General features: G+C 55.1%; 103 protein-coding genes, 2 tRNA genes and 22 pseudogenes (2 of these 127 only partly in view). 55 read left to right on the plus strand and 72 right to left on the minus strand.

Annotated elements, in window-relative coordinates; all coding sequences use genetic code 11:
- A pseudogene (gene metH / locus AU14_RS01535) lies at positions 1–830 on the minus strand (methionine synthase); it reaches 2,866 nt to the left of the window's first position.
- A gap of 242 nt (positions 831–1,072) precedes the next feature.
- On the opposite strand from metH, the pseudogene nfuA reads away from it, so the two are divergent.
- The 3 genes and pseudogenes from nfuA to AU14_RS01550 all read left to right on the plus strand — a co-directional run bounded on the left by nfuA (position 1,073) and on the right by AU14_RS01550 (position 3,536).
- Positions 1,073–1,658: pseudogene (nfuA, locus tag AU14_RS01540) on the plus strand (Fe-S biogenesis protein NfuA).
- A gap of 268 nt (positions 1,659–1,926) precedes the next feature.
- Positions 1,927–3,138: a DUF445 domain-containing protein gene (locus AU14_RS01545; RefSeq protein ID WP_201773496.1), complete on the plus strand. Its 1,212-nt coding sequence runs from the start codon at positions 1,927–1,929 to the stop codon at positions 3,136–3,138.
- Between the two features lie 23 nt (positions 3,139–3,161).
- A complete protein-coding gene (locus tag AU14_RS01550; RefSeq protein WP_052471919.1) occupies positions 3,162–3,536 on the plus strand; it encodes a hypothetical protein in 375 nt (124 codons plus the stop codon).
- A gap of 3 nt (positions 3,537–3,539) precedes the next feature.
- Here the strand turns inward: AU14_RS01550 and AU14_RS01555 are convergent, their stop codons facing one another.
- From AU14_RS01555 to AU14_RS01575, 5 genes are all read right to left on the minus strand, one after another.
- Positions 3,540–3,863 (minus strand): TusE/DsrC/DsvC family sulfur relay protein, encoded by a 324-nt coding sequence (locus tag AU14_RS01555; protein ID WP_041338361.1) that lies wholly within the window; start codon positions 3,861–3,863, stop codon positions 3,540–3,542.
- Between the two features lie 3 nt (positions 3,864–3,866).
- Positions 3,867–4,055 (minus strand): DsrH/TusB family sulfur metabolism protein, encoded by a 189-nt coding sequence (locus AU14_RS01560; protein WP_052471920.1) that lies wholly within the window; start codon positions 4,053–4,055, stop codon positions 3,867–3,869.
- 126 nt (positions 4,056–4,181) lie between these two features.
- Positions 4,182–4,532 carry a DsrE family protein gene (locus AU14_RS01565; RefSeq protein WP_041338363.1) on the minus strand — a complete coding sequence of 117 codons (351 nt, stop codon included), beginning with the start codon at positions 4,530–4,532 and terminating at the stop codon, positions 4,182–4,184.
- A gap of 2 nt (positions 4,533–4,534) precedes the next feature.
- Positions 4,535–4,963 (minus strand): sulfurtransferase complex subunit TusD, encoded by a 429-nt coding sequence (gene tusD / locus AU14_RS01570; protein ID WP_041338364.1) that lies wholly within the window; start codon positions 4,961–4,963, stop codon positions 4,535–4,537.
- Between the two features lie 89 nt (positions 4,964–5,052).
- Positions 5,053–5,751, minus strand: coding sequence for a Bax inhibitor-1/YccA family protein (locus AU14_RS01575; protein WP_041338365.1), 699 nt, complete (start codon positions 5,749–5,751; stop codon positions 5,053–5,055).
- A 209-nt stretch (positions 5,752–5,960) separates the two neighbouring features.
- On the opposite strand from AU14_RS01575, the gene AU14_RS01580 reads away from it, so the two are divergent.
- The 4 genes from AU14_RS01580 (at position 5,961) to AU14_RS01595 (ending at position 8,323) form a co-directional block, all read left to right on the plus strand.
- Positions 5,961–6,051 (plus strand) — tRNA-Ser (locus tag AU14_RS01580).
- Positions 6,052–6,384: 333 nt separating this feature from the next.
- On the plus strand, positions 6,385–7,119 hold the full coding sequence (locus tag AU14_RS01585; protein WP_041338367.1) for an alpha/beta hydrolase: 735 nt from the start codon (positions 6,385–6,387) through the stop codon (positions 7,117–7,119).
- A 230-nt stretch (positions 7,120–7,349) separates the two neighbouring features.
- On the plus strand, positions 7,350–7,976 hold the full coding sequence (locus tag AU14_RS01590) for a hypothetical protein (protein ID WP_041338369.1): 627 nt from the start codon (positions 7,350–7,352) through the stop codon (positions 7,974–7,976).
- A gap of 5 nt (positions 7,977–7,981) precedes the next feature.
- Positions 7,982–8,323 (plus strand): hypothetical protein, encoded by a 342-nt coding sequence (locus tag AU14_RS01595; protein WP_041338371.1) that lies wholly within the window; start codon positions 7,982–7,984, stop codon positions 8,321–8,323.
- Between the two features lie 123 nt (positions 8,324–8,446).
- Here the strand turns inward: AU14_RS01595 and hemH are convergent, their stop codons facing one another.
- From hemH to AU14_RS01615, 4 genes and pseudogenes are all read right to left on the minus strand, one after another.
- Positions 8,447–9,559: a ferrochelatase gene (gene hemH / locus AU14_RS01600; protein ID WP_041338373.1), complete on the minus strand. Its 1,113-nt coding sequence runs from the start codon at positions 9,557–9,559 to the stop codon at positions 8,447–8,449.
- 41 nt (positions 9,560–9,600) lie between these two features.
- The gene (locus AU14_RS01605) at positions 9,601–10,032 is read right to left on the minus strand and encodes a TIGR01244 family sulfur transferase (RefSeq protein ID WP_041338375.1); all 432 of its coding nucleotides are present in this window, start codon (positions 10,030–10,032) and stop codon (positions 9,601–9,603) included.
- 97 nt (positions 10,033–10,129) lie between these two features.
- Positions 10,130–10,553, minus strand: a pseudogene (locus tag AU14_RS01610) (DUF6691 family protein).
- Positions 10,554–10,557: 4 nt separating this feature from the next.
- Positions 10,558–10,994, minus strand: a pseudogene (locus AU14_RS01615) (YeeE/YedE family protein).
- Positions 10,995–11,340: 346 nt separating this feature from the next.
- On the opposite strand from AU14_RS01615, the gene AU14_RS01620 reads away from it, so the two are divergent.
- Positions 11,341–11,751, plus strand: a complete 411-nt coding sequence (locus AU14_RS01620; protein WP_041338377.1) for a phasin family protein — start codon at positions 11,341–11,343, stop codon at positions 11,749–11,751.
- Between the two features lie 30 nt (positions 11,752–11,781).
- Here AU14_RS01620 and AU14_RS01625 read toward each other — a convergent pair whose 3' ends face one another.
- The 10 genes and pseudogenes from AU14_RS01625 to AU14_RS01670 all read right to left on the minus strand — a co-directional run bounded on the left by AU14_RS01625 (position 11,782) and on the right by AU14_RS01670 (position 20,214).
- Positions 11,782–12,411, minus strand: a complete 630-nt coding sequence (locus tag AU14_RS01625; protein ID WP_041338378.1) for a TetR/AcrR family transcriptional regulator — start codon at positions 12,409–12,411, stop codon at positions 11,782–11,784.
- 18 nt (positions 12,412–12,429) lie between these two features.
- Entirely contained in the window at positions 12,430–13,242 is an 813-nt protein-coding gene (gene xthA, locus AU14_RS01630; protein WP_041338379.1) for an exodeoxyribonuclease III, read from the minus strand.
- An 81-nt stretch (positions 13,243–13,323) separates the two neighbouring features.
- Positions 13,324–14,070: a hypothetical protein gene (locus AU14_RS01635; protein ID WP_236744278.1), complete on the minus strand. Its 747-nt coding sequence runs from the start codon at positions 14,068–14,070 to the stop codon at positions 13,324–13,326.
- Between the two features lie 28 nt (positions 14,071–14,098).
- A complete protein-coding gene (locus AU14_RS01640) occupies positions 14,099–14,587 on the minus strand; it encodes a DUF2878 domain-containing protein (protein WP_330217941.1) in 489 nt (162 codons plus the stop codon).
- A pseudogene (locus AU14_RS01645) lies at positions 14,584–15,857 on the minus strand (class I SAM-dependent methyltransferase). Before AU14_RS01645 ends, AU14_RS01640 begins: the two are co-directional and overlap by 4 nt.
- Positions 15,845–16,729, minus strand: a complete 885-nt coding sequence (locus AU14_RS01650; protein ID WP_041338380.1) for a DUF1365 domain-containing protein — start codon at positions 16,727–16,729, stop codon at positions 15,845–15,847. Before AU14_RS01650 ends, AU14_RS01645 begins: the two are co-directional and overlap by 13 nt.
- Before the next feature lie 2 nt (positions 16,730–16,731).
- Positions 16,732–17,996 (minus strand): annotated as a pseudogene (locus AU14_RS01655) (NAD(P)/FAD-dependent oxidoreductase).
- Positions 17,997–18,011: 15 nt separating this feature from the next.
- On the minus strand, positions 18,012–18,797 hold the full coding sequence (locus AU14_RS01660; RefSeq protein WP_041338381.1) for an SDR family NAD(P)-dependent oxidoreductase: 786 nt from the start codon (positions 18,795–18,797) through the stop codon (positions 18,012–18,014).
- Positions 18,794–19,261 (minus strand): nuclear transport factor 2 family protein, encoded by a 468-nt coding sequence (locus tag AU14_RS01665; protein ID WP_041338383.1) that lies wholly within the window; start codon positions 19,259–19,261, stop codon positions 18,794–18,796. Before AU14_RS01665 ends, AU14_RS01660 begins: the two co-directional genes overlap by 4 nt.
- A complete protein-coding gene (locus AU14_RS01670; protein ID WP_041338385.1) occupies positions 19,258–20,214 on the minus strand; it encodes an acyl-CoA desaturase in 957 nt (318 codons plus the stop codon). Before AU14_RS01670 ends, AU14_RS01665 begins: the two co-directional genes overlap by 4 nt.
- 139 nt (positions 20,215–20,353) lie before the next feature.
- Here AU14_RS01670 and AU14_RS01675 point away from each other — a divergent pair, with 139 nt between their 5' ends.
- On the plus strand, positions 20,354–21,337 hold the full coding sequence (locus AU14_RS01675) for an NAD(P)/FAD-dependent oxidoreductase (RefSeq protein ID WP_236744279.1): 984 nt from the start codon (positions 20,354–20,356) through the stop codon (positions 21,335–21,337).
- A 10-nt stretch (positions 21,338–21,347) separates the two neighbouring features.
- Here AU14_RS01675 and AU14_RS01680 read toward each other — a convergent pair whose 3' ends face one another.
- Positions 21,348–22,841 (minus strand): HD domain-containing protein, encoded by a 1,494-nt coding sequence (locus AU14_RS01680; RefSeq protein ID WP_041343478.1) that lies wholly within the window; start codon positions 22,839–22,841, stop codon positions 21,348–21,350.
- 115 nt (positions 22,842–22,956) lie between these two features.
- Here AU14_RS01680 and AU14_RS01685 point away from each other — a divergent pair, with 115 nt between their 5' ends.
- The 7 genes from AU14_RS01685 (at position 22,957) to AU14_RS01715 (ending at position 28,484) form a co-directional block, all read left to right on the plus strand.
- On the plus strand, positions 22,957–24,165 hold the full coding sequence (locus AU14_RS01685) for a PP2C family protein-serine/threonine phosphatase (RefSeq protein WP_041338389.1): 1,209 nt from the start codon (positions 22,957–22,959) through the stop codon (positions 24,163–24,165).
- 14 nt (positions 24,166–24,179) lie between these two features.
- Positions 24,180–24,671, plus strand: coding sequence for an STAS domain-containing protein (locus AU14_RS01690; RefSeq protein ID WP_041338391.1), 492 nt, complete (start codon positions 24,180–24,182; stop codon positions 24,669–24,671).
- 70 nt (positions 24,672–24,741) lie between these two features.
- A complete protein-coding gene (locus AU14_RS01695) occupies positions 24,742–25,809 on the plus strand; it encodes an NAD(P)H-dependent glycerol-3-phosphate dehydrogenase (RefSeq protein ID WP_041338393.1) in 1,068 nt (355 codons plus the stop codon).
- 24 nt (positions 25,810–25,833) lie between these two features.
- Positions 25,834–26,283 carry a SixA phosphatase family protein gene (locus AU14_RS01700; RefSeq protein ID WP_041338395.1) on the plus strand — a complete coding sequence of 150 codons (450 nt, stop codon included), beginning with the start codon at positions 25,834–25,836 and terminating at the stop codon, positions 26,281–26,283.
- A gap of 43 nt (positions 26,284–26,326) precedes the next feature.
- Positions 26,327–27,223, plus strand: a complete 897-nt coding sequence (locus tag AU14_RS01705; protein ID WP_041338397.1) for a radical SAM protein — start codon at positions 26,327–26,329, stop codon at positions 27,221–27,223.
- A 31-nt stretch (positions 27,224–27,254) separates the two neighbouring features.
- Entirely contained in the window at positions 27,255–27,812 is a 558-nt protein-coding gene (locus tag AU14_RS01710) for a DUF1285 domain-containing protein (protein ID WP_041338399.1), read from the plus strand.
- A 210-nt stretch (positions 27,813–28,022) separates the two neighbouring features.
- Positions 28,023–28,484 carry an FKBP-type peptidyl-prolyl cis-trans isomerase gene (locus AU14_RS01715; RefSeq protein ID WP_041338401.1) on the plus strand — a complete coding sequence of 154 codons (462 nt, stop codon included), beginning with the start codon at positions 28,023–28,025 and terminating at the stop codon, positions 28,482–28,484.
- A 113-nt stretch (positions 28,485–28,597) separates the two neighbouring features.
- On the opposite strand, the gene AU14_RS01720 is transcribed toward AU14_RS01715, so the two are convergent.
- Positions 28,598–30,250, minus strand: coding sequence for an electron transfer flavoprotein-ubiquinone oxidoreductase (locus tag AU14_RS01720; protein ID WP_041338403.1), 1,653 nt, complete (start codon positions 30,248–30,250; stop codon positions 28,598–28,600).
- Positions 30,251–30,777: 527 nt separating this feature from the next.
- Between AU14_RS01720 and AU14_RS01725 the strand changes: the two genes are divergently transcribed.
- From AU14_RS01725 to AU14_RS20175, 4 genes are all read left to right on the plus strand, one after another.
- Positions 30,778–31,527, plus strand: coding sequence for an electron transfer flavoprotein subunit beta/FixA family protein (locus AU14_RS01725; protein ID WP_041338405.1), 750 nt, complete (start codon positions 30,778–30,780; stop codon positions 31,525–31,527).
- Positions 31,528–32,469, plus strand: a complete 942-nt coding sequence (locus AU14_RS01730) for an electron transfer flavoprotein subunit alpha/FixB family protein (protein ID WP_041338406.1) — start codon at positions 31,528–31,530, stop codon at positions 32,467–32,469.
- A 107-nt stretch (positions 32,470–32,576) separates the two neighbouring features.
- The gene (locus AU14_RS20170; protein ID WP_236744280.1) at positions 32,577–33,002 is read left to right on the plus strand and encodes a putative RNA methyltransferase; all 426 of its coding nucleotides are present in this window, start codon (positions 32,577–32,579) and stop codon (positions 33,000–33,002) included.
- Entirely contained in the window at positions 32,903–33,418 is a 516-nt protein-coding gene (locus AU14_RS20175) for a methyltransferase domain-containing protein (RefSeq protein WP_236744574.1), read from the plus strand. The genes AU14_RS20170 and AU14_RS20175 overlap by 100 nt, the downstream gene beginning before the upstream one ends.
- 15 nt (positions 33,419–33,433) lie before the next feature.
- Here AU14_RS20175 and AU14_RS01740 read toward each other — a convergent pair whose 3' ends face one another.
- The gene (locus AU14_RS01740; RefSeq protein ID WP_041338407.1) at positions 33,434–33,913 is read right to left on the minus strand and encodes a hypothetical protein; all 480 of its coding nucleotides are present in this window, start codon (positions 33,911–33,913) and stop codon (positions 33,434–33,436) included.
- Positions 33,914–33,928: 15 nt separating this feature from the next.
- Complete coding sequence (locus tag AU14_RS01745; RefSeq protein WP_094191124.1) at positions 33,929–34,258, minus strand: hypothetical protein; 330 nt, start codon at positions 34,256–34,258, stop codon at positions 33,929–33,931.
- 210 nt (positions 34,259–34,468) lie between these two features.
- Between AU14_RS01745 and AU14_RS01750 the strand changes: the two genes are divergently transcribed.
- Together AU14_RS01750 and AU14_RS01755 are read left to right on the plus strand one after the other, a co-directional pair.
- Positions 34,469–34,885, plus strand: a complete 417-nt coding sequence (locus AU14_RS01750) for a hypothetical protein (protein WP_041338409.1) — start codon at positions 34,469–34,471, stop codon at positions 34,883–34,885.
- A 33-nt stretch (positions 34,886–34,918) separates the two neighbouring features.
- Positions 34,919–36,158 (plus strand): annotated as a pseudogene (locus AU14_RS01755) (saccharopine dehydrogenase family protein).
- Between the two features lie 9 nt (positions 36,159–36,167).
- On the opposite strand, the gene AU14_RS20180 reads toward AU14_RS01755, so the two are convergent.
- The 6 genes and pseudogenes from AU14_RS20180 to AU14_RS01775 form a co-directional block, all read right to left on the minus strand.
- On the minus strand, positions 36,168–36,737 hold the full coding sequence (locus AU14_RS20180; RefSeq protein WP_236744281.1) for an ATP-binding cassette domain-containing protein: 570 nt from the start codon (positions 36,735–36,737) through the stop codon (positions 36,168–36,170).
- A gap of 89 nt (positions 36,738–36,826) precedes the next feature.
- Positions 36,827–37,090, minus strand: coding sequence for a 6TM ABC transporter family protein (locus tag AU14_RS20185; RefSeq protein WP_236744282.1), 264 nt, complete (start codon positions 37,088–37,090; stop codon positions 36,827–36,829).
- Positions 37,090–37,782 (minus strand): ABC transporter transmembrane domain-containing protein, encoded by a 693-nt coding sequence (locus tag AU14_RS20190; protein ID WP_236744283.1) that lies wholly within the window; start codon positions 37,780–37,782, stop codon positions 37,090–37,092. The genes AU14_RS20185 and AU14_RS20190 overlap by 1 nt, the downstream gene beginning before the upstream one ends.
- Positions 37,775–39,387 (minus strand): annotated as a pseudogene (gene cydD, locus AU14_RS01765) (thiol reductant ABC exporter subunit CydD). The gene AU14_RS20190 and the pseudogene cydD overlap by 8 nt, the downstream one beginning before the upstream one ends.
- Before the next feature lie 114 nt (positions 39,388–39,501).
- Positions 39,502–40,446 carry a cytochrome d ubiquinol oxidase subunit II gene (cydB, locus tag AU14_RS01770; RefSeq protein ID WP_052471921.1) on the minus strand — a complete coding sequence of 315 codons (945 nt, stop codon included), beginning with the start codon at positions 40,444–40,446 and terminating at the stop codon, positions 39,502–39,504.
- A 58-nt stretch (positions 40,447–40,504) separates the two neighbouring features.
- Positions 40,505–41,937, minus strand: a pseudogene (locus AU14_RS01775) (cytochrome ubiquinol oxidase subunit I).
- 180 nt (positions 41,938–42,117) lie between these two features.
- On the opposite strand from AU14_RS01775, the gene AU14_RS01780 reads away from it, so the two are divergent.
- The 3 genes from AU14_RS01780 (at position 42,118) to AU14_RS01790 (ending at position 43,968) form a co-directional block, all read left to right on the plus strand.
- Entirely contained in the window at positions 42,118–42,747 is a 630-nt protein-coding gene (locus AU14_RS01780; RefSeq protein WP_041338411.1) for a class I SAM-dependent methyltransferase, read from the plus strand.
- A gap of 79 nt (positions 42,748–42,826) precedes the next feature.
- Positions 42,827–42,913, plus strand: a tRNA-Leu gene (locus AU14_RS01785).
- A gap of 293 nt (positions 42,914–43,206) precedes the next feature.
- The gene (locus tag AU14_RS01790) at positions 43,207–43,968 is read left to right on the plus strand and encodes a hypothetical protein (RefSeq protein ID WP_041338413.1); all 762 of its coding nucleotides are present in this window, start codon (positions 43,207–43,209) and stop codon (positions 43,966–43,968) included.
- A 548-nt stretch (positions 43,969–44,516) separates the two neighbouring features.
- Here AU14_RS01790 and AU14_RS01795 read toward each other — a convergent pair.
- From AU14_RS01795 to AU14_RS01805, 4 genes are all read right to left on the minus strand, one after another.
- Positions 44,517–45,479: a tellurite resistance TerB family protein gene (locus tag AU14_RS01795; RefSeq protein WP_041338416.1), complete on the minus strand. Its 963-nt coding sequence runs from the start codon at positions 45,477–45,479 to the stop codon at positions 44,517–44,519.
- A 5-nt stretch (positions 45,480–45,484) separates the two neighbouring features.
- A complete protein-coding gene (locus AU14_RS01800) occupies positions 45,485–45,958 on the minus strand; it encodes a hypothetical protein (RefSeq protein ID WP_041338422.1) in 474 nt (157 codons plus the stop codon).
- A 275-nt stretch (positions 45,959–46,233) separates the two neighbouring features.
- Positions 46,234–46,401, minus strand: coding sequence for a hypothetical protein (locus AU14_RS19480; protein ID WP_158498303.1), 168 nt, complete (start codon positions 46,399–46,401; stop codon positions 46,234–46,236).
- Between the two features lie 185 nt (positions 46,402–46,586).
- A complete protein-coding gene (locus AU14_RS01805) occupies positions 46,587–47,189 on the minus strand; it encodes a hypothetical protein (protein ID WP_041338425.1) in 603 nt (200 codons plus the stop codon).
- Between the two features lie 489 nt (positions 47,190–47,678).
- On the opposite strand from AU14_RS01805, the gene AU14_RS01810 reads away from it, so the two are divergent.
- The 3 genes and pseudogenes from AU14_RS01810 to AU14_RS01815 all read left to right on the plus strand — a co-directional run bounded on the left by AU14_RS01810 (position 47,679) and on the right by AU14_RS01815 (position 49,647).
- Positions 47,679–47,981, plus strand: a complete 303-nt coding sequence (locus tag AU14_RS01810; RefSeq protein ID WP_041338426.1) for a hypothetical protein — start codon at positions 47,679–47,681, stop codon at positions 47,979–47,981.
- A gap of 341 nt (positions 47,982–48,322) precedes the next feature.
- Positions 48,323–48,781 (plus strand): annotated as a pseudogene (locus AU14_RS20195) (diguanylate cyclase domain-containing protein); the annotation flags it as partial.
- Positions 48,782–48,972: 191 nt separating this feature from the next.
- Entirely contained in the window at positions 48,973–49,647 is a 675-nt protein-coding gene (locus tag AU14_RS01815) for an EAL domain-containing protein (RefSeq protein WP_094191125.1), read from the plus strand.
- Positions 49,648–49,650: 3 nt separating this feature from the next.
- Here the strand turns inward: AU14_RS01815 and AU14_RS01820 are convergent, their stop codons facing one another.
- Both AU14_RS01820 and AU14_RS19590 read right to left on the minus strand, forming a co-directional pair.
- Positions 49,651–50,523: a DMT family transporter gene (locus AU14_RS01820; protein WP_041338427.1), complete on the minus strand. Its 873-nt coding sequence runs from the start codon at positions 50,521–50,523 to the stop codon at positions 49,651–49,653.
- Positions 50,524–50,593: 70 nt separating this feature from the next.
- Complete coding sequence (locus tag AU14_RS19590; RefSeq protein ID WP_169745952.1) at positions 50,594–50,737, minus strand: hypothetical protein; 144 nt, start codon at positions 50,735–50,737, stop codon at positions 50,594–50,596.
- Between the two features lie 176 nt (positions 50,738–50,913).
- Here AU14_RS19590 and AU14_RS01825 point away from each other — a divergent pair, with 176 nt between their 5' ends.
- Entirely contained in the window at positions 50,914–51,705 is a 792-nt protein-coding gene (locus tag AU14_RS01825) for an enoyl-CoA hydratase (RefSeq protein WP_041338428.1), read from the plus strand.
- 28 nt (positions 51,706–51,733) lie between these two features.
- On the opposite strand, the gene AU14_RS01830 is transcribed toward AU14_RS01825, so the two are convergent.
- The 3 genes from AU14_RS01830 to AU14_RS01840 all read right to left on the minus strand — a co-directional run bounded on the left by AU14_RS01830 (position 51,734) and on the right by AU14_RS01840 (position 53,945).
- On the minus strand, positions 51,734–52,102 hold the full coding sequence (locus tag AU14_RS01830) for a DUF192 domain-containing protein (RefSeq protein WP_236744284.1): 369 nt from the start codon (positions 52,100–52,102) through the stop codon (positions 51,734–51,736).
- Between the two features lie 134 nt (positions 52,103–52,236).
- Positions 52,237–52,998, minus strand: a complete 762-nt coding sequence (locus tag AU14_RS01835; protein WP_041338435.1) for an ABC transporter permease — start codon at positions 52,996–52,998, stop codon at positions 52,237–52,239.
- A 26-nt stretch (positions 52,999–53,024) separates the two neighbouring features.
- A complete protein-coding gene (locus AU14_RS01840; RefSeq protein ID WP_041338437.1) occupies positions 53,025–53,945 on the minus strand; it encodes an ABC transporter ATP-binding protein in 921 nt (306 codons plus the stop codon).
- Positions 53,946–54,076: 131 nt separating this feature from the next.
- Between AU14_RS01840 and AU14_RS01845 the strand changes: the two genes are divergently transcribed.
- A complete protein-coding gene (locus AU14_RS01845) occupies positions 54,077–54,532 on the plus strand; it encodes a hypothetical protein (protein ID WP_041338439.1) in 456 nt (151 codons plus the stop codon).
- Positions 54,533–54,623: 91 nt separating this feature from the next.
- On the plus strand, positions 54,624–54,938 hold the full coding sequence (locus AU14_RS01850; RefSeq protein ID WP_041338442.1) for an SRPBCC family protein: 315 nt from the start codon (positions 54,624–54,626) through the stop codon (positions 54,936–54,938).
- 156 nt (positions 54,939–55,094) lie between these two features.
- Here AU14_RS01850 and AU14_RS01855 read toward each other — a convergent pair whose 3' ends face one another.
- From AU14_RS01855 to AU14_RS01870, 4 genes are all read right to left on the minus strand, one after another.
- Positions 55,095–55,499, minus strand: coding sequence for a hypothetical protein (locus tag AU14_RS01855; protein WP_236744285.1), 405 nt, complete (start codon positions 55,497–55,499; stop codon positions 55,095–55,097).
- 166 nt (positions 55,500–55,665) lie between these two features.
- Complete coding sequence (locus tag AU14_RS01860) at positions 55,666–57,132, minus strand: PhnE/PtxC family ABC transporter permease (RefSeq protein WP_041338443.1); 1,467 nt, start codon at positions 57,130–57,132, stop codon at positions 55,666–55,668.
- Between the two features lie 8 nt (positions 57,133–57,140).
- Positions 57,141–57,791, minus strand: coding sequence for an ATP-binding cassette domain-containing protein (locus AU14_RS01865; RefSeq protein WP_041338445.1), 651 nt, complete (start codon positions 57,789–57,791; stop codon positions 57,141–57,143).
- A complete protein-coding gene (locus tag AU14_RS01870; RefSeq protein WP_052471925.1) occupies positions 57,791–58,660 on the minus strand; it encodes a putative selenate ABC transporter substrate-binding protein in 870 nt (289 codons plus the stop codon). The genes AU14_RS01865 and AU14_RS01870 overlap by 1 nt, the downstream gene beginning before the upstream one ends.
- A 182-nt stretch (positions 58,661–58,842) precedes the next feature.
- On the opposite strand from AU14_RS01870, the gene senB reads away from it, so the two are divergent.
- Entirely contained in the window at positions 58,843–59,826 is a 984-nt protein-coding gene (gene senB, locus AU14_RS01875; RefSeq protein WP_041338447.1) for a selenoneine biosynthesis selenosugar synthase SenB, read from the plus strand.
- Between the two features lie 20 nt (positions 59,827–59,846).
- Here senB and selD read toward each other — a convergent pair whose 3' ends face one another.
- The 3 genes and pseudogenes from selD to AU14_RS01895 all read right to left on the minus strand — a co-directional run bounded on the left by selD (position 59,847) and on the right by AU14_RS01895 (position 64,923).
- On the minus strand, positions 59,847–62,123 hold the full coding sequence (gene selD / locus AU14_RS01880; protein ID WP_041338449.1) for a selenide, water dikinase SelD: 2,277 nt from the start codon (positions 62,121–62,123) through the stop codon (positions 59,847–59,849).
- Positions 62,123–62,839, minus strand: a complete 717-nt coding sequence (locus AU14_RS01885) for a helix-hairpin-helix domain-containing protein (RefSeq protein WP_052471926.1) — start codon at positions 62,837–62,839, stop codon at positions 62,123–62,125. Before AU14_RS01885 ends, selD begins: the two co-directional genes overlap by 1 nt.
- Positions 62,840–63,403: 564 nt before the next feature.
- Positions 63,404–64,923, minus strand: a pseudogene (locus AU14_RS01895) (GNAT family N-acetyltransferase).
- Between the two features lie 140 nt (positions 64,924–65,063).
- Between AU14_RS01895 and AU14_RS18860 the strand changes: the two are divergent.
- Together AU14_RS18860 and AU14_RS01900 are read left to right on the plus strand one after the other, a co-directional pair.
- A complete protein-coding gene (locus tag AU14_RS18860; protein WP_236744287.1) occupies positions 65,064–65,408 on the plus strand; it encodes a hypothetical protein in 345 nt (114 codons plus the stop codon).
- Between the two features lie 58 nt (positions 65,409–65,466).
- On the plus strand, positions 65,467–66,024 hold the full coding sequence (locus AU14_RS01900; RefSeq protein ID WP_041338452.1) for a YiiD C-terminal domain-containing protein: 558 nt from the start codon (positions 65,467–65,469) through the stop codon (positions 66,022–66,024).
- 43 nt (positions 66,025–66,067) lie between these two features.
- On the opposite strand, the pseudogene recQ reads toward AU14_RS01900, so the two are convergent.
- A pseudogene (gene recQ, locus AU14_RS01905) lies at positions 66,068–67,934 on the minus strand (DNA helicase RecQ).
- A 218-nt stretch (positions 67,935–68,152) separates the two neighbouring features.
- On the opposite strand from recQ, the pseudogene AU14_RS01910 reads away from it, so the two are divergent.
- Positions 68,153–69,345 (plus strand): annotated as a pseudogene (locus tag AU14_RS01910) (1-acyl-sn-glycerol-3-phosphate acyltransferase).
- Between the two features lie 38 nt (positions 69,346–69,383).
- Positions 69,384–70,042: pseudogene (locus tag AU14_RS01915) on the plus strand (alpha/beta hydrolase).
- Between the two features lie 51 nt (positions 70,043–70,093).
- On the opposite strand, the gene AU14_RS01920 reads toward AU14_RS01915, so the two are convergent.
- Entirely contained in the window at positions 70,094–71,506 is a 1,413-nt protein-coding gene (locus AU14_RS01920) for a TrkH family potassium uptake protein (RefSeq protein WP_041338454.1), read from the minus strand.
- A 249-nt stretch (positions 71,507–71,755) separates the two neighbouring features.
- On the opposite strand from AU14_RS01920, the gene AU14_RS01925 reads away from it, so the two are divergent.
- The 3 genes from AU14_RS01925 to AU14_RS01935 are packed head-to-tail and all read left to right on the plus strand — an operon-like array spanning position 71,756 to position 73,484.
- Positions 71,756–72,298, plus strand: coding sequence for a porin family protein (locus AU14_RS01925; RefSeq protein WP_041338456.1), 543 nt, complete (start codon positions 71,756–71,758; stop codon positions 72,296–72,298).
- Positions 72,299–72,321: 23 nt separating this feature from the next.
- Positions 72,322–72,897: an acyl carrier protein phosphodiesterase gene (locus AU14_RS01930; RefSeq protein ID WP_041338458.1), complete on the plus strand. Its 576-nt coding sequence runs from the start codon at positions 72,322–72,324 to the stop codon at positions 72,895–72,897.
- Positions 72,894–73,484, plus strand: coding sequence for an ATP-dependent zinc protease family protein (locus AU14_RS01935; protein WP_041338460.1), 591 nt, complete (start codon positions 72,894–72,896; stop codon positions 73,482–73,484). The genes AU14_RS01930 and AU14_RS01935 overlap by 4 nt, the downstream gene beginning before the upstream one ends.
- On the opposite strand, the gene AU14_RS18510 is transcribed toward AU14_RS01935, so the two are convergent.
- The 6 genes from AU14_RS18510 to AU14_RS20210 all read right to left on the minus strand — a co-directional run bounded on the left by AU14_RS18510 (position 73,481) and on the right by AU14_RS20210 (position 78,629).
- Positions 73,481–74,605, minus strand: coding sequence for a patatin-like phospholipase family protein (locus AU14_RS18510; protein WP_330217946.1), 1,125 nt, complete (start codon positions 74,603–74,605; stop codon positions 73,481–73,483). The two genes, AU14_RS01935 and AU14_RS18510, sit on opposite strands and share 4 nt — an antisense overlap.
- Positions 74,560–75,039: a patatin-like phospholipase family protein gene (locus AU14_RS18515; protein ID WP_052471928.1), complete on the minus strand. Its 480-nt coding sequence runs from the start codon at positions 75,037–75,039 to the stop codon at positions 74,560–74,562. The genes AU14_RS18510 and AU14_RS18515 overlap by 46 nt, the downstream gene beginning before the upstream one ends.
- A gap of 112 nt (positions 75,040–75,151) precedes the next feature.
- Positions 75,152–75,898, minus strand: a complete 747-nt coding sequence (locus AU14_RS01945; protein ID WP_041338461.1) for a CLCA_X family protein — start codon at positions 75,896–75,898, stop codon at positions 75,152–75,154.
- Positions 75,899–75,982: 84 nt separating this feature from the next.
- Entirely contained in the window at positions 75,983–77,554 is a 1,572-nt protein-coding gene (locus tag AU14_RS22510; RefSeq protein ID WP_269079082.1) for a mechanosensitive ion channel domain-containing protein, read from the minus strand.
- Positions 77,467–78,084: a hypothetical protein gene (locus tag AU14_RS22515; protein ID WP_052471930.1), complete on the minus strand. Its 618-nt coding sequence runs from the start codon at positions 78,082–78,084 to the stop codon at positions 77,467–77,469. The genes AU14_RS22510 and AU14_RS22515 overlap by 88 nt, the downstream gene beginning before the upstream one ends.
- Positions 78,081–78,629: a hypothetical protein gene (locus tag AU14_RS20210; protein WP_236744288.1), complete on the minus strand. Its 549-nt coding sequence runs from the start codon at positions 78,627–78,629 to the stop codon at positions 78,081–78,083. The genes AU14_RS22515 and AU14_RS20210 overlap by 4 nt, the downstream gene beginning before the upstream one ends.
- 392 nt (positions 78,630–79,021) lie before the next feature.
- Here AU14_RS20210 and AU14_RS01955 point away from each other — a divergent pair, with 392 nt between their 5' ends.
- The gene (locus AU14_RS01955) at positions 79,022–79,576 is read left to right on the plus strand and encodes a hypothetical protein (RefSeq protein WP_236744289.1); all 555 of its coding nucleotides are present in this window, start codon (positions 79,022–79,024) and stop codon (positions 79,574–79,576) included.
- Between the two features lie 66 nt (positions 79,577–79,642).
- Here AU14_RS01955 and AU14_RS01960 read toward each other — a convergent pair whose 3' ends face one another.
- Positions 79,643–79,867 carry a hypothetical protein gene (locus AU14_RS01960; RefSeq protein ID WP_041338465.1) on the minus strand — a complete coding sequence of 75 codons (225 nt, stop codon included), beginning with the start codon at positions 79,865–79,867 and terminating at the stop codon, positions 79,643–79,645.
- Between the two features lie 250 nt (positions 79,868–80,117).
- On the opposite strand from AU14_RS01960, the gene AU14_RS01965 reads away from it, so the two are divergent.
- From AU14_RS01965 to AU14_RS18555, 11 genes and pseudogenes are all read left to right on the plus strand, one after another.
- Positions 80,118–82,043, plus strand: coding sequence for a methyl-accepting chemotaxis protein (locus tag AU14_RS01965; RefSeq protein ID WP_041338468.1), 1,926 nt, complete (start codon positions 80,118–80,120; stop codon positions 82,041–82,043).
- A 303-nt stretch (positions 82,044–82,346) separates the two neighbouring features.
- Positions 82,347–83,077: pseudogene (locus AU14_RS01970) on the plus strand (DUF4437 domain-containing protein).
- A 381-nt stretch (positions 83,078–83,458) separates the two neighbouring features.
- Positions 83,459–83,611: a hypothetical protein gene (locus AU14_RS19485; RefSeq protein WP_158498305.1), complete on the plus strand. Its 153-nt coding sequence runs from the start codon at positions 83,459–83,461 to the stop codon at positions 83,609–83,611.
- Positions 83,612–83,984: 373 nt separating this feature from the next.
- Entirely contained in the window at positions 83,985–85,244 is a 1,260-nt protein-coding gene (locus AU14_RS01975) for a tyrosine-type recombinase/integrase (protein WP_041338471.1), read from the plus strand.
- Between the two features lie 208 nt (positions 85,245–85,452).
- On the plus strand, positions 85,453–86,418 hold the full coding sequence (locus AU14_RS01980; RefSeq protein ID WP_041338474.1) for a universal stress protein: 966 nt from the start codon (positions 85,453–85,455) through the stop codon (positions 86,416–86,418).
- Between the two features lie 140 nt (positions 86,419–86,558).
- Positions 86,559–88,709 carry a glycosyltransferase family protein gene (locus tag AU14_RS01985; protein ID WP_148312704.1) on the plus strand — a complete coding sequence of 717 codons (2,151 nt, stop codon included), beginning with the start codon at positions 86,559–86,561 and terminating at the stop codon, positions 88,707–88,709.
- Positions 88,706–90,466, plus strand: coding sequence for a hypothetical protein (locus tag AU14_RS20215; protein WP_052471932.1), 1,761 nt, complete (start codon positions 88,706–88,708; stop codon positions 90,464–90,466). Before AU14_RS01985 ends, AU14_RS20215 begins: the two co-directional genes overlap by 4 nt.
- Positions 90,367–90,888 (plus strand): glucoamylase family protein, encoded by a 522-nt coding sequence (locus tag AU14_RS18540; protein ID WP_236744290.1) that lies wholly within the window; start codon positions 90,367–90,369, stop codon positions 90,886–90,888. Before AU14_RS20215 ends, AU14_RS18540 begins: the two co-directional genes overlap by 100 nt.
- The gene (locus AU14_RS18545; RefSeq protein ID WP_052471934.1) at positions 90,879–91,622 is read left to right on the plus strand and encodes a hypothetical protein; all 744 of its coding nucleotides are present in this window, start codon (positions 90,879–90,881) and stop codon (positions 91,620–91,622) included. Before AU14_RS18540 ends, AU14_RS18545 begins: the two co-directional genes overlap by 10 nt.
- 29 nt (positions 91,623–91,651) lie before the next feature.
- The gene (locus tag AU14_RS22520; RefSeq protein ID WP_269079134.1) at positions 91,652–93,367 is read left to right on the plus strand and encodes a hypothetical protein; all 1,716 of its coding nucleotides are present in this window, start codon (positions 91,652–91,654) and stop codon (positions 93,365–93,367) included.
- Positions 93,364–94,647: a GH36-type glycosyl hydrolase domain-containing protein gene (locus AU14_RS18555; RefSeq protein WP_052471936.1), complete on the plus strand. Its 1,284-nt coding sequence runs from the start codon at positions 93,364–93,366 to the stop codon at positions 94,645–94,647. Before AU14_RS22520 ends, AU14_RS18555 begins: the two co-directional genes overlap by 4 nt.
- 363 nt (positions 94,648–95,010) lie before the next feature.
- Here the strand turns inward: AU14_RS18555 and AU14_RS01995 are convergent, their stop codons facing one another.
- On the minus strand, positions 95,011–95,931 hold the full coding sequence (locus AU14_RS01995) for a LysR family transcriptional regulator (protein ID WP_052471937.1): 921 nt from the start codon (positions 95,929–95,931) through the stop codon (positions 95,011–95,013).
- Positions 95,932–96,160: 229 nt separating this feature from the next.
- Here AU14_RS01995 and AU14_RS23595 point away from each other — a divergent pair, with 229 nt between their 5' ends.
- The 3 genes and pseudogenes from AU14_RS23595 (at position 96,161) to AU14_RS20230 (ending at position 98,504) form a co-directional block, all read left to right on the plus strand.
- On the plus strand, positions 96,161–96,769 hold the full coding sequence (locus AU14_RS23595) for an MFS transporter (protein ID WP_094191127.1): 609 nt from the start codon (positions 96,161–96,163) through the stop codon (positions 96,767–96,769).
- Complete coding sequence (locus AU14_RS18875; RefSeq protein ID WP_094191128.1) at positions 96,667–97,221, plus strand: MFS transporter; 555 nt, start codon at positions 96,667–96,669, stop codon at positions 97,219–97,221. Before AU14_RS23595 ends, AU14_RS18875 begins: the two co-directional genes overlap by 103 nt.
- A 448-nt stretch (positions 97,222–97,669) precedes the next feature.
- Positions 97,670–98,504, plus strand: a pseudogene (locus AU14_RS20230) (LysR family transcriptional regulator).
- A gap of 87 nt (positions 98,505–98,591) precedes the next feature.
- Here AU14_RS20230 and ccoG read toward each other — a convergent pair.
- The 14 genes and pseudogenes from ccoG to AU14_RS02060 all read right to left on the minus strand — a co-directional run bounded on the left by ccoG (position 98,592) and on the right by AU14_RS02060 (position 112,702).
- Entirely contained in the window at positions 98,592–99,986 is a 1,395-nt protein-coding gene (gene ccoG / locus AU14_RS02010; protein ID WP_041338479.1) for a cytochrome c oxidase accessory protein CcoG, read from the minus strand.
- A gap of 109 nt (positions 99,987–100,095) precedes the next feature.
- Entirely contained in the window at positions 100,096–101,199 is a 1,104-nt protein-coding gene (locus tag AU14_RS02015) for an aminotransferase-like domain-containing protein (protein WP_236744292.1), read from the minus strand.
- A 153-nt stretch (positions 101,200–101,352) separates the two neighbouring features.
- Positions 101,353–101,475: pseudogene (locus AU14_RS23125) on the minus strand (hypothetical protein); the annotation flags it as partial.
- Positions 101,476–101,609: 134 nt separating this feature from the next.
- On the minus strand, positions 101,610–102,380 hold the full coding sequence (locus AU14_RS22525; RefSeq protein ID WP_269079135.1) for an MFS transporter: 771 nt from the start codon (positions 102,378–102,380) through the stop codon (positions 101,610–101,612).
- Positions 102,381–102,385: 5 nt separating this feature from the next.
- Positions 102,386–102,910 (minus strand): MFS transporter, encoded by a 525-nt coding sequence (locus AU14_RS22530; RefSeq protein WP_269079083.1) that lies wholly within the window; start codon positions 102,908–102,910, stop codon positions 102,386–102,388.
- Positions 102,911–102,983: 73 nt separating this feature from the next.
- Entirely contained in the window at positions 102,984–103,976 is a 993-nt protein-coding gene (locus tag AU14_RS02025; protein ID WP_041338482.1) for a carbohydrate kinase family protein, read from the minus strand.
- Between the two features lie 106 nt (positions 103,977–104,082).
- Positions 104,083–105,722 (minus strand): annotated as a pseudogene (gene pgi, locus AU14_RS02030) (glucose-6-phosphate isomerase).
- Positions 105,655–107,130, minus strand: coding sequence for a mannitol dehydrogenase family protein (locus AU14_RS02035; protein WP_041338485.1), 1,476 nt, complete (start codon positions 107,128–107,130; stop codon positions 105,655–105,657). Before AU14_RS02035 ends, pgi begins: the two are co-directional and overlap by 68 nt.
- A gap of 6 nt (positions 107,131–107,136) precedes the next feature.
- On the minus strand, positions 107,137–107,727 hold the full coding sequence (locus AU14_RS23600; RefSeq protein ID WP_407942842.1) for an ABC transporter ATP-binding protein: 591 nt from the start codon (positions 107,725–107,727) through the stop codon (positions 107,137–107,139).
- 90 nt (positions 107,728–107,817) lie between these two features.
- A pseudogene (locus tag AU14_RS23605) lies at positions 107,818–108,239 on the minus strand (ABC transporter ATP-binding protein); the annotation flags it as partial.
- Between the two features lie 12 nt (positions 108,240–108,251).
- Positions 108,252–109,084 (minus strand): annotated as a pseudogene (locus AU14_RS02045) (carbohydrate ABC transporter permease).
- A gap of 17 nt (positions 109,085–109,101) precedes the next feature.
- Positions 109,102–109,942: pseudogene (locus AU14_RS02050) on the minus strand (carbohydrate ABC transporter permease).
- Between the two features lie 187 nt (positions 109,943–110,129).
- Positions 110,130–111,421: pseudogene (locus AU14_RS02055) on the minus strand (ABC transporter substrate-binding protein).
- 384 nt (positions 111,422–111,805) lie between these two features.
- Complete coding sequence (locus AU14_RS02060; RefSeq protein ID WP_041338488.1) at positions 111,806–112,702, minus strand: AraC family transcriptional regulator; 897 nt, start codon at positions 112,700–112,702, stop codon at positions 111,806–111,808.
- Between the two features lie 196 nt (positions 112,703–112,898).
- Here AU14_RS02060 and AU14_RS19595 point away from each other — a divergent pair, with 196 nt between their 5' ends.
- The gene (locus tag AU14_RS19595) at positions 112,899–113,042 is read left to right on the plus strand and encodes a hypothetical protein (RefSeq protein ID WP_169745953.1); all 144 of its coding nucleotides are present in this window, start codon (positions 112,899–112,901) and stop codon (positions 113,040–113,042) included.
- A 95-nt stretch (positions 113,043–113,137) separates the two neighbouring features.
- Here the strand turns inward: AU14_RS19595 and AU14_RS02065 are convergent, their stop codons facing one another.
- Positions 113,138–114,538 carry a TolC family protein gene (locus tag AU14_RS02065; RefSeq protein ID WP_041338491.1) on the minus strand — a complete coding sequence of 467 codons (1,401 nt, stop codon included), beginning with the start codon at positions 114,536–114,538 and terminating at the stop codon, positions 113,138–113,140.
- On the minus strand, positions 114,531–114,677 hold the final stretch of the coding sequence (locus AU14_RS02070) for an efflux RND transporter permease subunit (protein WP_041338494.1). It continues 3,045 nt past the right edge of the window; only the last 147 of its 3,192 coding nucleotides appear in the window; its start codon lies beyond the right edge, outside the window; the stop codon is at positions 114,531–114,533. Before AU14_RS02070 ends, AU14_RS02065 begins: the two co-directional genes overlap by 8 nt.

The raw sequence follows: 114,677 nt of genomic DNA on the forward strand, positions 1-114,677 counted from the left end.
TTGGGATGGGCGCTGACGTAGGTTTCGGCCTTGGCCGAAAGCTCTTCCACGTAAGGCCGGAGCGCATCCGCACCAAGTGCACAGTTCAGGCCCACGGAGATTGGTTGGGTGTGGGCGACAGAGTTCCAGAACGCTTCTGTGGTCTGGCCTGACAGCGTACGGCCCGAAGCATCGGTGATGGTGCCGGAGATCATGATCGGCAGGGCAATGCCGCTGTCTTCAAAATATTGCTGGGTGGCGTAAATGGCCGCCTTGGCATTCAGGGTGTCGAAAATCGTTTCGATCAGGATGAGATCGCTGCCACCCTCGACCAGGCCCTCGACCGCCTCATAGTAGTTGTCGACCAGGGTCTGGAAATCAACATTACGGTAGCCGGGGTTGTTCACATCCGGCGAAATGGACGCTGTGCGCGATGTTGGCCCCACGGCCCCGGCCACGAAGCGCGGCTTGTTCGGATTACGGGCGGTAAACTCATCAGCAACATCACGGGCAAGCTTTGCGGCGGCTACGTTCAATTCCTTGGCAATGCTCTCCAGGCCGTAGTCCGCCTGCGACAGCTGGGTGGAATTGAAGGTGTTGGTTTCAATGATGTCCGCGCCGGCATCCAGGTAGTCCGCGTGGATGGTACGGAGCAGGGCAGGTTGGGTCAGGTTCAGCAGATCGTTATTGCCCTGGACCTCGCGGTCATAGTCTGCAAACCGATCGCCACGAAACGCCTGTTCGTCCAGCTTGAGGTTCTGGATCATGGTGCCCATGCCGCCGTCAAGCACTACGATACGTTCCTTCAGAGCGGTTTGGAGCTGTTCCAGGCGGGTGTTGCGATCGGTCATATCAATATTTCCGGAAGTCGTTTGTTACGTAGTATTTGTGTCAATGGCGCGGGATCATAGCAAAAATGCGCAAGCCCGTCTTAGTACGAATGACGATTATCAAGTGCCCATTTTTAAGGCGCGTCCGGGGCTTGGCGTAGGTAGAAGTCATTAGCCCCATAAAGACCTAGTATTTTACTTGGTCTTTCATGTTCCGACGAAGTCCCTTAAAATAAATTCAAACTTTCAAACGGGTTTACAACATGGCATTGGTTACTGTGACAGATCCCGCACGGGATTATCTTGCACAACTCATCGAAAAGCAGGACGTGGAAGGCATGGGCGTGCGTATCTTCGTGACCCAGCCCGGCACAAAGAACGCCGAGACCTGCCTGGCCTATTGCCCGCCCAACGAGGTCGTTCCGACTGACGAACAGGTCGATCTGGAAAGGTTCACCCTGTACCTTGATCACAACTCGGTTCCTTTCCTGGAAGAAGCGTTTGTGGATTACTCCAAGGATCAGATGGGTGGACAGCTCACGATCAACTCCGAACGCCAAAGTTCCGAATGTTTCCGATGACGCTCCGCTGCCGGATCGCGTCAACTATGTGCTGGCTTCCGAGATCAACCCGAACCTGGCGGCCCACGGTGGTGATGTTTCCCTGGTGGAAATCGTTGACGAGTCAGTGGCGGTGCTGCGCTTTGGTGGCGGATGCCAGGGTTGCTCTGCGGTCAGCCTGACCTTGAAACAGGGTGTTGAAACCACGCTGAAAGAGCGGGTTCCAGAAATCACCGCTGTGCGCGACGTGACCGACCATACCAACACCGAAAACGCTTACTACCAGTAAAAGTCCTGCCCGCACCCGCCAGCCTTCGATGGGTGGCGGGTCAGCGCCCAACCAAGGGTGCTGCCGAATAACCGGGCTTTTTCTGGCTGCACGGCCAATGTCTCCCGGTTTCAATCGCCCCAATATCAACCACCTATACTGACGTCACAGAGATGTGCAGACAGGGGTGGTAAATTGTAGGGCTATGGCTGTCGTTACATGGCTATAGCGTTACCTCGGCTATCATCATCCTCAGTATCGGCTGCAACATCCGGAATCGGGGTTTCATTTGTTCGACATTACGCTGCTTTCCTTGCCCCTAATGGCTGCCCTCGTTGGTTGGTTCACCAATTGGCTGGCCATCCAGATGTCTTTTTATCCGGTTCAGTTCATCGGCGTCGGCTCTTTCGGCTGGCAGGGTGTGATTCCCCGCAAGGCGGAGAAAATGGCGCACATCTGCATTGATCGTACACTCCAGCAGTTTGGCGATCTGCAATCGGTGTATCAGCAACTGGAGCCCCAGCGAATTGTTGAGCAGGTTATTTCGCAAGTGACGCCGCGACTGGATGAATACATTGATGAGGTCATGTACGAGATCCAGCCGGTGCTATGGGACAATTTGCCCCTTTTCTTGAAAAGGCGAGTGTATCAATGGGCGAGGGAGCAGTTGCCGGCGCGGGTAGAAGAGCTGGTTGAAGATTTTGGTGATGATCTGGACGATCTCGTTGATCTCAAGGCCTTGCTGAGCCGGGAGCTTCGCCAGCACCCGGACCTGATGAATCGCATCTTTCAGCAGGCAGGAGCCGTGGAACTGCGATCGGTGATCAACCGCGGCGCGATTATTGGCGGCATCCTCGGCGCTGCATTGATCCCCTTGTGGACCCGGTATCCTGAGCCCTGGTTGCTGCCAGTCGGCGGCTTTGCCATTGGCTTTATCACCAACTGGCTGGCCATCAACCTGATTTTCGCGCCACTTCAGCCTCGGCGAATCTTGTTCTGGAAAATCCAGGGCCTGTTTTTGCGTCGGCAGCCGGAAATCAGCGATGTCTGGGCCAGGCTGGTGGCAGAAGAGCTCATTACGGTGGAGAAGGTCGCCGATGCCATGCTGAACGGGGCTCGTGGCGATCGCACCCGCGCTATCATCCAAAAGCACCTGAGACCCTTGCTTGATAACTCTGCAGTCATGAAACTGACTGCCCAGGTAACGGTCGGAATGACCGGCTACACCGAATTGAAGAAAGTGATGAACCAGAAGGCAGTACTCGCAACCCGGGACGTTTTCAGTGATCCGGCCTTTAATCGTGAGCGGGCGCCGATTGTAGCGGGTGTGCTTGCAGAACAGATGAGGGCCCTTGGGCCTCGGGAGTTCCAGGATATTCTGCGCCCGGCCTTTCGTGAGGAAGAATTTCGGCTGATGCTGGTCGGCGGTGCCTTCGGCGCGTTGGCCGGATTGGCCCAGTTTGTATCATTGGTGGCTCTGAACATCCGAATACCCATCTAGGCTCGTGGAGCGGGAGAAACTTTATGCCAGCGTGGGCAGACATAGCACTACAGGTACTCGTTACAGCAGTAACCGTAATTCTGGTTCTGGCGGGATTCTGGCGTTTCGTAGCACGCCCGCACCTCGACCGGAAAGTTGCCGAGTTGATCGAGGCGACTCAGGACATCGAGCCAAAGGTGACTCGCGGCGTTAAAAAAGGTGTTTCCGAGGTCATCAGGGATTTGCCGGAGAGTGCGCTGGATGGCACGGTTCGGGAGTCGACCCGCCAGTTCCTGAAGTTTGGTTCGGGGCTGTTTGAAAATGGTCTGAGTAGCTTCCTCGGAACAGCCTCGGATCTGGAGCGCGAGTCCGCGCAAGATCGCGAAAAACCGAAGCCAGACACTCCCTCTACGCGCTGAGCATCAAAGGCAGTTGGTCGGCCTTGGCAGGCCGGCAATCCGGCAAGCGGTTTTCGCTGGAGTGCCGGGAAACAGCTGCATCAGATAGATGCTATTGCCTTTCTCTTCGCCCATGGCGTCTTTAACCGCCTTAACGAACAGTCGGTTTGAGGGCGGTGAAATTTCATGTTCTTTGTAAAAAACCCTCAGAAACGTGATGATTTCCCAGTGATTTTCATCTAGTTCCAGTCCATCCTCAGCGGCAATTTCAATTGCAACGTCCGGGTCCCAGGCCCAGGCGTCTTCCAGAAAGCCCTCGTTATTTCTCTCGGGAGTGGTTCTAGTCATGATTCACCAACTGATGACACGTTCTGCTTGCAGGGTAAGGTTAACCAGTTCGGAGTAGTCGATGGGTGCGGCCCCCAGGTTTTTATCGGACAAACCGCGAGCATTCAGGTCGCCTTCAATTGCATAGGTCGGTACCGAGCTCAGTGCCTTGGATGCGACCAGCCCGAGTACGCCGTTCTCCGTCAATGCCACCGCATCGTCCGGGCCAGGGTGCCCAGGCACTCGGTAAATCGCGGGTGGTCCGGGGTTTTGTTGAGTATGTGAAGAGTGTGCAATCGGTTCATCGTTAGCTGTCCGAGTGGTTGTTCATCAAGCAAGTTATCCCGCGAACGCGGTTTGGGAGTATTGGGCCAGCAGGTCCGCGTTGGCATCGGCCAGCTGCACCCCGTCGATCATGGCCTCGCTGTCGAGGTTGTAACGCTGGCAGGCAGTTCGATCGGCCAGGATAGCTTCAATACCAAAAATAGGGGCGGCAGCCAGGTTTTTTTCCAGGGACTTCTGCTCAATATCAGCAGTGTTCTGCGCTTTGCGTAGCCAGTTTACGCCAGCGCCTGTGAACAGCAGACTGGCCGGCTGGTCGAAGGCGGCCAGGGAAAAGGCCATATCGAGCGCCTCACGGCCCGCCCAGGTGCCGTAGGGTGGCTGATCGATGATGATGAGCATGGCCATAGTCAGGCTCCCGCGTGGAAGTAGATAGTCCTGGTCGACTTGATGTTGCCTTCAACCCATTCCCCCAGACCTGCGATCGTGAAGGGGGGCAGCAGATTGTTGGCGCCGAGTTGATAGCGTTTCTGCTCGTCGCTGTCCACCAGTCCCCGACGCAATGCCGATGCAATGCATGCCATCCCAGGAACCTCATGCTCCTCCAGGAACGCCGCCCAGTGCTTTGGCCAGTGGGTCTCGTCTGACGGGGCTGTTACCAGCGCTGAGGCCAGGTGTACGCCATCGCCATAGAGAAAGACCCGGTCAATGGTGTGGCCAGCCGCTACGGTGGCCTTGGCGAAGCTGAGCGCGGTCTGCGGCGCCTGAGAAGAATAGGGTGCTCCGGTGATAACCAGGGTAAACGACGGATGTTCGGTGTCGGGTGTGGACTGGGTCATGGTGATGATTCTGGCCAGAAAGTTTTCAGTTTACAGAAAGCAAAAACCCCGGCAAAGGCCGGGGCTCGCTTGACGATCTCAGCCTAGGCTCAGTCGTCGCCGCTGAAGGCAGACAGCAGGTGCAGCAGGCTGACAAACAGGTTGTAGATCGATACGTACAGACCAACCGTAGCGATGATGTAGTTGCGCTCACCGCCTTTGATGATCTGGCTGGTTTCAAACAGGATCATGATCGAGGCAAAGATGGTGAAGCCGGCCGATACTGCCAGTTGCAGCACTGAGCTTTCCATAAAGAAGGCCAGCAGCATGGCACCAATCAAGACGAACGCGCCGGCTGTCAGGAAGCTGGACAGGAAGCTGAAGTCTTTCTTGGTGATGATCGCCGTTGCAGACAGACCCACGAAAGCGACAGCTGTCAGGGCCAGGGCCTGGGCAACAATCTGGGATGCGCCAGCGGCCACGAATGCACCGATGATCGGGCCCAGGGTATAACCCATGAAACCGGTCAGTGCGAAGGTGGTCACGATGCCCCACGGGCTGTTCTTCAACTTATAGGTGGCGAACAGCAGGCCGATGTAACCCACGATGGTGATGAGAAAACCAGGATGGGTGCCGTTCATGTTCAGGAATGCGGTCAGTGCCGAGAACGCCAGAGTCATGCCCAGGAGCATGTAGGTGTTCCGCAACACATTCATGGCATCTGCGCTGATACCGGTCGTCGCGCGCTCGGTCTGGGGTGCTGAATAAGCTCCCTGATTGTTCTGAGCGCCGAATCGTCTGTCTTCCATTGTCTTCTCCGTTGATAACGTCTGGATACTGTGTTCCATCATAGTGTCAGAATCACAACTTTCAATCGTTTACGACAGGAAACTGCCGTGTGGATTTGATTAAATGGCGGTAATGTTAGAAATTCAAGCCGGATTCAGGTGAGGCGTTGACAGCGCAGGCAATTCCGGTATCATGCTCCCCGCTGTCGCAAGGCAGTAATGGAAAAAACGGTGGGCTGGCAGAGTGGCTGAATGCAGCGGTCTTGAAAACCGCCGAAGGTTAGTAGCCTTCCCGGGGTTCGAATCCCTGGCCCACCGCCATTTTTTCATGTCTCAGTTTGTTCCCCTCTTTGACTATCACACCTCTTGATCTTGTACGTTCAGAATCTTTTCTGACTCGACCTGCGTGACTTTTTTTCCTGTTTAATATTCATCTTTTGTAAAACTACCACCTTTGCTGCAGAGCTTCGTTCAATCGCGCACTTAAAACGTGCGTTTGAAAAAGTGACGCCTCACTTTGGTACCGCGATACATCATTTCTAAACCGTCGTTTGTTCTAAAAATCGCTCTGTAACATCCGCAAACAAAGGCTGGGCGATTTTTGGCCTGCTACTTGCTGTTCCTCGGTTGTATCTTCAACTTAGGAATTTCCGAATGAAAACCAGTGTCATTAGCTCGGCTGTCTTAGCCTCACTCCTCACCGCGTGCGGTGGTGGGTCCAGTAATTCCGCAAGCAACACCGCTCCCCGCGAGCAGATCAATACAGAGCCGAAAGATGTTGTTGAGGCAGTTGCGCGCGGAGCTGAACGCTTTGATGGCGCGGCACCCACCGTGGACGATCTGGGTCCATACCAAATCGCCGGGCCTATTGATTATCGTTATGCGCCTTTGGAGGTTACCTCCCGGATTGATGATGACGGTCGCCGTACTGAGACCTTTGAGGTCGATGTCGCGGGTGTTATCCATTTTCCCGCTTTGGCAGATGGAGCTGTGGCTCCAGAGGCCGGATTCCCCGTGGTTTTGTTTCAACACGGTCGCCACTCTACCTGTTCCACAACAGGCAACGAGAACGGTAGTGAGTCTTCCGGAACCGACTGTCAGGCCGATGGCCTCGAGCCTATTCGTTCAGACAAGGGCTATGACTACATAGCTGAAAACATGGCGAGTCATGGCTATGTCGTCTTGTCGGTGGACGCCAATGATATCAATGCTCAGGATGGTGGAAGCTCTAATGATGCGGGTATCACCGCACGAGCCGAGTTGCTTTTGCATCATTTGGATATTGTTCGTGATATCGCCAGCAACCCGGATTCCGCTTTTCGGTTCGACCAACAGGGTAGTGATTTCAGCGCCCTATTCGGAGTAACAGACATTAACCGAGTGGGTTGATGGGGCACTCTCGAGGAGGTAACGCTGTTGCCAAGGCAGTCTCTTACAATCGGGACTTTGCCATCAATAATCGTAATAACGGTGAGGAGTCGTTCACCAGAATCCACGACATTCGAGGCGTATTTTCGCTAGCTCCGACCGATTTCGATCAGGAAGCTCCGACCAATACAGCGTGGGTGACACTATCTCCATACTGCGACGGCGATGTAGCTAATCCGCACGGAATCTATATGTACGATAACCTGCGTTACAACCCGGACAATGTTGACGGTGCGCAATTCATGATCACGTCCATTGGCGCAAACCATAATTATTACAACAGCTTTTGGTTCAATGATGATGCGACACTGAATGGTTTTGATCCTTACTGCTCGGAGGCATCACCGATTGAAGGGCGTTATGCGCGTGAAGACCAGGAGCGGCATGGCGAATTTCTCATTGCGTCTTTTTTGCGTCTATTCGTAGGCGGTGAAACGCAGTTTGCCGGATACTGGGGTGGAAAGGAGCGCTTGCCAGAAAGTGCTTGCCCGATAGGTGTAGAAACCTGTGATGAGCTTATTCACTTATCGTTTCAGCAACCAAAGGACTCGATCATTGTCGTGGATGACACTCTAGACGCGTCCTCTCTTGAGCAGAACAACCTTGAAAATGCCAACAGTTCCGGAGCGACCGACGTTCTTTTCTGGTGCAGCCCGAGCTTCGGTGGTGGCTGGATAGTCGAGACGATATTGCCGATGGCAATCTGGATCGTTGCATTTCGCCCGCGACGATTTCTGGGGCGCCCCAGATTTCGCTTGGGTATCTGGGTGCTTCGGCTAACGTTTCTTTTGTGCTCTCAGAAACGGGGTTGGATGTAAGTGAAATGGATTTCTTTAGCTTGCGCGTGGGCGTTAGCACAACCCCGGACAATGTGCTGGGTCAGGATTTCACCTTGGTGCTAAGTGATGCCAACGGCACGTCCGTTAGCCTGCTTGCCAGCGACTACAGTGACGCACTTTATGCGCCCCCTGGCTTGCCCGTCTCAGCGAGAGATACCGGAGGCAAGACTATAAACAATATGGTGCCTTTCCGACTGGACGCGCTTCCGATCTTCGACAGTGAGCTAGATCTGACAAGCCTTGTTCGAGCAGAACTTCGTTTCGACCAGCTCCCAGCAGGGAGTCTTCAATTTACCGATGTGATGTTCCAAAAGGTTGAGTTTTAAGCGCGTAGGTTTCTGACTTTAATTTACCCGGCAACCGCCGTTTTTCCCTGCGGCTGCCGGGTCATCTCACCCAATTCCAATGCGCTTGTCTCTTTCCGGATTGGCCCCCTTCCGCCAAAGGAGTTAGGTGAAGTCTCTGCCAGGAAACGTCGCCTCTTTGCGCTCATCCGCCAATCTCTGACGTTCTACCAGCTCGTCGGCATCATTCTTCGGCACTTGCCAGCCTTGCAGATTCTCCTCGATTAGCTGCACCAGCGCCTCGACGTGACCTGGCGTGGCATTCAGTGCAGGAATGTAGCTGAAGGCTTTGCCGCCGTTCTCCATGAAGTACTCACGGTTTTCCTCATCAATTTCTTCCACGGTTTCCAGGCAGTCGGACGAAAAGCCGGGGCAGAACACGTCGATCGAGTGCACGCCTTTACCCGGCAGAGATTTCAGCGTTTCATCGGTATAGGGCTTCAGCCACTCCTCCCGGCCAAATCGGGACTGGAAGGTGGTGAGGTAATCTTCTTTGCTAAGGCCCAGGCGCTCAGCAAGGAGGCGAGAGGTCTTATGGCACTCGCAGTGGTACGGGTCGCCCTTCAACAGGTATTTCAGGGGCACGCCATGATAGGACAGGACCAGCTTGTCGTTGCGGCCATGTTTGGCCCAGTGCGCCTCAATGTGCCTCGCCATGGCTTCGATGTAAGGCGGATAATCCGGGTAGTGCGAGACAAACCGGAAATCCGGCAGCCAACGGCGCTTGGCGAAATCCTTGGCGACAGCATCGAAGGTTGAAGCTGAGGTTGAAGCCGAGTACTGCGGGTACAGGGGTAGCACCAGCAGCTTGCGCACACCCTGTTCCTGCATTTCATCCAACACCTTGGAGATTGCCGGGTTGCCGTAGCGCATGGCAAACCCTACCACCACATTAGGGCCATACTTCTGTTTCAGGGCCTCTCGGATGCCTTCCGCTTGCTTTGCCGTGTGGGTTAGAAGGGGAGAGCCTTCCGGTTGCCAAACGCCCGCGTAGGCCTTTGCACTGCGCTTGGGGCGAATCCTCAGAATGACACCGTGCAGAATTAGCCACCACAGCGGGCGGGGCAGTTCAACAACGCGCGGATCTGAGAGGAATTCAGCCAGATAGCGTCGAAGTGCGGACGGGGTCGGTGCGTCCGGGGTGCCCAGGTTAGTAACAAGCACACCAAGCCGCTCCGGCTGACTGTGGCTGAAGTTCTCAGAGCCTTTGAACTGCATAGGTAATTCCTGATTGGTCGTGTGGCTAGTGGCAGATCCGACTATTTATTGAGGCCGGCTTGCTGGGCCATACGGGGTGCCAGTCCACTAATGTCGTAGCCCGCGTTGCGAGCTTTGGCGACAATCTCTTGGGCTGACGAATCGCGCGCCGCACTCAATGCCCAGAGCACGGTGCAGCGGGTTCCCGATCGGCAAAAGGCCAATACGGGTTTGCCCGCCTCGCGGATCATTGGCGCGAACTGGTCGATGTCGTCATCGGTAATGTGTCCGGATTCCACCGGCATATAGACCCAGCTGAGTCCATGCTCCTGTGCGGCTGCTTCGAGGTCGGCCATGGCCGGCTGGCCAAATTCTTCCTGGTCTGGGCGATTGGCAACCAGTGTTTTGTAACCGAGTCTGGCGATCTCGGCGACGTCATTCGCAGTGATTTGCGGTGCCACTGAGATAGTGTCATCAATCTTTCTGATATCCATAGATTACTGCCTCCGAAAACGCTGTTGGATCTAACTCTATGATCGCACAGACCACTGTGGGTGTCAGAACGGTCGGGTATCAAGTTAGTAGAATTGATCAGGTTTTTACCCGCTGTCGTTCGATCAGCTCAAACACAGCCATACCTGCGACCATGGATACGACGAAAACCACCGCTTTGATCTCACCGGCGCCCAAGGCCACCAGTCCCGGTCCAGCAGAAGCCGGCAATTCCCCAGCCAACACCAAAACTGAGACCGCCGACGATCAGGCGCTTGTCGATGTGGGTGCTGGTCGGAATTTTCATTGAAAAGCCGAGAAAAGACAGCGTCCGCCGGCGCGCAACCGCGAAGGCAACGACACCGACGATAATGGCGCCGGCCATAACCAAGGCCAGAGACGGGTCCCAAAGCCCGGCAATATCCAGAAATCCGAGTACTTTTTCAGGGTTGGCCATGCCAGAAATGATCAGTCCGAAACCGAAGATCAGCCCGGCGAACAACGAAGCAAGGTTGTATTTCATGGTGTCAGGCTCCGAGTAGGTGGCGAATGATGTAAACGGTGATGAAGCCGGCAGCCATAAAGCTCAGCGTTGCTACCAGTGATCGAAGGGATAGGCGCGAAAGCCCACACACGCCATGACCGCTGGTGCAGCCCGAGCCGTAACGGGTGCCCACACCCACCAGCAGGCCCGCGATAATAAGGCTGGGATAACCCGCGTTGATCTCAATGGGCGGCAGGTCAGCCACCATAAGCCAGGCTAAGGGAGCACCAATCAGTCCGGCCATGAAGCAAGCCGCCAGACAATGTCGCCGCGAGAGGGCGAGAGAAGTCCGCCTAAAATGCCGCTAATACCAGCAATTCGGCCATTCAGCAGTAGGAACAGGGCAGCAGCGAGGCCAATCAGCAGGCCGCCCGCCAAGGCCGTCCAGGGCGTAAAGTCGCTCCAGGCAACGTCGATCATTGGGAGTCTCCAGGGAATGAGAAATGAGCTTTCGAAAATCAGCTGTAAAGGCGGGAGATACTAGCAAAAAAAGCCCGGCGTGTGGGCCGGGCAGAGGCGTGCGAGTAGTATCCATGAAAGACTTCCAGACAAACCGGCGTCAGCAGGGACGTCGGTATAGGGAAGTATTGTCTATATTTTAAACACTTCAAGCCGCAGCCTATTTCGTTTGAAAACATTTTTTCATATGGAATGCCTGTTTATACTGCGGCCTGTTCCGGTGCGGCTTTCAGGCGCACTGAAATTGGGTTCGGGGTGTAATATACTGGGTATCCATCGTAATTTTTTTATCCCCTGAGGTTTAAGCATGTCTGACGAGAACGACAAAAAGCCGGAGAACGATCCGCAACTGGCCGCAAAGATCAAGGGTTCTGCGCGCCAGATCTGGCTGGCCGGCCTCGGGGCTTACACCAAGGCCGAGGAAGACACCGGTAAATTCTTTGAGCGGCTGGTTCAAGAGGGCGAACAGCTTGAGAACAAAACCCGTGGTGTCGTAGAAAAGCAGATCAAGACGGTGGAAGACCGGGTGGGCGGAGTTCGCGAACGCGCTACAGGAACCTGGGATAAACTCGAGACCCTGTTCGATGAGCGGGTGTCAGGTGCTTTGCGTCGCTTGGGGATTCATCGTCGTGAAGAAATTGAGGCGCTGGAACACCGTATTACGGCACTCGAAGCGGAGTTGAACCGTTTGCGTGGCGACCGTGACGAGGAAGAGTGATTTAGTGGGCTATAGCCGTAGCTATAGTTATTATAGATAGTCGCGACTAGCCAGGCGGGCATGGGCCTGCTCGTCTGGAGCCAGATACGGAATCATCAGATGCATCATCTGGTATACGCCACGGCCCGGATCCACCTTTTCCCTGTTGTCCAGATGGGAGAGGGTGTCAAAACTGCTCCAATAACATGCAGTTAGGGTGAGCTGTTCACACAGCGAGTCAAGTTGCTCAGCCTCAATGTCCATCTTCTCCTGACGCCGGAAGCTTTCACAGATCACCCGGAACGCAGCGGTCTTCTTTTTCAGTAGTCGTTTAAAGCGTACCTGCAACTGATCATAGCGGGACAGGATATTGACCAGGTCCTGATAGATAAAACGATACCGCGCAACGGCCTCAAACAGCAGGTGCAGGAAAAAGCTCTGCTGGTCCAGGCTGATGTCAACGTCTTCTGGTACCGCCAGCAGGTCCAGCATTTCCTCTTCGAAATGGCCAAACAGCTCCTCGACGATATCCCCCTTACTCTTGAAGTGGTAGTAAAGGTTGCCCGGACTGATGTCCATCTCATCGGAGATCAGCAGGGTCGTCACGTTGGGCTCCCCGACACTGTTGAACAGTGCCAGGCTGGTGTCGAGGATGCGATCGCGTGTCTTTATTTTGGCCATGTTGCGGACAATCCGGTCCTAGAGTTCGATGCTTGCCCATACGGGGCAGTGATCCGAGGGGCGTTCCATTCCGCGGATGTCATAGGATACGCCAGCCTTTGTGGCCTTGGGCAACAAGCTATCACTGGCCATGATCAGGTCGATGCGGAGCCCCCGTCGGGGTTCACGCTCAAAGCCTTTGCTGCGGTAATCAAACCAGCTGAAGGTGTCAGCCTCATCCGGATGCAGGTGCCGGAACACATCGGTATAGCCGCGAGCCTGAACTTGACCCAGCCACTCCCGTTCTTCAGGCAGAAAGCTGCACTTGCCGGTTCTGAGCCAGCGCTTGGCGTTGTCAGCGCCGATCCCAATGTCCTTGTCCGTTGGCGAGATGTTCATGTCGCCCATCACCACAACGTGGCCATCTTGTTGCTTAAGCTCGTCCAGAAAAGCCATCAGGTCGGCGTAGAACTTCTCTTTCGCCGGGAACTTGACCGGGTGGTCCCGGCTTTCGCCCTGGGGAAAGTAGCCGTTTATAACGGTGAGGCGCTCACCGTTCACAGTGAAGCGTCCAGTGATTAAGCGTCGTTGGGAGTCTTCATCGTCTGACGAATAGCCCTTGATGACCTCGTCAGGCTCGATCCGGGACAGTAGGGCCACGCCATAATGGGTTTTCTGGCCATGGAAATGCACGTGGTAGCCCAGCTCGCGGATGGCCTCCACGGGAAACTCCTCGTCCCGAACCTTGGTCTCCTGAAGGCCGATAAAGTCGGGGTTCAGGCTCGCGATCACCGCTTCAAGCTGGTGCAGGCGAGTGCGGATACTGTTGACGTTAAACGACACGAACATCATGGGCACTGGGTCTCCGGCGTTGGTTCCGCCCGGAGTTTAACACATTGAATGCCGGGGTATTCCTTGGCTCAGGCGACAGTCTTATGGAGTGAGAGCGCAATCCGGGTATTTTTCGACCGCATAACGGATGTGTGCAGTGTGGTTGGTGTCGAGGTTTTTCCGAATGTTGGTGAGGCCATAATAGTCGGTCAGGGCGCCGTCGGCGTTGTAACCCAGAATGATCGGTTCCACGAGAAACCGCAGCACGATGCCAGTAGGGCGGATTTGCAGTACATGATCAGACGCTACTCTGGAACTCTCTACTGACTCCAAGACAAAGGCGTAATGTTCGCCCCGCGTTGGCGCCAGGAACCGAAAGTCCACCGGTTCGCCATTTATGACTTCGCCCCAGTGCTGCCGAACAAGGGTGTCGAAACCAGCGTCCACGACTACATCCTGATTGTAAGCGACATCATAGCTCTTAAGCTCTCCGTCAGGTTTTTGCCATTCAATAGACAAGGTGTCGGGGGAGGGGTATTGAATCGAGAGCGATTCGCTGAAATCAGGCTGGAGAAACTCGACGGTCGGGCGGATGACCGAACCCGGATAGGCTAAATCCTTTGAGGCGAAGGTTTCATCCGCCTCTGGGCGGTAATAGCCAATCTGATGGTCCTGGGGCCGGAACACGCCCTCCTGGCAAGAGCCAGATACCCGGTGTTTCTCCTGATAAAGGATTTCCCCGGTTTCGGTTTTTGCCGTACCAGTGAACTTCATGTCGGCCGCCAGCACAGGCATGACAGCCAAGGAGACCATTGAGCAGATCAGTGCCGTGATGGGGGTCCTGCTCATGGCTGAAGCTCCGGATACAGTGAATTTCTCAAGAACAGCAACAGTGGGAACACCACCAGCCAGCCGACCGCAGGGCAATCAGCGACGGAATCAGTGCAGGCAATGTGACCGCACCGAGCTGGGCCGCAGACCAGTAGGCAAACGGCCCCGCCATCGGCGCCAGCACGAAGGGTAGCCAAGTTTTCCGGCCGATCCAGCTCAGGGAATGGTTCAGGGTGGTCATGAAAATGGCCCAGATTGCCACCAGCCAAGGCGGAGTCAAAAACACTTCACCGTCCACACTCGCCAAAATGCCGGTACGGAACCACAGTAAGTCCAGCGCGGCCCCGAGGACCGTGCCCAGGCCAATGAACTGGAGCTCGCTCATGCGCTTTTGGCTGACCAGCACAAAGTGCAGCACCAGAAATGCCAGTACCAGCCCGGCCGCTGCCAGGCCCGGATACAGAACACAGATCAGCCAGCCGGTTTGGAAAACGACAAAGTTCAGGACATTGCGGACGGTTTCGGAGCGGATCATAGGCTTAGAATGTTCGCTCGTTTGTTGCCAGGCTTTGCCAGCAGGATTTGGGATACGCCGATGGCGCGCTCGCTGAAGCCGGCCTCGCAGTAGGCAAAGTAGAAATGCCACAGGCGCCGGAATGCCAGATCGTAACCGGCGCTGTCGAGCTCATCGGATTGGGCCATGAACCGTTCACACCAGTCGTTCAAAGTGCGCGCGTAATGAAAGCCAATGTCTTCGGCGTGGGTTAGCACCAGATTGCTCTGGCTGCGCACGGACTCAAAAATGGCGCCGAATGAGGGAATGAAACTCCCCGGAAAGATGAAGCGCTGAATGAAATCCACGTTGGAGAGCGCGCGCACGTAGCGCTGCTCCGGCATGTTGATAGCCTGGATCAGCGCCAGTCCGTCCGGCTTCAATAAGCCGCTAACCTGGGCAATGTAGCTATCCAGGAACTGGGGGCCAACGGCTTCGATCATTTCAATGGAGACCAGTTTGTCGAATTGGCCTTCCAGGTCCCGGTAATCGTCAAACAGCAGGGTAATTTGCTCCTGCAGACCTTCTTCCACAACCCGGGCCTTAGCAATTCCAGCTGTTCCTGGGAAATCGTGGTGGTGGTCACGTGACAGCCGAAGTGCTTGGCGGCATGAATCGCGAACCCGCCCCAGCCCGTGCCGATTTCGATGACCCGGTCACCGGGCTGCAAATCCAGCTTGCGGCAAATGGTGTCCAGCTTATGAACCGCCGCTTCTTCCAGAGTGGCTTCCGGGGAAGGGTAAATTGCCGATGAGTACATCATGGTGGGGTCGAGGAACCGTTCGAACAGGTCGTTGCCCAGGTCGTAGTGGGCACTGATGTTCTTCCTGGAGCCTTCCCGGGTGTTCCGGTTGAGCCAGTGGAGACCCTTAAGGGCAGGCTTGGTTATCCAGCTGTATCGGTCTTCGAATTCGTTCATTCGATCGACATTGCGGGTGAAGAAGCGCAGGAGGGCGACCAGATCTGGCGTAGACCAGTCGCCGCTCACATAGGCCTCGGCCGCGCCAATGCTGCCACCGGTCAGCAAATCCCGCCAGGTGCTGTGATCATGAATGATCAGTTCTGCGGGTTGGTGGCGGGTGTCGCCATCCCCAAACACGAGATCCTCATAGCCGGATTCCCGAACAGTCAGCAGGCCATCTTCAAGCCGATTGAGCTGTTGTACGACCAGACTTTTGGCGATGCGACTAACCAATGGTTTGCTGCTCGCACGCCCTTCGGTGGCCTGTACTGAATTATTCAGGTTCTCCATGAACTTACCCTTCCAGATTTATTGTTACTGCGTTCGGCACTGGTAACGTCCAGGCCGGCATCGCTGGCGCCCCGCTTGTGGGCTGGATTGTCTGCGGCGAGTTTGTCCGGGTGGGTGTAAAACGGCGCGCCTTTTACTTTCAGCTTCAGGGCGTGCCAGTAAATTCCGGCCGTCACCTTGATCGCTTCCAACGGAAACTTTCGCAAACTTCTATGTACTTCTTTACGGGTCAAGGGGGTGCGATGGACTACCAAGGTGGCATCAAAATGCTTTTTTTCGGCTTCCAGAACATTCATGTGAATGCGCAGGTCGGGACCCCTGAAGCTGAATGTCCACTGGTAGTGCTGCTCCATGCCGTTAAACGGTGATACATGAAAACGCTTGCTGAACTCAAACCGTTCACTGTGCCAGCCCTGGGCATTGGCGCCTTCGTCCAGTGTTTCCATGCAATACACATGGCGCTCGTGCCAGGGCGTATTGGAGATCTGGGCCATGATGACTTTCGGTACCGGGCCATCCAGCGGGTTATCGCATGGGCGGTAACAGAAGTAGAAGCTGACCGGATTGAACACGTATCCAAAGTATCGAGGGTGGGTCACCAGCTCGACGGCTCCGTCGGGACGCCAGCCTGTGGCGGTTTCAACCTGATCGCGGACCGCATCGGAGAGTGAGCCAGCCTCCGGTTGAAAATAGTCGCTGCGACGCAGTGACAGCCAGTTGAAGCGTTCCAGGGAAAACAGCGGGCTGGTTTCCGTAACCTGATCCCACTCGTCCAGATCAAGCGCGAGCATACCCGTGCTGTACTGGAACTCGTGGCTGACCGGAAATTTCCGACGGTGGCGAACTGTACCCTCAAGCCATTGGCTGTTCATTGCTACAACTCCAGCCCGAACGCCTTGGTCACACGCAGGGCGCTGCGTACTCCGTCTTCATGAAAACCGTTGAACCAGTAGGCGCCACAGAAATGGGTGCGGTTCTGGTTGCCAATTTCGTCGTAACGGGATTGCGCTGCCACGGCATCCATGGTGAAAACCGGGTGAGCATAGCTGAACTGTTTGATGATCTTGTCCGGCGCAATGTCGTGACTGCGGTTCAAGGTCACGCAGAAGGTTTCCGGAGCCTCATCAAAGTTCTGCAGTATGTTCATGTTGTAAGTCACAGAAACCGGCTCGGTACTGTGGGTTGGCATGAAGTAATTCCAGGCGGCCCAAGCGCGCCGGGTATCAGGCAGAACACTGCTATCGGTGTGCAGTACCACGTCGTTCTGCTGGTAACCGATGGCACCCAGGATTTCATTTTCCGTTTCGGTGGCATCGTCCAGCAAGGCCAGGGCCTGATCGCTGTGACACGCCAGTACAACCTGGTCGAACCGATGCACTTCGCCACCCACGGTCACATCGACACCGTTGTCGTCTCGCTGGATGCGTTCCACGGGGCTGTTCAAGTGCGTGCGATCGCCCAGCCGTTCCATCATCTTGGCAACATACTGGGCCGAGCCTCCTGAAATGACTCGCCATGTGGGCCGGTCATCCACGGATAGCATGCCGTGGTTGTTAAAAAACTGCAGGAAAAAGCGAATGGGGAACTGCTCGAGCACGATTTCCGGTGCGGACCAGATGGCCGCCCCCATGGGCACGATGTAAAAGCGACGGAAGTAACGGGAATAGCCATTACGGTTCAGGTACTCGCCCAGCTTTCGTCATCGTCGATGGCGCCCGAATCCAGATCCTCCTTGGTTTCCTTGTTGAACCGCAGGATTTCCCGGATCATCTTCAGGAACGGCAGGTTCAGCAGGTTCTTTCGCTGGGCAAACAGCGTGTTCAGGCTGGTGCCGTTGTATTGCAGGCCCGAGGCGTTGCAATCGACGCTGAAGCTCATGTCGCTCTTTTCAGATGCGACGCCCAGACGGTCCATCAGTTTGATGAAGTTCGGGTAGGTCCAGTCGTTAAACACGATGAAGCCGGTATTGACCGGCCAGGTGCGACCGCCTGCTTCCACCTGCTCGGTATTGGTATGGCCGCCGGCGTAATCACCAGCCTCAAAAAGCTGAACATCGTGCTTTTCAGCCAGTTGCCAGGCTGCGGTAAGGCCGGAAACGCCGGCTCCAATGACAGCAATACGCTGACGTTCGTTAGTCATTCAAAGGATTCCTAGTTATTTGTTCGTGCTCTTCCTTGCCATGCTCGCCGCCATGCGATCAATCGCTCTCTGCGGCAACGCTCCAAGGGTGCGAAGCATCCAGGTAAAGCGCTTGGGGAAGGCGATTTCATTCTTGCCCTTCGCCAGGCCGGCCACAATCCGTTCTGCAGCATCGTCTGCAGTCACGAGAAAGGGCATTGGGAAGTCGTTTCGGTCGGTCAGGGGTGTTTTCACAAAGCCCGGCGATACCACAACCACGTCGATGCCTTCTTTCGCCAGGTCCGCTCTCAAGGCCTGGGCAAAATAAGTCAACGCCGCTTTCGAGGCGCCATAGCCTTCAGCTCGTCCGAACGGAAACCACCAGGCCGAGGAGCTGACAATCACCAGCGTTGCCGGCAGGCCCTTGGCGCGGGTTCGGCGCAGAGCGGGTAGGGCAATGTCCACACAGCGCGCGGTGCCAATGACATTGGTATGAATGTTCTTTTCGATCACATCACTGTCGTAATGGGTGATGTCCAGGTACTCGCAGGTACCCGCGTTCAGAATCGCCATGTGCAGATCGCCTTGATCCTCGAGCACGTTAGCGATCGACTTCAGGTCCTCTTTGCTGGTGGTGTCACCGGCGGCCGCTACAATCCTCTCCGGTGCCGCGGCCTTAAGGTCTTCCAAAGGCTGCTGGCGACGTCCGGTAATGACCAGATTGTGACCACCACGGGTGAGCGCCTGGGTTACAGCCTCGCCAATGCCAGAGCTTGCTCCGGTGATCCAGATATTGGATTTGCTTTGCAGACGTTCACTCATCCGGCGTATCCCTTTATGAATCGGATGATTCGGCCAACGAGGGGGAGATTCTCGTACAGCAACTGACCAGCATCGAAATAATCCCGGTGATAACAGACCTTGCCATCCCGTATCCGTAGGTGGCTGATTCCATCCACCATGATTTCGCGGCCCCGTTTGATGCGCTTGTGGCGTAGATGCATAACCCAGGGAATGGCGACGGTGGCCCCATGCGTTACCGGTTCGGAGAAGTCGAAACGGCAGCTAATGGCATTGGCATACGCCCCGGCGAAATAATGGGTAAGCTGATCCAAACCGCGAACAGCGCCGAGAGGATCCTGAAACTGCACATCTTCACTGTAGACTTGTGACAGCTTGTTCAGGTTTCCCTTGTCCAATTCGTTAAACAACTGCGTGAACTGAGCCAGAGTGGCTGGAACCGCGGAATCCTGCGATCCGACTTCTATGGCTGAGGCGGTTTTCATGCTCGAGTCCTCCTCGCTTTGTCCAGTTGACGGGTTTCTTCCTGAATGTGTTTGGGAATTGGCTTTAGCTCCCAGATAATGCCGAAGCGGGACAGTAGCCACAGGCCATACCAGGTCACATCGATTTCGTACCAACGAAAGCCCTGACGTACGGTCTGTGGCCAGCGATGATGGTTGTTATGCCATCCCTCGCCCAGCGTTAGCAGTGCCAGCCAGAAGTTGTTGCGGCTGCCATCAGAGGTCTCGAAACGGCGCTTGCCCCAGACATGGGAAAGCGAGTTGATCGAGACGGTCGCATGGAATAAAGCCACGGTTGAGATGAAGAAGCCCCAGACCAGAAGTTGTAAGCCATTGGTGCCCAAGTCCGGCGCCCAGTGCGCCAAGGCTTCACCGAGCCCGAAGATGCTTACCGCTGCCATGGCCGGAACGACCGCGTCAAACCGGTTAATAAATCTAAGCTCCGGGAACTTCATCCAGTCCTTCACCCGGCGCTCGTCCATGGCGAAGCCTGCATCGCAAGTGAACCAGCCCACGTGCGACCACCAGAACCCGCCTTGGTGAGGGGAGTGCAGGTCCTGCTCCTGGTCGGAGTGCTGGTGGTGATGCCGGTGGTGAGCCGCCCACCATAGTGGCCCGCGTTGGGCCGCACTGGCACCGAGCAGGGCGAAGAAAAACTGGGCCGGTCGACTGGTTTTAAAGGTTTTATGAGCGAAATACCGGTGATAGAAGCCGGTGATGGCAAACATTCGCACCAGGAAAAACACGAACGCGAACGTGGCCGCGAACGCGCTGACCCCGGTATACAATGCTAAAAAGCACGCCACATGTAGCGCCAGGAACGGAATTACACGGATAAAGTTGAAGGCGCGGGAGCTGGTATCAATGTGATCCGAACCCGCAGAGGCGTCGAACCACCTCAGAATGTTTGTAAGCCAGTTTTGCACTCGGGTCATACCCTGTTTGCCTTTGTTTCCTAAATTGAATCTTGAGAGCGTGATCATCCAAGAGGTTCGGACGAAACACTTGCAGGGTTGTACGTTTTAACTTGTTACTTTGGATGCACAATAGACTATGAATAATCAGTCAGCTCAGATGCCTGTTATACGCCGGGTAGCCATCGTTGGTTCAGGTCTGTCCGGTTTGACGGCTGGAATTCGGCTGCAACAACAAGGACATGACGTAAAAGTGTTCGAGAAAAGCCGGGGTCCCGGAGGCAGGCTTGCCGCAAAGCGGGTACCGGGCGGCTCCGCTGACGTGGGTGCCCAGTACTTCACTTCCCGGAATCCAGAGTTTTTGCCGTTTCTACGAAAATTTGCAGGCGATCAGAGTTTCGCGATCTGGCCGGGTCGGTTTGGATTCCTCGACAAGTCCGGCAATTGGGGCAGCTTTCCGGATGAACCCCGCTACGTCGGTGCGCCCAGAATGACCGCAATCACCCGGGCATTGTCACGCCATGTCGACGTAACCGCTGAAACCCGGGTCGAGCGGCTCGAACGTTCAGGCGATCAATGGCTGCTGGTCGATACCGAAGGCAATTTTCTGGGGGAGTTTGACCAGGTCATTATCACCGCGCCCCCGGCACAGGCCCAAACCTTACTGGCAAACAGTCAGCTTTCCGGCCTTGTGGCGGAACTGGAGGCGCCGGTACAGAAGGTGCTGCCATGCTGGGCCGTTGCAGCCCATTTCGAAAGTTCGCCCTGGTCCCATCACGAGGGCATGAGGGTTGAACACCCGGTGCTTTATTGGCTTGCCAACAACTCCAGCAAACCCGGGCGAGAGGACGACGGACACTGGTGGGTTCTGCACGCCAACCCGGAGTGGACCGAACAACATGTGGAAACCCCGGCCGAGCGGGTCGCGGAACTGATGGTCGATGCTTTCCGGGAGCTAACCGGGTTCAGTACCGAGCCAGACAACCTGGTCACGCACCGGTGGCTATATGCGCGTTCCCGGGATGGTGATCAGCCCGGGCACCTGTGGTTTGCCGAGAACAGCATCGGTATCGCCGGAGACTGGTTGTCCGGTGGGCGAGTGGAGGGTGCTTTCAACAGCGCCAGCACTCTGTCGCGGCGATGACGGCAGAACGCTAGAACTCGCTCCCGGAACGATCACGGTCGTCCGTGGCAGTTACCGCCGGCCGGGTGTAGAAATGCGTGATGGTGCCATCGCGGAATTTGCTGAAGAAAGCGCTGACATCGGTGATCTTCTTGACCGACCGTTTCCGGGTGATGGGAGCACGGATCAGTACTTTGATGCCATTAAAGTTATCCTGAATGTTGGAGAAGCGGGCCCGCATTGAGCAGGTCACGACTTTGTCCGCATCCAGGCCCAGTTCCTGCGCCAGCCAGGCGCTGTGGCGCTCGATGGCACGCTGGCTAAGGTCTTCTCGAGTGTCGAGGTGGTCCAGCTTGATCCGGTTCACTATGCAGAACGAAAAGCTGCCGGGATGCTTGCGGGCCACTTTCCGGAACGCTTCCCAGAAAAAGTTATCCGTCAGTTCCGCGAAGTAGCGCATATCGCTGAGGCAGGTATCCACCCATTCGAAATTCTCGGGGTCCTCGAGCACTTCATTGATCGCCTCCCTTAAGAGCCAGTCAAACCCGAGCGCTGTTTTGTGGGCGTAAACCTTTCGGTACATCTGATGGCGGCTGTAGACAAAATCCTCCAGCGCGCCGAGACCTTTCTGAGTGATTGCCAGGCCCAGCCAGGGCTCAGAAACATCCCATCCGAAACGCAGGTTGCTCAGCAGGTGGTCCAGATTGAAGCCGCCGATGGTGACTGAGGAGTGAAATCCGTCCCGGAGCATGTAATCGGCGCGATCGGCATCAATTTCACCGGAGACAATCGATTTCAACAGGTCCATGACCATCCGCGGAACATCGCGACCGATCAGTGAGGCGGATTCTGCGTCTTCACCTGCAATAAAGGCCCAGAAAGTCTGGGCATGGCGGCAAAAGGTCTCACTGGGCCTAACGTCGGTGGTTTCCATTATGCCGATGACATCCCGGGCATGGAGGCCAGCGAGTTCAAGGTCCACCGCGGACAGGACATCATGGGCCACGCGCACCGAGTAGTGTTCGTGCTCAAGTTCTGCCGGCTCCTCACTGTGGTAAACGGAAAAATCCACTCCTTGCCAGAGGTCGGCAAAACGGCCGGGGCGTGACATCAGCGCCCGGATTCGTCGAGCCTGGGTAAACTGATGGGAAAAGCTTGAGTGGCCACTATCATGCAGTAGACAGCCAAGTCGAATGGTTTTCGCCAGGTAGTCAATGGCATCGAGCTGGCTCAGGCTGAGATCGGTAAGATCACTGAGCTGGCGCTCCCGCAGGTAGGCGTCAATCATGGACCGGAACATCCGGCTCCCCACATGCATCACGCCGATGCTGTGCAGGAAACGGGAATGGGTGGCCCCTGGAAAGACAAGGCTCAAGATATCGTTCTGGCAGATGTTCCTTAGGCGCTGGAACAGCGGGTGGTCGATCACCTGGATCTCATGCCGGTAGAGTGGGATTCCGCCATGCACCGGATCCATGATCAGCTTGTCATAAGCGCCAAGTAAATCGTTTACCGCTCGTCTCATCGCCGGAATTCCCCCCAATTTCATCAAACTGGCCTTGTTATATCACAGGGTCGTGCCAGAATAGGCGTATTAACGCCATTTTTTCTTTTATCGCTGGTAGCTTAGGGCAGTAGCCATGACCTCGCGCACCGAGCGCATACTCATTATTGACGCCGATGAAAAGGCCCGCGCGGATCTGTCCCGCTATCTGGAAGCTCGAGGCTTTTACGTTTCCGGATCCACCAGTGTTGCCTCTGCCAAGACCCTGTTCGACGACAATGCTCCCGACGTAATCTTTGCCGATCTGCCGCCGGAATCGATCAAAGATTTGGCTTCAAGGCTGGAAGAGGCGGATGTTTTCTCTCCCATTGTCTGCTGTTCCACCAGCGAGGCCAGTGCCGATGTCGTGAGCGCGCTTCGGGCCGGCGCCGCCGATTTTGTCCTCAAGCCCTGCAATAACGACAAGGGCGCGCTGGACGACGTGATTGAAAAGCTGTTTGACCGGGTTCGGGTGAATCGGCTCAACCAGTTGTATCGCCAAGAACTGGAAGAAGCCAACCGTGATCTGCGCAATGGCATCGCCGAATTGCGGGCGGATCAGCGGGCTGGCCGGAAAGTGCAGCTAAGAATGCTTCCGGACCACGTTCAGGACGTAGCAGGCCTGAAGGTAGACCACCTGATCAAGCCGTCTCTGTATCTGAGTGGTGATTTTCTGGACTATTTCCAGATTTCGCCGAACCAGGTTCTGGTGTACATCGCCGACGTGTCGGGCCATGGCGCCAGTTCTGCGTTCGTGACGGTGTTGCTTAAAAACCTGACCAATCGCTTGCAGCGCAACCTACGCCGACACTCCAGCGACGATATCCTTTATCCTGATCGTTTTCTGGAGCGCATCAACTCTGAATTGCTCGATACGGGTCTCGGCAAACACGTAACCGTATTTGTTGGCATTATTTCCATCGCCGAGCGTACATTGACCTATGCAGTTGGGGCCCATTTTCCCATGCCGATTCTTTCATTTGAGGGCGGGGAAGCGGCGTTTCTCGAAGGAAGTGGTTTGCCAGTAGGGCTTTTCGAGACGCCAACGTGGGAGGTTTACGAAATTCCCCTAGATAAACCGTTCCGGTTAACCCTGTTCTCAGACGGCATATTAGAGGTCATTCCGGCAAAAAGCCTGGATGAAAAGGAAAGGACACTACTTGAACTCGTGTCTGGAGGTCGTCACACTATCGCCTCCTTGAGCGAGGCTCTAAATCTCGACGAGATCACGGAATTACCGGATGATATAGCGATCGTCTCGGTAACTGACGCCATAATGGATTCAGTCAACAGGTCGTCGAAATAGTGGCAGTGTGAAGCATGGCTGGTTATAAGATCCTGCAAGCTGACAAACAGGGCATTTATGTCCTGAAGTTTATTGGAGAAATCCGGCTGAACCTATGTTCAACGCTGGACCATCTAGTTGAGTCCATTACTCAGGACCCCGAATTCAAGACCGTGGTGATCGATCTCACTGAAACCGAGATCATCGACAGCACCACACTGGGCCTGCTAGCCAAAATTGCGATGGCCGCTCAGAAGCAGAGCAACTTTCTGCCTACACTGATCTCCACCAATCCGGATATTACCCGCATTATCACTTCCATGGGGTTCGACAAGATATTCATCATTGTCAGGGAACCTGCGTCCCGCATTGAAGAGCTTGAAGAAATCCCGGTACTGAAAGCCAGCGAACAGCAGGTTCGAGATAAAGTACTTGATGCTCACAAGGTGCTTATGGGGCTAAACAGTCGAAACAGGGAAGAGTTCAAGAATCTGGTACGTGCTCTTGAGTGTGAAGAGACCGGCTAAAGGCAGTGCCGTTTCGCCGATTCGGAATCATCCGGATTCTCACCCGACTAGATAACACAACGGATTAACTATGCCTGAGAAAAATGCACCTCAAGACAATGGCGGCGCCGTTCCGGTGCACGATGTAGCCGTTCTTGGCGGTGGCAGTTTTGGTACCGCAATGACTAAGGTGCTGGCAGAAAACGGTCATCGCGTGCATTTCTGGATGCGCGATGCGGCCCAGGTTGAGGAAATCAGCACCACCTCCATCAATAGTCGGTACATGCCCGATGTTAAATTGAGCGGAGATGTCCTGCCTACGACCGATCTGGCCGAAGCTGTCGGCAAGGCCGAAATCGTATTTGTCGCCATTCCCAGCAAAGCCTTCCGAGCCGTAATTCGGGAACACTGCGATGAGTTCCGCGACGGTCAGATTGTTATCAGCCTGACCAAGGGCATCGAAGAGCACGGCTTCAAGCTGATGAGTGAGATTCTCCAGGAGGAGATTCCCCGCTGCCGTATTGGCGTCTTGAGTGGGCCCAACCTGGCCGGAGAAATCGTTAACCGCGACCTGACCGCCACGGTAATTGCCGCCAAAGACCCCGATGTACGCCGCACCGCCCAGGATTTGCTGGGCTGCGAATACTTCAGGGTTTACGCGAACGTTGATATCTATGGTGTTGAATTAGCAGGCGCTTTGAAGAATATCTACGCCATTGTTGCGGGCCTGTCATCGGCCCTGGACATGGGCGAGAACGCCAAGGCCATGCTGATTACCCGAGGCCTGGCAGAGATGAGTCGCTTTGCCGTCAGCCTGGGGGCAAACCCCATGACGTTTATGGGGCTGGCGGGTGTTGGCGACCTCATCGTGACCTGTACCTCGTCCAAGAGCCGGAATTTCAGGGTGGGTTACGCTGTCGGCAAAGGCCAGAATTTGGACGACGCCGTTGCCGATCTGGGCCAGGTGGCCGAGGGTATCTACACCCTGAAGCTGGTGAAGGAAAAGTCCGAGGCAATAGGCATCTATATGCCGTTGGTTCGCGGTCTGTATGAAATCCTTTACGGCAACGCGTCGATCAAAGCGGTCATTAACAGCCTGATGATGGCGGTGCAGAACTCCGACGTGGAGTTCATTCTGCCCCGCACCATCACTCAGTAACGCCCAAGCACCGGAGGATTGCCCGTGCAAGTGCTCGTGATGCGCCATGGTGAAGCGGGTTGGCATACGCTAGACCGGGAGCGGGAACTGACCGAAGTCGGCCGGCTTCATGCCGCCGAGTGTGCCGCTCAGATTGCGGATTCGCCCTGGCGGCCGAAGCTGATCTGGACCAGTCCGTACGTGCGGGCGCGCGAAACCGCGGCCATCGTGTCCGAAATCCTGAATTGCCCGGTGGAGGAAAAGCCGTTTCTGACCCCGGACGATGATCCGGGGCTCTGCCTGGACGCGCTGCTGGAGCATCAGACCTCACCGTTGTTATTGGTGGCACACATGCCTCTGGTAGGCAGCCTGTCTACCTTGCTGGTGGATGGTCATCGTCATGGCATCCCGTTCATGACGTCTCAGGCGGTGGTATTGGATATGCCGGTGGTTGGGCCGGGTTGTGCTGACTTGAAAGCCCAGTTTCTGCCCTGATCTCTTCTCTAACGCACCCACAGTCATGTGTTGAGCCTTTTTTATGTACAGTTTCCCCATCGATTATGTCGAGCCGGTTTTTAGACCGCCCAGTGAAGCCAAATCGCTGATCTTGCCCGTTACCAATGGCTGCTCCTGGAACAAATGCACGTTTTGCGAGATGTACACGCAGCCGCAGAAGAAATTCCGGGCCCGCAAGCCTGAGGACGTTCGCGCCGACATTGAGAAGGCCGCCCGCAGCCTGGGTGGCGTACGGCGGGTCTTTCTCGCTGATGGCGACGCCATGGTATTGCCGACCCGCCGTTTGCTGGAGATCCTGGCCGATCTCAGGGCCGCATTTCCGGACCTGCAGCGTGTGTCCAGCTACTGTCTGCCCCGTAATCTGGCCAAGAAAACGGTGGAAGAGTTGGCTCAGCTGAAAGAAGCCGGCCTGCAGATTCTCTACGTGGGCATGGAGTCCGGAGACGACGAGATCTTGAAGCGGGTAAACAAGGGCGAATCCTGGGAGTCCACCCGTTCAGCGCTGGTGAAAATCCGTGAAGCTGGCCTCACCAGCTCGGTGATGGTGCTCAATGGCTTGGGTGGGGAGAGTCTGTCGCGGCAGCACGCCATTAACACCGCAACCCTGTGTAACGAAACCCAGCCTGATTACCTGTCGACCCTGGTGGTCAGTTTCCCGCAGGGGGAGGAGCGATTCCGATCCGGATTCGGGGATGACTTCGTACCTCTATCCCAGCAAGGCTTGTTCGAAGAGATTCGATTGTTCCTGGAACATCTGGATCTCGAGAGAACGATCTTTCGGAGCGACCACGCCTCAAATTACCTCGTGTTGAAAGGGACCTTGGGGCGGGATAAAGAGAAAATGCTCGAGCAGGTCAATTTCGCCATCACCAACCCTGGGGCTGCGCCGCTCCGGGCAGAGTGGATGCGCGGCTTATAGCCGTACTTTCGATGTTAGCGGGAGTTGTTGCATGAGTCAGAATCCGGAAACCATTGCCGACCAGGTTGAGCAATCTGCAAAAAAATCGGGCCTGCCGCCGCTGGAACAGTGGAATCCTGATTTGTCCGGCGACATGGACTTGCGCGTGTCCCGAGACGGTCAGTGGATCTACAAGGGCGAGCCGCTTGCCCGTGAGGCCATTGTGCGTCTGTTCTCAACCATCCTGCGTCTTGAAGACGATGGCGAGTTTTACCTGGTCACGCCGGTGGAAAAATGGCGCATCCAGGTGGAAGATGCTCCTTTATTGGCCCACTCCCTGATAGTGGAGGCTGACGGGGCAGAACAGGTTATCAAGCTGACCACCAACGTTGGCGAAGTTCTTGAGATTGGTGATGACCACCCGCTGGAGGTGGGAAGCTACGCCGGCACTGATGAGCCGCGCCCGATTATCCATGTGCGCCACGGTGTTACAGCGAGACTGGTAACCGCTGCTTTTTATGATCTGGCAGAGCATGTTGTTGAGCGTGAGGGGCAGACTGGGCCTGAGCTCGGCGTGTTCAGTAACGGAAATTTCTACAAAATTGGGTAGGGTGGTTGAAAACCCTTACCGCGTCCCCATCAATGACGGTAGAAAACGCATTAAGTCAGTTGTTAAACTGTGTTTTCATACTTGTTACGAGCCTGGCTCTCTAACGAGGCCCGGTGGTCGTCAGTCCCTCTGTGCAGTCCGGCTGTTCAAGATCACTTTCGATTGCCTTTAATTCAATTAAACAGTCATTGCGACACGCAAGGAGATCACATGGCCCAACCTCGTGTTGTCACCATCCATTACACGCTCACCAACGATCAGGGAGAAGAGCTGGACTCCTCCCGTGTAGAAGGTCGTGAGCCGCTGTCATACCTGGAAGGTGCTCAGAACATTATCGGTGGACTGGAAAGTGCACTGAACGAAAAGACCCCTGGCGACCAGGTCAAGGTATCTGTTGAGCCGGCTGAAGGTTACGGTGAGCTTAACGAAGAGCTGGTACAGCCGGTTCCCCGTTCTGCGTTTGAAGGCGTCGACACCATCGAGCCTGGCATGCAGTTCCAAGCGCAAACTCCGGGCGGCCCCCAGGTAGTTCGCGTTGTAGAAGTTGGCGATGAAACCGTTACTATCGATGCCAACCATCCGCTGGCAGGTCAGACCCTGCACTTCGACGTAGAAGTTGTTGAAGCGCGCGATGCGACTGACGAAGAGCAAGAGCACGGTCACGCTCACTAAGCTTTTCTGAAGTGTCTGCAAAAACGGCTCCATCTGGAGCCGTTTTTTTATGCCTGGAAGAAAGTCAGGACAAAAAAACGGCCCAATAAAGGGCCGTTTTTCGCTATCCGAACTTACATGTTCGGGTAGTTGGGACCACCGCCACCTTCTGGCGTTACCCAGTTGATGTTCTGAGCAGGATCCTTGATGTCACAGGTCTTGCAGTGAACACAGTTCTGGGCGTTGATCTGGAACTTCTTGCCGCTGCCGTCTTCTTTCTCGACAACTTCGTAAACCCCGGCCGGGCAGTAACGCTGGGCGGGTTCGTTGTACTTAGGCAGGTTCTCGTTCAGCGGGATGTCCGGATCGGTCAGCTTCAGGTGAACCGGCTGATCTTCCTCGTGGTTGGTGTTGGAGATAAACACCGAGGACAGGCGATCAAAGGTCAGCTTGTTGTCCGGCTTCGGGTAGCTGATTTGCTTGGCTTCAGAGGCAGGCTTCAGCGTAGCGTAATCCGGCGTCGTGTCGTGGAAGGTGAATGGCAGGCTGCCGCGCAGGATGTTCTGCTCGACGAATGCGATCGCACCACCGACAAAATTGCCAAATTTGTGCATGGCCGGACCAAAGTTACGCTCGGCGTAAAGCTCCTTGTACAGCCAGCTGTCCTCGAAACGCTGCTGGAAGCTGGTGATTTCCTCGCCGCTTTTGCCTTCTTTCAGGGCTTCGAAGACCGCTTCCGCGCCCAACAGGCCAGACTTCATGGCGGTGTGGGAGCCTTTGATCTTGGAGCTGTTCAGGGTACCGGCATCACAGCCAAGCAACAGACCACCGGGGAAGCTCATCTTCGGCAGGGCGTTGTAACCACCCTTGGAAATGGCACGGGCACCATAGGACACGCGCTTGCCGCCTTCCAGGTACTTGGCGACTTCCGGGTGCAGCTTCAGGCGCTGGAACTCTTCAAACGGACTCAGGTGCGGATTGCTGTAGGACAGATCAGTGATCAGGCCCACGTAAACCTGGCCGTTTTCCAGGTGATAAAGGAAAGAACCGCCAGTTGTACCGCTTTCGCTCAGCGGCCAGCCTGTGGTGTGCACAACCAGGCCTGGCTCATGTTTGGCAGGATCAATGTCCCACAGCTCTTTGATGCCGATGCCGTAGTGCTGTGGATCCTTGCCTTCGTCCAGCTTGAAGTCGTTGATCAGGCGCTTGCCCAGGTGACCACGACAGCCCTCTGTAAACAGGGTGTACTTCGCGCGCAGCTCCATGCCCGGCATGTAGCCGTCTTTCTCGGAGCCGTCACGGGCTACGCCCATGTCACCGGTGATGATGCCCTTGACCTCGCCATCTTCAACAATGGTTTCGGAAGCGGCGAAGCCGGGGTAGACCTCAACGCCCAGCTGCTCGGCCTGCTCGGCCAGCCAGCGGCAAAGGTTGCCCAGGCTGATGATGTAGTTGCCGTGGTTGTGCATGTTCTTCGGCACGAAGCCATTCGGGATCTTGGTGGCTTTTTCCTGGTTCTTCAGCAGGAAAATGTCGTCCCGGGTGACCGGCGTGTTCAGCGGGGCGCCTTTCTCTTTCCAGTCCGGGAAGAGTTCGTTGAGGGCAGTGGGCTCGAATACGGTACCGGCAAGGATGTGCGCGCCGATTTCGGAACCTTTCTCTACCACGCATACGGTGAGTTCTTCGCCAGCTTCCTGTGCCAACTGCATGACACGGCAAGCTGCCGACAGGCCTGCAGGCCCGCCGCCGACGATAAGAACATCAAACTCCATCGATTCGCGTTCCACGTTGGTCTCCTCAAACTTCTTTTAATGGATATTGTGTGCCCGTAGGCTGAATTCTGGGGCGTCATCATACCGGTAAAACTGCCTATAGACGACTGCCCAAAGCCGATCGCACCGACTATTAAGAAAAAGGATATCGTATTTGCAGAATCAAACAAACGTTTGTTTGAAATTCTGCCTCTCCTTTGGCATTGTACGTGTACACCGAAACATCGTGTGTTCTGAGGCGTTTTTTAGTATCGTCTCACTGCCTGGCCCAGTCAACACTGGCCAATGTGCTTGAAAAACGCTCCTGGCGCGTCCGAGCGGGCCTATTGACCCGTTCACCCTTTGCCTGCAGTATTAGTCCGCCGTGACAGCAGGCCCCGCGTGAGGAAGCTGTTTGTAACGTTCGGCGTGAAGGCCCATAATTCTGGCTTCACACCGAAACTACAGGAATCAAGAATACTCCGAGGTCCGCAGCTGCGGGGTCGCAAAAGAGTGTTTCTGATTGCGAGTCTTTAAACCCATCGTAGAAGAACGAGGAATCTATGAAGGTTCTGGTCGCTGTAAAACGAGTAATCGACTACAACGTAAAGGTGCGCGTCAAGCCGGACAACACCGGTGTTGATCTCGCCAACGTCAAGATGGCAATGAACCCGTTCTGTGAAATCGCGGTTGAAGAAGCGGTTCGCTTGAAAGAGAAGGGTGTTGCCAGTGAAATCGTGGTGGTCTCTATCGGCCCGAAAGCAGCACAGGAGCAGATCCGAACTGCACTGGCCCTGGGCGCGGACCGTGGTATCCACGTGGAAACCGACGAAGAGGTTCAGTCCCTCGAAGCGGCCAAGCTGCTGAAAAGTGTTGTCGAGAAAGAAGAGCCGAAGCTGGTTATTCTTGGCAAACAGTCCATCGATTCCGACAACAACCAGACGGGCCAGATGCTCGCAGCACTGACCGGCATGGCGCAAGGCACCTTCGCGTCAGAAGTGGTTGTTGAAGGCGAGAAGGTTAACGTAACCCGCGAAGTAGACGGTGGTCTGATGACCGTGTCTCTGAACCTGCCGGCGGTTGTTACCACAGACCTGCGCCTGAACGAGCCGCGTTACGCCTCGCTCCCGAACATCATGAAGGCGAAGAAGAAGCCGCTCGAGTCCATGAGCCCGGCTGATCTGGGCGTCGACATCGCCCCGCGCCTGTCCACTCTGAAGGTTGAAGCACCTGCTTCCCGTCAGGCTGGCGTGAAAGTGGCAGACGTTGCAGAGCTCGTCGATAAACTGAAGAACGAAGCGAAGGTGATCTAAATGAGCATCCTTGTAATTGCTGAACATGACAACAGCAGCCTGAAGCAGGCTACCCTGAATGTTGTAGCGGCCGCCAAGGCCATCGGCGGAGACATCGACGTCCTGGTTGCCGGCGAAAACTGCGGCGCCGTTGCCGAAGCTGCTGCCAAGGCTGAAGGCGTTAACAAGGTACTGGTTGCCGACAACGCTGCATACGGCCACTTCCTGGGTGAAAACCTGGGTGAGCTGGTTGCCGAAGCAGGCAAGGGCTACAGCCACATTCTGGCCGCTGCCGGTACCGTGGGCAAAGACTTCATGCCACGGGTTGCTGCACTGCTGGACGTTGCGCAGGTATCCGACATCATGCGTGTGGAGTCCGAAGACACCTTCGTTCGCCCGATCTACGCAGGTAACGCGATTGCCACTGTAAAATCCAGTGACAGCATCAAAGTAATTACGGTTCGCCCGACCGCTTTCGACCCGGTTGCCGGTGAAGGTGGTTCCGCCGCTGTCGAACAGCTGGACGTTGTAAAAGACGCTGGTTTGTCCCAATTCGTAAGCGAAGAGCTGGCCAAGTCTGACCGTCCTGATCTGGCAAGCGCCGGTATCGTTGTTTCCGGTGGTCGTGGCATGCAGAACGGCGACAACTTCAAGATGTTGGAGCAGGTAGCTGATCTGATGGGTGCTGCTGTTGGCGCATCCCGTGCTGCTGTCGACGCTGGTTTCGTACCGAACGACATGCAGGTTGGCCAGACCGGTAAGATTGTTGCTCCGCAGCTGTACATTGCCGTGGGCATCTCCGGTGCCATCCAGCACTTGGCTGGTATGTCTGACTCCAAGGTGATCGTTGCGATCAACAAGGACGAAGAAGCACCGATCTTCCAGGTGGCTGATTACGGCCTGGTAGCGGATCTGTTTGAAGCAGTACCGCAGCTGGAAGAAGAGCTGAAGAAAGTTCTGTAACTTTCTGGACGCTTGAAAAAGGCACCTTCGGGTGCCTTTTTTGTTGGGCGGTCATAAAATAGAGCTGCCTGAGTCACCGAACCATCCTGATAGCCGGAATCTTTCCCATGCCCCTCACTCCCTTTGACGCACTGGCGTGCCCACTCGATGGCCAGACTTTGCACCGCGATGGCAATAGCTGGCGCTGCGAATCCGGACACAGCTTTGACATCGCCCGGCAGGGCTATGTGCATTTGTTGCCGGTGCAAAAAAAGCGGTCCCGGGAGCCTGGCGACAGCAAAGACATGGTGGCCGCGCGCCAGCGTTTCCTGAATGCCGGATTCTACGATGCCATCTCCGATGCGGTGAACCGAATTGTGGCCGGCGGCTTGCCGGAAACGGATGTGGTGCGTCTCCTGGATGCGGCTGTGGTGAGGGCTACTACACCCGGCGCCTGGCCGAATCACAGGCAGCAAGCCGCGAGGTTGCGGTGGTTGGTCTGGATATTTCCAAGTGGGCGGTGCTGGCCGCGGCCAAGCAGGACAAACAGCTGAGCTGGGTGGTGGGGAGTAACGCCAATCTGCCGGTTCTGCCCGGTACGCTGGACGCTGTGCTGTGCCTGTTCGGCTTTCCGGTTTACGGTGAATTCCATCGGGTGCTGAAATCAGGTGGTCTTGTTTTGCAGGTCGATGCGGGACCGGATCACCTTCGGGAGCTGCGGGAAATCATCTACCCGGAGCTAAAACCGGAAAAGACCAGAAGTGAGGCCGCGCCGGAAGGCTTCAAATTGGGCGCATCGGAGCCGGTTCGCCACACTCTGACCCTGACGGGACAGGAGACGATTGCCGATTTGCTGGCGATGACCCCACATCTATACCGTGCCAGCGCCGAGGGCCGGGAGAGGGCGGCAAAGCTTAATGAGCTGACGGTCACGGTAGACGTTGTGCTCCACCACTACACAAAGCTCTGATAGCCGCCCGACGGATCATTTCCCGGTCTTGGGGGCGTCGCTTGCACCAGGCTTTTTGGAGGCAAGTTGCTTTTCCGCCTTACCGATAATCAGGGTGTCGGCCAGAATGTGCAGGGCTTTGTTGGTGGTGCGGACGGTTTTGTACACCGTTTTGCTGGTTTGATCGTGGGTTTCACGGGCTTTTCGGGCGCTCTGGCGGAATTCCTCGTCCCGGGAAAACAGGTCGATCAGGCCAAATGTGGTGCTGGAAATCGCCCTGTGAACCTTTTCAACGGCACTGGTGCCGCCGGAGACTGTGTCTTCGAGCAGTTTTGCCCGGTTGCGGACTTCCTCCAGTTCCATCCTGCGTTTCTGGATGTCGCTCTGGGCGGCAATCCGTCGAGCGTTAAGAATCCGTAGCTGGCGTCGAGACGCTTGCAGTTGGCTCAGTGTAAAGCCCAGCGCGATCAGCGAAGCGAGTAGCAGGATTGCCGGAATGATCAGGGAAGTGCTCATGATATCGATCGCCCCTTAGCGGTACTCGATGTGCATCTGGACATCGATTTCCCGCTCCGCCATCTCGGTCTCCAGCTCTTTCATCACTTCCTGATAGACCATTTTTCGCACCATGACCGGCAGCTTGTCGGCAAGCATGCGACCCGAGCGGGATTCCCGCTTGGCGATGGCGATGGGATCCAGCACTCGCATGGTTAGCACCAGCTCGGGATCGGGAGCATCGCCGTCAATGTCGTCGGACTCCATCATCTGCGCGATCATTCTGCGCTGTTCAATGACCTGCCAGCACAGAAAGCCGCTGAAGACGGCAAGAATCAGGCTTACTATCACCAGCGTTGTGATCACTCTTTGCCTCCTCGGCGTCATCATGAGTTCATGCAGTGCAGTGTGCCCGATTAACGACTGTAAGCGATTGGCCCAGCCGACGGGAATGCGGTGGTTTGCATGGAATACAGGCGCAGGCACAGCATGGGCAATAACATTTGCAGTGTGTTGCGGTGCTGTGCAGAATCAACTACTTAAGACTAAAGAATAATTCACTGACAGGGACCCATTATGGTCTGGATTAAAGCTTTTTTCGCCGGTTTTATTGCAACACTGGTCTTTCACCAGGGGTTGTTCATGGTGTTCTACCTGGCTGACATGGTGCCAATGGCGCCCTTCAATTTATCGCCAGTGCCGCCGCTGGGCGTGCCCTCAGTGCTCTCCCTGGCCTTCTTCGGTGGGCTGTGGGGTATGTTGCTTTGGCTTCTTGTTGGCCGTTTGGCCGGGGCCAAGTACTGGCTCGGCCATGTTCTAGTCGGCGCGATCGGGCCAACCGCCGTTGCCATGCTGGTGGTGTTCCCTTTAAAAGGCCTCGAGGCGTCAGCTCAGACGTGGGTTGGTGGCTTGCTGCTTAACGGCTTCTGGGGTCTGGGTGTTGCAGTGTTTATGGTCGTGATGGATGCCCGCGCGCAACGCACGATCGATTAATTACCTAATCATTTAAAACGCAAAGGATAAGCAATGACTAAATCAGCAGAAACGACCTACGATCTGGTCGTATTTGGCGCGACCAGTTTTGTTGGTCAAATACTTACCCGATATCTGCTTGAGACCTATGGACTAGGGAAAACGGTAAACTGGGCCATAGCCGGCCGTTCCGAAGCCAAACTGAACACACTGAAAAGTGATCTTGGCAGCAAGGCAAAGAATCTTCCGGTCATCCTGGCCGATGCCGCTGATGAGCAGGCGCTTCAGGCCATGTGTGCCCAGACCCGAGTGATTATCTCCACCGTGGGCCCCTACGCCTTGTACGGTGAGCCGCTGGTTCAGGCCTGCGTGCGTGCAGGTACAGACTACTGTGACCTGACCGGGGAAGTGCAATGGATCCGCAAGATGGTCGACCGGTATGAAGACGAGGCCAAAGCCTCCGGTGCTCGCATCGTGCATTGCTGTGGCTTCGATTCCATTCCGTCCGACATGGGTGTCTGGTTCCTGCAGCAGCAAGCCGAGCAGACATTTGGTGAGCCGTGCCAGGATGTCCGGATGCGGGTAAAAGCGCTCAAGGGCGAGTTCTCCGGCGGCACCGTCGCTCCATGATGAACATCGCCAAAGAAGCAGGTGCGGATCCCAAGCTGCGCAAAGAACTGGCTAACCCGTTTTCAATTTCTCCAGCAGGACATCGCTCCGAGGCTCGTCAGCCCAGCCTCAAGGGCGCCGAGTACGATAAGACGTTCGACGTCTGGCTGGCGCCGTTTGTGATGGGTGCGATCAACACCCGTATCGTCCACCGTTCCAACGGGCTGCAGAACGCGCGCTATGGGAAGGAATTCACCTACGATGAAGCGATGATGACGGGCCGGGGCATGAAGGGCCGGCTGGCAGCGTACAGCATCACCGGCGGCTTGGCGCTTTCTTCACGGCGTCGGCAATCAAACCCACGCGCTGGTTGGTAGAGAAGTTCGTACCGCAGCCCGGAGAAGGTCCCAGCCCGGAAGCCCAGAAAGCCGGGTACTACGACCTGCGCTTTATGGGCCGTACCCAGGATGGCAAGACCATCATCACCAAGGTAACCGGCGACCAGGACCCGGGCTATGGCTCAACCGGCAAGATGCTGGGCGAAGCCGGTATGTGCCTGGCTTTCGACCTTCCCGTCGAGAAAGAGGGTGGTTTCTGGACGCCGTCCTCTCTGCTCAATGGTAGCCTGATGGACCGCTTAACCACCAAGGCGGGCCTGACCTTTGAGGTTCTGGAAACCCGCTAATTTGCGGGCTCAGGAAATCAGGTGAATCACGCGGTCGGTGTCCGGTAGGGCATCCGGCCCATGGCCCAGCGCAATCACTGCTTTCCCTTTCAGCCAGTACCGCAGGTTCTGACAGATGCGCTCCCGAGTGGGCGCATCTACCCCGGTAAACGGCTCATCCAGTATCAGCAATGGTGCCGGATTCAACAGTACCCTGGCCAACGCAATCCGGCGTGCTTCGCCACCGGACAGCCGGCTTCCGCTGTTGCCCAGCCAGGTATCCAGCAGTTCAGACTCACCCGCGAACCGCTCACCCAATTCCACCAGCTCCAATACCCGCCATATCGCGGCATCGCTCGCCGTGGGGTCGCCCACCAGCAAATTCGCTTTCAAAGTATCCTCAAACAGCACCGTGCTCTGAGTCAGGTAACTCAGTGGCAGGCGCGCTATATCGCCTTGAAAGGGGGGCACCAGACCCGCCAGTACATCGGCAAGGGTCGATTTGCCACTGCCGGAGTGACCAATGATTCCCAGATGCTCCCCGCAGGCGACGTTGATGTTAAAGTGCATGAGGATCGGCGGCGCATCGTCGTATCGCACGCCAAGTTCTGTTGCGAGCAGTGCCGTGCCTTTTGGTGGTTCCCTGGTATGAATGATTTGCTCCCCGGGAGCGTTCAGGGAATCCTGGTTCAGCCGACTGGCGGCGGCCTCGGTGGCGCCCAGATAGCCGAAGGCTTCTGGCAGGCTCCATAAACCTCGGCCAGTCCTAGCAGGGCGATAGGCAACAACACAAGCACTGGCCCTGAAACTTGCCCGGATTGAAACAGGTCAAACCCGGCCCAGAGCACGGCGATAGCCGCGAGATTGATCAGCAGGTGGGTAACCGCCTGATTCCAGCCCACACGCCGGTCCACTTTCGCCTGTTCCTTGGCAAACCCGTGTGCCTGTCGCATCAGCCAGGCCGCATGCTTACCCGTGCGCCCGGCGGCGGTGAGCTCGGCAAAGCTTCAAGGTGTTCAATAATATGGGTGCGCAAACCTTCCTCGCTATCGCTGAGCCGGCGGGAAGTTTGTCGCGTTCGCAAAAGCGTACCGATGGTTGAAAAGAGGAGGGCGCCAGCCAGTAACAACCCTAGCCACAGGGCGACTCGGACATCGAACAGAATCATTGCCAGAAGCACTACCATCAGGCTGACCAGCGCCGCCAGAGCAGTCGGTGCAATCAGACGCAGATACAGTGTATCCAGAGCGTCTACGTCGCGGGTTAGTCTCGATAGCCACTGGGCGCCGGATAGCCCAAGCCGATGACTGCGAGGCGCGGCGGCTAGTTGCCGGAACAGCCGGGTTCGAATATCGGAGAGCTGGCGCAACACCGTATCGTGGTTGTAGACCCGCTCCAGATAGCGCCCGACGGTTCGGACAAGGGCAAACAGGCGAATTCCGCCCCCGGGGGTGTAGAGGTTGATTGAGGCCTGAACGCCAGCTGCAAGCAGGAGGCCTGCCAGCGCCGTCTCCGTGATGAACCAGCCCGACAGCGCCAGAAGCCCCATACCTGAAATCACAGTGATCAGAAGCAGCAGGCCGCCCACCGAGAGCCGGCCCCAGCGCTGAAAAATCAGGCGTAACCAGGGCAGCAGCTCACGCATCCCGCAGTTCTCCTTCGGTCACCAGTAATACCCGGTTAGCCAGAGTGAGCAGTGCCTGGTGATGGGTTGAGAAAATCAACGTCTTGCCGGCTTCGGCCAGCTTGTGCAGGGCCTCGATCACATGCACCTCGCTGTCGGTATCCAGGCCCGCAGTGGGCTCGTCCAGCAGGATCAGTCGTAATCCGCCACGAAGATACGGGCCAGGCTCAGTCGCCGCGCCTGGCCGCCAGACAGCCCCTGGCCGTCCTCCGAGACATGGCTGTGAATGCCCGCATCCCGGCTGTCCAAAAGTGACCGCAGGCCCGCATTGGTGAGTGCCGCCTCAATGGCGATATCTGAGGCATCCGGCCGGGTCAGGCGCAGGTTATCGGCCCAGGAGCCCTGAACCAGGAACCCGGTCTGACCGAGCCAGCCAAAACTGAAGGAGCCAGGTTGCTTTCCAAACACCGAAATAGACCCTTCATCCGGCACCAAAAATCCTGCCAGCAAATGGAGCAAGCTGCTTTTGCCACCTCCGGACGGACCAGTAAGTGCGATGCAATCACCTTTCTCAAACGTCAGTGATAGATCCGCAAAGACCGGTCTTTCCTGCCGGTACGAAAGGCCGACCGCGCCCAGCTGAACGTTGTCCTCACGCCTTTCCTCGCTTTCACCATCGTTACCACCGCGCGGCGAACCATTCGCCAGACGGTTCATACGGGTCAGAATTTCGGCACCTGCCCCCAGTGCGGAGGCCCGGTCGTGATAGTGCTGGGAAAGAGTACGTAATGGCTGGAAAAATTCTGGGGCCAGCAGCAGGATCAGCAGCCCGGAAAACAGGGTTAATTCGTCTGCGGGGCCAAAGGTGATGTACCCAAGTAAGCCAAAGCCGATGTAGATCGCGATCACCGCTATCGCCATCGAGGCAAAGAATTCCAGAACCGCAGAAGACAGAAAGGCTATCCGGAGGGTCTTCATCGTGATGCGTCGATAGGCATCCGAGCGTGTGGCGAGCAATGAGGCGGCGGTGTCGGTCTGGCCAAACAGTTGCAGGGTTGTCAGGCCGCGGACCTTATCCAAAAATTGCCCGGAGAGTCGGCTAATCGTCTGGAAGTGCTGCTGGTTGAGCCTTTCTGCGCCCATACCCACCAATGCCATGAACACGGGTATCAGGGGAGCGGACAACAATAGAAGCAGAGCCGCGAGCCAATCCAGGGTGAACACCAGGATCAGTATAAGGCTGGGGATGATGACGGCGAGCAAAAGTTGGGGCAGGAACCGCGAGTAATAGCCGTGCAGAGCCTCAACGTGGTCGAGCCATTCCCGGGCCAACGCGCCGGCGGAGAAGTGACTCAGGGCGACCGGGCCGGCGGCGTTCCAGTGCTGGTGAATCTGCCGTCGGGCATCGCACCGGACATGTTCACTGCACCGGGCAGCCATGCGGGTTTGCATTCCCTGGCCGAGGGCGCGAACAAGCACGGCGGCCACGAGCACAAGAAATAGGGGAGAAAGCTCCGAGATTGGCACAGTCTCGCCAACGCCCCGATGCACAATCAGGGCGAGCATGGCCATTTGCACCAGGGTAGCAATTCCGGTGACCACCCCCGCCACTACGGCACCGTACATCCACCGGCGGTTGCTCTTACCGAGTTCTGCCAACCATTGCTTTACCTGGCGCTGATCCGGGACTGAAGCAGATTTTTCAGCCCCTGAGGCGTTTGGATCGGCTGTTTCTGCCACTTAATGGTAGCCCTCGCCTGCACGAACCTTGCCGCGAAAAACCCAATACGTCCATGCGGTATAGACCAGCACAATCGGGATTACAAACAGCAGGCCCAGCAAAAGGAATAGCTGGGATTCGTACGCGGAGGAGGCCTGCCACAGGGTGTAATCAGGCGGAACAACGTACGGCCAACGGCTGACTATTAGCCCCAGGTAGGTGGTGATGAACAGCCCCATGGTCGCTACGAAGGGCATGCCCTCGAATCGATTTCGCACAGACCGGTAGATTTGGAAGGCGCACAACAGGGTGAGCACCGGCAATACCCAGATCACGGTAAGGTTGTTGAACCAGCGGTCCCGAACCAGGTCATCAACGAACGGTGTCCAGATGCTGATAACACCAAACACTGCCAGAACCGCGGCTAGCAAGGGTAAGGTAAGGCGATAGGCCCAGGCCTGAAGCTCGCCTTCGGTCTTCATGATTAGCCAGGTGGAACCGAGCAGGGCGTAGCCAGCGAGCATGCCAAAGCCGGTGAGTACCGTGAATGGCGTTAGCCAATCGAAGGCCCCGCCCACATAAACGCCGTTTGCGGTGTCGAAACCCTGGATATAGGCGCCCACAACTGCGCCCTGGGCGAAAGACGCAACCGTCGAGCCGCCGGCAAAGGCCCAGTTCCAGAGATACCGGGAGGACCGGGCCTTGAATCGGAACTCGAAGGCCACACCCCGGAAAATCAGGCCGGCGACCAGCAGAAACACGCCGATGTATAGCGCGGGCAGGAAAATCGTGTAGACCAGCGGGAAGGCGGCCAGCAGGCCGGTTCCACCCAGTACCAGCCAGGTCTCATTGCCATCCCAGACCGGTGCAACGGAATTCATCATGACATCCCGCGCCTCTTCGTCTGGTGCGAACGGAAACAGGATGCCCACGCCAAGATCGAAGCCGTCCATCAGCACATACATGATGATGCCGAACCCGATAATAAACGCCCAGATCAGGGCAGATCGAAGAGCTCCATCATTAGTGACCCTCCTGAGATTTTGGGTTGCCAGTATGGCGGCTCTGGTCAAATTCAAAGGGCACGTGGGCCGCAGAAAACGGCCGGCTTGGGCGCTCGGCTTCGTACTCACCGTCATCGTGGCTTTCTTCCATGCCCACATAAAGCACCCGAAGCAGGTAATAGATCCCCGCCGAGAAGACCAGGGCATAAACCAGCATGTAGCCAAGCAAGGTGAATAGGGCCATGCCGCCGGTAAGGGACGGCGTGAGCGATTCGGCGTGAGTCATCACTCCATAAACCAGCCAGGGCGCACGACCGGTTTCCGTGACAATCCAGCCAGCCAGGACCGCGAGGAACGGGGTAAAACTCATAAACCGTAGCCCGTTGAGGAACCAGGTGCTGCGCCAGTAGCGGCCGCCTGCACGGAGGATCAGGCCAGTTACCGCAAAAAGGATCATCAGCATGCCGAGGCCCACCATCACCCGAAACGCCCAGAACACAATGGCGACCGGTGGCTGCTCCGCAACCGGCGTCTCGTTCAGGCCGGGAACCTCTCCATCCACTCGTGGGTGAGAATCAGGCTGGCGAGACCGGGCACTCCGATCTCGTAAAGATTGCTCTGGCTGTCCTGATCAGGAATGGCGAACAGGAGCAAAGGAACGTTTCGAGAGGTCTCCCAATTACCCTCCATGGCCGCCACTTTCGTTGGCTGGTGCTCCAGGGTATTCAGGCCGTGATAATCACCGACCGCGGCTTGGGTTGGGGCAATGAACAATATCAACCACAGGCACATCGACAGAGCTTTTCGATTGGCCTCAACCTCGCGCCCGCGCAACAGATACCAGGCACTGACGCCAGCCACCACAAAGCTCCCGGTAAGAAAGGAGGCGAGGGCCATGTGCAGGAATCGATAGGGGAAGGACGGATTAAAAATCGCCTCACTCCAGGACGTAATATGGAAAACACCCTCCCTGAGTTCGTAACCCGCGGGTGTGTGCATCCAGCTGTTGGCGGATAGAATCCAGAACGATGAAATGAAAGTGCCCGTGGCCACCATCACGGCTGCTAGCAGGTGCACACCGGCTGGGACCTTGTCGCGCCCAAACAGGAGAATGCCCAGGAAGGCTGCCTCCAGGAAGAAGGCAGTGATGACCTCGTAACTGAGTACTGGCCCGAGAAAATTCGCAGAGGCCTGGGCAAAGTTGCTCCAGTTGGTGCCGAACTGAAACGACATCACAATGCCAGACACCACGCCCATGCCGAAAACTACTGCAAACACCGTGGTCCAGAAGGCCGACAGCTTGGCCCAGACGCCATCACCGGTTTTGAAGGCCAATCCTTCCAAAACAGCGATAAACGAGGCCAGACCAATGGTAAACACCGGGAAAATGGCGTGAAAAGACACCACAAACGCGAACTGAATTCGCGAAAGCAGGAGAGGATCTAGTTCCATGGGAACCCTCCGGTAACTCACACATCTCAATAAACGAGAGCAAGAACTCCCGCGGCCGCTGCCTTGGCGCCTATTGTCTGTTGTTATTACCGGCAGATGGTTACCATGCTACTAAAAACACAGGTAAATTCGATAGGGCGAATTATCGCTGCCGTGATCTGAAGCAAGGATGGTGCTCCGATGAGCTTTTACGAAGAACGCATTTTGCCCCACCTGATTGACCGTGCCTGCTCTGTGGGCCAGGTAATGAAGCTGCGCCAACAGATAGTGCCGGAAGCCCGCGGCGTGATACTTGAGGTGGGCATGGGGTCCGGCATCAATCTGCAATTCTACAAGCCTGAGTCAGTGGAACTGGTTTATGGCCTGGAGCCATCGGAGGGGATGCGCCGCAAGGCCGCCGCCAATCTTGAGCGCTCACCGGTTGAAGTAAAGTGGCTCGACCTACCTGGCGAAAAGATTCCATTGGTGGACGAGAGCGTGGATACCGTGCTGCTTACCTTCACGCTGTGCACCATCCCAGATTGGAACGCAGCACTACAGCAGATGAAGCGCGTACTAAAGCCCGGGGGCATTTTGCTGTTTCTGGAACACGGTGAATCGCCGGATGCCAGCACCCAGAAGTGGCAACACCGGATCACACCAGGTTGGCGCAAAATCGCGGGTGGATGCCACCTGAACCGCCATATCGCAGATCTAATCAGCAGCGCCGGTTTCGAGATTACCGAGCTGGAAAACCTCTACGTACCCAAGACCCCCAGGATCGCGGGTTACATTTACAAAGGCCGGGCCACTAAGCCGACCAACGCCTGACAGATGAGTGCGCCGGGAATCGGAATTGCGTTACCGAACCGGCCCTTATACAATTCCGCCCGTCTGATTGCCCTCCGATGCTCCGGTGGTGAAATTGGTAGACACAAGAGACTTAAAATCTCTCGACCTCACGGTCGTGCCGGTTCGATTCCGGCCCGGAGCACCATTAAAAACAATAAGTTAAGTCTTGAAAAGCGCTCTAAGCTTGTGCGCTCAAATGCAATGTAGACATTTAGCGTTACTTAACACCACCTCTTGATAAACCTCAATATCGACAGATTCCATCCTTAAATATTGCCAATCCCTGATGCTTTCGTTTTTTTTCGGCATTACCCATAGTTAACTGCTACTTTTGTGTAGGCTGGTAGTCATTAGGGCATTACCGATGTAGTGCAGCTGAGGCTTTCTGGCTAGGTGCATGCGCACCATCTACACCAAAGTTAAAAAATGGAGTTCTAGATGTTTAAAGGGATCAAAACTACCGCGCTAAGATCAACACCAATTCTAATGGGATTCTTATTGGTGGCTTGCGGAGGTGGTGGCGGAGGCGGGTCATCGTCCTCCGGTGTTACTGCTGAAACGTCGGTTAAGTTGGCTCCAGGTGCCTTTTCGACCGAAATTGGATTTCCCGACGGGAGCACCGTAGACGCCGCGACACTACTGAGTCCATCCGGTGATTTTGTCGTATTTGTTGATTTTGACGACATAACTGTCGGCACTCTCCAGTTCGGTAACAACAGTTCGATTACCGGCAGCGGAACAGATTATTACTATGATGCTTCCTGGGAAACTCAGAGTGGAACGATATCGGGTAGGGCTTCTTCCACAAGCGAGGCCACCATCAAAGCTACCGCCCCGGGATATGAGTCGAATTCGACTTTGCTGCGTGATGACCAATATAGTGACCTTGGTGTCACTCTTGCCCAATTATCCGGCACCTACACAATGGATGTCACTGGAGTTTATCGAACTACGGTAACAATTTCGGCTGATGGCACGGTCACGGGAAGCGATGAGACGGGTTGTGTGTTCAATGGAAATGTTGATATCCCGGACACTGAGTTTAACGTTTATGAGGTTTCCTATACTGCCTCCAACTGTCCAGAATCGGAACGCAACGGACAATATTCAGGTTTGGGCGCTTACGATCCCGATTTAGCTGAAATCGAATTTGCCGGTGCAGACGGTGAAGTCGCAGCGTTCTTTATCGGTTCGAAATAAACAAAAGTTTGGTGGATGGGGCGGCCACCTGGCCCATCTACCTCTCCAATGGTTTCTTTTTGGCTTTCCGTAAGCCGCCAATCTGGCCTTATCCATTCTTGAGTTCATTTAGAGCAGTACAGTTATTGACAGAACTCCAAGGTGGCGGGCGAGTCTCACTATTCAGTGCCTCCCAGGCGTAAGCGGTATCTGCAGGTAATGCGTCGATTTCTGCCTGAGTCACTTCGGGAACGTTGGTGAGGCGCTTTAGGCGTTCGAGCCAGAAGTCGCTAACAATCGATTCCAAAGTTTTAGCTTGTTGCGGGCGCTTCACCTCCCATCGGAGAGTCTTTGTTATCCAGTAGCGTCCGCCAGCCAAAAAGCCAAATAGCTTCCCCTTGGAAAGCTCGCCATATTGGTTAACGGGACAGTCAAGATACTCTCCAGTGTCCTGATCGAACTCAAGCGATTTCGCCGCCTTGATAGGGTGGTCAATGCGCTTTGCGCAAGGCCCATGCTTCGCCTAGATGAACCCGCCCTGAGGCAGAAAAGGAAAAAGTTGTCACTCCCTATGAAACGTCGGGGGGAATTTTAGGGGAGGAGTCTTTATCTTTTCGACCAAACTGGGAGAAAACGGTCTTTGATTTTTGGCCGAGAGAGTTAAAACCTTTTTTGGTCGCCTGAAAGCCAGAGCTCAAGCCTTCCATGGCGGACTTGCCTTGGCGGCTTAGCCCCTCCATACCTGCCTTCGTTGTCTCTGAAAAAGCTGTAGAAAAGGAGTTAACATCCGCAAAGGTTTGGTGAACTCGGGCAATGGCCATCTCTTCCCGCTCATCAAAGATGCCGTCCGCCTCGGCGATGCCCGTAATAAAAGAGATAATCTCGTTGGACATCGACTTGTAGTTGCAGTCAGGATTTTCCTTCTTGAAGCGGGCAAGTTGCTCACTTATTTCCTTGATTGAATGCTCGTCTGCTTTTCGCTCAATTAAGGCAAGCCCCTCCGCCACGAAGGTCTCGTCATACCCCCATTCTTTCACGAAAGAGGCTTTGATGAATTCCCGCTCATCGTGATCGATAGTGCCATCAATGCTGGCGAGCTTGATCCCCAGCATTGCAATCATGTCGAAAAGGCCCGTAGCTAAAACATCCAAAGGGGTATTTATGAAATCTGGAATGGTCTTGGCTCGGCTCGAAGAGCTCCGGACGAAATACTTACCCACGACAACACTTAAACCTGCGCCGGCAATACCTGCGGCTACTGCCCAACCAATAGGCGTGGCTGCGGCACCAATTCCTAAGGCACCGAGGAAGCCAGTTTTGGCGAAAAATGTAGAGGCAACCAATGACGATTGTGCCACGGCCATTCCGGTAGCGGCGCCATTGGCGGCATCAACACTATCCATGAGGTAGGATTTAAGCCTCAGGGATGTATAAGCTTCCTCACCAATGTCGAGCTTTAATTTGAATCGGAGAGGGTCTTGGATAACCTGTTCAACACTTTCCATCGGGCTTTCTGGCTGGGTATTGTTCATTGCGTTTAGTCTGCTAGAGAGGAAAAGTTTTGTTTAGCTGCCGCAATGGCATTGGCAAGATTCTTATCGGTGATGTCTTGCTTCATGCCTAAAACGAAGCCGTAGAGCATGGCGAGAGGGGTAAGAAACGGAGCGATCAACGTACCGACCAGGGGGACGCAGGCCACGAGGAAACCGAAGATTCCACCCAGCACCAGACCGAATGAAGCGTTCGGGAAATTTTTTAGGGTCTCAAGGACAACATCAAGTATTTTCCGTCCAATCTTAACGATAAATTTTCCGGCTTTGATGGTTGCCTTGGTGATCGCGAACAAGGCCGACTTCACATCCGCAGAGATGTTTAGATTATCAATGGTCGATTTTATTGACTCGTCGCTGTGAGTCGTCCTATTGAACGCCCTAACGGTTTCAGTGGTGAGGAGAGCGTGTTCCTGGCGAAGGGTCTCACCGGTGGAGGGGTTTTTAGCTTCAACGATCATCCTAATCCTCTTGCCATTTTTATTGGTTTTTCTTTTTCGCGCGAGAATCGAACCTGAGGGGCGTATAACCAAGTTCCCGAAATTGCCCTCTATTGTTTAGGACGACCAAAACGTCGATCCTCGGAGCGCGAATCAAGATCCTTTATCCAATTCCTCACGGTATTGGAATCTGCATAGAACGTATCCCCACAGAGTTCGTGGATAACCGCATGATCGGTTCGGAAGGCTTCTCTTCCAAGCCCTTCGTAGCAGCAAAAAACTCGTCGTCTTCCAATTCACCACGCTGTAAAAACCGATTTAGTTCCGCCTGATTGGACCAAAAAGCAGGCAATTCGAGATTTCCTCGCTTTCAAGCCAGCCTGAGCAAGAAAGAATTCGGTAATTTCTGCATCGGAAACCAAACTCATATTTTTTAGAAGCCCAACAGACGCCAGCAGGTGCATGTCCTTTGCTCCTCAGTTTCCACGCAGATCGGACTAAAACTCAAGGCTCACTTCGTACCCGAGGGGCTTAAATTACCGGGCGACGGATAGGTAAGCGGCTTGCCGCGGTATTTGGCCAAGCAGTAAAACCACATCGTCATTGCTGATAAATGCAAGAAAATTGAATTCTTCTCGTATGCAGCACTCTAGCTAATTCCCGCGGTTTCTCGAATGTAAAATTGCTTTTCCTTGGTTGGCACCGGCTGGGCAATGTTTCGAACAAACCGTTGTCGCTCTGCTGCAACGTCCGGCAAGTTCGAACGACCGAATTTAATCAGGGCTACTCGCTCAGCGGCGTTTCGATCGAGTTTTGAAGCGGAGCAGTTGTTCCGTTGGGCGGCTTGTTGAAGTGAATTGATTGATCGGTCAAGAGCGGCTTTTGCATAGTCTATCTGAGCTTCCAGTTCCGCAAAGTCATTAACCAGTTTAGTGATATTGGATTTAATTCTGTTGGCATTCGCAATTGATTCAGCGGCTTTGGTTTGAGTCAGTTCTTTATGCAATTTACTACGCCGTGCGAGAAGAACTCCCTCTACCAATGCGAGCTCGCGCTGCTCATCATCGAGAGCAGCTATTGCTTTCTGATCTCCAAATTGGAGTACATCCTGGCGTTCAAACCTTTCGATCCAGGAAATGCGCTGCGCAATCTTCGATAACCAGTTTCCGATGGCAGCTATATCTTCTTGAATCTCTGTGCAAGTTTGGGGGTAGCCCATTATTAGTTTTGCAGGCGAGTTAACTATGCCCATAAGGATTTGCCTCTGAAAATGAAGCAGCTATATCCTTATAGCCATTGTTGATATGCGAAATGGGTAGGCTGTTCGTTTTATGGTTTCGTTAAGTTAATTTTAAACACGCGGCATTACGTTGATTGGTTCCAATTGAGCGGGGGTAATCGCCCGATTTGAGCGGGATTAGATTGCATTGTGATCCATAAATCTATCAAAAACATGTTCTTAGGAACCAGAGAGTTAGTGAGAAAAGGAAATTCGCTTTGACCCTCGTACCGGATTGGTCACGCTGTCTGGGCCTGTGCAATCTTGGTTTCGATAGGGTTCGCCACCCGCTTTTATCCAAACTGTACCCCCGTTACAGGATTTTCGGTTCTAGCAACTCAAATATCTGAAAAATTCATTTCCCTCTAAATTCCAGAAACATGGAACCAATTTCTACGGACTTACGTGAGCATTTGTACGTACGCTTCGTGCGCACGCCGATTGGCCCGGGAAGGAAACAGAATGATTCAATTCAAAGCACTCTTGGTTTCCACGCGCGCGGAGTACTTTCGGCTTGAGCTAGCGGAACAACTATTCAAGCGCGGACGGGAGATCCCGCTGGTCGGCATCTTCGCTGCAGTCACCTGCGCAACTCTGTTCCAGACCCCCAAAAACAACGGCGCACTCACGATCTGGGCGATCACGTTTATCGCTCTTTATGCGGTTTCCTATCTGGCTCTGTTCTTACCCCGGCGAAAGCTAACGACAATACCTACGCAGCGTGGACCCGGAACTTTATCTGGGCGTTCGCAAGCTATGGGGTGATGTGGGGAGTGTTCACTTTTATCTGCCTTGAGTCGCTTGGATTCTGGCAGGAAGTGGCTCTGTTCATGATCCTGTTTGCCATTGTCTCGGTACCCATGCCAGTGCTGGCCTACTGTTTGCCAGCGGCCATCCTGCACCCAATCCTGGTGCTTGGTACTGCCTGTGCACTCCTGATTCAAAAGAGTCTGGAGCCCGGCATAAATCATGAAACTTCGCTGCTGGCAATGCTTCTGGTGGCCAGTGCGATGTCGACCTACAAACAGATGATTATGGCCAAGACTCTGGTGTCGTCAGTTGATGACAGGCGCCGGCTTTCGACCAGTGTGTCGACCATCCAAAAGATGAAGCGGGAAAAATATCAGGACACCGTCACCGGCATGCTGAACCTTGAGGGCATGGTGTGTCACATGCGCAAGACCCGTCTCTCGGCTGGCTCCGGCTACACGTTGTTGTCGCTCAAGGTTGATGATCTGGAGCAGATGTACTCAACCCACACCAAAGCCATTGTCGATCGCCTGGTTAAAGTGGTCGCCAGACGAATCGAAAATCCCGGCAGTGGCGCTTTGACTGTCGCTCATGTCGGTTTGGGCGAGTACTTGATATTGACACCGGAACAGGACGCCGATGCAGAAGAGGGCACCATCGCCGATCTGTTCCAGGCGTTCAATCATCCTTACTTCTCCGGAACCAAGCAGCTGTATTTGACAGTATCTGTTGGCGCCACCTCGCTGTGCAGCGACGAGCATGATGAATCTGCAGTGATTAGCAAAGCGGTTTCAGCCATGCGCGAAGCGTCCAAAGATCCGGGCAACTCGTTTGCACGCTACGACGCTTCGATGTCGGATCGGTTAAACTGGTGGATGGGTATTCGCTCGCAACTTCAGCACGCCATTAAATCCAATGAATTTACGGTGTTTCTGCAACCCAAGGTGGAAATAGAGACTGGCGTAGTCAGTAGCGCCGAAGCCTCATTCGTTGGCAAAGCCCCACCATGGGCATCGTCAACCCGGCCGATTTCATTCCCATTGCCGAATCCACCGGCGACATCATGGCGCTGGGGCGGTGGGTTCTGCGTGAGGCCGCGCACTTGGTGCAAGACCCAAGGCTGCCTGCGGCGTTCTCCATCGCGGTCAATGTCTCGGTAAAGCAGTTTGCAGATCCCAAATTGATTGGCCTGCTTGAAGAGATCGCGCAACAGTTGAAAGGCACTCAGCGTCGAATCGACCTTGAGATTACCGAGAGCGCGTTGATGCTCGAAAGTGTTGAGGTAAAGATGATGCTCCGGGACATCGAACGACTTGGCTTTGGTGTGGCTCTGGATGATTTCGGCACCGGCTACTCGTCACTCAGCTACCTGACTCAACTGAATGCCGACACTGTGAAGCTGGATAAATCCTTTCTCGACGAGATTCCGGTGAATACCAAGCACGCCGCGTTTGTTTCGTCGGTGATACTGATGGCGAAAACGCTTGGCTTGAAACTGGTGGCTGAGGGTGTAGAGCGTAAGGATCAGCTGGACTGGCTGGCGCTGAACCAGTGCGACACGGTTCAGGGCTATCTCTTCTCTCGTCCGTTGGCATTCCCAGATCTTTTGAGTTGGCTGGAACGTCGCACTGCCCAGCCCGAGGTTATTGAGTCGCGACTCCTGATAGTAGGTCCGACGTAGCTCTTAAGAAAGACTGGCCCTTCGATAGCGGCGAACCTCAATCCAGCCATGGGCAAGCAGTGCTGAGAACACGATCACCCCGCCGAACAGGCTGAGCGTGGTGGGCACTTCGTCCAATACCAGCCACACCAAAAAGGCACCGATTACCGTCTCCAGCAGTAGCATCATGCTGACTTCGGCCGCAGCTATGTAGCGCGGGCCAATCTGAATGAGCGTGGCAGCGATTGGCAGGAAAAACAGACAAAGTAGGCCAATGAACAGGCTGTCCCGCAACGATGGCAATTTTGCGCCACCGCCGATGGCGGCCAGTGCGGCCAACAACAGGGCTCCGAACATCAGCATAACGCTCATGTCTGCGTCAGGCCGGGAACGAGCCACGTTTAGATTGGCCGCGAGAGCTGTAGCCGCAACCCCCGCCATAACAAGCCCCAGTGGCTCCCCTTGCCCCCATTCACCTATGGCCATGATAGAAGCCCCGGTCACGCAAACCACAATGATTACCCAAGTCCGCAGCGGCAGGGTTTCTTTCCAGACCAGCCAAGCAATGAGGGCGGCAATAACCGGGGCGGTATTCAGGATGATCAGCACGTTTCCGGCAGCGGTATTTTTCATGCCCACCACGAAGCCAAGGGTACTGACTGCGAAGGCACAGGCACAGAACCAGCCTTTCCAGCCACAGCGTTTCATTTCCGGGACCAGGCGCGAGCGATAACGGACCGTGTTAATAATCAGGAAGCTGAGAGCAAGTAACAGGCCCCGCCAGAACAAAAACACTACGGGCTCCACCGAGGTAATCTTCACCAGTAGGGCGTCGGGCGTAATGAATAAAACCCCTAGCGCAGCAATGGCCAGTCCTTTAATGCGTGTGGTGTGCAATCGTCATTTCCCTATAGATGAGCGGTAGGGCCTGTCAGTTCGCCGCGGGCCAGTGCAGCGTGGCGCAGTGCTACGGACTGTCCTGCTTGGGCACCGGTTCTATCCGGTTTATATCGCCGGTAGGCGGTTCCGGTTGATCGTGATAGATCACCAGCAAGCCACCGCCAATAATGGCTACCGCGACAATGGCCTTAAAAATGGTCGACTTCAACATCAATGTCTCCTTTTAATTCGCGATCCACTGTCACGTACCTTTAGGCCAAAGCCCCGGATCACAACCCCCGTTAAATTCCTGAGCGTTCTACAAAAGTCGCTTCGACAGTGTCGAGGGCCTGGTTAATACTGAAGGTTCGAACCAATATCATCGGAACCCCGCGGGGAGGAGCCTTTATGGCGTCTGCAGAGGAACCCTTGCTGCACCAATACAGTGAGAATGGGATCACCACGCTGACCCTGGATCAGCCGAAACGGCGCAACAGCCTGTCGATGGCCATGCTGGAGGAGCTGTCGACAGCCCTGGAACAGGTGGCTCAGGATTCGGAAACCCGGGTGGTGGTTTTGGCTGCCCACGGCAATGTGTTTTGTGCCGGGCATGATCTGACTGAGATTCAGAACCGATTCGATGACCACGAGTTTCAGCTGGCCCTGTTCAAGCTGTGCAGCAAGGTGATGCAGCAGATCGTCAATCTCCCTAAACCGGTGATTGCCCGGGTTGCCGGTGTCGCCACCGCCGCTGGCTGCCAACTCGTTGCCAGTTGTGACCTTGCCGTGGCCGCAGACACTGCACGGTTTGCCACGCCGGGCGTTAACATTGGCTTGTTCTGTTCCACGCCCATGGTCGCGCTGTCTCGGAATGTCAGCCGCAAGCACGCCATGGAAATGTTGCTAACCGGCGAGTTGATCGGCGCCGCCCGCGCGGAAACCATCGGCCTGGTTAACCGGGTGGTGGACGAGCAGGTGCTGGATGAGACCGTGTATCGCATGGCCCGGACCATTGCCGACAAATCCGGTCAGGCGGTAAAAGTGGGCAAGGAAGCTTTTTACCGACAACTGGAGTTGCCACTGGCCGACGCCTACGAATTTACATCTCAGGTCATGGCGGAGAACATGCAGGCCAGTGATGCCCGTGAGGGTATCTGTGCGTTTCTGGAAAAACGCAATCCGGAGTGGAGCAAAGATTAAAGGCGGCTAAAAGGTGCGGGTAGGGCGGTTAGGGGCTGGAGCAGTGTTCTGTTCCAGTCACCAGCCGGTCGCCCACCTCGATACCGTGGTCTGAAAAAAAATCCTGATTCATTTCCACGGCGGATTGAAAGGCCACGCCAGCGGGGTAGGAGGGGCAGCTACTTGCGCTGCCCGTCAAGCACGGCGCCATCTGGCGAATACTGGCAATTTTGCCCTGTTCATCCAGGTAGGCGATATCGAGATCAAGCTGGGTTTTGTACATCCAGAAGCCGCGATCCGGGCTCTGCAGATCCGGGTACTGGAACAGCATACCTTCGTCTTCCTGCAGAGAGTCACGCCCCATCAGTCCGGCTTGCCGCTGGCTGAAGTCCCGGGCTACCTCCAGAGTCACCGGCACGGATCCGTTATCCGTCACAAAACAGGCAACCACTTCTGGCAGCTTGGGCTGGGGAACGGAAGAGTCAGCCGCGCACGAGCTGGTCAAAATGCCCGTGCAGGCAATTCCTACCAACAGTGGCCGCAATGAGTGCCTCACGAACGCAGCCGGTAACCGGTTTTAAAGATGTACCAGACGGCCAGCATGCAAGCGGTGAGGAACACCAGGGTCATGCCGACACTGATGCCGATGTGCACGTCTGAAACCCCGTAAAACGCCCAGCGGAAGCCACTGATCAGATAGACCACAGGGTTGAACAGGCTGATGGTCTGCCAGATCGACGGCAGCATGTCGATGGAGTAGAAAGTACCGCCCAGGAAGACCAGCGGCGTGACAATCATCATGGGTACGATCTGCAGCTTTTCAAAACCGTCCGCCCAGATTCCTATGATGAAGCCGAACAGGCTGAAGGTGACCGACGTCAGCACCAGGAACGCCACCATCCAGAACGGGTGCAAAACCTCGTAATCGACGAACAAACGAGCCGTGGCAAGGATAATCAGGCCGAGAATGACGGACTTGGTCGCGGCAGCGCCCACGTAGCCCAGCACAACCTCAACGTACGAAACCGGCGCCGAGAGCACTTCGTAGATCGTACCCGAGAACTTGGGCATGTAGATCCCGAAGGACGCATTGGAAATACTCTGCATCAGCAGTGACAGCATCACCAGGCCGGGAATGATGTAGGCGCCATAGCTGATGTTGTCGATATCGCCCATGCGCGATCCGATGGCCGAACCGAACACCACAAAATAGAGGCAGGTCGAGATCACCGGGGACAGCACGCTCTGCATCACGGTGCGTTTCATGCGGGCCATTTCAAAGCTGTAGATTGCGCGAACGCCGTAAAAATTCATGCCTTTCTCCAGTGTGGCCGAGGGCCTTATTCGTGCACCAGGCCAACGAAAATCTCTTCCAGGGAGCTCTCTCGCGTTTGCAGATCGCGGTAGTCGATGCCCAGGTCTCCGAGGGTACGAAGCAGTCGAGCGACGCCAGCTTGTTCCTGCTGGGAGTCAAAGGTGTAAATGAGCTCGTAGCCGTCTTCGGACAGTTCGATGGGCTCCAGTGTCAGTTCACCCGGCATCTTGTCGAGCTTGCTCTGCAGCTGCAGGCGCAATTCTTTCTTGCCGAGCTTGCTCATCAACTGGTCTTTCTCTTCCACCAGGATGATCTGGCCTTCGCGAATCACCCCGATCCGGTCCGCCATTTCTTCTGCTTCTTCGATGTAGTGGGTGGTGAGAATAATGGTGACGCCGTTTTCGCGGAGCTTGCGCACCATTTCCCACATGTCGCGGCGCAGCTCAACATCGACACCCGCAGTCGGCTCATCCAAAAAGAGGATCTGGGGTTCGTGGGACAGGGCCTTGGCAATCATGACCCGGCGCTTCATGCCGCCGGACAGCGACATAATCCGGTTGTTGCGTTTGTCCCAGAGAGACAGATCTTTCAGCACCTTTTCGATGTGCTCGGGCTTGGGTGCCTTGCCAAACAGGCCTCGGCTGAAAGACACCGCATTCCATACCGTCTCGAACGAATCGGTGTTCAGTTCCTGTGGCACTAACCCAATGGACTGACGAGCCTTGCGGTACTGACGCACAATGTCATGTCCGGCAGCTTCAACCTTGCCTTCGGACAGGTTGGTGATACCACAGATGATACTGATGAGGGTGGTCTTGCCAGCGCCATTCGGGCCGAGAAGAGCGAAGATTTCGCCCCGTTTGATTTCCAGATTAATGTCTTTCAGCGCCTGGAAGCCGTCGCCATAAACTTTGCTGAGGTGCTGTACGGAAATGTCCGGTTGCACGGGCGTGTCCTGTCTTGAAATGGGCCAGAAATAGAAGCGCGGTATTTTCTCATGACTGACACAGGTTTAGAAAGCTTTGCCTGACAACGGATAAGCTCCATAATGCCGCTGTCTGCAGATGAGGTACGGGTATGTTACGAGCGGTTCTGGTGGTGGGATTGATGCTGACGCTGTTAATTGCAGCGGTTTTTGGACCTCGTCTGTTAAGGACCGTGGAGCCAGAAGCCGGCACCGGTGCCAAAAGCGAGTGTGATCTGGATACCAGCGCTTGCTCCTGGTCCGATCTTGATGGCAACTGGCACGTGGCATTGAAGCCGCTGAATGATCAGGATGCAGACTACGAATTGACGGTCATCGGGGCGGAAGGCCCCGACCGGCTGCTTGCGGTTCTGCAGGGCGATTCCATGTATATGGGTGAATACCCGGTTCCACTTCGCCGCCAGGGCGACGGTCGTTACGTTGCGCGCTTTAGCGCCCCTCTGTGCAGCACCGGAAATGATATGCGCTGGCGTCTGGATTTCCAGCGAGGGCAGACCCGTATCGATACAGCTCCCTTTCACATGGTGTTTCAGGCCCACACTCTGTGAAAGACCGCAAAACCTGAACCCCGCATTGCTGACAAGCCCCCACGAATGTGTAGACTCCAGTAATCTTGTCGCCAACATCAGGGAAGACGCCATGGATTACGGAGATAGTGTCCAGAAAGTATTGCTGCGGAAAATTCGCAAAGCCGAGCAGGATCTCATTCAATTAAAACTGGACTACTGCCGGTTTGTGTTTGGCCTAACCCATCGCGCTCGCGTTGTTTCCGGCGATGGCGTTTACCTGGTGCGCTCGGTGGATGTTGAAACCATGAAACCTACGGAAGAGGGCACTTTTACTAAACCTGCAATCGCCGGAACCCCCGTACACTCACCGGATGCTCCAGAGCCCACCCAGCTTGGCACTCAATGGACATTGGAAGGCGCGTCAAAGCCTGCCGTAATCAAATAAACGAATTAGCGGTAACGGCTTCATAGAGACTGTGTTGCGACGCCACATAGTGATGCTGTTGCCAGAATTTGGCCCCATCGAGGCCTTCCCGAAAGCAGGCCAGAGCGGCGCTACTGTTCGTTAATGTTGCGATGGCTTGAAGTGCCTGTGATTGCTTCAGACCTGTCTTGCGGCTGGCGATGTGAGCACGATGCCAGCAAGGGAGTCAGAATGCCGAACGGAGTGCTCGCAAAGTGCACAGGCTGCCCCGTAAAGCCAATTAGCAGCATAGGCTCGAACGGTGGCAGGGGAGTCGGCCAGGTCGAGACCACGAGTCCTGCAGTCCCGTTCTTGCAGGCCAGCAAGAATATGAAGCTGGGTGAACAGTTCCGTCCGATCAGGCGCGGAAACCGGTGGCATCATGCCTACGCCCGTCCAGTCGGCAATTCCTGCCGTTCTCATGTGGCTGCCTTGCAGTCCATCCACCGGTGCTGAGCGAACCAACGCGACCATTCGAAAGGCCATTAATAGCACCAGCGCTACCAGCCCAACCTGCGTCACCAAAATCAGCCCGTCTGCCATAACATTCGAATCCAAGCATTAAGAAGATAAGCAGATTGTAACGGAATGTAATCGGGCGTCAGAGCTAACGGATTGGCAGAATGCGCCAAAACCTAGGGGTTATCTTCGATTTGTGATTGGGGTCCCACTGATTAGGCTTCTGAGTGGTCTGAGGGCAGTGTCGGCCCTAACAGGTTGGCATGGTCTGGAGTGCCAGCTTCCGCCTAATGAAGCGGCCCAAAATATCCACGCCGATATTCAGCAGCGCAGTAATAACGATTAGCACCATGGCCCGGTCGAACTGGATGTTTTGGATGGCGCTATCAACGTAGAAACCGAGGGTATAGATACCCAGAATGCCCAGGATTGCGGTTTCCCGCATGATGATTTCCCAGCGATAGAACAGGAAAGCCAGGAACGCTCGGTACACACGGGGTACCAGTTCATAGGTGTATCGGTTGAAGCCGGTTATGGCGTCGGGGCGCAGCTGTATTGCACTGGACTGCCGTCCGATCAAATGTCCGATGATTCCGCCATTATGCAGGGCCAGGGCGATTACCGCTGGCAACATTGATGGCCCCCAGAGCTGCAAGAGAATGTACGCGAGAATGTACTCTGGCGTAGAGCGGGCTATGACCAGAAATATGTGTCCGCCAGTTCGGCGCGCCGGCCCGCCAAAGTGGCTGGATATCAACGGAAAGGTCAGCAGGGCAATCAATCCCGTCGCCACCAGGGCAATCTGGGTCAGCACCAGGGTGTTCCAGATGCCGGGCAGGGCCTCGGTCGCCATCACATCCCCAAGCCAGGGCATCAGGCCACTAAGTCCGTCACCGTTCCGTAAGGGTGACGGAATAATATCCTGGGTAAAGAACCGCTCGACATTGCCCCAGACGATGGGCAAGCCCTCACCGAGAAAAAACGGCGCACCAAGGATGTAGACCGGAAGCAGCTTGGGCTTCACCCAAAGCGGCATAGTCGCGATCAGGACATAAAACAGAATCAGCATGGCCCCGGCTTCGGAGTAATGGCCCTGGGAAAAGGCCGATTCCAGGAAGAAGCCCAGGGTTGGTAACCCGACAAAGCCGAGGATCGCGCTGGACCGCAAACCGCACTCCAGTCGGTAGGCGGTGTAGGTTCTCAGCTGAACCCAGCAATCCGGAATGCGGGTGTACAGAAAGGCGGATACTACGCCGGTTCTTGGCGGCAGAAGGCGGCCTGGAGTTGGATCCGCCTCTTCAAAGATCTCGGAATAAACCTTGGCAAATATACCGGCGTAAGGGATCGCAATGGCCAGTACACCGGTGAGCGGGTGAAAGCCAAAGAACTGCAGAAATATCAGAGCCCAGAAAAGCTCGTGGATGGCGCGGATGAACGCGCAAAAAGTGCGCACTACCGGGTTGCGATAGACCAGTGACAGAACAAAACCGCACAGACTGCCCAGCGCCACACCCACGAAGGCGAACGCTACTGTGCGCAACAAAGCCACTGCAATACCCTCGGAACTGAAAAAGTCCGGAGTGATAACGCCCATGAAAAATCGGCCCAGGTCTTTCCAGGGATTAGCGGCCGTGATCGCAATGTCGGCAAACAGCAGCGCGACCAGGGCAATGGCGACAAATAGAAAACTGACTCGAACCGTGGGTGAGGAGAACATGGGAGGTGTCAGTATAGTGGAGTGATGTCGGCGGGAGTCAGTCGTTCGCTGTAGTCATCAAGAGCGATCTGACCATCCTGAATACCAACGATGCGGGTGCAATACTGAAGAGCCAATTCAATATCGTGCAAAGCCACAACACTGGTGGGAAATCGCTTGCTCATCAGTTTCATTACCAGGTGAGACATGGGGCCATCCAGCGCCGACACAGGCTCATCCGCCAATAACATGTCTGCTTTGCGAAATACCGCCCTGGCGATCGCGACCCTTTGCCGTTGCCCGCCGGACAGGGAAGCGGTCGGCACCCAGATTTTTTCCGGCATGGAAAGATCTTTGAGCAGCGCGCGAACGGCAGCGGAGTCTTTGGAGAACGGGCGGATCAGCGTAAGGGTGTTGTACCAGGTTGGGTGGGCGTCAAGTTGACCCATATACACGTTGTGGAACACGGGCAGGGCATTTACCAGTCCAAGGTCTTGCGGAACCAGGGAAGAGGTACGGCCTACCTGCTGATGAATCAGGCTGATCAAGGTCGACTTACCTGCGCCGCTCTTGCCGACCAGCGCAACTCGCTCTCCTTTTTTTACCTGGAGAGAAAGCGGGCCAATTACCCGCTCCCCTCCGAACGAGGCCGATAGGCCTGACAGATCAAATCCGGACATTAATCGATGATTCCGATCTGTTTTCCTACCACTTCAATGGGCTTATAGGCGTCATTGGAAACAGGGATAAAGCCAGAACGCGGGAAGCTGTTGAGCAGCTCTTCATCCTTCATGTTTAGCAGTGCCTGCTGAACGCGATCCGTAAAGCCTTCGCCAAACCGCTCGTCCGCATCACCGCGAATGCTCCACTGGTAATTGGGGTAGCTAGGTGTCGTCCAGATGACTTTGACCGCGTCGGTGTCCACGTTGCCGTCTTTGGTCTCTTTGTCCCAGACCGAAAAGTTGATAGCGCCCACTTCATAAGTGCCTGCCTCAACCAGACGCAAGGTGCGAGTATGGTTACCGCTGAAACCAACCCGTGAGAACACGTCGTCTGGTGCTTCATTGAAAGCTTCGCGGATGTAGTATTCAGGGATCAGACGGCCAGAAGTTGAACCTTTCGAGCCAAACGTAAAGGTCTTCCCGCGCAGTTCCTCAGGCAGATTCTCTGCTTCGTCGAGACCAGTGCTTTTGTGGGCGATTATATGAGAATAAAAAGCCTCGTCTTCAACACCCTGTGCGATCGCCTGGGAGCCGGGCACCAGCGAGCGTGCCTGAACACCAGACAGGCCGCCAAACCAGGCCAGCTGTACCTGATTGTTGCGAAATGCAGACACTGCTGCGGCGTAGGATTTCACCGGGATGTAGCGAACATCAACGTCCAGGTTCTCCGACAAGTAATCTGCGATACCACGGAAACGCTCAACAAGCTTGGTTTCATCTTCGTCAGGAATCGCAGTGAATACGAGAGTCTCGGCTGAAACAGCGGCCGAACAAGCGAAAAACACGACACTTGCGGCGGCGAATTTCCTTATCATATTGAGAGCCATTTGAGGATCCTTTCTTTCCGGGGATGGTTCATTATTTGGGTTGTAAGCTGCCGAAAATACTGGCTTCATCAGCATACCGTGATTTAATACGTCTCGGAACAGCTATACGATTGCCGTCCAGAAAAAGTGCTGCCTGACGGGAAAAATATCGTCGAACGCAAACGAGTAGGAATTCAGCCGCCATGCACATCATTCTGATCACACCTGCGCCCTCAGGCTCACGGGCTGGAAACCGGGCAACAGCGGATCGTTGGGCATCGCTGCTAGAAAAGGTCGGGCATAAAGTCAGTGTTGTCACCGAGTACGAGGGTGCCCCCTGCGACCTATTCATCGCACTGCATGCCTGGCGCAGCCACGATGCTATTCAGACCTTTCGCAAATGCTGGCCGGAAACGCCGTTAGTTCTGGTGCTGACCGGCACGGACATTTACCGGCATCAACGGGAGTATCCGCTTCCTACCCGGGCATCCATGGCTGCGGCCGATGTGCTGATCGGTTTGCACGCGTTGGTTTCGGCCGACATCCCTGAGGAGTTCGCCGGCAAACTACTTACCCTCTACCAATCCGCCGATGAGATCCCGCCCGCCACTAACAAAGCGGCTGCGAGCGGAACGTTCGATGTTTGCGTGATCGGCCATTTGCGGGAAGAAAAGGATTCGCTGCGTGCGGCGATGGCTGCCCGATTGCTGCCAGATGAATCCACGGTGCGCATTCTCAATGCCGGCAAGCCACACAATGCACAATGGCAAGCTTTAGCAGAACAGGAGGTGGCCGAGAACCCACGCTTCCAGTGGCTCGGTGAGCTGGACAAGCCCACCACTCAAGACCTGATGGCGCAGTGCCAGTTGATGGTCATGAGTTCGGTGATGGAAGGCGGTGCCAACGTAATATCGGAAGCCTGCCGGGCAGGGCTGCCGATCTTAGCCTCAGACATTCCCGGCAATCGGGGGTTGCTGGGCAATGACTATGAGGGTTATTACCCGGCTAAGGACCAGGCGGCTCTGGCCATATTGCTGCAGAAAGCAGAATCCGATTCGGCATATCTGAGGCGTCTGACAGAGCAGGTGAGTGAGCTTGCCCCTCTGTTCACACCAGAGAACGAACAACATTCACTGGAGCGGGCACTGGAAATGGCTTTCCAGCGCCGCTCCAATCTCGAGGGCTAGGCTAGGGGAAACCCCATCGATCAATCCCTGAGTGAGATAGGTTCGATGGCACCCTGCATGTCCTGGGCTGTAACCCGACCGATGATGGCCGTGTGCGGGTAGCCCAGTGCTTTCAGCTCGCGCACGCAGGCCTCAGCCTGATCCGCCGCAACACTGGCAAGCAGACCACCGGCGGTCTGTGGATCAAAGATCAGCGGGTACCTCGGATGATTTATCCACTTCTCTTGTTCTCTGATACCGCGACGCAAACGGATGTTGGCCGGCTGCAGTGAACTGAGAATGCCTGCGGCCGCTGTTTCCTCGGCACCCGGTAAAATCGGGATGGCAGACAAATCCAGTTCGGCATCGACGCCAGAAGGCCGGGTCATCTCAACCAGGTGACCGAGCAATCCGAATCCAGTCACATCGGTACAGGCCTTTGAGCCATAGCGCCGGAGGCATTCAGCGCCGGCTTTATTGGACTGGATCATGGAGCTCAGGGCGCTATCAATCCAGCGACCTCTGGCGGCCAGTTTGGCGTGGGCCGCAAACAGAGTTCCGGTACCAATCGGTTTGGTCAGAATCAGAACGTCACCGGCACGCAGGCCGCCTTTGCTCATGACTTCGTCCGGATCGATCAGGCCGTTTACCGCAAAGCCTAGAGCCAGTTCCTTGCCTTCGCCGGTGTGACCACCGACCAGGGCGCAACCCGCTTCGTTCAGAACCTCGACGGCGCCAGACATCATCTGGTAAACGACATCTTCAACCTTGGACTCAATGCCGTAGGGCACTGTAGCGACGGCAGTGGCACTTTGAGCCTCTGCGCCCATGGCGAATACATCTCCCAGGGCGTGGTTGGCTGCAACTCTGCCAAACACATACGGGTCGTCAATAAACGCCCGGAAGAAATCCACAGTATGGACCACAGCCTTACCCGCCGGTACCTCCAGCACTGCGGCATCATCGGGCGAATGCAGCCCTATGATGATGTCATCCCGATCGATAGGGCGGAGCTCGCCAAGAGCGCGGGAAAGAACCGTACTGCCGACCTTGGCACCACATCCACCGCAACGCATGGCCACTGCCGAAATTGCCTGAGAGGCTTCTTCCGGGTTCTGGGCCGCAGCCGTATCGGGTAGTTTGGCGTTTTCTTCCATCTCAGGAAGATCGTTGAACTTCTTCATGAAGCGACGATCGATCCAGTCTTTCCAGCGCCAGACCGCTGCGCCATCCACTTCGAAATTGCCCCGAGAGGCGATCGCGTACTTGTCGCCAGTGCTGATCAGCGCCAGCCAGTTTTTCTGAGGCTGGAAATCCTTGGGCGCTTTACCGAGTGCCAGGCGCTTGAGGTTGTCGGCCAGGGGCGGGCCCTGACGAACCGCGAACACGCCAGCCTTTTCGCGCGGATGATTGAGAACGTTGGCAATATCGCCGGCAGCAAAGATGCTGTCGTCGTTTTCTGCCTGAAGAGTATCTCGTACCCGGATAAACAGACCGTCGTCCAGTGCAAGGCCCGTGTCTTTTAGCCACTCAGGCCCACCGGCCCGGGTAACCCACAATACTTCATCAACCTGCTGCGATTCGCCGGATTCGGTTTGCAGCAGGCCCTCCTGAACTTTCTGCACTGGCGATCCCAGGTGAACCTTTACATTGCGTTCAGCCAGGGTTTTCTCAAACACCGCCCGTACTTTGGCGTTGTGCGTGGGCAGGATCTGATCAGCGGCATCGAATAGATGGAAATGCAGCTGGTCCGGATCCTTGCCCCGCTGCTTGAGTTCGCGGGTTAGTCGAAACTGCATGGCCAGCGTTAGTTCCACGCCACCGGCACCGGCGCCCACTACGCCCACAGTCAGCGGGCCTTCGTGATTTTCAATTCGTGAGAGCAGGGCAAGCCAACGGTTGTTGAACCCGGTGATGGGTTTAACCGGAACGGCATGCTCTGAAGCGCCTTCCACGTCGTTTACTCGGGGGGAGGAGCCTATGTTGATCGAAAGAAGATCGTACGGAACATCTGGCCGCCCACGGCACAAAACCCGCTTGCTCTCCCGATCGATACCGATCGCTTCAGCTCGATAGAATCGCGCGCCTGCGAATTCCGCAAGCTTGCTGAGATCGATATGAACATCGTCGTAGCTGTAGTGTCCGGCAACGTAGCCAGGCAGCATACCGGAGTAGGGGGTGTGGGTGTCACGGCAGATGAGGGTCAGGCGCACGCCGGGTACCGGGTTCATAGCGAACCTTTTAAGTACCCCGACGTGGCTGTGCCCGCCGCCAATCAGGACAATATCCCGTAATACAGGCTGGTCAGGCGTGTGCATCAGATAATTTTCTTAGCTTCGGTACTGAACTGGTCAAATCCTTTGACGCTAGAGAAAGCCTTCAGTTTTTCCTGATCGGCGGCGGAGGGGTTTGCAATCTGATCGATGGAGGTAATACCTGCGTCCTTCATTTTTTTCGCGGTCGCCGGGCCAATGCCTTTGACCAGCGTAAGGTCACTTTTGTTTAACGGTTTGGCTGCCTTGGCCGCCGGTTTCTTTGCTGCAGGCTTCTTAGCCGCAGGCTTTTTGGCAGCTGGTTTTTTCGCTGCGGGCTTCTTGCCAGTCGAATTGGCTGTTGGTGCCTTCTTCGCGGCCGACGTGGCAGCACTGGTTGCAGACTTGGCTTGTTTCTTGGCCTGCTCTGCCTGTTTTTTAACGTCTTCGGTTACATCTTTGGAGGCGACACCCAGTCGTTCCAGAATGCTGCTTTGCAGTTCATGAAATTCGTTCAGGCGGCGTTCAAATTCCTCGTTGAAACGCTTCATCTCGCGATCACGAAGTTCGTCGACCTCTTTGAGAAGCTTTCGTACTGGCTCCTGAACTTGTTGCTGAAGGCTATCGAACTGCTTCAGCGCATCGTTTACCAGACCTTCAATTTGAGAGGACGTTTTCTCAAACTCTTTATTTACCTTTTTGACAATTTTGTCGACGTTAGGTTTGGCCTTCTTTGCATGAAATGTCTCCTTGAGGGTGAGGGCATTACGAACAACGGGAATTAGGCCATTTGCCGGAAGCCGGACATAGACCCTGGCGAACGCTCGATTTGAGAGACTGTTTCTTCGAGAGCACCTCTCGAATTCGCCGTAGTTTCTCCGCGAGGGAGAGTCGTTATCTGAATCAAACTCAACAAAATCAATTGAATAGTAGAAGTTACTACAGTGCTTTCTTCGCTCGGTTACCAGGCCGGTCACGCCTTCCGCACGAAGCTTGTCGAAAGGCATATCCATCACCAAGTTCAGAACGATGGTGTCACCCGGATTGAACATTTTGTCGGTCTTCATCACGCACCCATACGCATCCAGCTCATAAAGAGAGGCCTCAACCAGCTCCTTTCGGAACAGGCCCTGCCTGATTCGAAACTGTGCGATAAGGTCCGGTAGTGCTTCAGTCATTAACATGGTCTCGAGTGATTTCCGTATCGGCCTTAGCCTGCCTTCCCTAAGGCAGCTTGATATTGATTAAACGATAGCCACTGATTTGCAGTTTAGCAACGCTATCAGTGTCCTACGAAAAGGGTTTGAGGCAGTTATTGAACTTATAGCTGCCTAAACCCATGCCTATTACTTCTTTTTCAGTTCGTACATGTCAACACGGCGATCTTTCAGGTTTGTCACTGAGCCTCATTTCGAACCAGTTTGAGCTTTTCCAGATCCATGTCGGAGAACATGATCATTTCGGTGTTTGGCGTTGTTTCTGCCATCACCGCGTCATGGGGAAACGCAAAGTCAGAGGGCGAGAATACGGACGATTGCGCATACTGGACGTCGAGGTTTTCAACTTTGGGCAAATTTCCCACGCTGCCAGTGATCACGACGTAGCATTCGTTCTCGATGGCTCGGGCCTGGGCACAGTGACGTACCCGCAGGTAACCATTCTTGGTGTCGGTCCAGAACGGCACCATGATGATGTCGACGTCCTCACTTGAGGCAATCCGACCCAGCTCCGGAAACTCAATGTCGTAGCAGATCATGATTGCAACGCGGCCTGCGTCGGTATCGAACACTTCAAAGTCGCTGCCGCCCTCGATAACCCAGTCCCGGCGCTCGTGCGGGGTGATGTGGATTTTGCGTTGTTCATCCACCCGGCCGTCGCGATGGCACAGGTAAGAAACGTTATAGACCCGATCATTTTCCAGCAGAGGCATAGAGCCGGTGATGATGTTGATGTTGTAGCTAACTGCCATCTCGGACATCTCATCACGGAACTGCTCGGTGAACCCGGCCAAGAAGCGGATGGCCCGGGTCTGATCCATTTGATCGGTCAGGCCCATCAGCGGCGCGTTAAAGAATTCCGGGAACAGGGCAAAGTCACTCTTGTAATCGGAGAGCGCGTCCACGAAGTACTCAACCTGCTTGAGCACTTCTTCGACCGATGTAAATTCACGCATCTGCCACTGAACAGCGCCCAATCGTACCTGTGTCTTCTTGACGTTCAGAACTGACGAAGGCGGGGTGTACAGGATGTTCCGCCATTCCAGCAGCGTGGCGTAGCCCAGAGATTTCTCATCCTCGGGCAGGTATTTGTGCATCAGCCGCGTGACCTGGAAATCGTTGGACAGCTGGAAGCTCAGGATCGGGTCGTAGATCTCTTTGCGATCAACGCGCTGGATATACTCTGCCGGCGTGTACTGGTCCGCGTACTTGTAATAGCTAGGTATGCGACCGCCCGCCAGAATGGCGCGCAGGTTCATGGACCGGCACAGCTCTTTGCGAGCCTCATAGAGACGACGCCCGAGACGGTACCCGCGGAATTCCGGATGAATAAACACATCCAGGCCATACAGGGAGTCACCGTTGGCGTTGTGCCAGATCTTTTCATTGCGAAGGATCAGGTCGTCATAGGTATGCGGGTTGCTGAAGCGCTCGTACTTCACGCTCACGGTCAGCGCAACGGCAATCAATTGGCCATTGTCCTCAATGCAGATCTGGCCATCTGGAAACTGCTCCACCAGTGCCTTGATGGTCTCTTTGGGCCAGGCTCCGCCGATGTCGTCGTAGATACGATCCATCAAAACCTGGAGCTGGTCATAGTCGTCGAGCGTCAGGTTTCGGAGATTGAGGTGCAGTTCTTCGTGGGCCATTCAGATCGGCTCCCGCCAGTGAAATGAAGCTGTGGACATGCAGCTGCTTGCGCAGCGAAACAGCAAAAGTTTATCAGAAGCTGCTAAAGAGTTCGCAATTTAGGGCGAAACAACACGTCACAGAGATCAGCAACCCGAACGTGTCTCCTTATACCCCAGCAAAAACCACGTCCACCTACGTTGATGTATTGACGGACGATGCCGTGGCCCATGGTACGTCGAGTATTGCCCAGTGGCTCAACCCCCCCTCTGGAAATGACGAAGTCTGTAAGGGCGCGAACAACGTGGTCACTTTAATGAACGCCTCCACAGCGGTCTCGAATGTCAGCATGGAAAAAGCGCAGGACGCCATGGAGGCGCTGAATCGCATTGCCGACCAGGGCCAGGAAGCGGCCGCGGCGGCTAGTGAAAACGACGTTTACAGTGGGCAGATTGAAAGCATTGGTCGCACCCTGAACCAGAACGCGTCACGGTTCCGGGTGTAATAGGCACCCGGAAGCCAATTGTGCGAAGATCAGGCGATCTCCCCAATAGAGCATAAACATGGCACTTATTGACACGATTATCGGCGCAACCGGGCAATGGGTTGCGCATTCAGACTCCAACGCCACCCTGGCTAATCCTATGGCGTGGCTGCGCAAGACCGGCGGCTATGCCGCGGTAAACCGTATCATTGGACTGTCGATCCCGTTTGCTACCCGTAATCGATTCAGTGTGGAAGAGTTGCGGCCTGGCTATGTGAAGGCCCGAATTCGCCTGAAAGGCAACAAGAACCACTTTGGCAGTATGTATGCCGGCGCCTATTTCCTGGTCGCGGAAATCCCCGGTGGAGTGCTCACGCTGTTTGATCTCGGGCCCTCGTACACCCCGATCCTGAAAGAGATGACCCTGCAGTTTCTGCAGCCGGCAAACTCTGATGTCACCGTGGAGTTCTCACTGACACCGGAAATGGTCGAGAGTATTCTGGCAGACGCCGACGCCACCGGCCGGGCCAAGTTCACCTTGGAAGGCCAGCTGCATGATCAGGAAGGCAATCACGTTGCCAACTCAATCGCCCATTATCGGGTTCGAAAGCAGGGCTTCAAAGCTGAGGGCGAATAAGCCCGGTAAAAAGACTTATTAGCGGGAATGGTCAGTGGAGCGCTTAGGAGCGCTCCAGACCAGACAGGGTTTCAAGGAAAATGGCGCCGTACTTCTGCAGCTTGGCGGCGCCGACGCCGCTAACCTCTGCCAACTCGTCCAGGGATTGCGGCTTGCGCTCCAGCATGTCAAACAGGGTGGCGTCGTGGAAGATGACATAGGGTGGAACCCCTTGTTTGTCGGCAAGCTCCTTCCGACACGCCCGCAACGCATCCCAGCCGGCCTGGTCGGTAATCTGTTCACGTATAGCGGCGCCACTGCGACTGCCTTGGCCTCTTGACGAGGTTTTCTTAACCACCGGATCTTTGCGCAGCTCAACCGGCTGTTTGCCTTGCAGCAGCGGGCGACAGGTTTCCGTTAATTGCAGGGCGCCGTAGCCTCCGGGTCAGCCCGCAAATAGCCGTTGGCAACCAGTTGCCGGAACACCGATTTCCACTCGTTCACTGACAGCTCGGTACCAATCCCGTAGGTGGACACTGCCTGATGGCCCGACTGCAGGATTCGTTCGTTTTCCGATCCCCGCAGCACATCTATCAGGTAGGTGACACCGAAGCGCTGGCCAGTCCGAAAAACACAGGACAACGCCTTCTGGACCGCGACAGTTCCATCCCAGGTTTCAGGCGGGTTCAGGCAGGTATCGCAATTGCCGCAGGTTCATCCTGGGTGTCTCCGAAATAACGCAGTAACACCTCGCGCCGGCACCGGGTCACTTCGCACAGGCCAAGCATGGCGTCGAGCTTCTGCCGTTCTACCCGTTTGAACTGGTCGTTGCCCTGTGATGCTTCCAGCATCTGGCGCAGTTTGATGACATCCTGCAGGCCATAGACCATCCACGCGGTTGAGGGCTTGCCGTCCCGGCCGGCACGACCGGTTTCCTGATAGTAGGCCTCGAGGCTCTTGGGCAGATCCAGGTGAGCCACAAACCGAACGTCAGGCTTGTCTATACCCATCCCGAACGCAATGGTGGCTACAATAATCACACCGTCTTCGCGCAGGAATCGTTCCTGATGCAGCGCCCGGGTCTCAGACGGCAGGCCGGCGTGGTAGGGCAGAGCGGTATAGCCTTTGTCGGCCAGCATGCGCGCCGTTGCATCCACCTTATTGCGGGACATGCAGTAAACGATGCCGCACTCGCCGTCATGTTCTGCTTTAATAAAATCCAGCAACTGCTTGTTTGCGTTTGTTTTGGGCGCGATTCGGTACTGGATATTCGGGCGGTCAAAGCCGCTAACGAAGTGCCGCGCTTCGATGAGGGAAAGCCGCTCAGCAATCTCCTTGCGGGTGCGTTCGTCGGCGGTGGCGGTCAGTGCGATGCGTGGCACAGCCGGAAATTCGTTGGCCAGCATGCTCAGCTGTAGGTAGTCAGACCTGAAATCATGGCCCCACTGTGACACACAGTGAGCTTCGTCGATGGCGAACAGAGAGATGGATGCGTCGTGCAGCAGGTCAATGGTGCGTGGCTGAATCAATCGCTCTGGCGCGCAATACAGCAAATCGAGTTCACCCGTTGCCAGTGCGTATTCGGTGGCCCGAGCCTGCTCCATATCCATGGTGGAGTTCAGGAACGCCGCTTTCACGCCCAGCTCCTTCAGCGCTGCAACCTGATCCTGCATCAAGGCTATCAACGGCGAGATGACCACAGCGGTACCGGGCCGAACCAGGGCCGGCACCTGGTAACACAGGGATTTACCACCCCCGGTAGGCATTAGCACCAGTGCATCGCGGCCATCAACCACTTCCCGGATGATGTCGCCCTGCAGCGGCCGGAAGGTTTCGTACCCGAATACCTCGTGGAGCACCTGTTCGGGATCCCTGCGGGAAGCAGTGGGGCGCTCTGTGCTCAGTTCTTCGAAGTTCTGTTCAAAATGCATAAGGTAACCGGTTAACCGACGTGTTTGCCGGCAGGATTGCAGGGTCAAATTGCGTGGGCGCGAATGATACCAGATTCACCAACAGATTCATTGGCGAGGGTGGCGAAATCCGATAGTGGGGGATGGAGGCAAAGTAGCCTGAGAAACGCTACAATACCGCGCTTTAAATCACCGTTTAGCGGAATTCTGTGACAGACACCGATAATAACAGGGCTTCCATGCAGGAATTTGATGCCATCCGTCCGTATTCGGACGAAGAGACCGGCCCGGCCATTCAGCGCCTGGTAAACGATCAGGAATTTCTCGATATGGTCGGCCGGTTCAAGTCGCCGACACTCGCCCGCTGGGCTCCGGCGGTGCTCAGGGTGTTCATTCGCCGCTGGCTGACAAACCATTTTGGCCAATACCATCGGTTGATGATCTGCAAGCCAGCTTGTCTTCCTATGTTGGCGAACTGGTAGACGGCACCACATCACGGGTTACCGCCAGTGGCCTTGAAAACCTGGACAAGAACAGCGCGCACCTGTTCATTTCCAACCACCGGGATATCGTCTTCGACCCGATGGTGGTGAACTACCTGTTGTTCCAGAACGGCTTCCACACGACCCGCATCGCCATTGGTGACAACCTGCTCGCCAACCGTGTGTTTGCGGAGATGATGCGACTGAACAAGAGCTTTGTGGTTCGTCGCAACATGACGAGCCCGCGAGAAATGCGGGACGCTTATCTGACGCTGTCTGGCTTTATTAACCACAGCATTGATACCAACAACAGCATCTGGATCGCCCAGCGGGAAGGCCGGGCCAAAGACGGCCTCGATTTTACCGATCCCGCCATCATCAAGATGTTCTACATGAGCCGAAAAAAGAGCGGGCTCAGTTTTGCCGAGGCCATGAACCGGCTTCACGTGGTTCCTGTATCCATTGCCTATGAGTACGATCCCTGCGACGAAGACAAGGCCCGAGAGCTGGAAGAGCGCGGCCGCACCGGCAACTACACCAAGGCCGAAGGTGAAGACACCGATCAGATCATGAAGGGCCTGACCGGCTTCAAGGGCCATGTGCACGTTCACTTTGGCAAGCCTATACAGAATGCCCCGGACGATGCCAAGGCGATGTCTGCGCTGATAGATCGGGAAATGCATGCCAACTATCACCTGCATGCCTCGAACCTGGTTGCGTACCATGCCCGCGACGTTCACCCCGATGCCCACGCCACACCTGACACCGTCAGCGATACCGTGGTGACGGCCGAAGCCTGGTCACCGGCGGAAATGGAAGCTGCCGAGGCCGAAATGGACCGGCGCCTGGACGCCTGTGATCCAGCCATTCGTCCGTACCTGCTGAACATGTATGCCAACCCGGTAGTGACGGCGCTGGAAGCGAATTCAGACGAACCGAATCCGGAATAATCCGAATCATCTATTTACCGACGTCAACGAGGTGTTGAGTGCAGGATCTTGATTACATTGAACTGGAAACCGCTCCGAATCCGACAGCTGCGGTCATCTGGCTGCACGGCCTGGGCGCGAGCGGGCACGATTTCGAACCGGTAGTACCGGAGCTGGGCCTGCCTGAGGGCGCGGCGGTACGTTTTATCTTTCCCCACGCCCCCGAGTTGCCGGTGACTATCAACGGCGGTATGCGCATGCCCGCCTGGTATGACATCAAGGCCATGGATATAGATCGCGTGGTGGATACCGAGCAGCTGATGGCGTCCGCCGATGCCGTGGGTAAACTGGTGGATCGCGAGATCGAGCGCGGCATTCCGTCTGAAAAAATCGTTATCGCTGGTTTTTCCCAGGCGGCGCCGTGGCTTACGAGCTTGGCCTGAGTTACCCGAGTCGCCTGGCCGGCGTGCTGGCACTGTCGACCTACTTTGCCACCGCCAAAACGGTGAAACCTTCGAGCGCCAATGCCGGAATACCCATCTCCGTTTATCACGGAACCTTTGATCCCATGGTGCCGGAATCACTGGGGGTACAAAGTGTGGAAGCCCTGAAATCCATGGGCTTTGCCCCGGATTACCAGACCTTCCCGATGGAACACAGCGTTTGTCTGGAAGAAGTGGTCGATATCGGTCGTTTTATTCAGAAGCACGCGCTCTAAGCGCACTTTGAAATGTCCCCGGGGGGAAATCGTCCCCCGGGAACATCGGCCCTAACTGCGCCAGAAGGCGGGCGACAGTACGATAATGACACTGAGGATCTCCAGGCGACCCATCAGCATGCCGACTGAGAGTAACCACTTGGCGCCGTCTGGCAGGGGACCAAAGTTCCCGGAGGGGCCAATGATGTCACCCAGCCCTGGGCCGACGTTAGTCAGCGAGGACAAGGCGCCCGACAGCGAGGTGATGAAGTCCAGCTGCATAGCGGCGAGTGCCACCGTAATCACCAGCAGGGAAAGCAGGAAAATGAAGCTGTAGGCGATCATGGACGAGATGATTTCGTCACTGACCGCCCGGCCATTGTAGTTCCGCGTCAATACCGCACGAGGGTGAAGCAAGCGCATCAACTGCTCTCTGAGGATGATGATCGAGAGCTGGAACCGGAAGACCTTCATGCCGCCGGAAGTTGAGCCCGAACAGCCGCCGATGAACATCAGGAAAAAGAACAGCACGAAGGCCAGTGGGCCCCAGGCGGAGTAATCCTCAGAGGCATAGCCCGTGGTGGTCACTACCGAAGTTACGTTAAACAGGGTAGAGGCGTAGTTGTGCAGTGGGTCAAAAGGCACCGGCGACACGGCCCACCGGTACAGGGTCAACACCGCCGGAATCAGCAGCAGTAACGTCAGCAAAAACCGCACCTGCTGGTCACGAAACAGCACGCCATGCTGTCCGTGCATCTCCCTAACAAACAGGAAAAACGGCAGGCTGCCCAGAATCATGAACAGGGTCGCTTCCATCAAGATCAGGTCACTGAACTTGCCCATGGACATGTCTGAGGTGGAAAAGCCGCCTGTGGCAATACTGGTCAGGCCATGGTTGAAGGCATCAAACAGGGTCATCCCGGAGACCCAGTAGGTCAGCACCGCGACAATGGAAAAGATTATATAGACCACCAGCAGCCCCCGGCTGAGGGTTTTCATCCGGGGCAGGGCCTTGTCTGTCCACTCTGAGGATTCGGTGGCAAAAAGCCGCATGCCGCCAACCCGCAGGAACGGCAGAACCGCAACGAACATACCAATTATCCCGATACCACCGATCCACTGCAGGATAGACCGCCACAAAAGCAGGTCCCGGTCCATGGTATCCAGGCCGCTGAGTACTGTTGCCCCTGTGGTGGTTATGCCAGAGGTTGCCTCAAAAAAGGCATCCGGCGCAGAGATGTCATTGCCACTGAGGTAAAAGGGCAAAGCAGAACACAGGGTGAGGATGAACCAACTGGAAACGGTGAGGACAAACATGTACCGGGGCTTCAGATCCCGGGGCTGCCTGTAAGTGGCAACAATGCCAAAAATGCCGAGGCCACAGACAATGCTGGCCGATTCCGCAAACGCCGACGCATTAGGCGCAATAGAACCTGCCAGAAAGATGACCGGTAACGTCATGAAAACGCTCAAAAGCACAAACATGACACTGACGATGAATATTACGGGATAAAGGTTTCTCAAAGAATGCTCAGGCCAGCTGAAACAAGAGTGGCGTCAGAATACCTGTGGGTGCCGGCTTCCGCAACAAAACGGCGCTTTCAGCCTACGAATTACCGGAGCATTAAATCACTGTAAAAAAGGGGTAAATAGGGATCTCGGCTCTGGTATTGCCCGTGTGATTGGTGCAACTTCTAATAAGAGCCACACTTTGCTCGATAAGGAGAACAAGCAATGAAACACTCACGTTCACTTGCCGTAGTCTTGGCCTCAGGCCTTTTTGCCGCCAGTGCAGCCAACGCTCAAGACATGTACAAATCTGGGCTTGGTGGGGTTTACACCGGCCTTAACTATACCTTTATGAATCTCGACGCCGGAGGCGAAGACGCTGACGTAGGCACGCTCTCGGCCAAAGCCGGGGTTATGGCCACTCCGTTTCTAGGCTTTGAAGCCCGGGGCGGCTTTGGCGTGGATGACGATCGCGTCCGCGGCATTGATTACTCCGTCGACAACTTCTTCGGTGGCTATGCCACGTTCAACATCGCCAACGAATCCCCGATAACGCCGTACGCGGTGCTGGGCTTTACCCGGGTTGAAGTTGAGGCGGAAGGGCCATTCAACACCGTTACTGATGATGAGAGCGACGTATCTTACGGTGTCGGCCTGAATATGGAGTTCGCCCGCAATGTCTCTGGTAACCTTGAATACATGCGTTACTATGACGATGACGACGTTACCGTAGACGGTCTTGGAGTTGGCGTTCAGTTCAACTTCTGATCCCTTAATCGCCAGGAGCTTGCTTGAATCACCTTGCCCATGTCTTTCTCGCACCGGATTCCCCCGAGGCCAGAGTGGGCAGTATTCTTGGCGATTTTACCCGGGGTATTGATGTGTCCCTGCTGCCCGTTTCGGTACAGCAGGGCATTCGCCATCACCGGGCGGTGGATAGCTTCACCGACCAGCACCCTGAGGTTCTTGCCAGCAAGACCCTTTTTTCGAAGCAACGGCGACGGTTCGCCGGCGTAGCCCTCGACATTCTGTACGATCACTATCTGTTAAGGCATTGGCAACGTTTTAGCCAGACCGATCGTGCTATCTTTGTCGAGCATATTTACCAGGAACTTCAGCGCAATGAACACCTGATGCCGGAGAAAATGGCTCAGGTGACACGACGCATGGTGGAGCACGATTGGTTTGGTGCGTATCGAGATCTGGAGAGTATTGGTTATGCCCTCGATCGCGTTGCCGGTCGCATTCGGTTCGCCAACAAGTTCACCGGGATGATTGACGAAATCCGGGCAAATGATGTTGAACTGGAAAATCGGTTTCTTAGCTTTTTCCCCGATTTACAGTCCTTTGCAGGAGATATTGAATGAAACTTTTAACTTCACTGGCACTCGCATTTTCCTTGGCACTGCCGGCAGGCGCCGCATTCGCGGAAGCGTCTGAGGATTCGGACAAACCCGTTCCGGAAACCCTCGGCTTTGTTGAATGGCTGGTCATGAACGATACCAGCGTGCGTCTGAAAGCCCGTCTGGACACCGGGGCCAAGACCTCGTCACTGCACGCAGTGAACGTGGAAGGGTTCAAAAAGGGCGAAGAAGAGTGGGTGAAGTTCCAGCTGCCGCTGGGGGATCACGAAGACCAGCCCAGCGAGGGCACTATTGAACACGAAGATGTGATCCTGGAATTCGAGCGCCCGGTACATCGCACGGTGCTGATCAAACGCAAGAGCGCGCCCTCGCAACGCCGGTACGTGGTAAAAATGGACTTCTGCATTGCCGGTACCGTGCACGAAACCCAGTTCTCACTGACTGACCGCGGCAACTTTAAATACCCTGTGCTACTGGGGCGTCGCTTTATGCGCGACGACAATATCCTCATCGACTCCGCCGACAGCTTCATTGCTGAGCGCGAGTGCGAGTACAACACACTTGAGGAAATTGCCGCCCAGGTGGACTAACAGGGCACGGAGGGGAGCGTCAGCCTGCGACGCTCTCCTTTGCTTCGCTCGCTACTATTTCGCTCTCCGCCATTTCGATTTCCACCGCTGGGTCGCGCACCGAATTCCTTCTGATCCAGCGATTCCAGGATGGTATCCAGCTCCTGACCAATCAGCGTCGCATTACGAATCATCGCCAGTTTAGGCCAGGTGTTGCGTTTGCCCGCAAGCACGAGATTTTCGATTTCCTCCTCCCCGTGGTAACTGAACAGCACATTGCGCCAGTGGAAACTCTTCTTCTCAAGAATAATATTCACATCGCCCGTATAGCTCTGATTCAGCAAACCGTGCGCCATCAAAATGGCCGGGCTGATGAGTGAAACCCCAACCCGAGTCAGGTAGTGCTCCAGGCCACTGAGCAGATCGGTTGCTGCATCGGTCATCATGGTATTGGCCACCGTTCGAATTCGTCGGCGCGTGCGCAGCTTAGGATCGTCTACAAATGGCACGGCCACCGGATTAATCATGCTGACGATGTAGTGATTGACCCCGAACAGCCGCGATAAGCGCTTGGCCGGTAAGTCCTCGGCAAAGGAGCCGTCCACCCACTTGCGAGTAGGCAGATAGGGCTTGGGTTTGCCATCGGCGCCGCGCGCATAAAGCGTGACCGGTGGCACCACGCCCGGAACACTGCCGGACGCATCCATAGCCGAGCGGATATACACATTGGGCGAGGTAATGGCATTCATCAAACGGGAATTCTGGTGTTTCTCCGCCGGCGCAATTGAAATATTGATGTAGCGGCCTGTGTGCTCGTAGGCTTCCTGGAACGTCATGCGATTATCGATGCCATCCATCGCGCACTGCTTTATCGACAGCGGAGAAACGCCCGGCTCCAGGCCTGCCAGTACCCGCAAAGGGTTCAGGTGTATTGGCAACTCGTAGCGATAGTCCCCGACGACACCTGATTTCAGTTCTTCGTTGGTGTACATCGCCAATAACCCCGACACCCAGGCTCCGGCACTGGCCCCTGAAATCACGTTCGGCAGAAGATCCTGTTCGATGAGTGTTTGCACGACACCATGATGGAAGTAGATCAGCCGGCACCGCCACTGAGCATGAGCGCGGAGCGGCCGTAGCAATGGCTGGCCCGGCGGAAGAAATCAACTTTCTCCTGCAGCGAAATTTTGTTCGAGGGAGAGCTGGCAACCACCCAGAGTGCATCGGCAATGGCTGTGACGTATTCATCAATCAGGCATTTGGTACCCGTCAGCGCCCGGTCGTAAAGAATCGGTCGGCCCATGCCGCTCATGTTGCCATGAATGCCTTCGTTCAAAACGTACAGCAGTTCTTCGTGATTCTCCTCCTCAAGGAGTGCTACCAACTGTTCGTAACGTGCACGGATATCGAGGAAATCGTAGTATCGGGAGGCATCGCTCAGGCGCCAGGCCTCCGCACCAGAGAGGTTATCGAGGGCTAAAGCTGCACTGTACCAGTCCTGAAAGTTGGTAGCGGTTCGTAAGCGTTGTCGCAGTTCCTGCAGGCTGAATCCGTTCTGCTTCTTCAAGGACATCATCGGCTAATACCGTTGTCCTATGCCGAGAAATTCGCATTTAGATCAACGCATTGTCGTTTTTTTAGGATTCGCGTTGTCTACCCGGTCCCTCCGGATACTTGAAGTATGGCCCTCAATGTTTATTACTGCCAGTTAATGAAGCCTTGCCCAGCGCCCGGCCAAGCTGAGCGAAATAGTCGCTGAAGGCCGCAGCGACCTGATCGCGCTGCTCACCCTCGGGGTAAAGCCCAAGCCGGGCCTCCGGGGACGAACGGGTGCCTCTGACCAGAAAGCTGTTATAGGGCGCGCTGTCTTCAATGAACGCCTCGAAGGCTCGGGCACACATTTCCTCTGGCCGGGCCCAATACAAAACCTGTTGCTCTCTATCCACCTTTTGCGACGCCCGGAACAGCTCGCTCGGCTGGGTGCCGTCTTTGTTCAGTAAAATGGCTTCAAAGCATCGAAACAGTCGGGCCGTGAGCGGGTGTGACTTGTACGCCTGGCTGTCGAGCCACAATGAGCTGGCAAAGGCCTGGCGACTCGGCTGCACAAAGACTTTGCTGGCAATGTAGTGGTCAAAGGCGTGAAACCACTCATGGGCGAGGCTGCCTGCGCCTGCGTTCTTGGCCAGTGCCAATTGCCGCGTGGCCGGAATATAGTGGGCACACACGCCGAGCTGGCCGCCAATGCCGTATTGCAGACCCAATGAGCTTTTCAGCGAGATGACTTCTTCAGGCACGTGGAGGGTGTTCATCAGGGTAATCAGGGCATCGTGAAATCGCACCGCGGCCCGGTCACGTTCTGCTTCGGTAACCCAACGCCCGATCTCAATGCTCCGGAAATCGTACCGGCGTCGGATGTGCACAAATGAAACGGTCACTAACTACCTCGGGCCAGATACTGTATGGATAGCCAGTATGGTAGAGAAGGGGCTGGGCCGTTGCAATGGATGTCGGAACGGATTTTACTCCGGTTGGCCGGTATCCTTACGTGCAGGCTCCGTTCGGATGTGAATATCCCGTTGTGGGAAGGGGATTTGGATGCCCGCTTCTTTCAGTGTGCGGGTGATGGCCGAGTGCAGTTCGTGGGACAGCGGCATGAAGTCCAGCAAATCGCGAACAAATACGCGCACCTCGAAATCGATTCGGCTGTCACCCAGCTCAACGCAGAACACCGCCGGTGCGGGCTCTTCAACAACCCGCTCGTTCTCAACAGCCACCTGGTGCAGTAACTCCTGAACCTTATCCACATCGGAGCCATAGGCAACACCCACGCGAATGATCACCCGGGTAATGGGATCTGACAGAGTCCAGTTGGTTAAATCCTGGGTGACGAAGGTTTTGTTGGGAATGATCTGCTCTTTGCGATCCCAATCCACGAGGGTGGTTGCCCGAATGCGAATGCGTGAGACAGTGCCGGTAATGCCACCAATGGTGACCGTATCTCCAACCCGGATCGGGCGCTCGAACAGCAGGATAATCCCCGAGACAAAGTTGGCGACAATCTCCTGCAGACCAAAGCCGAGGCCGACACCCAGTGCGGCCACCAACCATTGCAGTTTGGACCATTGGAAGCCGAGCCCGGCAAGCGCGGCGGCAATGCCGATAAAGACGATGGTGTAGGTAGCCAGCGTGGTGATGGCGTAACCCACACCCGGTTCCAGGTTAAGCCGGCTCAGGAACACCACTTCCATGGTGCCCGGCAGGTTACGGGCCGCCAGTACCGTGCCCACGCCGATTGCCAGGGCAATCATCAGGTCGCCGAGATTGATCGGAACCGGGCTTTCACCTTCAACCCCAGTGCTGATAGTCCATAGGGTTATCTCATCGAAGATGCCCAGTGCAGGAAAAACATTGTCCCACAGCGCCCAAAGTCCGGCCGCGGCCAATATCAGCGAGAAAATCTTCAGCACGGTTTCACTTTGCTGGCTTATGTCATCGATATCCCGCTGGGGCATCTCGTAGTTCAACGGCACGCCTTCGCCTGAGGTCTCCGCAGCCTCCCGGGTTTCGGCGATCTTGCGCTCCGCTTCCCGGTTCTCGATGACGCGTTTGAGGGTCATCCGGCGTTCCCGGACGGTAAGACTGCGCAAACCCAGGTAATGCAGCAGGATGACGCACGCCAGCCAGCACAGACTGATGAACATCAGCCCTTCAAAACGAACCGCAGTGTAGTGATAGCCCCAGAGAGAAATGAAGGCCAGCACCAGCGGCATGGCCACCGCAAACAAGTGAAGTACCTTGAGCACCTGCCGGTTGGGCTGATCCTTACGTACCGCCGACATAAAGCGCTGGGCAAAAAAAGCGAGGGCGATTGACGCTATCGCAAACAGCAAGCGCCCCAGGCTGTCGCTGAATGCGGCACCTTTGGTGGTGGTCATCGTTGGCATCACAACGATGATTGGGATGAGAACGGCCAGTAACATGGGGATCTGTTTGCGAAGCACCCTCAGCGTGTTTGATTTCCACTGGAAGTGGCGCTCACCCAAACCCTTGGCGTAAGCCACGGTGTATATGCCCCGCAGCAGGAATGCCACGAATGCCGCGTTGGACAGACCACGGGAAAGTGCATGTAAGAACCGGTTACCGCCCTCCAGGCCAAATGGCCGATGGTCAGCGCAATCACCCCCGGCAAGGCCAGCAACAAACTGAATATGAGCGCAGAGAACGTAAATTGCCAACGATCCCGGCGCACGTTGCCAACGTGGTAGCCGGTATCGACGAGCGCCTTACGAAGCCCTCGGCGGCGGATCGCCATGGTCAGGAGCAGGGCGGTTAGCAGGCTCATTAGCGGCCAGTTCTCATCGATCGATATAGAAACAGCCTCCTTTAAAGACTCCCATTTAAAGCCGGAGACAAACCATGCAAGGCCGCGATAGACCTCGCTGAATATGGTCAGATCGACCCGTTCCGTGCTGGGTAGCCAAAACAACCGTTGCTGGAGCAGTGTCTGATAGGCTTCAAGCCGGTCCTGGAGCTGAATAACGATGTTGTAGTAATCGTTCAGTACCTCTATATGCTTGGTTACCGTGCTATGTAATTGCCGCAGAAGCTGCGCACGCTTCACTGCGAGCCTGCCACGGGCATCGTCGTCGGTTCAATCACCGCCTCAAACTCTTCCAGCCGCAACTGCTCTTCACGCGCCGCCGACAATTGTGCGGTGATGCCTTTGGTGAGCCCGGCGGCGATGGTCTGGTCACGCAAACGCTCAAGCCGCTGGCGCAGCAGGTTCGCGTAGTCGTCCGTCAGGTTCAGGCCGGCGCGCTCCAGGCGAAGCTCAAAGCTCTCGTATTCGTTGTTCAGTCGATTCAGGAGCGATTCGGCGTAGTCCAGCCTTTGCTCACTCAAGCTGAGGGCATGTTGCCGGCCATCCAGCGCATCCCGCAATTTTTGAATCTGTTGCTGAATATCGGCGGTTTTCGGCGTTGGCAGGGAGCTTCTCAGAGGTTCGTCTGGTGCTTCTATTTCTGGTTTGACCGGCTCGAGCTGCGGTTCTGGCTCTTCTTCTGCCTCGTCTTCTGCGTTCTCAGCCTCTGCGTCTTCATCTTCCACCGGTGGGAATCGTTCAGTCTCGGTCTGTACGGGCGGGAGCAAGTCATCAAGTGCTGCCAAGGTCGTGTCGGCATGGCTCGACCCCGTAAAAAGGACTAGCGCAAATAAGATGGTCTGCAGATGAGAGCTTTTCATCGTGGCGCGAGAATCTCGAGAGGATTTTCTACAGTCTAGCGGAATCAGGAGCGGGCCTACATTGGCAGAACGTAATGCCCGCCATCGAGGATGATTGGGCTCAATCAGCCGTAAAGATGGAAGTTCAGCCCGTGCCAATCTTTGTTGGCACTTTTTTGTTCAGCACCTTGTAAAACCAATATCGAATCACCACGATTCGCGCGATCTGAACATGGCGTCGGCACAACGATTATCTCTAACGAGCTGAAGCGCCAATCAGGTCCGCATGCGGCGCTGGGCAGCATGCATCAATTCGTTATGAGCATTGGTACAAAGATTTGGACAAGACAAAGAAGGGCTCTCAGCTCGCCCGTAGGAAAAAGCACTCAACACTCACCACAGGTGTCTATTACCCAAGACCGGATACATACTCTTCGAATTATTACGCCGTTCTCGTAGACAGAAAACCTTATCTGCTTTTTGCATGTAATGGCGACGGCGTGGCGATGGACAAAGCCACCAGCTTGGCTGATTCAGAAAATTTCAGGACGCTCCTAGAAGCTACTGCCACGGATTGCGACCGTATTGAGGCACAGCCCCTAAACGGCCGAGACATCGATTGGACCGGAGAACACACTGTAATTTCGGCCAGTCGATCAGGCGATTTCGAAACCGGAACAGGTGAGGCTGGCGAGATCAGAGCCATATTGATGTCGGGATCGCATCGAGCCGTCGCTGACACTTTGTGCATCGACAGTGCCTTGGCACCGCTCATAGACTCAAACTTCCCGTACATTTCGAGCTTTGACCTTCTGCCCGAACTGACGGATCGCGATGTAAGACTCTCTCTAGGAAATCTTGCGGCAAGAAACCACCCGCGCGGGCGGCATTAGAGGCTTAGTTAGCGGCGGGAACAGAGCAGGGAAGGAAGGCGGCCTTCTTTCCCTGCTTTCTGTTAATCAGGCTTTTTGCAGATCTCGCAGCCTTGCCTGTTCATCAAGGTGTGCCAGGTTCTTGTCCTGCCAAGCCTCTTCGGCACCATGAACGAACGGCGGCCAGGTGCGCGGATCGTTCGACAACTTATCAATGCCAATCTCTTTGGCCGCCTCAGCAATCGTTTCGTTGACGTTCAGTCCTTGCTGCCAGCATTTGGCACCAAAATATTGTCCTTTTCTTTCGCTCATCGTGTTCTGCCTTTTTCAAATGTGCACCGAACCCTAGTGCAACTTCTACGTTCCTGCCATCCGTGATTTCTCGGAGCTATCAACTTCAGATTAGTCGCAGCGTCAGCCGTTTTATCCGGCTCGCAACACTCATTTCAGAAAAACACTTAATGTTACGCTTTTACTCGCCGTTAAGGATTCAAAGAGCCGATGAAGTAGGGAATACTTCAGTTAGTGGGGCATTCAACTAATCAACGAATGGGGAACACCGATGTCTATCCGCAAGCTTTTCATTGCCTCTGTATCCGCTTTGCTTCTGGTGATCACCATCGTGGCGAGCGTTATGGTTGCCATGGATGCCGAAACGACGATTACCTCGGAGGTTCTGGAAAAGCGGGATGACTTAACAGATGAGATTGAAAGTCTGCTGACGGTGACGGACAACTTGATGTCCAAGCGCGTCGAAAATTCTTTGAGTTTGTTGACAGAGCGAGGAAATCGTCTGGGTACACCCCGAATTGAAGGCAGGCAGTCTGTCGGTGGCACTGACGCGCCAGCGCTGTATTTGGGCGATGAGTTGATCAACAACAATTTTGATCTTGTCGACAGCGTGACCCAGGTCATGGGCGGCACGGCCACCCTGTTTGTCCGCGACGGGGGAGAATTTATCCGGGTCTCCACCAATGTGAAGAAGTCAGACGGCTCCCGCGCCATTGGTACAAAGCTCAACATGAATGGTGGCGCTGGCAAGGCAATCAGCAGAGGTGAGGCATTCTTTGGCCAGGTAGATATCCTTGGCAATCCTTACCTTACCGCTTACAGCCCGATTCGCAATTCGGCCGGAAACATCATGGGTATCTGGTACGTTGGTTATTCCGCTGACTTGACCGAACTTGTGGACTCAATTACCAGCAGTGCGCTTTTGGAAAAGGGATTTGCTGCTCTTGTTGATGATCGCGGCCGTCTGCGCATGCACTCCGATAACATTAAAACAGAAACCCTTGAAAATATTCTGGAAAACGAAAGCGAAGAGTGGCATTTGAATCGAGCCGATTTTGAACCTTGGGGGTACAAAATCGTTACGGGCTATTCCGACAGCGAAGTCGCAGGCATGGTTGCTGAGAAAACAGGAGGTGCCGTGCTGGCCATTGCTATCGGTGGTCTGATCCTGGTTGTTGCACTGAGTTCTCTCACCCAGATTGTAGTGGCCAGACCTCTTGACCAAATGATTTCAACGATCGAAGGGATTTCAGAAGGTGAGGGTGATCTTACCGTTCGCTTTAACTGGAATTCCAAAAACGAGCTGGGCCGAATGGCTACCGGATTTGACAGTCTACTGGATCGACTTCAAACGACGATCTCCGATACGAAAGGGTCGTCAAAGAGCTTGTTGCAGTCAGCCGAAAAGCTCAAAGGAATCGCTTCCGACAGCGCATCGGTTGTATCTCAGCAGACGGAGGAGACTGAGCAGGTTGCCACCGCAATGAACGAAATGGCCGCAACAGCGCAGTCAGTGGCCGAAAGCTCAGCTCGGGCTGAGAGCATTGCCAAGGATGCTGATTCGCTTGCGGGAGATGGTCAGGCTCTGATCGATAAGACCACCCAAACTATTCAGCGACAGCTGGATAACAACCAGGCCTCCGTTAAAACGAGCGCCTCACTGCAAAGCGCCTCCGAAAATATTGGCAGTATTCTGTCTGTGATCGAAAACATTGCCGAGCAGACCAATCTATTGGCCCTGAACGCGGCCATTGAGGCGGCCCGGGCAGGGGAGCATGGCCGAGGCTTCGCCGTAGTGTCTGATGAGGTTCGGCAACTGGCCAGCAGAACTCAGGCTTCGATCAAGGAAATTCAGGACCAGATACATCAACTTCAGGAAGGTGTCATCGGTGTTTCCGACGTCATCAACAGAGGAAGCGAGCTGGCAACAGAAGCCAGCGAGATGATCAAAGAAACCGGGGTCGCCATTCAAAATTTACGGGACAGCGTAAGGAATATTCGAGACACCAATATCGAAATGGCGAGTGCTGCCGAGCAACAGAGCCAGGTGTCTGAAGACATCAATCAACGACTTGAGCACATTCGAAGGATGGCGTCGAATAGTCACGAAAATTCAGCGTCTACCAGCAATGCAGCTGAAACGCTGCAGCAGCTTGCCGATGAGCTTCAGGCTCAGTTACAGCACTACAAAGCGTGAGCCAGGAAAAGCATTAAGGAGTTCTGGATTCCGCGTACTCTCGATTATTGTTCGCTTCCTTGGCTGGCTAGCCAAGGAAGCGAACGCGTGACCGACCTATTATGCGGGTTTCGCGAAAACTGAAATCCTGAAAGGCCTGTTTTTACCGATTATAGTGGCGAGTAATCTAACAGCTCCGTTCAATTCACAGTTACATGGAGCTCCCCAATGTTCTCGCGCAAACTGATACCTACGCTTTTCCTCGCCAGTGCAGCAACACTGGCTAACGCAGATAACCACAGCGCCGGCTCTTTGGTGGAAGTCATGTCCGCCGATGAAGTGCAATGGGGTTATCTGAACCCTTTGCGTGGCGTTCTCAGTCCTGGAGCCGCGGATCTGTGGGGGGATCGTACAAGCGGCAGCGCGACAGGCATGCTCGTGCGGTTCAAAAAGGGTTTCGAGTCGCCGCCTCACATTCATAACATCACCTACAGAGGTGTCGTTATTGAAGGGATGATGCACAATGATGACCCGACCGCGGCGAAAATGTGGATGCCACCTGGGTCTTTCTGGACTCAGCCAGCCGGTGAAGACCACACAACGGCGGCTGATGGAGAGACAAACCTCATTTATCTGGAGATCGATTCAGGCCCTTATCTGGTTCAGCCTCTGACGAAGAATTCGACAACGGCGAACGGCCCCTTAACCTGCACGCTGATAACGTAGTCTGGCTGCAAGACAGCGATCTACACAAGATCAATGCCGACAATGTTCAAGCGACTCATCTATGGGGCAGCAGTGCCGAGACAGGTGGCTCGATGATCAAACTGGGCGCTGGTTTTGAGGGTGAGCTGATGACTGAAGCCAGTGAGTTTCGCGCGGTAGTGATTGGGGAAGAGGTCAGTTATAGCGCTCACGACCTTGATGGCGCAAAAACCCTCTCAGCCGGAAGCTATATCGAATCCACCGGCTCTTACAGGCACCGGTTCGCGAACAACAGCAATGATGAGGCAACCATATACATCCGCACTAACAGTTCGTACCAGTTGAATTAAACGACTATTGGAAAACCCTGAAGGGAACGTGGCAACCTCGTGGAGGCGTCTTGATAGGCGCGTCCAGAAGGGAAAAGCGTGGAAGTGAGCACCACGTTACAGTCGGGCGGCTTGTTCGCGAGATGAATGTCCGCTTTGCGTCCACGCCAATCGTACAAATCAAAAGCTACATTTTATGATATTTAACATAATATACATTATGCGCAGTCTTGGATATTAATCGGGACGATAGTAACGGTTATTGCATACGCCTGGAGCAGCGCTCCTTCCGTATAATGAGCACACTATCTAAACGGGCCTCTTCGACGAGAGGCATAAACCTGTTCTTCCAACACGACAGTCTTTCTGGCTTTAACGAAGTGAATCTGAGCGGAAGAACCAATGGAGGTTAACCAAGCTATGAATATTATTCCTGTCATTACCCTGTTCGGTGGCCTGACTGCATTTTTCACTCTGGCCGTTACACTGAGCTTCGCACTTGGCAAATCTCAGGCAGTCGAAACTCAAAGCGACAACCAGATCGCTGGTTCGTAATTGATTCGAAGCAAAACTGGCACACCCGGTTGAGATTCTCAGCCGGGTTGCTTCTTCAGCTCTCATTCTCCCGCTCGCACACCCAGAAACTCCAGCCCCAGTTTATTGCGGTCAATCCGAATCGCTAACGCCTGAGCTTCATTGAGCTCTGATCTTACTATTCGACCAAACACGCTGACATCGGCATTGCGTTAACGCCTGGAATCGTTCCATCAATCAGTTTTACTGAAACCAGCGCCACGTTAGTTACACGTCGAGGTTAATGCGGTAATATCTTGATTTTACGAATATATAGCCAATGTCCAATATTTAGGAGTATTGGACATTATTGCGATTCTCCCCAGCATTTCACGTTTCACAAAAGATCCGCCTAATGACCTCTAAAGCCCGATTTCCCGGTTATCCCTTGTTTGATACTGCCGAACTGATTCACGAGCAAGCAGATCTTGAGCTGTACCCGGGTCTTCAGGCGGCTCTGATGGCTTTGCCACAGTCCCATCGGGATGACTTTCACATTGCTCAACGGTTTCTGGTCAAATACAGCGATGTTTCAGGCACTTACAATCGTTTCCGGAGTGAGATTCAACGCTTCCTGAACTACACCTGGCATATCGCGAAGCGGCATCTCTCCCAGGCAGACAGCGACCTGCTGAGCAGTTATTTCTCGTTCCTGAAAACGCCCCCTGCCTCCTGGGTATCCCGGGGTATCTATCCTGCTTTTTTCGACAGCAATGATCAAAGGCATCAAAACCCCGATTGGCGGCCGATGGCCCAGCGTTCGAAAGATTCCAATGCTCCCTACTCCGTGACTCAGGCCAGTCTCAATGCGAGTCGCACCGCCTTACAAACCTTCTTTAAATATCTGATGGCGCAGGATTATTTGCAACGGAACCCGCTGCTCGATGTTCGCAAGCGGGACCGAAATGCCAAACCAAGCCTGGATAAGGATGCCGATGCCGAGGTGCGACGTCTCACCGACTGGCAGTGGTCTTATCTGCTGGAAACACTGACCCAGCTGGCCAGCGCCAACCCGAAATGTGAGCGCAACCTCTTTGTCATCGTGACCATGAAAAGCCTGTTTCTAAGGGTCAGCGAATTGGCACCCCGGCCTGTAGACCGAGGTCAGATGCGGACACCGAGCTTCAGTGATTTCAGGCGCACCATTGTGGATGGCGAGGCCTACTGGATCTATTCCATCTTCGGCAAGGGCGACAAGACCCGTCAGGTCACGCTTCCAGATGCTTATTTGAGCTACCTTAAGCGATGGCGGCTACATCTGGGGCTCACATCCCCCCTGCCCGTTCCCGGTGAATCAACACCCATCCTGCCTTCGGCCAAGGGCGATGCCATCGGCAAACGGCAGGTGCAGCGTATTTACGAGCAATCGATTGTTGCCACCGCCGATCGGATGGAGCAAGAGGGGTATGGCGACGAGGCCAGGCAGTTACTGGCTATCCGCACTGAAACCCATTATCTGCGACACACCGGTGCCAGCCAGGCCATTGAAGCCGGCGGTGATATCCGGCATATCAGTGAAGAGCTGGGCCATGCGAACGCAACGTTCACGGAGTCTGTGTACGTGAACTCGGAACAAGCCCGAAGACGGACGGAGGGCCGAAGGCGGTTGGTCTAGGCCACTCTCTAGGGATTACTCTCTACTGATCACTCTTTGACCTGCGTCATGACGCCCAGTACCGGCCTTGTTATACAGTTATACGATCCATTGAGAACAGATAATTGTACTGTGGAGTCTTACCGCGTTTTACAGGTGTTATCACCCCTCAAGCTTGCCGTCTGAATCCCTGTGTCGGTGCTCCCCTTACCGAACAAGGGAGCAAATCATGTTCCAACGAATTGTCGTACCTCTGGACGGTTCATGCCTGGCTGAATGGGCGTTGCCGCACGCCCTGAACCTCGTCAACGCTCTTGGCATCCAACTCGTTCTGATTCGAGTTATGCAACAGTCCGGGAACAATCACCGGCAATATCCAGCAGATCCCATTGCCTGTGACGCCATACAAGCTGAGTCAAGGGCCTACCTCGATTCGGTAGCTTCCAGGTTGGGTGCTCTGGGCGTGCATCCAGAAACCCGTATTCTGGAGGGCGAACCCGTTGATCAGATTATTAACTTTGTGCGACAGGACGGGCAGACGCTTCTCGTTATGACGAGCCACGGTGTTGGTGGTATCAGCCACTACATGCTTGGCAGCGTTGCTCATAAATCCATTCTGCAGGCTCATGTATCTTTTCTACTGGTGCGGGCTTTCAATGACCAGTGCCAGGTACTTCAGGAATACCATTACAACCGGATCACCGTTCCGTTGGACGGTAGCAGTCGGTCTGAGTGCGTGCTCCCAATCGTTGAGCTTTTGTCACGCCACAATGACAGCACTGTTGATCTTGTCTCCATCGCGCCCTCGTTGGTTCACCATTATCAGATTGATAAACACGACCCTCGACTCGCCAATGTGCTGGAGCTCCAGACCGAGTTAAAAGAGAAAATCGATGCCTATCTGGAAAACATTGGCGATCGCCTGAAAAACGAAAGCCTTCATGTTCAAACCCAGGTAAGAATTGCGGATTCGCCAATGTCAGCAATCTGGGAGGCCACTCGCAAAGGCCAATCGGATCTGGTGGTGATGGCTGCTCATGGTCGTAACTGCGTCAACCACTGGCCTCTTGGAGCCCTTCCCCTCAACGCCCTGGTTTATGGGGAGACCCCTCTGTTGGTGCTTCAGGATCTGGAGCCACATGAAATAGAACCTACCTTTGCGGAGAAAGCCTCCACGGAAGCCTGGGGGCATTGATGACAACGGAGACCGACCGGGTTGACGAGGTCAGCACCCAAGCCACCGACACTCAGACCTCGAGCAAAGGGGATTTTCAGAGCCAATGGGCTGCGATTTGTCCGGGGGCTCGGGCGGCGCACAATGACATAGCCAGGACATTGAGTCGGTTCGACAAGCAATTAGATAGAACCCATCAGGACTTGCTTGCGCTGCGGAATAACCCGTCTGCCGCCGGACCGTGGATAGACTGGTATATCGATAATGAATACCTGGTCCGGCGTGTCCTACAAAGGCTTCGCAGAGATCTGTCGGCCTCCTTTGTTGCCCACTTACCCCAATTAATTTCAGGGCCGGCAACCGGCATTCCCCGCGTTCAGGACATGGCAAGGGTGGTGCTCGAACTTTCCGAGCTCAAATTCGACCAAAATGTCCTCGAGGTTTTGGTTCTTGAATTGCGAGACTCCGCACCCTTGAACACCGCGGAGCTCTGGGCCTTTCCTCTGTTCCTTCGCTATCAGGCCTTGAAGCTTATTCAAGAAGAGGTTCACCACCGGATTAACGACCTGAAGGCAAGAACGGAGCGCGAACGAATGGTCGATACCGACCGTCGCGATGTGGTTGCCGATTGCATTCAGAGCCTACATCGTCTGCAACGCACCAACTGGAAGACATTCTTTGAGCGCACCTCTCAGGTTGAGCTTTTATTGGGGCAGGATCCGGCAGGCGCCTACAAACAGATGGATTTTGCCACCCGAGACAGATACCGCACCCGGGTGGAGCAACTGGCAAGGCGCAGCCAACTTGATGAGCTAGGCGTAGCGCGTTGCGCGCTGGAGCTCGCCAACGACGCCCAAAAAGATGAAAAGGCCAATGGCGTATCTGCGGGGCACGTTGGCTATTTTCTCATCGGCGAGGGATACCGGCTGCTCGAGGAAAAGGTCTCCCTGAAGCCACCGGTTACGACCAGGTTGCGGCGCTGGGCAATCGATCGCCGGCTGAGACTTTACTTTTCGGCTCTGGCCGTTGTGGCAACGGTTCTTTTTGCGCTCCCGACGTTTTATTCCGTGTACACCGGCAATTTGCTCCACGCCATTCCAGTCATGCTGGTTGTTATTGTGCCGGCGCTGGTTTTGGCGTCAGTGCTCATTAATTGGCAAATAACCTTGTGGATTCCACCCCGGGTTCTCCCAAAAATCGATTTCAGCCGAGGCATATCGTCGGATCACAAAACCGCTGTATGCATGGCTCTGCTTGTAGGCAAACAGAGCGATATTCTCAATTCGCTGGAGCAGCTTGAAAAGCACTACCTGGCAAATCCCGATCATCAACTCCGCTTCGGATTACTCACTGGGCTCTTTGACGCCCCCGACGCAACCACTCTGAAAGACCAACAACTGCTCACTCGTCTGGATGCTGGTATCGCGGACCTGAACAAACGCTATGAACACGAGGGACACGCGCCCTTTTTCTGGATGCATAGAGCCCGGTGTTTTAATCCACATGAAGCGGTATGGATGGAGTGGGAACGCAAACGAGGTAAGTTGAAGGAGTTCAATCATTACCTGCTGACTGGCGAACTGGGATCTTTCACGCACACGAGCGGTGACATTGAGTGGTTGCGGCAGGCTCAATACGTAATCACCTTGGATGCGGATACTGTACTGCCAGTGGGGGGCGCTCAGCGGCTGGTTGGAACCATCGCCCACCCCTTGAACCAGCCGGTCTGGGACGAGAAAACGGGCGAAGTGCTGTCTGGCTTCAGCATTCTGCAGCCCCGTATCGAGATCAACCCAGTCACCGCCACCCGTAATATTTTCACCCGGATCTTTTCCGGCGACCGCGGCTTGGATCTATATACGCTGGCCGTCTCTGACGCCTATCAGGACCTGTTCGGCGAGGGTATTTTCACGGGCAAAGGGCTTTATCACGTAGGCGCTTTTGTCGCCAGTCTCCGCAACGCCGTCCCGGAAGAGGCTGTGCTCAGTCACGACCTTTTTGAGGGCATTCATGGTCGAACAGCGCTGGTCAGCGACGCGGTGATGTATGAGGAATATCCGCCCGAATATCTGTCTTTCAGCCGCAGGCTGCACCGATGGATTCGCGGCGACTGGCAACTTCTACCTTGGTTGTGGCCGATGGTCCCCTCGGAAAGTGGAGAGAAACTCCCTAACCGGCTGAGTGGCCTCCACCGTTGCAGCTCACCCACAATCTTCTCCGCAGCCTTCAGGCACCCTGGCTCTTACTTCTACTTTTCCTGGGCTGGTTTGCCCTGCCCGGATCGCCACTCCACTGGACGGTACTGGCGTTGATCACACTGCTGGTCCCGAGCCTGACCGGCGTTGTGGGGCTGGCCCACGCCACCATCCGCAGAAGACGGTCGTCCGAGCGCGTACGCAATCTGAAGGGCGACTTTAAACGTTGGATTCTTGCGGTTGCCTTCCTTCCACAGGAGGCGGCAACAACAATGGATGCGATCATTCGATCAATCTTTCGCACCTATGTGAGTCATCGTCACTTATTAGAGTGGTCGCCAGCTGCGCTCGAGGCCGGGCGTTCCAATGGCTCTTCTTGGTGGCAGTATTGGCGATCGATGGGCGTCGGCCCTGCCATCGCCATCATTTCTGCAGCTGTTCTCGCCGCAACCACACCATCTACTCTGGTCTTCGCTGCGCCGATCCTGCTTTTGTGGTTGGTATCGCCGCAACTGGCCTATCTGGCCAGGAAAGATCGCACCCTGCCGATTGAAAAGATCAGGTTGGAAGACAGAACACACCTTAGGCGCCTGGCACGCCGAACCTGGTACTTTTTTGAGCGATTCGTTGGGCCCGAAGATCACTGGTTACCACCAGACCACTTCCAGGAAGACCCAAAAGGTGTTGTTGCACACCGCACGTCTCCCACCAATATCGGCTTACTGCTGGTCAGTAATCTGACCGCTTATGACCAGGGTTACATCGATGCCCAGGAGCTGGTTATACGGTCGCGAAATACACTGCGAACCCTCAGCAAACTCCCCCGGTTTCGCGGCCATATCCATAACTGGTGCGATACTCAACACCTAACCACCCTTCCGCCGGCCTACGTTTCAACGGTCGACAGTGGCAATCTTCTCGGATCGTTGCTGACTCTCAAGCAGGGGCTTCTGGGTCTCGCCAACGATAAAACCTGGCGTTTTGAGCACTTTGAGGGACTGCTGGACACCGTTGGCGTGCTCGAGGACAACCTTGAGGAGTACCACTCAACGGAGCCCCGTAATGTGCTGGCTGAGGAACTCATTGACCTCCGACGGCTAGTGATGGCAACTGCCGACAGCCCAGAACAGTGGCCTAACCTGATCGGAGAGCTGGAAAATCGGTTGAACCGACACGTGGATCCGGCCGTCCAGCAGGTTTTGAGGGAGCCCAAATCGCTGCCGCCGGAAATTCTCGCAGATTTGCGACTTTGGCTGGAGCGCTCACACCATCACATCAAGCGGATGAAACAGAGCCGGGATCAGTTCCTGCCCTGGTGGTCGAGCCATGAAGCCAAGCCAGATTTTCCGGCCAGTGAAATGTCCTCGAGCCAGAAGGAGTGCTGGGAGGCCCTGATTACGTTCATAGCTCAGCCAACATCCTTTGCTGAACTTGCGTCCATGTCCGATAGGTTGGAGCCGGTTCTTTCAGAACTGATACAGGATCCCCCGGAGAGCACGTTGCCCGAAGCCACTCGACAGTGGCTCACGACAGTGGCAACACAAATTCGGGAAGCAGGAAAAGTAGCGAACGCTCTGATTAAATCGGCTTCTGAATTGGCAGAAACCTGCGAGCTCTGGTTCGAGAGCACCGACTTGGCCTTTTTGTATGACACCGAAAAAAAGGTGTTCAGAATCGGTTACGACGTCGATCAGGCAAACTCGATGATAACGCTTATGATTTGCTGGCGTCAGAGGCACGGTTGGCCAGTTTTCTTGCTATTGCCAAGGGTGAAGTGTCAGCAGATCACTGGGTTCACCTGGGCCGCCCGCTTACCCGGGAACAAGGACAGGCTCTCCTGCTCTCCTGGAGCGGCACCATGTTCGAGTATTTGATGCCTCAATTGATGATGCGCGAACCCGCAACGACCCTGCTAGGCCAGAGCGGAAGGATTGCCATTGACCATCAGATTCGCTACGCCGGCAAACATGGCCTTCCCTGGGGCATATCAGAATGCGGTTACAGTCTCCTGGATGGTGCACAGAATTATGCCTACCACGCCTTTGGCGCGCCCGAATTGTCACTCCGCAGCAACAAGGGCGCCGAAGACTGGGTAATCACCCCCTATGCCACCTTCCTCGCCTTGCTCTGGCGGCCGCAGGCGGCCTTCGACAACCTCAAGCGGCTTGAAAAAATGGGCATGCTGGGCAGGTATGGATTTTTTGAAGCCGTGGATTTCACCGAGCGCCGCGTGGAGGTCGGCCGCACTTACAGCATTGTGCGGAGTTACATGGCGCACCATCATGCATGTCACTGATCAGCCTGGGTATTGCCCTCTGTGAAGAGAACGCGATTTCCCGATTCTCCAGCGATCCCAGAGTGGAAGCCTGTGAACTGATCCTGCAAGAACGGGTTGCGCCGGATGCAGACATCGAATATCCAACCTATAGCGAACAGGAGGCACTGCCGTCAGGGGTTCAGCAGGTGCCACCGGTCACGCCCTGGCAAGTCCCACTCGACAGCCCTACCCCTCGCGTGCATTTGCTATCCAACGGTCGGCTGAGCGTGCTTGCGTCCAGCCGAGGCGTTGGGGGAACTACTTGGAAATCCGACGCCATCACCCGCTGGCGCCCTGATCCAACGGAGGAGCGCTGGGGCAACTGGATTTACATTCAGGATCGGGACAGCTGGGATCTTTGGTCGATAACACGGGCGCCCATGACCGGGAGAGGTATACGAGAATCCGTTCGTTTCTACAGCCACTGCGTTGAATACAAGCGACAGGATCAGAACCTGGTGCAGACTCTTGAGGTCACTGTCTCGCCCTGGCATGACGTCGAATTACGCCGGGTTTCGTTGACCAATCACGGAGATAAACCCAGAAAGCTCAGGCTGACAAGTTATGCCGAAATGGTTATCGCGGATCCGAGGGCAGACAGCCAGCACCCTGCGTTTGGCAACCTGTTCGTCCATTCCGAATTCCTTTCTGACAGGTCCCTTCTGATTTTCGAGCGACGACCCGGGACCCTAAAGATCAGGCGCCCATTGTAGGCGAGTGCCTGATCGGTCGCTCGGGGATTATTGAACCAACCGCCGTCGAGACAGATCGCGCCAAATTCATCGGCCGAGGCGGCTCATACGCTCACCCAGGGGCTCTGGAGGCCAATGCGGGTCTCTCTGGTTCATTGGGCTATACCCTGGATCCGGTGTCAGTGCTGCAAACAGACGTGGTGTTGGAGCCGGGCGCTTCGGTTCAGCTGGCGTTTATGCGGTTCGTCGCGGACTCACGTGAAGACGTTCTTGCCCTGGCTGCTCGTTTTGCTTACTGGCCCCGAGTTCAGCGGACTTTCGAGGAAGGCGAAGGCCAAGCCTGTCAGGATCTGTGGCGAAACGACTTGAGTAATGACGACTTCCGCAAGGTCATTGCTCTGACCTCAGCTCTCATCTGCTCGCCGCCTCAACTCAGAGCACCTGTGCCTGTTCTCTCCGCAAACCGGTTGCAACAAGCCAACCTTTGGGGCGTGGGCATCTCCGGAGATTTCCCGATTATTCTGGTCAGGGTGGGACGTGAGGCGGATGTCGATGCAGCGCACCTGCTATTGAGAGCACATTCCTTCTGGCGCAAGCGCAACTTCAAGGTGGACCTGGTGCTGCTCAACATTGGCGACAGTGGTTACGAAGGCATAACACAGGACACCATCAGAAGATTGCTGGCGAAGCACAGTGTTGAGGCCTTTGTTGGCGGTCGTGGCGGCATCTTCCCGCTCACGGCAGACTCTTTGGGTCCAGAAGAAGTGGTACTGCTGGAGACGGCTGCCAAGATGGTGCTGGATGCCTCGGGGGCATCACTGGCCCATGCTCTTCAGAGTATTGACCGGCGGGAATCACCGCTGCCCAGATTGCGGGGCAAGCCGCCCAGTGCGGTGCCTCTTGATGACCATAAACTCGAGCCCATCCAGGACCTGCGTTGCTTCAATGGACACGGTGGTTTCACTGCAGACGGTCGGGAATATGTGATCAGTGTTCGTCATAGCCGACCCACCCCAGCGCCCTGGATCAATGTGATCGCCAATCCACTTTTCGGAACCATCGTTTCCGAATCTGGCGGTGGCTACACCTGGTTCCAGAACAGTGGAGAAAACCGCCTGACCAGATGGCGCAATGATCCTGTGCTTGATGAGCCATCCGAGTGCCTCTATTTGCGCGACGAGGAAACCGGGTTGTTCTGGTCTGCCACCGCCAAGCCCGTGCCCCATGAATCTGAATACCGGACAAAACACGGTGCAGGTTACTCAAGCTTTGAGCATGTTCGCCATGGCCTTCATTCTGAGATGACCATTTTTGTTCCACCGGATGATCCGGTGAAAGTTGTGCGCCTGAATCTTCGCAACCTCTCCAGCAGAAACCGTCGAGTCACCATGACCTACTACGCAGAGTGGGTTCTTGGGACGCGCCGTGAGGACACCAGCCCCTATTTGCAGCCGGCCTATCTGTTAGAACAGCGCGCTCTGATAACAGCCAATCCTTACAACCCTGACTGGCCAAACCAGATTGCCTTTCTGGCGACAGACCAACCCGTACACGGCTACACAACCGATCGCACCGAGTTCATGGGTCACTTAGGAAGTCTGGGCAATCCGGCGGCCTTAAAACGGGTGGGTCTGAACAAGCGTGTTGAACCAGGTAGGGACCCTGTGGGGCATTACAAATACATGTGGATCTGCCACCCAACAGCGAACACACGGCTGTGTTTTTCCTCGGCGCAGCGCAAGATTTTGAATCTGCTGTCACTTTGATTGAGCGCTATCAACAGCCGGCCGCGTTCGACAAAGCGTGGGCGGCAAGTCAAAGCTACTGGCAAGAAACTCTCGATACTGTGTTGCTCGATTGCCCGGACGATAGCGTTAACTTCATTTTTAACCAGTGGCTGGTGTACCAAACCCTTGCCTGCCGCATGTTTGGCCGCAGTGGTCTATACCAGTCCAGTGGTGCTTTCGGGTTCCGGGACCAGCTACAGGATTCCATGGCACTGCTCCATACCAGGCCGGAAGTCTGTCGTGATCAAATTCTTGCTGCAGCGGCTCGTCAGTTTCCTGAAGGAGATGTGCTGCACTGGTGGCATCCGCCTCATGCCCGAGGAGTGAGAACACGCATTTCCGATGACCTGGTTTGGTTGCCATTGGTTGTCAGTGAATACCTGCAGGTCACCGGAGATGTTGCACTTCTGGATGAGCAGGTACCCTGGCTTTCAGGAGAACCTCTTGCCGACGGAGAGGCAGAACGATACGCCCATTTTGAGATATCCGAGGACGAGTCGTCAGTTTACGACCATTGCCTCCGAGTACTTGAACGCGCTAATAGACTGGGCCCCCATGGTATCCCCCTCATTGGCGGTGGCGACTGGAACGATGGGATGAATCGGGTTGGTCTTGGCGGCCAAGGCGAAAGTGTATGGATGGGATGGTTCCTGATCGTGACACTGCAGCGGTTCAGTCGCGTCGCGGCGGCCCGGGGCGATGAGGTAACGGCTGAAAACCTTACCGCTCGTGCGGATCGCCTCGTCCAGAAACTGAATCAGAACGCCTGGGATGGGAAGTGGTATCGCCGAGCCTACTATGACGACGGTACGCCAATGGGATCGGCTGGCAACCCGGCCTGCGAGATAGACTCCATACCCCAGTCCTGGGCTGTTCTTTCAGGAGTGGCGGACACTGCTCGCACGAAACAGGCCATGGATGCTGTCTGGCAAAAACTGGTGCGCCCAGACCCCGGTCAAGTATTGCTATTTACGCCACCTTTCAGAAAGCGTGGAAATAAAAGAAAAGGAAAGGCACAGCCCGATCCCGGGTATATCGCAGCTTACCCGCCGGGAGTCCGGGAAAACGGCGGGCAGTACACTCATGCCGCCTGTTGGGCTGGTATGGCGTTCGCAGCACTGGGTGACGCGGAAAAAACAAGCGCCGTTCTGGATTGCCTTAACCCGGTCAAACATGGAAATTCTGAGGCCGGCATTGGCCAATATCAGGTAGAGCCTATGTGTTGGCTGCCGATATTTATGGGGAAGCGCCCCACATAGGCGCGGGGGCTGGACCTGGTACACCGGCTCTGCCGGCTGGTTATACCGTTTCATCCTCGAGGGGGTTCTCGGCATCCAGCGAGTAGGCAATGAGCTTCAGATAAAACCGTGCCTGCCTCCCGATTGGCCGGGCTACACAATACAGTACCGCTATGGTCAGACCATTTATCGAATTATCGTGAAGAGAAGCCTAGAGCCATTGTCATCTCCTGATGAACCGTTTTGCCTATCGCTCATCGACGATGGGAAGTCCCGTGACGTTATGATCGATGTTTAACGCATGAAGCATCAAGACGCAATCAGTCGGCTAGAAGGTCTGCTGCGAGAAAAAATGGAGTCATTAGGCCAAGTTGCTTAAGGAAATCAACTTTGAGACTTACTCAAGAGCGGTGAACTCGGTAAATCAAATGTCTGCTCAGAAAACCACCGCAACCAGATATCCGTTAGAGGCTTCGTGTGTTGTGGCCAGTGCATTTCCAACGGGACGTGCATAGGTTCGTCGAGGGTCAGAAAACGACAACCAGTAGTTTGCAGGTTTGCCACGCAGCTGGGCACCAGAGCGACGCTTTGGCTGCTCGCCACTTGCGTGAGAAGTGCCTGCATACTGGCGGGCTCACTAATCACCCAAGGCTGGAGCTCCCGCTGAAAAAAAACACTTATCAGGGTATCGAAAAGGCTCGGCGCGTGCCGCCGCGCAAATAACGTTAGCGGTTGATCTGCAATTTGCGCGAGGCTCAGGCTTGCCTCACCGGCCAGGGGATGGTGGTCGGATAACACCGCGACGATGGGATCATCCAAGAGGTGCTGCGAACAGATCCGTGTGTCCCGCTGTGCGTCAACTGGGCGTGAAAAACCCAGGTCGATAGAGCCACTCGCAAAAGCGTCAGTCTGCTGGGCAGCTGTCATCTCAAAAATCTGGACATCAACGTTGGTAGCGTAGTCCCCGAACCGACGCAGCATGGCTGGCAGAAAATGCGCGCAAGCCGAGCTCATGTACCCAATGCGTAGCACTCCTCGTTTCCCAGCTGCTATGTCTTGCACATGCTGCCTGGCTTGGGCGCATTGGCGCAAAATTGCCTCGGCATCCAGAAAAAATCCTTTACCTGCCTCACTCAGTTCCACACGGCGCGTACTTCTCTGCAATAACGTTACGTCCAGTTCGTTTTCCAGTGCGTTGATATGCCGGCTAATAGCCGACTGAACCGTGTGTAGATGCTGGGCCGCCAATGAAAAGCTGCCGCAATTCGCCACTTCTACGAAGCTGACCAAGTGTTTTAGGTTCATACGGTCTATGCCATTTAAGGATAAATAGGAGTTAAAAATATCATTTAAAGTATTAGTCGAAGGTTTGTAAAGTGCTGCCTTGGATTTGAACGGATGAACGAGGCACGTATGCAGTTATCGCGGTTGGGTGAATTTACTTTGTTGTTGATATCCATGCTCACCATCATGGTCGGTACTGCATTAGCTCCTGGCTTGAACTCGATTGCGAGTGCACTGGAGTTTAATTCCTATGCTCCGTTGCTCATCACCTTACCTGCTTGGTGCCATTATTTTTGCACCCCTGTTTGGCAGGCTGATCGATTACCTCGGTGCCCGAACCATCCTGATCACGAGTTTGTGGGGCTACTTTATTTTTGGCGTAGGCGGCATGTTCGTGCAGGGCCCTGTTATGGTCGCAATAGACCGGATTCTTCTCGGTGGTTTCGCTGTCGGAGCAATGGCGGCTGGAACTGCAGTGATTTCCCAATGGTACGCAGGCAAAGAACGTCTGGGCATGATCGCAAAACAAGGAATGGCGATTGAGCTCGGCGGTGTGATCTTCTTGTTTGTCGGTGGTCTTCTTAGCGAAATGAGCTGGCAAGCGCCCTTCCTGCTCTATGCGCTAGGTTTTTTCTGCGTGGTTCTTACCCTGCTCAGTATTCCCAAAACTGAACCAAGAACAAACAATGTAAACGCTCCTGTGGACGCCAGAAAAACACAGTCCATGGGCCCAATTATGCTTACGCCGTATTGGCAATGTCTCTGTTTTACACCATCTTCACCACATTACCTGGGTTGCTTGCGGAGTTCCTGTTTACCGAAGCCCAAACCGGTTACCTATTGTCGTTCATATCTTTAGTGGCGGTTTTCGCTGCGATGATGATGCCGAAAATAGTTGGCAAATTCTCAGAAGCCATCGTCCTGATGTTCGCCTTTATCAGCTACGCCCTTGCGCACCTGCTGTTTGCGATAAGCACAGTGTCGGAAATGCTAATTTTGGCTTCGGTGTTTGCAGGGATTGGCTTCGGCTTTTCCATTCCACTATTGAATCACGCAACGGTGGAGCGCAGCACCGACAAAAATCGCGGCCGAAATCTGTCGATGTTCGCTATGGCGGTGTTCATGGGGCAGTTCGTGACTTCGTTTTTCGAGTTCTTACCGCTGTCACCGAATGAAACGCTGTATGTCTGTGCGGCAATTGGAGCCATTTGTGCGGTAGTGCAAGGTCTGGTAGTAAAAAGTCTAGTGCAATCTAACGCCCGAATGACTGAGCCCGGGTTAATGCCAGAAGGGTATCATCGCGCTGGTTGAAGCTATGAATTTCGCCCGCGCGACGCCAGCTGGTTTAAAAGCACGTTCATACAAGTTTCCGAACGCCACGTATGGAGGGTCTACTCTATTCCCAGATCCATTTTTCTGAGTGCCGCTATCCTCATTACATAGAAGATCTTTAGGCCCGCGGCCCATACTGGAATCGATAGATGGGCCAGAATCTGTCCCGCAAGAGATAAATTCGACACCCCCGAATACGCAACGAACACTGTCGCACACAGTGCTGTTACCGATATAGCTAGCCCCCAATTGGCTCCTGTCAGTAATCTGTTCATCGATTAATCACCTATGGTCCGTGATCCTTTAGCGCATGTTTGGAAATCGGACCCTAGTATGGAGCGCGCTTTGTATTTGTGATAATGAATTGTTTTCGGTTTTAATATCAGTATCACTAATATAAAACCAGCACGGAGCATAGGTAACGATCGTGGACATTGAATTAGCCCGTACCTTTCTAGAAATCGTCCGAACGGGCAGCTTTATTGCGGCGGCAGAAAGGCTTCACATTACGCAAACGACCGTCACGGCGCGCATCAAGAACCTCGAAGCCCAGCTGGGTTGTCGTCTCTTTATTCGCAATCGCAGTGGTGCCTCGCTGACTGCCGATGGTGAACGTTTTGCTGGACGTGCCAGCCAGCTCGTTCAAACCTGGGATGCCGCCCGCCGGGAACTTCCGCTACCAGACGGCGCCGACAGGGTTGTCACACTCGGTGCTGAAACAAGTCTGTGGAATCCATTACTGCTTGATTGGTTGTCAGCGCTGAAAGAGAACGCGCCCACTCTCGCTCTGCGAGTCGAGGTTGGCGAACCTCAGACTCTTCACGACAAGTTGGAAAAAGGTGTGATGGATGCGGCACTGGTTCACCAACCAACTACTGGCCGGGAATGCAAATAGAACAGTTGCTGGAAGAGAAACTGGTACTGGTGAAAACCAGGAAACAATCAGGTGATTACATATACGTGGACTGGGGCCCCATTTCCGGCAACAGCACGACGCTGCCTTCCCAGAAAATGCTCGCCCAAGACTGACATTTAACCTGGGGCCACTGGCCATACAGCATCTGCTTGCACATGGAGGTAGCGGCTATTTCAGGACGCGAGTAGCCCAACCCTATCTGGAAAATGGATTGCTTGAGCGGGTCGAGGGCGCACCCGAGTTCAGCTATCCGGCGTATCTGGTCTATCCACGTGCCGGCGAAGCTTCAACTCTCAGGACAACTGTCGAATCAATACATTGCGCAGCTTCAGGCAGCAACCGCTAGTTTATTCCGTTGCGGCCACGGGAATTCCCTAATTGCAAAGCTCCGCCCTACCAAACACCTAGGAAGCCACCCTAAAGGTTCGGGCCTTTAACGATTAATAGGTCCTAAAAAGGTGGTCGGTATGATGAAACGTTTCTCCGGATCCTCGACCGTGCTTACTTCAAAGTTGATACTAGTTACCTCGCTTACGAGGCTATCCGGAGCCTTTTCTAAAATAATCGGAACTTCCCTTTTCTCTTCGGCCCTAAGTATCACTCTGCTAGGCCCCAGCATGTTTATCCCCTCTCCCCCAGAGACCTTAATAACCGCATGCCTCGTTTCAATGTCTTTGTTCGTAAGTTTGAGCAGGTAACTGTTCTCGATATATCCCGAGCCATTAAAACGGAACAGGCCCCTATCCTTCTCAAGTTCCAGCCCCAGCAAAGGCCGCGTCATCAAGGCCCAGGAAAACAAACCGATCATGGTCACAAGAATTAGAAAGTAAGCAACAAGACGAAGCCTCAGAATATGCCTTGTTCCTTCGTTCAGTTCGTTGTCGCTGGCGTATCGAACGAGACCTTTTGGATAGTCCATCTTCTCCATAATCGAGTCACAGGCATCGATGCAGGCGGCACAGCCAATACACTCCATCTGCAATCCATCACGTATATCGATGCCTGTCGGGCACACCTGCACACACATTTCGCAGTCTATACAGTCGCCCAGGCCCTGAGCAGAGGGATCTGAGCCCTTGTGACGGCTACCACGAGGGTCACCCCGGCTTGCATCATACGCCACCACTAATGAATCGTTGTCGACCATGGAGGATTGGAAACGGCCATAAGGGCACATATGCAAACAGACCTTTTCCCGCAGCCAACCGGCATTCACGTAGGTAGCCGCAGTGAAGAAAAATACCCAGAAAAGTGCTGATCCCGAGAGCTCAAGAGAGAGAATATTCGGAGCTAGGTCCCGGACCGGAGTAAAATAGCCAACAAAGGTCACCGCGGTACCGGCGCTGATCAGCAGCCAAAGACTATGCTTTAGAAACCGCCGTAAAGCTTTGTGCTGACTAAACGCGGAGTCGTCGAGTTTAATGCGTTGTCCTCGATCGCCCTCGGTTAGTCTTTCAGCCCATAGAAAAGCCCACATCCAGACACTCTGTGGGCAGGCATAACCACACCAAACCCTGCCGGCAAGAACAGTTATGAAAAAAAGACCAAACGCACAGATGATCAGGATGGCTGACAACAGAACAAGATCTTCTGGCCAAAACGTTGCGCCGAATATGTGAAACTTTTTCTCGGTGATGTCCCAGAGAACGGCCTGGCGCTCGCCCCAGTTCAACCAGACGGTCCCAAAATACAGAGTAAAGAGCATGGCTCCCGCGCCAATCCGAAGTCGTCGGTAAATGCCTGAGAAACTCCGCGGATAAATTTTGTCGGATGAACGATGTGATGGGGGATTCGTTGCAACCTGGGTGACCGGAATAAGTCGATTCATTGACCGTTTACCTTCCCAAAGGATTCATGGAACTCTTTGGTAGAGTATGTCGGTCAACTGAGAGTGGAGACAGGATCAGTTTTTTTAATTTTTATAGGGACAAAAGCGATTATTGATGCTGTATTAGTTCCGACAGACGATTCAACGCATGTGCCCGGTGGCCGCCCCAGGGATGAGCGAAGCTTATTCGTAAACAATTCCCGAACCGCTCTGAAACCGAGAAAAGATTGCCTGGGGTGATGACAATACCCTCACCCATCGCTTTAGAATAGATATCCATGGTATCTACCTCTTCCGGTAGTTCTACCCATATCGTTAAACCACCTTGTGGCGCTGTGGTACGAACAGCGAGTGGCCATGCTGCCAGATACTCCAGCAACTGGTCCCGCTGATCCCGCAATTGAAGACGGAATTTTCGAACGAAGGCGGTGTAATCGCCCTCCTTGATAAAACTCTCGACCCCTTGCTGAACAAAACGACTGCTTGCGAGCTGGGACGTCAGTTTCATTTGCAGGATCTTTGAGTGCCACCTGCCACCATTTATCCAACCGAGCCGAAGATCTCGGGAAAGGACTTTCGACAGCGAACTACAGTGAATAACCCGTCCGGATTGATCCAGAGATTTCAAGGTGTCGGGAACACCAGACCAGCCAGTTTCAGCGTAAATATCATCCTCGACGATGGCTAGGTCGTACCTCTCCGCCAATTGAAGCAGCCGCTTGCGGGCCTCCGTCGGCATGACTGCGCCACCCGGCGTTGCGAAAGTGGGCGATACAACGCAGGCCCGGACGTCCCAAAGCTTCAGAATATCCGCAAACGCGGCGACATCCATTCCCGTCTGCAACGAAGTTGGCACCTCGACGACCTTTAACTTCAATTGCTCCAACAGCTGCAGAACGCCATAAAAACCAGGAGATTCGACGGCAACAACATCACCTTCAGAACAAACCGTCAATAAGGCCAAAAATAGAGACTGTTGGCATCCGGACGTAACACACAGTTCCGACGCATCCGTGTTCCAGCCTCTTTTGGCGAACAATGTGGCAAGTTGATTTCTCAGGCCTGGATCGCCCGCGGGTTCATCATAGTATTGGAAATTCCCTTTCTGACGCCTCAACGCCCGACCGATTGAACGATTGAGTTGCACGATCCCTGAGGGCATTTCTCCCGTGCGAAGGCTGGCCGTCAGATCAAATGCGGCACTTCTGGTCATGATGTCTCGAAATAGCTCGCTGACGGATACCGGTTTCGGCGATTCAATCCGGTCCTTTTGGCTTGGGCTGTCAAATTCCCGGCTATTGTAGGTTACAAAAAAGCCAGCTCGCTCTCGGGATTCGATTAACCCTTTGGCTTCGAGACGCTGTAGCGCATGCTGAATGGTAATTTTTGCGCAGCCGTGGAGTTGGCACAGCGTTCTGATAGAGGGTAAGCGTTCGCCGCGACGCCACCGACCAGCACGATAGCTTGTTCTATCTGATCTTCCAGCAATTGGTACTTTGGGAGGGTGTTGTCCATGGTAGTTTTAATTGTCGGGTATGAGTTTCGATTTCCACGCCTGATCCGTCGAGTCGATTTTGCGTTCCCGCACCAGCATGATGGGTTTTAAATCATGCCCTCACGCTTTCAGGCAGGCATGGCGACTTTACCACGCTGAGCCCAAGGGAATTCCTTAACTGGAAGATGGATTAGCGCAGACAACGCCCCTACTCCCACACCTACCCACCAGACCAGCGTGTAATCGTTGTAGAGATCGTACAAGGCACCGCCCAGCCAGACGCCCAGGAAACCACCCAGCTGGTGCGAGAAAAACACCACGCCGTAAAGTGTACCCATGTATTTCAGGCCGTAGATATTGGCCACCAGACCGGAGGTCAGGGGCACCGTTGCCAACCAGAGTGATCCCATCGAAACCGAAAACAGGACGACGGTTTCCGGCGTAATCGGCGCCATGATGAAGGCCGCCGATACCAGCGTGCGCAACAGATAGATGGTGGCCAGCAGATACTTCCTCGAATATTTGTTCCCCAGCCATCCCGCGAGCAGTGTCCCGCCGATGTTAAACAGCCCGATCAGCGCAATGGAAATGGCGCCAAGCCCCGATGCGGATGTCACACCCAGCACGTACAGCATGCTGTCCGGGCTTATCGGCCCACACATTTCAGTGATAAAGGCTGGAAAATGCGCGGTGATGAAGGCCAGCTGGTAACCGCAGGAGAAGAAGCCGATGAAGATGAACCAGAAGGTGGGATCCTTGAGTGCCCGCTTGAGCACAACGCCCATGGGTTCTTCCGCCACAGTCGACTTGGCCGGTTTCGGAGCCCGCATCAGCGTGAGCGCGAACATGGACAGCAGAACAAACCCGGCAAAGATGACGAACACCGATTGCCAGGGCATCTGGCTCAATAACGACTGGGCACCGGTGGCCCGACGATCTGACCGGCAGAGCCTGCCGCCGTGGCAATGCCCAGCGCCATGGACCGGTTCTTGTCTGAAGCCGCACGCCCGACCACGGCCAGAATAACGCCAAAGCCGGTTCCCGCAATCCCGAAGCCGACCAGAATTTCCAGCAACTGATGCTGGCCCGGCGTGATGGCAAAGGCCGACAACACCAGACCAACCACGTACACCACACCGCCGGTGAAAATCGCTTTGCGATCGCCATAGCGTTCGGCGAACGCGCCGAAAATAGGCTGACCAATACCCCAGAACAGGTTCTGAATGGCGATGGCTAAAGAAAAGGATTCCCGGGGCCAGGCAAACTCCAGCGCAATCGGCAGCTGGAACAAGCCAAACGAAGCGCGTACCGCGAAACTCACCAGAATGATGATGCAGCCAGCGATCAGGACCGGGTTGATCAATCGGTCATATGTGCCCGGGGAGGATCCATCCAGCGCTTTACCTTCGCCACTTTTAACGTCACTCATTCAGCTGCCTTTGCTTATCAATCGTGCTAGGTGATCTTGTCACTTTCTAGCTGATTGTGCCTTATAAAGCAGCTCAATAACGCAAAAACGCCTCCACATCTTCAATGCCGGGCAACGAAGTAAAGGCGCCGGCATGGGTGACCGCGTGGGCACCACAAGCACTGGCAAAGCTCAGAATATTTTCCAGCCGCTGTTGATCAGTGCCCAGCCCTTCCAGACCTGCTACCGACATATCCAGCTCAGATAGGCGATACAGCAAACCACCGACGAACGCGTCTCCGGCGGCAGTACTATCGACCATCTGTACATTCGGTGGCTGGATCGAACCGCTGTGATAAGCGGTGTGGTAACGCAGTGGTTGGCCGCCATCGGTGATCAGCACCAGGGAGGCGCCAGCGTTCAATATCTGCTTCAACACCTGTGCTTCATCGGTGTGCCGGCACAGGAAGGCCAGTTCTTCGGCGGACAGTTTCACCAGGTCCGCCTGTTCCACACAGGCCCACACCGATTCAAACGGATCGGCGCCTTCAGGCCAGAGATTGTGCCTGAGATTCATGTCGAAGCTGACCAGCCAACCGGCGGCTCGTGCGGTTTCCAGACCGGCCTGAGTAGCTTCGAGGATGCCCGGCTCAGTCAGCGTGTTGGAGCAGAAATGAAAGATGCCCCGGTCCTCAAACCATTCCTGCTGAAACTCGTTGGGGCCGAACAGCAGGTCCGCGGAAGGCCCGCGATAAAACTCAAAGCTGCGTTCGCCGTCTTTATCCAGCGATACAAACGCCAGAGCGGTTTTCGCCTCTTTGGTTTGCAGCAGGTAGTCCGTGCGTACCTTCATGGCTTCAAGCGACTGAACCAGGAAATCACCAAACATGTCGGCGCCGACTTTACCGGCAAAGAAGCTGTGGCCACCGAGTTTTCCAATTGCTGCGGCCACGTTCGCTGGCGCACCACCCGGGTATTTGGTGAAGCGCTCGTTCTCCGATCCAGCGCCCTGCCCGTCCTGTGCGTCGCTTACCCGGCTCGACAACATGTCTACCAGAAGTTCACCGAACGAAATGACTTTAATCATTGGGTGCCACTCTCCTCAGCCATTAAACCCGCATTGCCTGTTGAACCTGGGGCTACTGCGCTTGGCGATGCCGAGCTTGCAGCCAGATGCTGATTAACGATCGCCATCACGGCCCTGTTGATGGATCGTACTCGTTGCTCTTGCCGTCAATATCACGGCTGATGTCATTGGCGAGACGCTTGCCGAGCTGCACGCCCCACTGATCGAAGGAGTTGATGTTCCAGATGGCACCCTGCACGAACACCTTGTGCTCATAGAGCGCGATCGAGGCGCCCAGATTCCGGGGGCTCAATTCTTCCAGAAGCAGCACGTTGCTTGGGCGATTGCCGGGACAACTGGCGTACTGGTTGTCTTGAGTGTCGCCATTCATGAACGCATTGGCCTGGGCCAGCATATTGGTCAGTAAGGCAAAGTGATGATCCTTGGTCTCTTCATCGGCTTTCAGGGACGCAATAAAGTCGATAGGTACGAACCGGGTGCCTGGTGCAGTAGCTGGAAAAAGGCGTGCTGGCCGTTGGAGCCGGTTTGCCCCCACACGATGGGGCCGGTGGCGTGGCTGACCGGGTTGCCATCAATGTCGACGGACTTGCCATTACTCTCCATATCCAGCTGCTGCAGGAATGCCGGCAGTTGGTGCAAGGCCTGATCGTAAGGAATGATCGCCTGGGTTTCGGCACCGAGGAAATTGATGTTCCAGATGCCGATAAGGGCCAGAAGGACCGGCATGTTGGTTTCCAATGGCGCATTCAGGAAATGCTGGTCCATGGTGAAGGCGCCGTCGAGCAGGTCGATAAACGCGTCGTACCCGATGCTCAGGGCAATGGGCAAGCCAATACTGGACCAGAGCGAATAGCGGCCACCTACCCAGTCCCAGAATTCGAAGATGCTGTCCTCGCGGATGCCGAATTCCGTCGCCGCCTCGATGTTGGTCGAAACCGCAACAAAATGCTGGCCCATGTCGGCTGTGCTGCTCTGAGTCTGCTCCTGGAACCAGCGCTTGGCGCTGTTCGCGTTCAGCAGGGTTTCCTGGGTAGAGAAGGTCTTGGTGGACACCACGAACAGCGTGGTCTCTGGGTCCAGCCCTTTCAGCACCTTCTTCAGGTGCCGGCCGTCGACGTTTGAAATGAAGTGAACGCTGAGGTCCGGGTGCTGATAATCAAGCAGCGCCCGGCACACCATGCTGGGCCCAAGATCCGAGCCACCGATGCCGATATTCACAACGTCACGGATGCGCTTGCCGGTGTAGCCCAGCCATTGCCCGCCCCTTACCTGCTCGGTAAAGGATTTCAGCTTTTCCAGGCTGGCCCGGACATCCGGCATTACGTCGCGGCCATTGACGACAATCGGCTTGTCACCGAGGTTCCGCAGAGCGATGTGCAGAACAGGGCGCTCTTCGGTAACGTTGATGGCCTCCCCGGAAAACATCTGTTCCCGGCGCCGCTGTAGCGGCGAGTGTTTGGCCATTTCCAGCAGAACGTCCATCACCTGCGGCGAAATTTTGTTCTTGGAATAGTCCAGAAACAGCTCGCCCACACGCAGACTCATCTTATCGAAACGATCCGGATCGGCTTTGAAATAATCCGCGATCCGATCGTTCCCGGTCTCATTAGCGAGTTGTTCAAGCTTGCTCCAGGACATACATGTGCCCAGTGCGTTCATATCTGTGCTCCCTAATACTTCAGGCGTCTTGAAGTGACTGAAGGCCTGCAAAAACACCGTTGGTTTCCAGCTTGTCGAGTGCCGCATCAAAGGCCTCTTCAAAGTCGCTGGAGCTGGCGAGCGTGGTCCCGAAAATGTCCGACATTCCCAGGAATTCCGGGGTCAGGTTGCCTCGGTCTCCAACCGCGGATTTCAGCCGCGCAGCCATCGGATCGTTAATCTCGTGATGCTGGCCCTGCTCATCCTGGCCTCGGAGGTAAAGCGCCCAGCTGGCGATGATCATGGCCACCCGTGACAGCGGTCGGCCTTCGTTCACCAGCGTCTGTACCGTCGGCACCAAAAACTTTGGAATTTTGCTGGAGCCATCCATACAAAGGCGGGCCAACTGGTCGCCCATTTGAGGATTGGAGAAGCGCTCGATCAGGGTCTGCTTATAGACGGGAATATCGATGCCGGAGATTTCGCCCAGGATCGGGGTTACGTCCTCGTCCATAAAGCTGCGGATAAAGTGACTGAACCGCTCGTCGGCCATCACCTCGTGGGTGTAACGGTAACCGGCCAGATACCCGAGATACGCCATAGCGGAGTGGCTGGCATTCAGCAGGCGAATTTTCATGCGTTCGTAGGGTGCGACGTTATCCGTGAACTGAACGCCCACCTTTTCCCACTCCGGGCGACCGTTGCAGAAATCATCCTCGAGCACCCATTGGTAAAAGGGCTCGCAGATCACTGGCCAGCCATCTTCGAGATCGTAATCTGCCGTCAGCCACTGGCGGTGTTTGTCGTTAGTTCCCGGCGTGATGCGGTCAACCATGCTGCTCGGAAAGCTCACCTTGGCATCAATCCAGCTTGCCAGCTCAGCATTCCTCAGGTTGGCAAACGCCAGCAAGGCTGAGCGCGCAACGTGGCCATTCTCGGGCAGATTGTCACAAGACATCACCGTGAACGGCGGCAGATTGCGCGCCCGGCGCCGGTCCAGTGCTTCGCTCAGGTAACCGAACACGGTTCGTGGCTGCTGGGGATTTTCCAGGTCGTAAAGGATGTCCGGATGGCTTTCGTTAAAACGACCGGTATTGTCGTCAACGTTATAACCACCCTCGGTGATGGTCAGTGAGACAATTTTCACCTGCGGGCTCGCCAGTTTTTCGATCACGGCGTCCTGCTCCTCAGGCGCAAACAGGAAATCCGTGATGGAGCCAATCACGCTCAGTACGTTGGTGTTGTCGGCACCGAGTTCGATCAGGGTGTAGAGGTGGTCCTGCTGGGATAACACCTGCTGCATGGCTCGATCGCCTTCACGCAGCCCCACCCCGCAGATCGACCAATCCGCGCTGCCACCGGCCTGCAACAGCTGGTGGGTGTAGACCGCTTCATGGGCGCGGTGGAATCCGCCTACGCCGATGTGAACGATGCCGTGCCGGAGGATGCTCCGGTCATAGGCAGGTACGGACACCTCTGGACTCAGTTGGTCCAATGTGGAGTTATTCAGTTTCATAGGAGGTCACGCTGCCATTCGGCTGGGTTTCTGAACGGCGTTGCCCTGTTCATCGAACAAGTGGCACTCATCCACGTGCAGGCGTAAACCGATGCGATCACCGTAGTTACAGGCAAAGTTGCCCGGCATACGGACAGTCAGCGTCTCCTGGCCATCGGTCTTCACATAGCAGTAGGTATCGCTGCCCAGGCTCTCGGCAATGTCCATGTATCCAGTCAGTGCACTCTCGCTGGGTTCGACCACATCAATGTTCTCCGGCCGAACGCCAACGGTGACCGCACTGCCCTTGCGCAGATGTTCACTGGCCGCCGGCAAGGTCACAGAGGCACCTGAAATCAGCTCAACCGTCACACTGGAGGCATCGATTGCAGTCACGTTGCCCGGCAGGAAGCTCATCTTGGGCATGCCGAGGAAGCCGGCGACAAAGCGGTTGGCGGGGTTGCGATACAGCTCCAGGGGCGTACCTACCTGCTCTATTCGGCCCTGGTTCAATACCACAACCTTGTCAGCCAGAGTCATGGCTTCAACCTGGTCGTGGGTGACGTAAATCATGGTGGCGTTCAGGTCGTGGTGCAGGCGAGCCAGCTCGAGACGCATCTGCACCCGCAAGGCGGCATCCAGGTTGGACAATGGCTCATCGAACAGAAACACCTTGGGCTGGCGCACGATGGCACGCCCAATGGCCACCCGTTGGCGCTGACCACCGGACAGTTCTTTCGGCTTGCGCTCCAGAAGAGGCTCCAGTTCCAGAATTCGGGCGGCCTCGGCTACCTTGGTGCTGATGACGTCTTTGTTTTCTTTCGCCAGCTCCAGTGCAAACGACATGTTCTTGCGCACGGACATGTGGGGGTACAAAGCGTAGCTCTGGAACACCATGCCAAATCCCGTTTGGCCGGGGCCAGGTCGGTAATTTCTTTGTGGTCCAGCATAATGTGACCGCTGGTGACTTCCTCCAGCCCGGCAATAGACCGCAGCAGCGTGGACTTGCCGCAGCCTGACGGCCCAACAAACACGACGAATTCGTTGTCTTTGATCTCAAGGTCGATGCCCTTGAGAATTTCGATATCCCCGAAGGATTTCTTGAGGTTCTTTATTGTTAAGTTAGCCATGGGAAATCTCCGTTATTTGACGGCGCCAAAGGACAAGCCGCGAACCAGCTGTTTCTGGCTGATCCAGCCAAAGATAAGAATGGGGGCACAGGCCAGGGTCGATACGGCTGACAACTTGGCCCAGAACAAGCCTTCAGGGCTTGAATAAGATGCGATCAGGCCGTCAACGGGGCCGCTTCCGAGGCCGTGAGGTTGAGTGACCAGAACGCCTCGTTCCAACTCAGAATGAGTGACAGCAGCACTGTCGCGGCCAGGCCGCCCTTGCTCATGGGCAGTAGCACCCGCCAGATCTCCTGGAACAGCGTGGAGCCGTCCATTCGAGCTGCCTCGAGTACTTCTTTGGGTATCTCTTTGAAATAGGTGTAGGCCATCCAGATCATGATCGGCAGGTTGATCAGCGTGTAGATGATGACCAGTCCGGTTTTGGTATCGAGCAGGCCGGTGTCCTTGAACAGCAGGTAAATCGGCACCAGCACGCCAACCGGCGGCAGCATTTTGGTGGACAGCATCCACAGCAGTGTCCCTTTGGTACGCTTGGTCTCAAAAAAGGCCATGGAATAGGCGGCGGGCACGGCGAGCATCATTCCGATGATCGTGGATCCGAAAGACACCACCACCGAATTCCAGGCAAAGTGCAGATAGTCACTGCGTTCGTTAACCAGCGTGTAGTTCTCGAGGGTCGGCGAGAAGAACAATTGCGGCGGTGTGGCGAAGGCATCGATTTCTGTTTTGAAGCTGGTCAGCAGCATCCAGAAAATCGGGAAGAAAATGGCCAGGGCCACTCCCCACGCCAACACCCCCATAAGCAAGGTGTTAAGGCTACGTCGTTGTTTCAGGCTAAGCATTTTGTAACCTCCGGGAATCATTGTTTTTCTGTCAGGCTTTTGCCGATCAGCCGCACCAGGAAGAAGGCGGCAATGTTGGCCAGCACAACGGCGATCAGGCCACCGGCTGAGGCCAGTCCGACATCGAACTGCAGCAACGCCTGGCTGTAGATCAGGTACGCAAGTTGGTGGTTTCATAACCCGGGCCACCGCCCGTGGTGGTGAAAATTTCGGCAAAGATCGACAGCAGGAAGATGGTTTCAATCATCACCACAACCGCGATCGGACGAGCGAGGTGTGGCAGTGTGAGATGGAAGAACAGCGCCCAGGGACCGGCGCCGTCCAGACGTGCCGCTTCCTGTTGTTCCTGATCCAGCGACTGCAATGCGGTCATCAGCAGCAGGATGGCAAACGGCAGCCACTGCCAGGACACGATCATGATGATCGAGAACAACGGAAACTCGGAAAACCAGTCGATTGGCGTGGCGCCGAAGAACTTCCAGATGGCAGCAAAGACACCTGATACCGGGTGCAGCAGCAGGTTTTTCCAGATCAACGCGTTCACGGTCGGCATGATAAAAAACGGAGATATCAGGAGTATCCGGACGATACCCCGGCCCCAGAACGCCTGGTTAATCAGCAGCGAAATGAGTACGCCAGAACCACCGTGATCAGCAGCACGGAGCCAACAAGTAGCAGCGTGTTACTCATCCCGGCCATAAAGCCGAAATCGGTGACGAAGAACTGGAAGTTTTCCAGGCCCACAAATTCGTTATCGCCGGGGTACAGCAGGTTATAGCGAATCAGGGAAAAGTAGATGGTCATCGACAGCGGAATAATCATCCACAGCGCCAGGACGAGCACCGACGGCGACACCATAAAACGATTGATGCGGGAGGTTTTTCTACTGCCCCCTTTGCGGCTGTCCTTTTCGGGTTCCGCGGCAGAGCTCACGGAACCTGCATTCAGAGCGGTTGTCTTCATATCGGTTCTCCGGTGACCCCAAGCAGGCTCCGCCGAAGCGGACCCTGCAGCAGGTCATTGTTGTTTCGTCTTGGCCGGGTATTCAGTTGGAGTAATAGCGGGCGCGAGTCATCTCACGAAGGGTGATCGATTGCGCTGCTTTCAGGGCGTGATCGACAGACATCGACCCTGCCAGGCGCCCGAGATCAGCTTGCCGACCTGGGTTGCGATCGACTGAAACTCAGGGATAGCCGCAAACTGAACGCTCACATAGGGGGAAGGATTCAACGTGGAATCATTGGGATCAGCGTTGCCGATTGCTTCCAGAGTGCGGGTCGCAAACGGTGCAGCCTCAAGGTATTCAGCGTTGTCGTAGGTAGAGGCGCGTGTGCCGGGCGGCACATTGGCAATGCCATAGGTTTCTTCAACCAGCTGGCTGTATGCCCGCGAGGTTGCCCAGGTGATAAAGGTCTTTGCCGCTTCCTTGGCGTCTGAACTCACCGGAACCGCCAGGGCCCAGGACCACAACCAACCTGAACCTTTAGAGGTCACCTGCTGGGGCGCCAGGGCAAAGCCGATCTGGTCAGCCACCCTGCTTTGCGTTTCGTCGGTCAGGAAAGCACCGGCCACCGTAGCGTCCACCCACATGGCGCATTTGCCACTGTTGAACAGCGCCAGGTTTTCATTGAAACCGTTGGAACTGGCTCCGGGAGGGCCGTAGTCGCCGAGCAAATCAACGTAGAAGCTAATGGCGTTCTGCCACTCAGGCCCGGTGAATTCAGGCTTCCAGTTTTCATCAAACCAGCGAGCACCAAACGCATTGGCCATGGTGGTAATCAGAGCCATGTTTTCGCCCCACCCTGCCTTACCGCGCAGGCAGATACCGTACTGCTCTTCTTCCGGCTTATGGAGTTGCTCGGCAAAAGACTTCATCTGATCCCAGGAAGGCTGGTCAGGCATGCTCAGGCCATTGGCCTCGAACAGATCCTTACGGTAGAAGGTCATCGAGCTTTCGGCATAGAACGGCAGCGCATACAGCGTGCCATCGGAGGACAGCCCACCAAGGACTGACGGGAAAATGTCCGCCATATCGTAGTCGGCGGGCAGATCCTTCATGGGCGTCAGCCAACCTTTTTCACCCCAGATCGGCGCTTCGTACATGCCGATGGTCATTACATCGAATTGGCCGCCGTCTGTAGCGATATCGGTAGTCAGACGCTGCCTGAGGACATTTTCCTCAAGCACTACCCAGTCCAGATCGATGTTTGGATGAAGCTTTTCGAATTCCTCGGAGAGGCCCTGCATGCGGACCATGTCGCCATTATTCACAGTGCCAATAGTTACTTTGGTGGCAGCCATTGCGGAGGACGCAACAGCGGTCATGCCAACGGCCATAACAGCGGAAAGATATCGTTGGTTGTTCATGCTCGAACCTCTGTTTGTTTTTGGAGTAGGTCGATCAAAATGCTCTGACTTCGTGGAGCTTTTTTTCACTGTAGCCCCGCCGCGCGCACCACGCTTGGGCACAGCTAATCGCATGAGCCAATTACACGCTGTATGTGCAAACCGAACAAATACGTACCTTGTCGTTTTTCTATACTTTTTTGATGTCCCTTGGCTTCACCCACGATTGGAGCCGCACCTTTTTAGGGCCCAAACCATGCCCCAATGGGGGTTTCCGGGAGGATAGGCCCTAAAAAATAGCGAAACAACCATCACCAGAAAGTATTATTCAGGAAGGGCCAGCTGACTAATAAACAGGCGGAAGAATAGAAGTAATCAGCTCTGGTACAGGGCGTCCAGGGAGGTTTTTCGATACTCTGATGGCGTCATCTTCTTCACGTCGTAGAAGCGACGGTTGAAGTTAGCGATGTTGTTGAAGCCCACCAAGAAGCAGATTTCGGTGATGGGTTCATCGCTGTGAGCCAGGTGCTCGCAGGCTTTGTTGATGCGGAGGCTATTAATGAACTCAATAAACCGATGCCCCGTGGCTTTCTTGAAGAACTTCGAGAAATAGGTGGGGCTGACGTTCACATGGGCGGCTACTTCCTCAAGAGAAATTCCTGTGTGGTAATGCTCGAAAATAAGATCCAGGGCCTGATTCAGCCGGTTGAGGATCTTTTCATCGGTAATGGGCAGGTAGGTAGAAGAAGACAATACGCGGTAGTCACTCATAGCCGCCAGGAGTTCAATTAGCGACCAGAAGCGGGTCAAACGTCGGAACCCGGTGGATTCAGCAACTTCTTCAAACAGCGATACAGCTTTCGGTATCTCAGCGGCGTCCAAAAACTCAATGCCGTAGGCTGCGCGTTCCCAGAATGGTCCCAAAGCACGGGTTTCAGGGAATACCGCATCGCAGGCATTAATCAGGTCATGGGAGAAATTGATCACTCGGTCACGCAGTGCCACCCTCTCCCCTTTCTCAATGTGACTGATCCAGTTATGGGGAAGGTTTGGCCCAACCAGGATCAGGCTGTTGGGTGAGAAATTGCCAATGTAATCCCCGACAAAGACCTTGCCGGATGTTTCCGTGATCAAGTGGAGTTCGTATTCTTCGTGGTAGTGCCAACGAACCAACGGGTGCGGGTAGCCATGATCCAGGTAGCGGATCGACTCATCCCCGCGCTGATCAACCCATTCAAATTCGGGTTTGATGCGTTGCTTCTCCGCGCCCATTAAGCCTTCCTTCCGATATGTCCACTTTATGCAGTGTACCGCATTCGCCCGAGTTATAAATCTGGAGTTCATCACTCAGGCTGATGTCAGCCATACCACCTCATTATTATTCCCGCACGAACAAACCGGAGAGAATACTTGCAAGCCAATAAGGCGTTGTATCCAACACATTCCATTTAAACAGGTGGTATTAAACATGAAAGCACTTAACAAATTCTTCTTCGTTGTAACCGTCTTATCTTTCTCTGCTCTGGCACAGGCCGAGGGCGTAAGCCAAGACGATATCGAGCGCGGCAATAACCCGCACTCCGAGACAGTTGAGATCAAAAGCGAAGTCTGAACTATCGCTTAAAAAAAAGGCGGTCCTTGTGACCGCCTTTTTTTGTGCCTGTAGAAAACACCGCGTATACGGCTCTCCGATACTGAAACAGGGCTCTATAAGCCCTGTCTTTTCTCGATCAGTTTACGATGTGCCGCAGAAGACCATACCCCGCTAAACTCCTCAACGACTCCCAGCTGTGCCGTGGCAAATGCCAGCTTGGCTGCCAAGCGATCCTGTTGGGCGGAAATAAACGTACGGTTGGCGTCCAGCAGGTCAAGATAGCCGATGGCGCCCTCGCGGTGCATTGTCAACGCGATGCTGAAGGATTCATTAGCGGCCTGGAACGCCCTACCCGTTGCGCGGTCCGCCTCCAGCGCTTGTCCGTAGGCAAACACCGCCACCCGTGCATTCGCCACCGCATCTATGATGGTCTGCCTATAACGAATGTAGCTGTTTTCTGACACCGCGTCTTGGCCCTCTACGCGCTGGAGGAGCAGCGGATAACTGAGCAAGGACCAGGAGATCCTGGGCGAAATGCTCGCGGTGCTCTCGAACCCGTCGGATACTTCCGCCAGATTGGTTAAACCCAGGAAGCCTTCCACCGAAAACTGCGGGTAGAGCTCAGCCCTCAATGCGTTGCCCAGAGCCACTTCCCTCGCCAGCGAAGCCAGTGCAGCGCCAATGTCGGCACGCAGTCGCATGGCTTCGTTCGCTCGATCAGCTTCCGGAACACCAACCGACGCTGCCAGTACACTTGAGGCGGGTTTCAAGCGCAATGACTCGGGATCTTCATTAACCAGAACCGAAAGCACCGCTTTCGCTCGGTACAACTGAGCCCTGGCATCAGGCAATTTCGCCCGTTGCTGTTCCAGCAAGGTGTCCGCCCTTGCAAGGTCCAACTTGGGGGAAATGCCTTCTGTCACCCTCATCGCCATAACCTCCCGAGTGTCTCCTAGCGCCCGGATATCGGCGCGGATCAACTCAACCCGCTGTCGAGAGGCTTCCCACTCCAGGTAGGCACGTACAACGCCCACGGTCACTTCTTTCAGCATCGCGCGTTGATTATTGAGTGCGACTTCCAGATTGGCTTCGCCAGCATCAACCAGGGCATTAAGGCGCCCGAACAAGTCCAATTCCCAGGACGCCGCAAGCCCGACCGAGGACGATTCCTGAACACCGTTGCGGTCGATAACCTCGTAGTCACCGGCTGCCTCCCCTTGCGGCAGCAGCCGGTTCTCATCGGCACCAAGATCCGCCAGAGCCTGACGGACTCGCTGCCCGGTGGACAGCAGGTCCAGATTGGCTGCCTGTGCGACTTCAACCAGTTGGTTGAGCTGTTCATCCTGATAGTCTTCCCACCAGTTGACGGTGGTGAAAGCATCAGGCTGGACGCCGAATTCCAGGCTATCGAGGTAACGCTCGTTAGCATCCCTTCGTTGCTCGTAATCAGGCGTCGCAGCACAACCGACGAGCAATAATGAACCCAGCACTATGCTGACAACGTTCTTAGGCATGGTCGGTCTCCGTGATCTGTTCGAGTGTTGCCAGGGTTTTCTCCTCGTTCTTTGCCTCGGTTTTCGTCCGCTGAATCACGGCGTAGAACACGGGAGTGAACAGCAGGCCAAACACCGTTACGCCGATCATTCCGGAGAA

This window comes from Marinobacter similis (genome assembly GCF_000830985.1).
GTDB classification, from domain to species: Bacteria; Pseudomonadota; Gammaproteobacteria; order Pseudomonadales; family Oleiphilaceae; genus Marinobacter; species Marinobacter similis.

Bases quoted from the DNA above. Each gene is read 5' to 3' on its own strand.
- AU14_RS01550 (WP_052471919.1), top strand. From the start codon at position 3,162: ATGCCAGCGTGGGCAGACATAGCACTACAGGTACTCGTTACAGCAGTA.
- AU14_RS01555 (WP_041338361.1), bottom strand. From the start codon at position 3,863: ATGACTAGAACCACTCCCGAGAGAAATAACGAGGGCTTTCTGGAAGAC.
- AU14_RS01565 (WP_041338363.1), bottom strand. From the start codon at position 4,532: ATGGCCATGCTCATCATCATCGATCAGCCACCCTACGGCACCTGGGCG.
- tusD (WP_041338364.1), bottom strand. From the start codon at position 4,963: ATGACCCAGTCCACACCCGACACCGAACATCCGTCGTTTACCCTGGTT.
- AU14_RS01575 (WP_041338365.1), bottom strand. From the start codon at position 5,751: ATGGAAGACAGACGATTCGGCGCTCAGAACAATCAGGGAGCTTATTCA.
- AU14_RS01585 (WP_041338367.1), top strand. From the start codon at position 6,385: ATGAAAACCAGTGTCATTAGCTCGGCTGTCTTAGCCTCACTCCTCACC.
- AU14_RS01590 (WP_041338369.1), top strand. From the start codon at position 7,350: ATGTACGATAACCTGCGTTACAACCCGGACAATGTTGACGGTGCGCAA.
- AU14_RS01595 (WP_041338371.1), top strand. From the start codon at position 7,982: ATGGATTTCTTTAGCTTGCGCGTGGGCGTTAGCACAACCCCGGACAAT.
- hemH (WP_041338373.1), bottom strand. From the start codon at position 9,559: ATGCAGTTCAAAGGCTCTGAGAACTTCAGCCACAGTCAGCCGGAGCGG.
- AU14_RS01605 (WP_041338375.1), bottom strand. From the start codon at position 10,032: ATGGATATCAGAAAGATTGATGACACTATCTCAGTGGCACCGCAAATC.
- AU14_RS01620 (WP_041338377.1), top strand. From the start codon at position 11,341: ATGTCTGACGAGAACGACAAAAAGCCGGAGAACGATCCGCAACTGGCC.
- AU14_RS01625 (WP_041338378.1), bottom strand. From the start codon at position 12,411: ATGGCCAAAATAAAGACACGCGATCGCATCCTCGACACCAGCCTGGCA.
- xthA (WP_041338379.1), bottom strand. From the start codon at position 13,242: ATGATGTTCGTGTCGTTTAACGTCAACAGTATCCGCACTCGCCTGCAC.
- AU14_RS01635 (WP_236744278.1), bottom strand. From the start codon at position 14,070: ATGAGCAGGACCCCCATCACGGCACTGATCTGCTCAATGGTCTCCTTG.
- AU14_RS01640 (WP_330217941.1), bottom strand. From the start codon at position 14,587: ATGATCCGCTCCGAAACCGTCCGCAATGTCCTGAACTTTGTCGTTTTC.
- AU14_RS01650 (WP_041338380.1), bottom strand. From the start codon at position 16,729: ATGAACAGCCAATGGCTTGAGGGTACAGTTCGCCACCGTCGGAAATTT.
- AU14_RS01660 (WP_041338381.1), bottom strand. From the start codon at position 18,797: ATGAGTGAACGTCTGCAAAGCAAATCCAATATCTGGATCACCGGAGCA.
- AU14_RS01665 (WP_041338383.1), bottom strand. From the start codon at position 19,261: ATGAAAACCGCCTCAGCCATAGAAGTCGGATCGCAGGATTCCGCGGTT.
- AU14_RS01670 (WP_041338385.1), bottom strand. From the start codon at position 20,214: ATGACCCGAGTGCAAAACTGGCTTACAAACATTCTGAGGTGGTTCGAC.
- AU14_RS01675 (WP_236744279.1), top strand. From the start codon at position 20,354: ATGCCTGTTATACGCCGGGTAGCCATCGTTGGTTCAGGTCTGTCCGGT.
- AU14_RS01680 (WP_041343478.1), bottom strand. From the start codon at position 22,841: ATGAGACGAGCGGTAAACGATTTACTTGGCGCTTATGACAAGCTGATC.
- AU14_RS01685 (WP_041338389.1), top strand. From the start codon at position 22,957: ATGACCTCGCGCACCGAGCGCATACTCATTATTGACGCCGATGAAAAG.
- AU14_RS01690 (WP_041338391.1), top strand. From the start codon at position 24,180: ATGGCTGGTTATAAGATCCTGCAAGCTGACAAACAGGGCATTTATGTC.
- AU14_RS01695 (WP_041338393.1), top strand. From the start codon at position 24,742: ATGCCTGAGAAAAATGCACCTCAAGACAATGGCGGCGCCGTTCCGGTG.
- AU14_RS01705 (WP_041338397.1), top strand. From the start codon at position 26,327: ATGTACAGTTTCCCCATCGATTATGTCGAGCCGGTTTTTAGACCGCCC.
- AU14_RS01710 (WP_041338399.1), top strand. From the start codon at position 27,255: ATGAGTCAGAATCCGGAAACCATTGCCGACCAGGTTGAGCAATCTGCA.
- AU14_RS01715 (WP_041338401.1), top strand. From the start codon at position 28,023: ATGGCCCAACCTCGTGTTGTCACCATCCATTACACGCTCACCAACGAT.
- AU14_RS01725 (WP_041338405.1), top strand. From the start codon at position 30,778: ATGAAGGTTCTGGTCGCTGTAAAACGAGTAATCGACTACAACGTAAAG.
- AU14_RS01730 (WP_041338406.1), top strand. From the start codon at position 31,528: ATGAGCATCCTTGTAATTGCTGAACATGACAACAGCAGCCTGAAGCAG.
- AU14_RS20170 (WP_236744280.1), top strand. From the start codon at position 32,577: ATGCCCCTCACTCCCTTTGACGCACTGGCGTGCCCACTCGATGGCCAG.
- AU14_RS01740 (WP_041338407.1), bottom strand. From the start codon at position 33,913: ATGAGCACTTCCCTGATCATTCCGGCAATCCTGCTACTCGCTTCGCTG.
- AU14_RS01750 (WP_041338409.1), top strand. From the start codon at position 34,469: ATGGTCTGGATTAAAGCTTTTTTCGCCGGTTTTATTGCAACACTGGTC.
- AU14_RS20185 (WP_236744282.1), bottom strand. From the start codon at position 37,090: ATGCGACAGGCACACGGGTTTGCCAAGGAACAGGCGAAAGTGGACCGG.
- AU14_RS20190 (WP_236744283.1), bottom strand. From the start codon at position 37,782: ATGCGTGAGCTGCTGCCCTGGTTACGCCTGATTTTTCAGCGCTGGGGC.
- cydB (WP_052471921.1), bottom strand. From the start codon at position 40,446: ATGTATGTGCTGATGGACGGCTTCGATCTTGGCGTGGGCATCCTGTTT.
- AU14_RS01780 (WP_041338411.1), top strand. From the start codon at position 42,118: ATGAGCTTTTACGAAGAACGCATTTTGCCCCACCTGATTGACCGTGCC.
- AU14_RS01790 (WP_041338413.1), top strand. From the start codon at position 43,207: ATGTTTAAAGGGATCAAAACTACCGCGCTAAGATCAACACCAATTCTA.
- AU14_RS01795 (WP_041338416.1), bottom strand. From the start codon at position 45,479: ATGAACAATACCCAGCCAGAAAGCCCGATGGAAAGTGTTGAACAGGTT.
- AU14_RS01800 (WP_041338422.1), bottom strand. From the start codon at position 45,958: ATGATCGTTGAAGCTAAAAACCCCTCCACCGGTGAGACCCTTCGCCAG.
- AU14_RS19480 (WP_158498303.1), bottom strand. From the start codon at position 46,401: ATGCACCTGCTGGCGTCTGTTGGGCTTCTAAAAAATATGAGTTTGGTT.
- AU14_RS01805 (WP_041338425.1), bottom strand. From the start codon at position 47,189: ATGGGCATAGTTAACTCGCCTGCAAAACTAATAATGGGCTACCCCCAA.
- AU14_RS01810 (WP_041338426.1), top strand. From the start codon at position 47,679: ATGATTCAATTCAAAGCACTCTTGGTTTCCACGCGCGCGGAGTACTTT.
- AU14_RS01815 (WP_094191125.1), top strand. From the start codon at position 48,973: ATGGGCATCGTCAACCCGGCCGATTTCATTCCCATTGCCGAATCCACC.
- AU14_RS19590 (WP_169745952.1), bottom strand. From the start codon at position 50,737: ATGTTGAAGTCGACCATTTTTAAGGCCATTGTCGCGGTAGCCATTATT.
- AU14_RS01825 (WP_041338428.1), top strand. From the start codon at position 50,914: ATGGCGTCTGCAGAGGAACCCTTGCTGCACCAATACAGTGAGAATGGG.
- AU14_RS01835 (WP_041338435.1), bottom strand. From the start codon at position 52,998: ATGAATTTTTACGGCGTTCGCGCAATCTACAGCTTTGAAATGGCCCGC.
- AU14_RS01845 (WP_041338439.1), top strand. From the start codon at position 54,077: ATGTTACGAGCGGTTCTGGTGGTGGGATTGATGCTGACGCTGTTAATT.
- AU14_RS01850 (WP_041338442.1), top strand. From the start codon at position 54,624: ATGGATTACGGAGATAGTGTCCAGAAAGTATTGCTGCGGAAAATTCGC.
- AU14_RS01855 (WP_236744285.1), bottom strand. From the start codon at position 55,499: ATGGCAGACGGGCTGATTTTGGTGACGCAGGTTGGGCTGGTAGCGCTG.
- AU14_RS01860 (WP_041338443.1), bottom strand. From the start codon at position 57,132: ATGTTCTCCTCACCCACGGTTCGAGTCAGTTTTCTATTTGTCGCCATT.
- AU14_RS01865 (WP_041338445.1), bottom strand. From the start codon at position 57,791: ATGTCCGGATTTGATCTGTCAGGCCTATCGGCCTCGTTCGGAGGGGAG.
- AU14_RS01870 (WP_052471925.1), bottom strand. From the start codon at position 58,660: ATGGCTCTCAATATGATAAGGAAATTCGCCGCCGCAAGTGTCGTGTTT.
- senB (WP_041338447.1), top strand. From the start codon at position 58,843: ATGCACATCATTCTGATCACACCTGCGCCCTCAGGCTCACGGGCTGGA.
- selD (WP_041338449.1), bottom strand. From the start codon at position 62,123: ATGCACACGCCTGACCAGCCTGTATTACGGGATATTGTCCTGATTGGC.
- AU14_RS01900 (WP_041338452.1), top strand. From the start codon at position 65,467: ATGGCACTTATTGACACGATTATCGGCGCAACCGGGCAATGGGTTGCG.
- AU14_RS01920 (WP_041338454.1), bottom strand. From the start codon at position 71,506: ATGTTTGTGCTTTTGAGCGTTTTCATGACGTTACCGGTCATCTTTCTG.
- AU14_RS01925 (WP_041338456.1), top strand. From the start codon at position 71,756: ATGAAACACTCACGTTCACTTGCCGTAGTCTTGGCCTCAGGCCTTTTT.
- AU14_RS01935 (WP_041338460.1), top strand. From the start codon at position 72,894: ATGAAACTTTTAACTTCACTGGCACTCGCATTTTCCTTGGCACTGCCG.
- AU14_RS18515 (WP_052471928.1), bottom strand. From the start codon at position 75,039: ATGATGTCCTTGAAGAAGCAGAACGGATTCAGCCTGCAGGAACTGCGA.
- AU14_RS01960 (WP_041338465.1), bottom strand. From the start codon at position 79,867: ATGAGCGAAAGAAAAGGACAATATTTTGGTGCCAAATGCTGGCAGCAA.
- AU14_RS01965 (WP_041338468.1), top strand. From the start codon at position 80,118: ATGTCTATCCGCAAGCTTTTCATTGCCTCTGTATCCGCTTTGCTTCTG.
- AU14_RS19485 (WP_158498305.1), top strand. From the start codon at position 83,459: ATGGAGGTTAACCAAGCTATGAATATTATTCCTGTCATTACCCTGTTC.
- AU14_RS01975 (WP_041338471.1), top strand. From the start codon at position 83,985: ATGACCTCTAAAGCCCGATTTCCCGGTTATCCCTTGTTTGATACTGCC.
- AU14_RS01980 (WP_041338474.1), top strand. From the start codon at position 85,453: ATGTTCCAACGAATTGTCGTACCTCTGGACGGTTCATGCCTGGCTGAA.
- AU14_RS18545 (WP_052471934.1), top strand. From the start codon at position 90,879: ATGTCACTGATCAGCCTGGGTATTGCCCTCTGTGAAGAGAACGCGATT.
- AU14_RS01995 (WP_052471937.1), bottom strand. From the start codon at position 95,931: ATGAACCTAAAACACTTGGTCAGCTTCGTAGAAGTGGCGAATTGCGGC.
- AU14_RS23595 (WP_094191127.1), top strand. From the start codon at position 96,161: ATGCTCCGTTGCTCATCACCTTACCTGCTTGGTGCCATTATTTTTGCA.
- AU14_RS18875 (WP_094191128.1), top strand. From the start codon at position 96,667: ATGTCTCTGTTTTACACCATCTTCACCACATTACCTGGGTTGCTTGCG.
- ccoG (WP_041338479.1), bottom strand. From the start codon at position 99,986: ATGAATCGACTTATTCCGGTCACCCAGGTTGCAACGAATCCCCCATCA.
- AU14_RS02015 (WP_236744292.1), bottom strand. From the start codon at position 101,199: ATGACCAGAAGTGCCGCATTTGATCTGACGGCCAGCCTTCGCACGGGA.
- AU14_RS22525 (WP_269079135.1), bottom strand. From the start codon at position 102,380: ATGCCCTGGCAATCGGTGTTCGTCATCTTTGCCGGGTTTGTTCTGCTG.
- AU14_RS22530 (WP_269079083.1), bottom strand. From the start codon at position 102,910: ATGAGTGACGTTAAAAGTGGCGAAGGTAAAGCGCTGGATGGATCCTCC.
- AU14_RS02025 (WP_041338482.1), bottom strand. From the start codon at position 103,976: ATGATTAAAGTCATTTCGTTCGGTGAACTTCTGGTAGACATGTTGTCG.
- AU14_RS02035 (WP_041338485.1), bottom strand. From the start codon at position 107,130: ATGAAACTGAATAACTCCACATTGGACCAACTGAGTCCAGAGGTGTCC.
- AU14_RS23600 (WP_407942842.1), bottom strand. From the start codon at position 107,727: ATGCGTCTCGAGCTGGCTCGCCTGCACCACGACCTGAACGCCACCATG.
- AU14_RS02060 (WP_041338488.1), bottom strand. From the start codon at position 112,702: ATGGGCGCGGAGAAGCAACGCATCAAACCCGAATTTGAATGGGTTGAT.
- AU14_RS19595 (WP_169745953.1), top strand. From the start codon at position 112,899: ATGAAAGCACTTAACAAATTCTTCTTCGTTGTAACCGTCTTATCTTTC.
- AU14_RS02065 (WP_041338491.1), bottom strand. From the start codon at position 114,538: ATGCCTAAGAACGTTGTCAGCATAGTGCTGGGTTCATTATTGCTCGTC.